Here is a 115,343-nt window from a genome sequence, read left to right on the forward strand (position 1 = left end):
AGGCCTACCTCACCGAACTGATGCTGATCCCCGCAGGTGAACAACCGTCGGTGGAGGAACAGCAACTGATCCTCGAAGACCTCAAAGCCATCGACCGCCTGCTCGGCAAGCTCTCAAGCAAGGCCCGGGCAGCTTTTCTCTATAACCGTCTCGACGGCCTCGGCCACTCCGAAATCGCCGTGCGCCTAGGTGTGTCAGTGCCCCGGGTGCGTCAGTATTTGGCCCAAGGCATTCGTCAGTGCTACATCGCGCTGTACGGTGAGCCGGTATGAGTCCGGTCAGCTCCAAACCCGTCTCGGCGCAGGTGCTGGATGCCGCGATTGCCTGGCAGTTGTCCCTGGACTCCGGCAACCCGGTGGAGCGCGAAGAGTTCGCCAAATGGCACGCAGCCCATGAAGAACATGCGCGGGCCTGGCGCCAACTGGGCATGCTCGACCAGCGCTTCAGCGTTGCCAGCGGCCCGGCACGCACCGCGCTACTGCAATCGCGCGAAAGCATTCGCCGGCGTGTGCGCAAACTCTGCAGCGGCGTGGCCAGCATCGTCGCGGTGATCGGGTTGGCGCTGTTCGCCGGTGATCGTTATCTGCCGATCGACTATTGGCTGGCCGACCAGCGCACCGCCACCGGTGAGCAACGCACCCTGCGCCTGACCGACGGCACCCTGATCAACCTCAACACCCACAGTGCCGTGGATGTGCGCTTTGATGAAAAGCAACGGCTGATCATCCTCCAGGAAGGGGAAATTCTCGTCGAAACCGGCCATGGCGACGCTCGGCCGTTTATCGTCGAAACCCGCGAAGGCAGCATGCGCGCGTTGGGGACAAGGTTCCTGGTCAAGCGCGAAGAAGAAGGCACGCGCCTGAGCGTGCTGAAATCGGCGGTGGCGGCCCATCCTGAGTCGAGTCCTGAAGAACAGATTCTGCGTGAAGGCCAGCAAGTCCTGATGCGCAGTAATGGCCTCGGGCCGATCGTCGCGCTCAACCTCGGCGCCGATGCCTGGACCCGCGGCATGCTGGTGGTGGACAACACGCGGCTGGAGGACCTGGTTCATGAACTCGGTCGTTATCGACGCGGGCATCTTGGCGTTGCGCCAGAAATCGCCGACCTGCGCATCACCGGCAGCTTCCCGCTGCACGACACCGATCTGGCCCTGAGCGCCCTGCTGCCGACCTTGCCGGTGCAGATCGAACAGCACACGCCGTGGTGGGTGACGGTCTCGAAGGCTGAAGCCAAACCCGTAGGAGCTGTCGAGTGAAACGAGGCTGCGATCTTTTGATCTGCTCCTAAAAAAACAAAGTCAAAAGATCGCAGCCTCGTTTCACTCGACAGCTTCTACACGCCCCCTACAAAGGCCAGCAATCACTGAATCTAAATTATTTTCAATCAGCCCTATCACTTTTGAATTCTCGTTCGGCACCTAGGCAATTGAGAAATATTTCCATTCAGGAGCCGCTGTATGTCCCGTTCGCTAGACACCTTGTTGCGCCCCAGTTTGCTGGCGATTGCCATTGCCCTTTGTGCCCCTCTGGCCAGCAGTCAGCTGATGGCCGCTGAACAGGCGTCCAGCGTTCGCGCCTACAACCTGCCGGCCGCGCCATTGGCCAGCACCCTGAACCAGATCGCCAGCCAGGCCGGCCTGGCGCTGTCGTTGAATCCTTCACTGGCGGCAGGCAAGACCTCGGCGCCGGTCAAAGGCCAGTTCGACGCAGCCGGCGCCCTGCGCGAAGCCTTGCGCGGCACCGGTCTGCAACTGGAACAGAGCAGTGCCGGCACTTACAGCCTGGTGGCCGTGCCTGAAGGCGTGATGGCCCTGCCGGAAACCGCCGTCATTGGCGTGGAAAACACCGAAAGTGCCTGGGGACCGGTGCAAGGTTACCTGGCGACCCGCACTGCCGCCGGTACCAAGACCGATACCGCACTGGTCGAAGTGCCGCGTTCGATTTCGGTGGCTACTCGTGAGCAAATGGACGACCGCAATGTGCACAGCCTCGATGACGCCGTGCGCTACATGCCCGGCATCGTCGCCAGCAGCTACGGCAGCGACACCCGCGCCGACTGGCTGCGCGTACGGGGTTTCGAACCGACGCAGTTCCTCGATGGCCTGCCACTGCCAAAAGGCGTGTACGCCAACCCGAAACAGGAAACCTGGAACCTCGACCGACTCGCCCTGCTGCGCGGCCCGGCCTCGTCGGTTTACGGCCAGACCCCGCCAGGCGGCTTGCTGGACATGGTCAGCCGTCGTCCCAGCGCCGAGTCGAGCAGCGAAATCCAGGTGCAATACGGCAGCGACAACCATCGCCAGATCAACTTCGCCAGCACCGGCAAGATCGATGACGAAGGCCAGTTTCTCTACGGTCTGAGCGGTGTGGTGCGCGACAGCGGCACGCAGATCGACCACGTCGACAACAAGCGCTACAACATCGCACCGAGCCTGACCTGGAACATCGACGAAGACACCAAGTTCACCCTGCTCACCCAGTTCACTCGTGACGATACCGGCATCACCAGCCAGTTCCTGCCGGTGCAGGGCACCAAGATCCATTCGCCGCTCGGCAAGATTTCCCATCACAAGAACCTCGGCGACCCGGACTGGGAATTCTACGACCGCACCTACTACGCGCTGGGCTATGCCTTTGAACATCGTTTGAACGATGTCTGGCAGTTCAAGCAGAACCTGCGGTACACCAAATCGGACCTGTCCTTCCAGGCCCTCACTCCCGGCGCCTACCCATTCACCCAGGTCGATGCCGAGGGCAACGTTGGTCGCTCGAGCACCAGTGTCGACGAGGACATCAGCCAGTTCGCCGTGGACAACAACTTCCAGGGCGACTTCGCAACCGGCGACATCCGTCACACCCTGCTGATCGGCCTCGATCATCAGCGCACCAACAACAACTACACCTCGATCTTCGGCGACGGTCTGACCACCAACGTCAACAACCCGATCTATGGCCAACCCATCGTTCGTCCGCCGCGTTCGGCGGCGTTTTATGACTACAACCAGAAGACCTACCAGACCGGCCTGTACGTTCAGGACCAAATGGCCCTCGACCAATGGCGTCTGACGTTGGGTGGTCGTGAAGACTGGGTCCACACCGGCACCAAGTTCTTCAACAAAGGCGATGCCACCAACACCGAGCGCGACAAGAACTTCAGCGGCAACGCGGCGATCAGCTACGTGTTCGACTCGGGCTTCGTGCCCTACTTGTCCTACGCTGAGTCGTTCCAGCCGACCAGCAACGCCACGGCATCGCCGACCGATTCGTTCAAGCCGACTGAAGGCAAGCAGTGGGAACTGGGCATCAAGTACCAACCGCCTGGCAGCAGCACCCTGCTGACCGCTGCGGTCTACGACCTGACCCAGAAAAACGTCTCCGTCACCACGACCAACTCGAACAACGTTTCGGTCACCAGCCAGACCGGTGAAGTGAAAGTCAAAGGTCTGGAACTGGAAGCCGTCTCCGACGTGACCGAGAACCTCAAGGTGATCGCCGCTTATACCCTGGCCAAATCCGAAGTGCAGAAAGGCGATTTCAAAGGCAATCGCCTGCAACTGATGCCTAACCAGCAGGCGTCCCTGTGGACCGATTACACCTGGCACAACGGCGTGCTGGACGGTTTCGGCATCGGCGCCGGCGCTCGCTACACCGGCAACACCTACGGCGACCAAGGCAATACCTCGCTCGGCAAGGCTGACGCCTACACCGTGTTCGACGCCGCGGTTCATTACGACCTGGGCCGTCTGGACAACAGTCTCAAAGGCGCCTCCCTGGCCCTGAACGCCACCAACCTGTTCGACAAGGACTACATCTCCACCTGCGACAGTTTCTACTGCTACTACGGCGACCAACGCAGCGTCGTCGCCAGTGCCACTTACAAGTGGTAATGGTCTGACCTGACACGCCCAAGTCCCGAGCCGTCCGACATGGACGGCTTTGGTATTTCTGAAGGCTATGAAATGAAAAGCAAAACAATTCGCCGCTGGTCCTTCGTCCATACCTGGACCAGCCTGATCTGCACCGTGTTCCTGCTGATGCTCGCGCTGACCGGCCTCCCGTTGATCTTCCATCACGAGATCGACCACCTGCTGGGCGATGCCGCTGAATTGAAGGCAATGCCGGCGGACACCCCGCAGCAGAATTTGCAGCAGTTGGTGCAGGCGGCTGAAAAGCATCGTCCCGGCGAAGTCATGCAGTATTTCGGCTTTGACGAAGACGAGCCCAACGCCGCGATCACGATCATGGCGGCCACCGCCGGCACTGAACCGAATTCGTCTCACACCTTCATGCTCGACGCCCGCACCGGTGAAGCGCTGGAGATGCCGTCGGCCAACGGCGGCTTCATGATGATCATGTTGCGCCTGCACGTGGACATGTTCGCCGGTCTGCCGGGCAAGTTGCTGCTGGCGTTCATGGGCATTCTGTTCGTGGTAGCGATTGTCTCCGGGACGGTGCTGTACCTGCCGTTCATGCGGCGTCTGAAATTCGCCACCGTGCGCCAAGACAAATCCACCCGCCTGCGCTGGCTCGATCTGCACAATTTGATCGGCGTGGTAACCCTGACCTGGGCCTTGGTGGTCGGCGTCACCGGCGTCATCAGCGCTTGCGCCGACCTGTTGATCGCCGCGTGGCGCAACGACAGCCTGAGCGCGATGGTCGCACCGTACCGCGATGCGCCGCCACTGACACAACTGGCGCCCGCGACCCGCTTGCTCGACATCGCCAAGGAAGTCGCACCGGGCATGCAGCCGGACTTCATCGCCTTCCCCGGCACACGTTTCTCCAGCGAACACCATTACGCGGTGTTCATGAAAGGCAGCACTCACCTGACCTCGCACCTGCTGACACCGGTGCTGATCGACGCCAGCACGCTGCAAGTCACCGCCGTGGCCGAACGCCCGTGGTACATGGACGCCATGGGCATGTCGCAACCGTTGCACTTCGGTGATTACGGCGGCATGCCGATGAAGATCCTCTGGGCGACCCTGGATGGGCTGACCATCATCGTCCTCGGTAGCGGGGTTTACCTGTGGGTGGTACGGCGCAAGGCTGCGAAACCCGTGCCCGAGAACGCGGAGAGTCCAGCATGAGGCCGCGGCAGTCGAATTTCTGGAAGGTCTTCTCCACCCCCACGGTTATCGCCCTGCTCAGTGCGGCGGGGTTGTTTGCCGCGTTGCTGGGGGATGGCGTGTGGGACGCCCTGAGCTGGCTTGGCCTGGGCGTTCCCGCCGCCCTCGCCCTGCGCGGCCTGCTGCAACGCCGGTAACAACACCGAACCTGTGGGAGCGAAGCTTGCTCGCGATGGGATCGACGCGGTCATTCAGTCAGACCGCGGTGATCCCATCGCGAGCAAGCTTCGCTCCTACAAGTTGCGTGATCCACGCGCTATGCTGCCCAGCACTGTCCCACACCGAGACGCTGCCATGTCCGCCCCCAGCATGACCCTGTTCCACAACCCGTTGTCGCCCTTCGTTCGCAAAGTCATGGTGCTGCTGCACGAAACCGGTCAACAGGACCGCGTGGCGCTGCAAAACTGCGTGCTCACACCGGTCAGCCCGGACCTGATACTCAACGAAGACAACCCGCTGGGTAAAATCCCGGCCTTGCGCCTGGCCGATGGCAACGTCATCCATGACAGCCGGGTGATCCTCGATTACCTCGACCACCAGCACGTCGGCAACCCGCTGATACCGCGCGACGGCTCGGCCCGCTGGCGGCGCCTGACCCTGGCCTCCCTGGCCGACGGGATCATGGACGCTGCGGTGCTGATTCGTTATGAGGTCGCCCTGCGTGCCCCGGAAAAACACTGGGATGAATGGCTCGATGGCCAGCGCGAGAAGATTCGTCGTGGCCTGGCATTGCTGGAAGCGGACGCGATTGCCGAGCTGGCCAGCCATTTCGATGTGGCGGCGATCAGTGTTGCCTGTGCGTTGGGTTACCTCGATTTGCGCCATCCGGATCTGGAATGGCGCACGACGAATCCGAAGCTGGCGAACTGGTACTTTGAGGTGAGTCAGCGGCCTTCGATGCTGGCGACTATGCCGAAGATCTGATCTTTGGCCGGCCATGCCGGCCTCAGAAGATCGCAGCCTACGGCAGCTCCTACGCCGAACGCGTACTCCTGTAGGAGCTGCCGCAGGCTGCGATCTTTTGATCTTTCGGGAAACAACCCGTAAATCAACGCCGCCAACTTTTCCCCCTCCCACTGATCCTCACGCAACCCCAACGACCGGCTCATTCCACCACCCCGATATCAAACGCCAACGGCTTGGCCGACTTCGGCCCAATCCCATACCAATCCAGCTTGCGGGTCAGCACCATAAACACGCCCAACAACCCGAACAACAGCAGCGACCCCATCAACAACGCGTAATCCTCTGCACTGAGCAAGCCATAGAGCAAGCCATACAACGCCGCCAATCCCGCCGAAAAACTCAAGCCGTGACGCACGCTGCGCAGCACATGGCAGACATAAAAACCGATCAACAACACACAGCTGCCCGCCGACAACAGGTACGCCAGGGCAAAGCCGATGTGCTCGGACAGCGACAGCAACAGCAGGTAGAAAAACGCCAGGGCCACGCCCACCAGCGCGTATTGCACCGGGTGTACCGCCAGGCTTTTCAGCACTTCGAAGAGGAAGAAACCGGCGAAGGTCAGGACGATAAACAGCAACGCATATTTGATGGCCCGATCACTCTTCAGGTACTGATCCACCGGGTCGATGAAACTCACGCCGAAACTGCGGCCGGTATAGGCTTCGCAACCGCCGCCGGACACGCAACTGCTCAAGGCCTCTTGCAAATTGGTGGAGAAAAACGAGGTCTGCCAATGGGCGGTGAAACCCTGATCACTGACTTCACGCTGGGCCGGCAGGTAGTTGCCGATGAAACTCGGATGCGGCCAATTGGCGGCCAGTGATACTTTGCTGGTTTTGCCCACCGGAAGAATCTGCAACTGGCCAGTGCCTTGCAGACGCAGGTCGAAACCGAAGGCCAGTTCTGTGGCTTGCTTCGCGTCGAGCGCCGGCAGGGTGACATGCACGCCCTCCCCCAACCAGCCCACCTGGCTACCCGGCACGAAGTCCAGTTTCAAACCATTGAGCTCGAGTTTCAGGGCATTTTCGATGCCGCGGATGTCGCTGATCCCGACCGCCAAAAATGGCTGATCGAACTGGTAATCGGCGAAATCCTCCTTGATACCCAATTGAGCAGGGACCGAAAAATGCCCGCTGATGCGGTTGTCCGCATGAAACAGACGCGCCTCATAAATGCCCCGGGAACGCAGTTCCGTCTGGACCTGGCCGTCGAGTTCGAAACGCTCCGGGAGGAAATACAAACGGCCGCGTTCTTCACCCACTTCCTGGTAACGCTCGTTGGTTTTCTCGTTGAGCTTCCAGGTGCGCACCACTTTGCGATACGGCACCACCATCAGCGGCCCGCTCAGTTGCTGGCTGTAGCTGGAACTGCGGGCGATGTCTTCGAGGACACCATCGCGCAGTTGCTGGCGATCCTGGATCACGCCGTTGATCATCAGGAGCGGGATCAGCAACAACAGAATCAGAAGGGCAATTGCCCCGAGTTTTATAGTCAGGCTGCGGTTCATGGGACTCTCCCTGTTTGGATGGGGAGAGTCTGGGATCTGTGTGTGGGAGATTTATGGGGGGAATGTGGGGTTTGTGTGGAGTTGAGAAAAAGATCGTCCGAACGCGGCCCGAGCCTTCGGCAGCTCCTACAGAATTTACGCGTTCCCCTGTAGGAGCTGCCGAAGGCTGCGATCTTTAACGGTCTGAAGGCAAACGCAAACTCACTTGAATGCCACCGTCGACGTTACCAATACTCATCACCCCGCCATGCAGCTTCATCACTTCCTCAACGAAGTTGAGCCCCAACCCCGTGCTCTTGCGCCCGCTGTCCGGTCGCGGCAGTGAATAGAAGCGCTCGCTCAGTCGCGGCAACGCATAGTCGGGAATGGCCTCGGCCTGATTGAACAGCCTGAACTCAATTTGCTCCCCAATGCGTTCGGCGCTGAATCGCAGCAAGCCCTGAGCCGGGGTGAAATCCAAAGCGTTCTCCAGCAGATTGCCCAGCGCCTGACGCAACAGAAACGGTTCACCGGTCAGCACCAGGTCCGCTGCAATGGTTTGTTCCACGCGCAACTGCTTGCCTTCGATGCGCGCCGCCTGAGCGCTCAGCAATTCATCCACCAACTTCGCCAGCGGCACCGCCACCCGCTCTTCCAGCCCTTGGCGTTGCTCGACCTGGGCCAGATTCAACAGGCGCTCGATCAACTGCTGCATCCGCGCACTTTCGCTGTCGATGTTGCTGACAAAACGCTGCTGCTGAGCCAGCGGCATCTCGCCTTGCAGCAACTCCGCCGCGCCGCGAATCGCCGCCAGTGGGCTTTTCAGTTCGTGCGTCAATGTGTGCACGTAACGCTCGACGTAGGCTTTGCCTTCGAGCTGCGTGCGCATCTGCTCCACCGCTGTCGCCAGTTGCTCCAGCTCGCCACCACGGTAGTGCGGAACCTCGACCCGCCGGCCTTCACTCACGGCCTGTGCATAAGCAGTCAATCGTCGCAACGCCGCGCTCAACCACCAGGACAACAACGCACCGAACAGCAGACCGAGGCCGATCAACCCGGCGCCCCAGGCAAGCAATCGCCGTTCGGTGCGGTCAACGTATGGCTGCAACGAGCTGTTGGGTTTGGCCACGGTAACCACGCCGATGATCTGGCCGTTGTCGCGAATCGGGGCGCCGACGTGCATCACTGAGGAGTTCGGATCGTCCGGATCGCTGCGGCTGGAGCGAGCGCCGTATTCGCCTCGCAGGGTCAGTAAAACGTCGTTCCAGCGCGAGTAATCCTGCCCCACTGCCACACCGCTGGAGTCCAGTACCACAACACCCTTGGCATCGGTGACGTAGATACGGTGGTTGACTTGATTCTTCGGCAAGCCCCAGATGTTCGCCTTCGGTTGCCGTTCGCCATAAGCCTTGAGCAGCTCGGGCCAGCGGTTCTGATTCAGGGTGCCGGCCTTGAAGTCGTCGCGCAGGATTTCGGCCATCAGGTTGGCGGTGTCGACCAGCGTTTCTTCGGTGGACTGGCGCACACCGGGACGGATTTCTTCCATCACGGTGTTCAGCACGAAGTAACCGGTCAGGCCGATAAACAGCACATAGACCAGAAAAATCCGGATCCCCAGAGGCATCAGCTACGCCCCGGGCTGTAGCTGTAGCCGAGGCCGCGATGGGTCTGGATCGGTTCCGCGTCGGCTTTCACCTGGCGTAATTTGGCGCGCAAGCTTTTGATGTGGCTGTCGATGCTGCGCTCGTACCCGGCATCGGCGGCGACGCCCAGCGCATCGAGCAGCTGCTCGCGGCTGAAGACGCGTTCGGGTTGGTCCAGCAGGCATTGCAGCAGACGGAATTCATGGCGGGTCAGGGTTAGCAGCTGACCGCGATAGCTGATCTGCACCCGTTCGCTGTCAATGCGAAACAGCACCGATGCCACCTCGGCGGTCGCTCGCGGCGCCATGCGCTTGAGAATCGCCCGGACCCGCGCCGCCACTTCCCGTGGGCTGAACGGCTTGACCACGTAATCGTCGGCACCGATTTCCAGGCCCACGACGCGATCGATTTCCGCATCACGGGCGCTGAGGAAGATCACCGGCACTTCGCTGAAACGCCGCAATTGCTTGCAGGTCTCGAAGCCGCTGATGTCCGGCAGACCAATGTCGAGAATGATCAGGTCGGCCGGGGTCTGGCGCTGATGCTCAAGCGCAGCGGCGCCAAGGCTCAGCCAGGTGGTGGTGAAGCCCTCGCCCTGCAAGGCGAAAATCAGGGTGTCGGCAATCGCCGCTTCGTCTTCGACAATCAGGATATGAGGCATGGCGTCCGAGCCCGGGAGTTAAGTGGGCGAACGGTGCCCCAAGGCTCACGTCACGTCAATGAGACCACTTGAAATCAGCAGTCGGGTTTGTCCGCCGTAAAGCGCCGTGCCGGGTTCACCGCCGCGCCGAACTCACGCAAGGCTTTGGCACCGATCAACAAAGGGTAGTTGAAGCTGCTGCGGTCGGTAAGGTTGACCTCCACGGTGCGCTTAACGTTGCCCAGGCACAGTTCCAGATCGACCACCGGACGCTTGGTGGGTTCGACCGCTTCGTTGTCATCCTCGTCTTCTTCAGAGCGGGTCTTGATCTTGCTGATCCGCGCGACCTTGTGTTCATAGACCTTGTTGCTCGCGCCTTTGGTGGCGAGGCGAAAGCGCACCCACTCGTCGCCATCGCGGGCAAAGGTTTCGATGTCTTTGGCCGACAGCGACGCGGTCAGGGCACCGGTGTCCATCTTGGCCTTGAGGACTTCGCCACCGATTTCCGGCAGCGCGATGTATTCGTAGCGCCCGTACAGGGTCGGCTCAGCAGCCAGGACCGGCAGGGCCACGAGGGAAAGCAGTGCAAGGAGGGATTTCACGTAATGGGCTTCCTTGAGGAGTGGGCAGCGGAATTTTAGACCGTTGCCTTTGAATTCGTTCGGCGTCTGCAAAACCAAAGATCAAAAGATCGCAGCCTTCGGCAGCTCCTTGGTGTACGGCGTGCTTTTGTAGGAGCTGCCGAAGGCTGCGATCTTTTCAGCCGACCTCCAGCATAGCGGTTTAAAGGTGAAACATTCGTCGTCGCCGATTTGGCCTGCCGTCCGAAGCTGCTTATCATTGCGCGCCAAAATGCTTTCAAGAGTTATATATGCGCCGCCTGCTCACCGGCTGTTTCGTTACCCTGCTGCTGTTGCTCAACACCCTGGTCCTGTTCGGGCCGCTGATGGTGTTCGCCTTGCTCAAACTGGTCCTGCCCGGGCGCTTGCGTGATTACGCGTCATGGACGGTGATGGGGATCGCCGAGACCTGGGCCGAAATCGACAAGCTGATTTTCCGCCTGTGCATCCCCACGCAATGGGACATCCGTGGCGGCGATGACCTGCGGGTCGACACGTCGTACCTGGTGATCAGCAACCATCAATCCTGGGTGGATATCCCGGCGCTGATCCAAACGCTGAACCGACGCACACCGTTCTTCAAGTTCTTCCTCAAGAAAGAGCTGATCTGGGTGCCGTTCCTGGGACTGGCGTGGTGGGCGCTGGACTACCCGTTCATGAAACGCTACACCAAAGCGTTTCTGGCGAAGCACCCTGAGCTGGCCGGCAAGGATCTGGAGATCACCAAAGCGGCCTGCGAGTTGTACAAGCGTCAGCCGGTGACGGTGGTCAATTACCTGGAAGGCACACGCTATACCGCGGCGAAAAGTGCCCAGCAGCAATCACCTTTCACCCACCTGCTCAAGCCCAAGGCTGGCGGCGTGGCGTTTGTACTGGCGGCAATGGGCGAACAGCTGGACGCCGTTCTCGATGTGACGGTGGTGTATCCGCAGCAGACAATTCCGGGGTTCTGGGATTTGATCAGCGGCAACGTGTCGAGGGTCATCATCGACATCAAGACCCGCGAACTCGACCCGGCGCTGTGGCAGGGCGATTACGAAAATGATCCGCAGTTTCGCGAAATCATCCAGAACTGGGTCAACCAGCTCTGGATCGAGAAGGACCAGCGCATCGACGCATTGCGCGCCGAGCGCCGCTGATCAACTGCCGGTGCCTGCGCCCCAGATCCCGCCCAGGTTTTCCAGCAGCGAACCACCAACGCCCTGCTGACCGAGGTATTGCAGAAGCACCGGGGCAAACTGGCCGATCATGCCGCTGTCCATGCCCAATGCGCTGAAAGCGTTGTTCAGGTCATTGGTGTTCTTCACATTGCCCAAGGCATTGTCCAGACCTGCCGCCTTACCAGACGAGCCGAGCAAACCGCTGAGGGCGCCCAGTTCGCCACCGCCGGACAATTTGTCGATCCCCGGTACGCTTTTGGCCAACTCTGAATAGTCGGTCGAACTCAATTGATTCTTCGCCAGACCGAGCATCGCCCCGGTGCCGCCCACGGCTTGTTGTGGCGTCACGTTCAATTGGCTGAGCGCACTCAGCAGACCGGCCGTCTGCGAGGTCGGCGCGGCCGATGCGGCGGCGTTATCGCCCTTCATGCCGGAAATGGCATTGGCCGCATCGTTCAGGCTGAACTGAGCAAAGACCGGGCTGGCCGCCAGACACATCAGCGAAGCCAGTGCAAAACTGCGTGAAATCTTCATCCAGACATCCTCATGTGCCATGAAAACCGCCCGGCAATGGACGGCGAAAAACCGTGTGTTGGACTGGCATCCCGGGGGATTGTTCCCAGCCCAGTGAGTTTGTCGCGGATTCTGTAGGAGCTGGCGAAGCCTGCGATCTTTTGATCCTGATTGTTGGCGGAATTGAATGCGCTGAAGATCAAAAGATCGCAGGCTTCGCCAGCTCCTACAGGTCCACATCAAAAAAGAATGCAGTCGCGCTGCATCCAGTCTGGCCTCGCCCGCGTATATCAAGCACGGACAGACATTCCTGGCCGATTCCCTGCACGAGGATCATCACCATGAAACGCACGTCGATCAAAACGCCGTTGATTGCCAGCCTGCTGACCCTGGCCCTTGGCGGCGGATTCGCCCTGAACACCGTGCAAGCGGCAGACACGAGCCACGCGGTCATCGTCGGCGGCCAGAGCATGATGCCGAGCAAAGACATCATCGATAACGCGGTGAACTCCGCCGACCACACTACCCTGGTCGCCGCCGTGAAAGCCGCTGGGCTGGTGGATACCCTCAAGGGCAAAGGTCCGTTCACCGTGTTCGCCCCGGTCAACTCGGCCTTCGCCGCCCTGCCGGCCGGCACTGTCGATACCCTGCTCAAACCCGCCAACAAGGCGACCCTGACTCACGTCCTCACCTACCACGTCGTCGCCGGAAAACTCGACATGATGACCCTGGCCGAGAAGATCAAGGCCGGTGGCGGCAAAGCCGAACTGACCACCGTCGCAGGCGGCAAGCTGTGGGCGATGATGAACGGCCCGCACAACATCACGATCAAGGATGAAAAAGGTGACGTCGCCGACATCACCACCTATGACGTGTACCAGTCCAACGGCGTGATTCAGGTCATCGACAAAGTACTGATGCCGAAAAGCTGAAGGATACCGCCGACCCCGCGCTTCGGGGTCGGCGGTTTTCCGAGGTGACCGCCCATGAATGGAACAACGGCGCACCGTGAACTAACCTCTGCCTGCAACCGGCACCTCACGCAGCCCACCTCGATTGCCTGGAGAACTCCCATACCCATCGCCGACGCCGATCAGCTCAGGCAGCTTCTGGCCCAGTGTTCACTGGGCGACCGCCGCGCTTTCGAGACGCTTTACCGCAGCGTCGGCCCACGGCTGCATGGCGTAGCGCTGCGTTTCATGGGGCGGCCGGATCTGGCTGAAGAAGTGCTGCAGGAAAGCTTCGTGCGCATCTGGAACAACGCCTCGCGCTACGAGGCGCATCTGTCGGCACCGCTGACCTGGATGATCAACATCACCCGTCATCAGGCCATCGACCAGTTACGCAAACACCGCGACCGGCCGTTAAGCGACCTTGAAGAACAGACGCTGGTGGATGAAAGCCCTTCGGCCCACGAACAACTCAGCAGTGCCCGTGAGGCCAACGCCTTGAACCGCTGCCTGGAAAGCCTCGACGGCATGCAGCGTCAATCGATCACCGTGGCTTACTTTCAGGGGTTGTCCTGCTCTGAGCTCGCCGAACACCTGGCCGCGCCGCTGGGTTCGGTGAAATCCTGGATCCGCCGCGGTATGGAGCGACTGCGCAGGTGCCTTGAATCATGAACTATCAAACCCCGACCCTGCGCCGCGCCCTCGCCGCCGATTACGCCATTGGCTTGATGCCTTCTGCTGCTCGTCGGCGTTTTGAACAGTTGTTGCTGGAAGACGCGGCGCTTCGTGCAGAATTGGCGCAATGGCAAGAAAGCCTCGCGAGTCTGACCGAAGCGCTGCCCGAGCAGCCGGTGCCGGAGCGGGTGTGGCAGGGAATTACGGCGCGCATAGAACCGCAAGTGCTGCACCTGCCGGAAAAACGTCCGTTCTGGAGCTGGTTACGAGTGACGGCGGCGGTTTGCTCGCTGGTGATCGCCGTGACGTTGGGTGTTATTTATAACCGCGACAGCGCGCGTTACAGCGCCACACTGCTGACGGCCGACGCGCAACCGGCGCTGAAGGTTGAAGCGCATGAAGATTATTTGAACGTTGAGCCGCTGACGCTGGCGGCGGTTGATCCGGGGCGAAGTCTGGAGTTGTGGGCGATTCCGGCGGATGGCAAGCCGATTTCCCTTGGTGTGATTCCGGCTGACGGTAAGGGGCGCGTAGAGCTGAGCGATGCGCAGAAGACGTTGATCGGCAAGCCGATTGCGTTGGCGGTGAGTCTTGAGCCGAAGGGGGGTTCGCCGACGGGGCAACCCACGGGGCCTGTGTTGTATCAAGGGGCGTTGGCGGCACTCTGAAAGCATAAGATCAAAAGATCGCAGCCTTCGGCAGCTCCTACGCCGACCGCGCAAGCCTGTAGGAGCTGCCGAAGGCTGCGATCTTTTGATCTAAAAAAACGGCGACCCAGGGTCGCCGTTTTGTTTTGCCTGAAGCCTTACGCCGCACTAAACAACTTGTGCGGATCAATCACAAACTTCTTCGGTACGCCCGCATCAAACTCGCCATAACCACGTGGCGCGTCATCCAGACTGATCACCTCAACACCCACAATGTCGGCAATGTGGATACGGTCCCACATGATCGCCTGCATCAGCTGGCGGTTGTACTTCATCACTGGCGTCTGGCCGGTGTGGAAGCTGTGGGATTTGGCCCAGCCCAGACCGAAGCGAATGCTCAGGCTGCCCATTTTAGCGGCTGCATCGACTGCACCCGGATCTTCAGTCACGTACAAGCCTGGGATACCGATCTTGCCAGCAACCCGAACCACGCCCATCAGCGAGTTGAGCACGGTAGCCGGAGCTTCGTGTTTCACGCCGTCATGGCCGTGACCACGCGCTTCGAAGCCCACGGCGTCGACGGCGCAATCCACTTCTGGCTCGCCCAGCAGTGCAGCGATCTGTTCGTGCAGCGGGGTGTCCAGGGACAGGTCGGCAATTTCGAAACCCTGAGCCTTGGCGTGCGCCAGGCGGACGGTGTTGACGTCACCGATGATCACCACGGCCGCGCCCAACAGGCGAGCGGAAGCGGCAGCGGCCAGACCGACAGGACCGGCACCGGCGATGTACACGGTGCTTCCCGGGCCAACGCCGGCCGTCACTGCGCCGTGGTAGCCGGTCGGCAGGATGTCGGAGAGGCAAGTCAGGTCGCGGATTTTTTCCATCGCGCGATCGCGATCCGGAAGTTTCAGCAGGTTGAAGTCGGCATACGGCACCATCGCGTATTCAGCCTGGCCGCCGGTCCAGTCGCCCATGTCGACATAACCGTAAGCACCGCCCGGACGCGCCGGGTTAACGCTCAGGCAAACACCGGTGTGCATTTCCTTGCAGGAACGGCAGCGCCCGCAAGCGACGTTGAACGGCACCGACACCAGGTCGCCGATTTGCAGGTTTTCGACGTCGCTGCCCTTCTCGATCACTTCACCGGTGATTTCGTGACCCAGTACCAGGCCGGTTTGAGCCGTGGTACGACCGCGCACCATGTGCTGGTCGGAACCACAGATGTTGGTGGAAACCACACGCAGGATGACAGCGTGGTTAATCTTCCTGCCGCGCGGGTCCTGCATTTTCGGATAGTCGATTTTCTGTATTTCGACTTTGCCATTGCCGAGATACACCACACCACGATTGCCAGACATGCTTTCACCTCGCTGTTGTTTTTATGTAGCGGTCGCGTCGCCATGAATCGGCGGCGCGTTGATTGCTCGGGTTATTGCCTGTGTCTTTTTGCGTTGTCTGTTGTGCCGCCATCGCGAGCAAGCTCGCTCCCACAGTGGATCGGGGCGTACACAAGGTCTGCGAACCACACAAAACCCTGTGGGAGCGAGCTTGCTCGCGATAGCGATCTAAAGAACGACGGTGCGATTGGCGTTCAAAAACACGCGTCGCTCAATGTGATATCCAACCGCCCGCGCCAGGGTCAGCCCTTCGATATCCCGCCCCTTGGCTATCAAATCTTCGGGGTAGTGACTGTGGTCCACAGCCTCTACGCCCTGGGCGATAATCGGGCCTTCGTCCAGGTCGTTGTTGATGTAGTGCGCCGTGGCGCCCACCAGTTTCACGCCCTTGTTGTAGGCCTGGTGATAAGGCTTTGCGCCCTTGAAACCCGGCAGCAGGGAGTGATGGATGTTGATCGCCTTGCCGTCGAGTTTGCGGCACAGCTCTGGCGACAGGACTTGCATGTAGCGGGCAAGGATCACCAGTTCGGCGCCGGACTCTTCGATCACCTGCCAGACCTGACGCTCTTGCGACGGTTTGTCGTTCGGGTCGAGGGGGAAGTGGTAGTACGGAATCTGGTGCCAGTCCGCCAAAGGCTTGAGGTCCGGGTGATTGGAGACCACGGCGGCCACGTCCATCGACAACTGGCCGATGCGCTGGCGGTAGAGCAAATCGTTGAGGCAGTGATCGGCCTTGGAGACCATGATCACCACTTTTGGCCGATAGTTCGGCGCGGTCAGTTCGAAGATCATGCCGAAGGCTTTACCACGCTCTTCGAGGCCGGCGCGGAACGCTTGTTCGTCGAAGCCGTCCGGTTGACGGAATTCCACGCGAATGAAGAAACGGCCCGAGAGCCGATCATCGAAGGAGTGGTGCTCGGTGACGTAGCAGCCCTGCTCGAACAGAAAGCGGGTCACCGCATCCACGGTGCCGAGGACGCTTGGGCAGTCGGCGGTCAGAATCCATGTGTCTGGGGCGCGGCTCATAGTGCGGTGACTCCTGCTGCAAATTGGGTGGTCACAGAGGACCCTGTGGCGAGGGGATTTATCCCCGTTGGGCCGCGAAGCGGCCCCAAAATCAGCAACCGCATTCCTTCAGAAAGAATACGGGTTCAGGTTCACGACTGCTTCGCAGCCGAACGGGGATAAATCCCCTCGCCACAAAAGCAGTCTTGACACAACACTGGGTCAGGCCTGAACGCTCAGGCCGTATTCGGCCGCAGCATCCTGCAACCACAACCACCAGTAATCCGAGAAGCTGCGACGAATCAGCAGTTCCCAAGTGTCCTCAGCGGTATGGCGGATCACCAATTGCGACTTGGCAAACACGGTGCCGACTGCCTTGCCGACCGGGAAGCTGTTGGGGTGCACGTCATAGCTGGTGGACTTCATCAGCACCTGGCGCACGTTCGGGCCGCTCAGTTCGAGGAGCTGCTGGCCGCCGCTGACGTTGGTGATCGCGATGTGCAGGTCGCCCAGCGCTTCACGCAGGTTTTGCTCGGCGGCGAATTCTTCACCGGTCGGCACGATCAGCAGCCATTCATCCGGCCCCATCCATTGCAGGCTGGTTTCGCCTTTGACGACGACGGTCAGCGCGCCCGGCAATTCGATACCGAGAGCTTTGTGCACACCGGCAGCGAACGCGGCATCGTGGCCATCGCCACGAATGGTCAGGTGGCCGAGGAGTTTTTTCTCACGCACGATCACGCCGGCGCTTTTGCGGCCCTTGCCCACCAGGCTTGGCAGGCCTGCGTGATGCAGCGACGACTCGGCCTTGGCCCCAGTGGTTGGGCGTTGTTGGTAAACATTGGCTGCGGTCATAAAGCACCTGTTCCTGAATTCTGTTGGTTCAATACCTTGTGGTGGCTGGTCTGCCGCCATCGCGAGCAAGCTCGCTCCCACAGTGGATTGATGCCTGACACAAATTTCTCGAGCGACTTCAATCCTGTGGGAGCGAGCTTGCTCGCGATGGCGGCAGCAGGCACCCCACAGGAGCCGAAGCAGTTAAATGTTCTGGCGATCACCCTTTGGATCGAAGAACACCGAAGAAACGATTTCCGCCTCGATCACGCTGCCATCGGCCAGCGGTGCGAACACGCGCTCACCGATACGCTTCAAGCCGCCCTTGACCACACCCATGGCAAACGAATAGCCGAGGGAGTTGTGCAAGTAGCTGGAGGTGACGTGACCGACCATCGTCATCGGAATCGCTTGCTTGGTGTTGAACACCAGTTGCGCCCCTTCCGGCAGCCATTTGGTCGGATCGATCGGCTTCAGACCGACCAACTGTTTGCGCTGATCACGCACGCAGTCTTCGCGGTTCATGCCACGCTGGCCAATCCACGAGAACGGTTTGGTGCGACCGACACACCAGCCCATGTTCAGGTCATCCGGAGTCATCGAGCCGTCGGTGTCCTGCCCAACGATGATGAAGCCCTTCTCGGCCCGCAGCACGTGCATGGTTTCAGTGCCGTACGGGGTCAGGTTGTACTGCTTGCCGGCCTCGACGATTTTCTCGAGCACGCCCATGGCGTAGTCGGCTTGCACGTTGACTTCGTACGACAGTTCGCCGGTAAACGAAATCCGGAACACCCGCGCCGGCACACCGCCGACCAGGCCTTCTTTCCAGGTCATGAACGGGAAGGCTTCGTTGATCAGGTCGATGTCGGTGACTTCGCTGAGCAGCTTGCGGCTGTTCGGCCCGGACAGGGTCATGGTTGCCCAGTGATCCGTCACGGAAGTGAAGTACACCTTCAGGTCTGGCCATTCAGTCTGGTGGTAGATTTCCAGCCATTGCAGCACGCGTGCAGCGCCGCCGGTGGTGGTGGTCATCACGAAATGGTTGTCGGCGAGACATGCAGTTACGCCGTCGTCGAACACCATGCCGTCTTCTTTGCACATCAGGCCGTAACGGGCCTTGCCCACGTCGAGCTTGGTCCAGGCGTTGGTGTAGATGCGGTTGAGGAACTCGCGCGAATCCGGGCCCTGGATGTCGATCTTGCCCAGGGTCGAAGCGTCCAGCAGGCCGACGCTGTCGCGCACGGCTTTGCATTCGCGTTTCACGGCGGCGTGCAGGCCTTCACCGTTTTTCGGGAAGTACCAAGGACGCTTCCACTGACCGACGTCTTCGAACTCGGCGCCGTTCTTCACGTGCCAGTGATGCAGCGCGGTGAAACGAACCGGCTCGAAGATATGCCCACAGTGACGACCGGCCACGGCGCCGAAGGTGACCGGCGTGTAGTTCGGGCGGAACATGGTGGTGCCCATCTGCGGGATGGTCACGTTCAGCGAACGGGCGGCGATGGCCAGACCGTTGACGTTGCCGAGCTTGCCCTGGTCAGTACCAAAGCCCAGTGCGGTGTAGCGTTTGACGTGCTCGACTGACTCGAAGCCTTCGCGGGTCGCCAGTTCGATGGCGGCGGCGGTGACGTCGTTTTGCAGGTCGACGAATTGCTTCGGCGCACGTGCGGTGTTCTTTTCGTGCGGCACCTGGAACAGCGCCAGTGTTGGCTCTTCCAGACGGCTCAGGGCTTTCGGCAAGGTGCCTTCAACCACGCTGAAACCGGCTTCGCTGGCTGCGCGAGCGCCGCCTTCAAAACCATCGGCCAGGGAATCGCCAAGGCCGTAAACGCCATTGATGCCACCGACACACACGCGTTTCTGCGGAGCTTCGCCCGGTACGAAACCGAGGATGTCTTCACGCCAGATCGGCTTGCCACCCAAGTGCGACGCCAGGTGAACCACCGGGCTGTAACCGCCGGAGCTGGCAACCAGGTCGCATTCAAGCCACTCACCAGGACTGGTCACGGTGTGCGCTTTGACATCGATCGCAGCAACGCGAGCGGCGGTCACGTGCTTGCTGCCACGCGTCTCGATCACGGCGCTGCCGGTCAGGATGCGGATGCCTTTGGCGCGCGCTTCTTCAACCAGCGCACCGCGCGGATTGCTGCGGGCATCGGCAATGGCCACGACTTGCAGGCTGGCGTCGAGCCAGTCCAGAGCAACGCGATAGGCGTGATCGTTGTTGGTCGACAGCACCAGTTTTTTGCCCGGTGCCACGCCGTAACGACGCACGTAAGTCGACACAGCGCCGGAGAGCATGTTGCCCGGCACGTCGTTGTTGCCGTAAACCAGCGGACGCTCGTGAGCGCCGGTCGCCAGCACTACACGCTTGGCGCGAACCCGGTGGATGCGCTGACGGACCTGGCCAATCGGGGCGCGGTCGCCGAGGTGATCGGTCAGGCGCTCGTGAATAGTCAGGAAGTTATGGTCGTGGTAGCCGTTGACCGTGGCGCGCGGCAACAGCAGCACGTCCGGGGTGTCCTTGAGCTCGGCGATGACGCTGGCGACCCACTCGCTGGCAGGCTTGCCGTCGAGGCTTTCGCGGGAGTCGAGCAGGCTGCCGCCGAACTCTTCCTGTTCATCGGCGAGAATTACGCGCGCACCGCTGCGGGCAGCCGCCAGCGCAGCGGCCAGGCCAGCAGGGCCACCGCCGACGATCAGCACGTCGCAGTGCTGGTTCATGTAGTCGTAGGTGTCCGGATCGTTCTCGGTTGGCGAGCGGCCAAGGCCTGCTGCCTTACGAATGTACTTCTCGTAAGTCATCCAGAACGATTGCGGGTACATGAATGTTTTGTAGTAGAAGCCCGGCGGCATCAGCTTGCCGCCGACCTTGCCGAGAATCCCCATCATGTCGTTGTTCACGCTCGGCCAGCCGTTGGTGCTGGTGGCGACCAAACCTTGATACAACGCTTGTTGCGTGGCGCGTACGTTCGGGATCTGCGTGGCTTCGGTCGCGCCGATCTGCAGCACGGCGTTCGGCTCTTCGGCACCGGCGGCGAAGATGCCGCGCGGACGGGAATACTTGAAGCTGCGACCGATGATGTCGACACCGTTGGCCAGCAAGGCCGCGGCCAGGGAATCGCCCTCAAAGCCTTTGTAGGTCTGGCCGTTGAAGGTGAAGCTCAGCACTTTGTTGCGGTCGATCCGTCCGCCGTTGGACAGGCGATTGATCTGGCTCATACCTTCTCTCCCAGAGCCGTGGCGGCCGCTTTCGGGCTATCGGTCTTGTCGGTGAATTGTGGCTTGGTGCCGATCTTGTAGGTTTCGAGAATCTCGTAGGTCACGGTGTCACGGGTGGCGTTGAAATACTGACGGCAACCGGCGACGTGATCCCACAGCTCGTGGTGCAGACCGCGAGGGTTATCGCGGAAGAACATGTAGTCGCCCCACTCCTCGTCGGTGCAGTTGGTCGGATCCAGAGGGCGCGGGATGTGCGCCTGGCCGGATGCGTGGAATTCCTCTTCGGAGCGCAGTTCGCCGCAGTGAGGACAGAAGATATGCAACATGGGGATTTCTCCTGTTAGTGGGCAACCGCAGCAGCGCCGTGTTCATCGATCAACGCACCGTTGTGGAAACGGTCGATGGAGAAAGGTGCAGCCAATGGGTGCATTTCACCCTTGGCCAGACTCGCGGCAAATACGTTGCCCGAGCCAGGTGTTGCCTTGAAGCCACCGGTGCCCCAACCGCAGTTGAAGAACATGTTCGGCACCGGGGTTTTCGAAATGATCGGGCATGCGTCCGGCGTGGTGTCGACGATGCCGCCCCACTGCCGGTTCATGCGCACGCGGGACAAGACTGGGAACATCTCGACGATGGCCTGAATGGTGTGCTCGATCACCGGGTACGAACCACGCTGGCCGTAGCCGTTGTAGCCGTCGATACCGGCGCCGATCACCAGGTCGCCCTTGTCGGACTGGCTGATGTAACCGTGTACGGCGTTGGACATGATCACGCTGTCGATAATCGGTTTGATCGGCTCGGACACCAGCGCTTGCAGCGGGTGGGATTCGATCGGCAGACGGAAACCGGCGAGTTTGGCCATGTGCCCCGAGTTACCGGCGGTCACTACACCGACGCGTTTGGCGCCGATGAAGCCTTTGTTGGTTTCAACACCGATGCACACGCCGTTTTCCTTGCGGAAGCCGATCACTTCGGTCTGTTGAATCAGGTCCACGCCCAGTGCGTCAGCGGCACGGGCAAAGCCCCAGGCCACGGCATCGTGACGGGCTACGCCGCCGCGACGCTGAACGGTGGCGCCCATCACCGGGTAGCGAGTGTTCTTCGAGCAGTCGAGGTACGGAATCTCGTCAGCCACTTGTTTGGCATCGAGCAGTTCGCCGTCCACGCCGTTGAGGCGGTTGGCGCTGACCCGACGCTCGGAATCACGAATGTCCTGCAGGGTGTGGCACAGGTTGTAAACGCCACGCTGGGAGAACATCACGTTGTAGTTCAGGTCCTGGGACAGGCCTTCCCACAGTTTCATCGCGTGTTCGTACAGGTGCGCCGACTCGTCCCACAGGTAGTTGGAGCGAACGATGGTGGTGTTACGCGCGGTGTTACCGCCGCCCAGCCAGCCTTTCTCGACCACGGCCACGTTAGTGATGCCGTGCTCTTTGGCCAGGTAGTAGGCAGTCGCCAGACCATGCCCGCCACCGCCGACGATGACCACGTCATAGACCTTTTTAGGGGTCGGCGTGCGCCACATTTTCTGCCAGTTTTCGTGATGGCTGAGGGAGTGTTTGAAGAGGCCGAAGCCCGAGTAGCGTTGCATAGTCATTTACTCCAAAACCGCGCTCAGCGATAAACCGGGAAGTCCGCGCACAGGGCCGAAACTTGCTGGGCAACATTGGCCTCGACATCGGCGTCGCCGAGGTTGTCGAGGATGTCGCAGATCCAGCCGGCAAGCGTGACGCACTGGGTAACCTTGAAGCCGCGAGTGGTCACCGCCGGGGTGCCGATGCGCAGGCCGGAGGTCACGAATGGCGACTGTGGATCGTTCGGGACAGCGTTCTTGTTCACAGTGATGTGGGCGCGACCGAGTGCTGCATCCGCCTCTTTGCCGGTGAGGCCCTGACGGATCAGGCTGACCAGGAACAGGTGGTTGTCGGTGCCGCCGGACACTACATCGTAGCCGCGTTTGATAAATACGCCGGCCATGGCCTGGGCGTTGTCGATCACTTGTTGCTGGTAAGCCTTGAAACCAGGCTCCAACGCTTCCTTGAAGCACACCGCTTTACCGGCGATCACGTGCATCAACGGGCCGCCCTGACCGCCGGGGAATACGGCAGCGTTGAATTTCTTTTCCAGCTCTTCGTTGGCCTTGGCCAGGATCAAGCCACCACGTGGACCGCGCAGGGTTTTGTGGGTGGTGGTGGTGACCACGTCGGCGTACGGCAGCGGGTTCGGGTACAGACCGGCAGCGACCAAACCGGCTACGTGAGCCATGTCGACAAACAGATAAGCGCCGACTTTGTCAGCGATCTGACGGAAGCGCGGGAAGTCCAGGGTCTTCGAGTAAGCGGAGAACCCGGCGATGATCATTTTTGGCTTGTGCTCGACCGCCATGCGCTCGACTTCGTCGTAATCGATCAGGCCGGTGGCGGTGTCGATGCCGTACTGCACAGCGTTATAGAGCTTGCCGGAGAAGCTGACTTTGGCGCCGTGGGTCAAGTGACCGCCGTGGGCCAGGCTCATGCCCAGCACGGTGTCGCCGGCCTGCAGCAGCGCAAGGAATACCGCGGCGTTGGCCTGGCTGCCGGAGTGCGGCTGCACGTTGGCATAGTCGGCACCGAACAGTTGCTTGGCGCGTTCGATGGCCAGCGCTTCAACCTTGTCGACGTGCTCGCAGCCACCGTAGTAGCGCTTGCCCGGATAACCTTCGGCGTATTTGTTGGTCAGGCCACTGCCTTGCGCTTCCATGACGCGTTTGCTGGTGTAGTTCTCTGACGCGATCAGCTCGATGTGATCTTCCTGGCGTTGCTCCTCGGCATTCATCGCCGCCAGCAGTGCATCGTCGTAACCCTTGATCTGGTCTTGCTTGCTGAACATCGCGTCTCTCCCAGCGGCATCTATGCGCCATTCGTCTCGGTAAGGCACTGGTGTTTCGACAGTGCCCTTTGAATGCGATGGTATGACCGGCGCAGACAGGCCAAATGCCTACGGACGCCACGCAAAGGTGCGTTTACGACATGGCGGGAAATGGCATGCCGAACACATTCCTCAAATCAGCAGAGAACCCTGTGGGAGCGAGCTTGCTCGCGATGAGGCCGTTACAGTCAGCATTGATGTTGCCTGACCCACCGCCATCGCGAGCAAGCTCGCTCCCACAGGGGTTAGGCGATTGTCTGTCGTACTGCGAGCAGCAGTAGAAAGTGCAACGGGTACAGCGCGTACGCCCAGCGACGCATCGGCGGTGGGGGTTTGAACCGCCCGGCATGTCGCAACAAGACCAACCCCAGCAATGGCGCGATCAGACAAGCGGCGATGCCGAGGATGGCTTCACTGTTGTGAAACTGCGCGGCGGAATACAGCACTGGCCACTGATTGGCTGCCAGACAGACCAATCCCGGCAACAGGCTGAAGTACCAGGGCCGCCCGATCACCAGCAACGTCGCCAGCGGCAACAACACGCCGAAGAAGCCGAACATCAGTCGCTCCGGGAACAGCGCCGCCAGCAGCAAGGCGCCGGCCGCCAACAGTCGCGTTTGCAGGGTTCGGTCCTGCCAGCCACGCGCCACCAGCAATCCCAGCACCAACGTGGGCAGCACGTTCAAGGTGTCGGGATCGGGAATGTACATCCGGTAGGGAATTTCGCTGATGGCGCTAAACAGCAGCAACCAGCCCATATAACGCCACTGGCCGTCGGTCGTCACGGCGCGGGCCCGCGCCAGGTTTGCGGCCATCGCCAGACAGAACCACGGAAAGGCCAGCCTGCCCGGAACATACAGAATATCGACGGAATAACCGACATATCGCAGGTGATCGAGCACCATGCTAAACAGCGCCAGCCACTTGAGCAGATCGAGTGCCCCATCCCTTGGCGTCATGTGCATAATTGCCCGTCGTCTTCGTATTTTTCTGTCAGACGCATCGCGTGTGCTCTCCGGATGATCTTCGGTAAAGTGCGCACCATCATTGACCACGAGGCTCTTCACCATAAGCGTCTCGACCACGGAAAGCAGGGCCATGACTGATAAGAGCCAACAATTCGCCAGCGACAACTATTCCGGTATCTGCCCTGAAGCCTGGGCTGCCATGGAACAGGCCAACCACGGCCACCAACGCGCCTATGGCGACGACGAATGGACCGCACGCGCGTCCGACGATTTCCGCAAACTGTTCGAAACCGACTGCGAAGTGTTCTTCGCCTTCAACGGCACCGCGGCCAACTCCCTGGCCCTGTCGTCGCTGTGCCAGAGTTACCACAGCGTAATCTGCTCGGAAACCGCCCACGTCGAAACCGACGAATGCGGCGCACCGGAATTCTTTTCCAACGGTTCCAAGCTGCTCGTCGCCCGCACTGAAAACGGCAAGCTGACCCCGGAATCGATCCGCGAAATCGCGCTCAAGCGCCAGGACATCCACTACCCGAAACCGCGCGTCGTGACCCTGACTCAGGCGACCGAAGTCGGCAGCGTCTACACCCCGGAAGAAATCCGCGCCATCAGCGCCACGTGCAAAGAACTGGGCCTGAACCTGCACATGGACGGCGCGCGCTTCTCCAACGCCTGCGCATTCCTCGGCTGCACGCCGGCAGACCTGACGTGGAAGGCCGGCGTCGACGTGTTGTGCTTCGGCGGCACGAAAAACGGCATGGCGGTGGGGGAAGCGATTCTGTTCTTCAACCACAAACTGGCCGAAGACTTCGACTACCGCTGCAAACAGGCCGGGCAGCTTGCTTCAAAGATGCGCTTCCTGTCGGCGCCTTGGGTCGGGATTCTGGAAAACGACGCCTGGCTCAAATACGCCCGCCACGCCAACCACTGCGCGCAGTTGCTGGCTGAACTGGTGAGCGACATTCCAGGCGTGGAACTGATGTTCCCAGTGCAGGCCAACGGCGTATTCCTGCAACTGTCGGAACCGGCGATCGCGGCACTGACGGCCAAGGGCTGGCGCTTCTACACCTTCATCGGCAACGGCGGCGCACGCTTCATGTGCTCGTGGGACACCGAAGAAGAACGCGTACGGGAATTGGCGGCGGATATTCGCGAAGTGATGTCCCGCTAAGCAGCAACCCGATCCCCTGTGGCGAGGGGATTTATCCCCGTTGGGCCGCGAAGCGGCCCCAAAACCATTCACCGCGATCTGTCAGACGAAATGAGGTCGCGGACTTTACGACGGCTACGCCGCCGAACGGGGTGGTGCGGCATTCCGATAAATCCCCTCGCCACAAGGTTCGCTCCCCCACTTTCCGCTTGCGTCAGCTCCATCGTCTACATTGTTTGTCGAGCCTTCGCTCACATAACAATAATCAGGAGCGCACGCATGTCTTTACAAGGCAAAACCCTGTTCATCACCGGCGCCAGTCGCGGGATCGGTCGCGAAATTGCGCTACGCGCCGCACGGGATGGGGCCAACATTGTGATTGCCGCCAAAAGCGCCGATCCCCACCCCAAACTGCCGGGCACGATTTTCAGCGTGGCGAAGGAAGTCGAAGACGCGGGCGGCAAGGCGCTGCCGTTGCAGGTGGATGTGCGTGATGAACTCGCGGTACGCGAGGCGCTGGCCCAAGCCCACGAACATTTCGGCGGCATTGATGCGCTGATCAACAATGCCGGCGCGATCAAGCTGACCGGTGTTCAACACATCGAGCTCAAGCGCTTCGACCTGATGCACCAGATCAACACCCGCGCCGTGCTGCTATGCAGTCAGGCTGCCCTGCCCTATCTGAAAAAAACCAATGGTCACATTCTTAACCTGTCGCCACCGTTGAACCTGGCGACGAAATGGTTCGCCCAATACAGCCCCTACACGGTGACCAAATACGGCATGAGCATGCTGACCCTGGGCATGAGTGAGGAATTTGCCAGTTATGGCATCAGCGTCAATTCCCTGTGGCCGCAGACGATGATCGCCACCGCCGCCATCGAGTTTCAGCTGGGGTCACGCGAGTCGTTCAAACACGCACGAACGCCCGCGATCATGGCCGATGCTGCTTACGCAATTCTGGACAGCAGTGGTCGCAGCATTACCGGGCGGTTGCTGATTGATGAGGAGGTTTTGAGGGAAAACGGGATGACGGATTTCGAGGGGTATCGGTTTGAACCGGACTCCACCGACAAACTGATAACGGATCTGTTTGTCGATTGACCTGTAGGAGCTGCCGAAGGTTCGGGCCGCGTTCGGACGATCTTTTGATCTTAAATGATCGCAGCCTCGTTGCACTCGACAGCTCCTACAGGTTCATTGTGCAACTATCAAAACTCGATACGCACGTCGCCCTTCGGCACGCTGCAGCACGAAAGAATGAACCCTTCGGCTTCGTCTTCCTCGGTGATCCCGCCGTTGTGGTCCATCTCGACCTCGCCACCCAGCTTCATCACCTTGCACGTCCCGCAGATCCCCATCCCGCAGGCCTTCGGAATCAACAGACCCAACTTGGCAGCCGCCGCATGCACGGTTTCCCCCGGCGCCACACGAATGCTTTTCCCGGACGCGGTGAATTCCACCTGGTGCAGGTCCGCGACGTCGATGTCCGGTGCGTCTGCGGCGATTTCGGCTTGTTCCACCGCATCGGCACGGGCTTCCGGTGGCGTAGCGCCGAACGACTCCTCGTGATAACGCGTCATGTCGAAGCCGACCGCTTCCAGCATGCGCTTGACCGCGTTCATATACGGCGTCGGGCCACAGCAGAAGACTTCGCGCTCCATGAAGTCCGGCGCCATCAGTTCGAGCATCTTGTGGTTCAGGTAGCCGCGATAACCGGCCCACGGCTCGCCCAGACCATGCTTCTCGCAGATCAGGTGCAGGCTGAAGTTATCGATCCGCGACGCCATGTGTTCCAGCTCGCGGTGGTAAATGATGTCTTTGGGCGAACGGGCGCTGTGGATAAACACCATGTCGACGTTGCCGTTGGTGTCGTAGAACCAGCGAGCCATCGACATGACCGGCGTGATACCGACGCCACCGCTGAGGTACAACACCTTCGGCGCGGTGAAGTCCATGGCGTTGAACAACCCGACCGGCCCGTGCACGGCCAGCTCCTGGCCTTCGTGCAGCGTGTCATGCAGCCAGTTCGACACTTTGCCGCCCGGCACACGCTTGATGGTCACGGAAAAGCTGTACGGCACCGATGGCGAGCTGGAAATGGTGTAGGAGCGCATGATCGGCACGCCTTCGATTTCCAGCTCCAGGGTGACAAACTGCCCCGGCTTGAAGAAGAACAGGATCGGCTGGTCGGCCATGAAGCAGAAGGTGCGCACATCCCAGGTTTCCTGGATGACTTTGACGCAACGGACGATGTGTCGACCATTGGCCCAGGTCTGGGTAGTTACCGGATTCAGGAAGCTGTTGGACATGCTGTTCTCCACCGCCGATGGTCGGCCTTATGTTGGCGATTCTGCGTAACGTGCGAACCACCCATTTACCTATCTGCGACATTCACATACTTATCGCGACCAGCCCGCAACTACCGGGGGTTGCGCGTCGGGAACAGATTGGGCCATGTCGCCCATGGATAAGGTTCCGGGCAACAGCGGCCCCACACTCGCTCCATACCAAGACACAATCTTTACACCTTGCGTAGCAAACCTGATCAGCCACTTTCGCGGCCACGTAGAGGGCCATGAGGAAACACACGATGGACGTCACCGCAAAAATCAGCCTGGGCGATCCGCTGGAACCCGCACGCAAGGCCACCGCGCAGATGCTGCAAGAGCGCGAGCGCACGTTCTCGCTGCCGCAGCCGTTTTACTCTGACGAGCGGCTGTTTGATATCGACATGCAGGAAATCTTCCAGAAAGAGTGGCTGATCGCCGGCATGACCTGCGAGATCCCGACCAAGGGCAACTACCTGACCCTGCAAGTCGGCAAGAACCCGATCATCGTGATTCGCGGCGCCGAAGGCGTGGTGCATGCGTTCCACAACGTCTGCCGTCACCGTGGTTCGCGGCTGTGCACTAGTGAAAAAGGCAAGGTCGCCAAACTGGTCTGCCACTACCACCAGTGGACTTATGAGCTGGACGGTCGCCTGCTGTTCGCCGGCACCGAGATGGGCGCCGACTTCGACATGAAGCAATACGGCCTGAAACCGGTGAACGTGAAGACTGCCGGCGGCTACATCTTCATCAGCCTGTCGGAAAATCCGCCAGCCATTGATGACTTCCTGTCGACGCTGAACCATTACATGGAACCGTACGACATGGAGAACACCAAGGTGGCGATCCAGACCACTTTGTTCGAAAAAGCCAACTGGAAACTGGTGCTGGAAAACAACCGCGAGTGCTACCACTGCAACGCGTCGCACCCGGAACTGCTGAAAACCCTGCTGGAATGGGACGACGTCACCGACCCGCGTGCCGATCAGGCCTTCAAGGACCACGTCGCCGCCTCCGCCGCTGCCTGGGAAGCCGAGAAGATCCCTTACGCCCACGCCAGCTTCGGCCTGCGTAACCGTATCGTGCGCATGCCGCTGCTCAAAGGCACCGTGTCAATGACCCTGGACGGCAAACAGGGCTGCGCCAAACTCATGGGCCGGATCAAAAACCCGGACCTGGGCTCGATGCGCATCCTGCACCTGCCGCACTCCTGGAACCACTGCATGGGCGACCACATCATCGTGTTCACCGTGTGGCCGATCAGCGCCCAGGAAACCATGGTCACCACCAAGTGGATCGTGCACAAGGATGCGGTCGAAGGCGTGGATTACGACGTGGAACGCATGCGCAAGGTCTGGGATGCGACCAACGACCAGGACCGTCGCCTGGCCGAAGAGAACCAGCGCGGCATCAACTCCACGGCTTACCAGCCAGGCCCTTACTCCAAGACCTATGAGTTTGGCGTGGTGAACTTTGTGGATTGGTACAGCGAGCGATTGCTGAACAATCTGGGCGCGGAACCTGCGCCTTACCTCAAAGGGGTTCCGGTTCAAGGCTAAAAGCAAAAGCATCGCGAGCAAGCTCGCTCCCACAGTGGTTTGAGGCGTACACACATTTTGTGAACGACTCGGCCAACTGTGGGAGCGAGCTTGCTCGCGATGGCGGTCTACCTTTCATCCCCTCCCTCGACTATTCCCTCCACACCTTAGAACTGTACGAAATATGATCTATTGCGTTCAGGACTATATGCAGCGTGGTTCCCAGCCTTCAGCAAACAACTTATCCACACCTTCGCCCACAGCTAATGGGGACAAGTGTGGATTCAGTGAAAACTTTCTCCACAGAAACTGAAGAAAATCCGTGACTTATCCAGAAGCAGGGTTTTTAGCAGCGATTGGTTGTTTTTTGATCGAAAGCTTGAAAGGCACGTTATACGTGGCTTGCAGAGGATGGCGAACACCTTATCCACAGAAGCGCCAACAGACTTTGGGGGCAACTTGGGCGGATCTGTGGAAAACCGTTGGAAGCCGCGATAAATCGGGGTTTGCGTGAGGTTTATCGGTCTAAAACGACGATTTGATCGTTTTTTGACCACAAGCCTGATAAGCCCGTTTTATATGGTCTGTAGAGGACAGCGAACATCTTATCCACAGATGCGCTAACAGAGATTGGGGGCAAGTATTGGTTCGCGTACAAAGTTATCCTCTGGAAAAAGCCTGAAAAAACCGTAAGTTAGGCTGGTTGTTTTTTGTACGAAGGGTTGCAGGGCTTGATTTGTATGGGGTGTAGCAAAGGGCGAACATGTTATCCACAGAAGCGCTAACAGGGATTGTGGGTAACCGGGATCAGGTCCTGTTGAAACACGACCAGCCCGAGTCGATATCCAGATTCAACTCAAAGTCATTGAATGCACCCCACCCAAGCAAAAGCGAAGGCACGTACTGACCCAGCAACAACGACGGAGGAATCGTAAAGTCCGGGTAGTAGTTGTAGGTGATCCGTTGGATATGGCCCGACAGGCTCAATTCACCCTTGAAGGTTTGGGAACGCGGCTTATCGGTGACATGAATGGGTGAGTTGCCCGGCGAGGACGACGTCAGGTAATCAACATTGCCGGTGTCAATAATCGCCGGCGTGGCCCGACGATCCAGGCGTGCGGCAATGGTCAGTCTTTGATTGATATCGATACGCGCATAGGTAATTTGCGAATCACATCGCGCGGGAGGTTCGGCGTTAACCTTCAGGGATCTTTTCGTGACCTTCAAACGCCCCAACTTACCGATCAGATCAAGCCCCAGTAAGTTATCCCGGTCGCTGACAAACACCAGGACGTTTCTGAACTCGCTTGAGCCTATCTTTAAAGACTCAAAGATCCCGAGTTTGGCAGACAGGTCACGTTCACCATAAAACGTGCTGTAGCCATAGTGAGAGTCGGTTAATAACCTGACTCCCATCAGCTTCGCGGTTTCGTGGTTGACCCGGGTTTGCGGTGCGCCGGTGTCCAGAATGAAGCGTGACGAGACACCATTGGCCGCTTTGACATCGAGGTAGGGCAGCACCTCGTCAGTCACGTGACCGTCGCTGGCGTAAGGATGGATCACAAGTACTTCGTGGCGCTTCGCTCTTGTTACCGAAAAATCGCCGACCGCCCGCAGTGTCGCAAGGGACTCGCTGCCGAACATGGAAAACATCGCGTTGAGCTCAGGGTCATTCGCGATTGCCTGAGCATGACGACGCTTGATCGCCAGATAGTAGTCGGGAAGCTGGTTTGCGGTTTTGGCCTCGAACATTCGGGCGAAAACGGACACTGAACAATTCAGGTTTTTTTCAGCATCCAGCACCTTGTCGCATTGCTGTTTCAGCTGCACCAGGGTGGCTTTTTGTCCCTGTTCAGACTCCAGCCATTTATAAAAATCCGGATCTTCCTTTCTGGTATCAGCTATCGAACTCGTGGTTACAACCAGAAAAAACACAACAAGCATCACGCCACAGATCAGACATGTCTCACGTCGACTGACCGCTCCCATGTTCAACCCATGCTTGAAAACGAGTTTGAGGAATTAGCGCTGCTGCCACCCCGCCCTGCTCATGGAAAGCCAGCTCATAGAAAAATGTAGCTCATCAGGGCCGATACATCAGATACGCCTCACCCGTGACCCGAATCATCGGATGGGGAGTGATCTGGCAGGTATCGACGATACGAAAGCCATGTCGCTCATAAAACCGACGGGCGCCGGTGTTCACCGCGTAGTCGATCAGGCTCAAGCCATTGAGCCCCAGCTGGTTGGCACGGTCGTAAGCGTAGGCGAGGAATTGCTTGCCCAGGCCCTGGTTTCGCCAGCCTTCATGAAGCGCCAGGCTGGAAATATAGAGGGTGTCGGGGATTTCCATTTTGGCGTAGGGCGCCAGCACCGGATCGGTCACAGGCGCCGCCAGCGGATCGTGACGCATCACGTAGCTGTGCATCATGCCAATGACGTTTCCCCGTGCCTCGGCAATGAGGCAGTTCTGCCAGGAAAAATCCACGTCTTCACGGGCATACCGACTGGCACCCACGTCCAGTAAATCCTGACCGGGTTGCGCCAGTTGGCTCCAGATGTAATCCGCAGCACCTTCTGACGAAATCTGAAACAAACGAGCAATCTCCCGCGCATCCGCGCGCAGGGCCGAACGAAATTCAACGGTCATTTATTTTCCCTTGAGGGAGCGAACCTGCTCCGGGCGGCGATCCGACGAATGCGATCTGTCAGTCACATTGATGTTGGATATGACGACCTCTTCGCGAGCAGGCTCGCTCCCACATTAGATCTGTATTGGTTATTCGTTAGCGGACCACGCCTTCTTCGATCAGTAACTTGAGAATCGCCTCAGCCCCCGCCTCGGCACTCAACCCTTTTAGCACCTGCCCGCCACCACCACTGGCCTTGGCCGTCGCAGCTTTCATCCGGTCCGCGCCGCTCTTGGCCTTGATCACCTTCAAGCGTTTAGGCCGTGGCTTGGCCGGTTGCAGGGTGGCGACCGCCAGCAGTTCATCGTCGATCACTTCGACTTCATCCGCCTGCAACACCCCGCGTCGAGCCGGGCCGTAGGCGCTCTGCCGAGGTTTCGGAGCAGCGTTATCCACAGTCGCGAGAAACGGCAGCCGCACTTTCAGGCGACGCCGTTGACCACGGGGCAAGGCTTGCAGCACCAGCGCTGAATTACCGTCAATGGATTCAACTTGAGCCAGCCCCACGACCAGCGGCCAGCCCAGGCTTTCGGCCAGCAAGAACGGCAGCATGCCCGAGCCTTCGCCGGTTTCTGCCTGGCTGCCGGTCAGCACGACTTGTGCACCGGCATCACGCAAATAGGCGGTTAACGCCGGCAGTGCATCGGCGCCTGAAGGTTGTTCAAGCACATGCAACTGTTCCAGGCCCATGCCCAAATAGGCGCGTAGTGCAGGTTCTGCGACGTCGCCGGCATGCAGCACTTGCAGGTTATCCCCAGCGAGTTGCAGGCCCAGTTCCACCGCCCGCGCATCCTGTTCCGCGCGACGTGGCCGGCCGGAGGTCGGGTGGGCGCCGATGGACACCAGGCTGATGATTTTCGTGCTCATAACCCTTTCCTTTCCTTAAGCCGCATCGCGCTTGGCTTCGTTGCGGTAAGCCTCTACCACATCGATCAAGGCTTGAAGAATCTCGGCACTCTCGCCGATCACCGACAGGTCGGCCCGTTTGATCATGTCGCAGCCAGAGTCGAGATTGATCGCCACCACCTTGTCGCAGGCACCGATGCCTTGCAGGTGCTGGATCGCCCCGGAAATCCCCACGGCCACGTAGACCCGTGCGGTGACCCAGGTGCCGGACGCACCGACCTGACGGTCGCGCGCCATGAAGCCATCGTCCACTGCCACACGGGACGCGCCTTCGGTAGCGCCCAACGCTTCGGCCGTCCTGTGGAAAAGTCCCCAGTCCTTGACCCCGTTGCCGCCGGAGAAGATGAATTCGGCTTCGGCCATCGGAATCGCCGCCGGGTCCACCGCCACCGCGCCCAAATCCTCGATACGCGAGAGACTGCGCGCCACCGCTGTGGATAACTCCACCGACAAGGCTTCGTGACGGGTTTCGCTGACCGGTTCTGCGCATTCGACGGCAGCCAGAATCAAGCGAGCGACCGGACGCGCAAGGTCTTGCAAGCCCGCACCGGCGCGGCCGATGCATTCCTGATCCTTGACCTGCCAGACCCGCGTGGCCGGGCGTTCGCCCAGCGCAGCAGCAAAGCGACGACCGAGTTCGCCACCGCCACTGCGGCTGTCCGGCAGCAGCCAATGACGCGGGTTGAACTGGTTATCCACAGCCCGCAGGCCCTGGACTCTTTGTTCCGGTGCATAACCGTTGAATTCGTCGCCATCCAGCACCAGCAAGCGATCGACACCCGCGGTGGTGAAGGCGTTTTCCTTGTGTTCGCCGAAGACCACGGCCAACACCGCGCCGTCGTTGCCGGCCAACTGATGAGCCAGGCCAAGCAAGTCGCGGTCGTGACTGCTCAAGCGGCCGCCGACCATGTCCGGCACCACGCTGATGTAAAACGCAGGTGCAGGCACTTGATGCAGTGGCAACTGGACTTCAACCGCGGCCGAGCGTTTGCTCGCCCCGCCCTGTTGAGCGCCGCTGCGGTCGATTCGCTTGATGCCGTTGGGACCGATAAAACCGATGCCATGGGGATTCTTGCGGATGACGCCGTTAGGCCCCATCCAGCTGTGTTGCGCCGGTTGCATGGCCGCGTGCAGCGGGTGCAGACGGTTGCGGGCGATCCATTCGGCGCGTGGGTCGCGGCGGATAATGTCGCTCATCAGTGGGCCTCCGCAGGTTCACGTTGGGCCGGTTTGGTCGGCTTGCTCGGGGCAGCGTCTTCGAGCAACGCGTCCGCCACCAGTTCGGCGATGTCCTTGATCAGCGGCCGGGGTTCGACCACGCCTTCGAGCATCGCGGTGCACTGTGGACAACCCACGGCCACCAGTTCGGCGCCGGTTTCGCGGATGTCTTCCATGCGCATGTCGGGGATCCGTTGCTTGCCCGGGATGTCGGTGATCGGCGCACCGCCGCCACCGCCGCAGCAGCGGGAGCGGAAACCGGAGCGTTGCATTTCCTTGATCTCGATGCCCAGGGCGCGCAGCACTTCACGCGGTGCTTCGTATTCGCCGTTGTAGCGGCCGAGGTAGCACGGGTCGTGATAAGTCACGCTGCTGCCTTTGTGCTGGCCGAGGTTCAGGGCACCAGCGCCAATGATTTCCGCCATGTAGGTGCTGTGGTGCTGCACGAGGTAGTTGCCGTCGAAGGCGCCGTACTCGTTTTTCAGCACGTGGAAGCTGTGCGGGTCGCAGGTGACGATGCGGTTGAAGCTGTATTTGGCCAGGGTCTGGATGTTGCGTTTGGCCAACAGCTGGAAAGTCGCTTCGTCGCCCAGACGTCGGGCCACGTCGCCGCTGTCGCGTTCTTCCAGGCCCAGTACCGCGAAGTCGACCTTGGCCGCTTTCAGCACTTTGACGAAGGCGCGCAAGGTGCGCTGGTTGCGCATGTCGAAGGCACCGTCGCCGACCCAGAACAGCACGTCGACCGACTTCTTCTCGCTCATCAGATTGAGGTTCAAGTCCGCCGCCCAGTTCATCCGCCCGCCCGGGGCGAAACCGCCAGGGTTGTCGGTGGCGATCAGGTTTTCCAGGACTTCAGCGCCCTTGTTCGGGGTCGCGCCTTTTTCCAGGGTCAGATGGCGGCGCATGTCGACGATGGCATCGACGTGCTCGATCATCATCGGGCACTCCTCGACGCAAGCGCGGCAGGTGGTGCAGGACCACAGGGTTTCCGCGTCCACCAGACCGTTGACGATCGGTTGATGCGGATTGCCGGCGTGCTCGCCAATCGCTTTGCCCGGATACGGGCTGCCGGCGAATTTGGCGTCGGTGCCACCGGCCAGGCCAACGACCATGTCTTGAATCAGTTTTTTCGGGTTCAGCGGCTGGCCGGCAGCGAACGCCGGGCACGCGGCTTCGCACTTACCGCACTGCACGCAAGCGTCGAAGCCGAGCAGTTGGTTCCAGGTGAAATCCTTGGGTTTTTCCACGCCCAGTGGCGCGTTTGGATCGTTCAGGTCCAGCGGTTTCAAACCGGTGGAACGGCCGCCACCAAAACGCTCGGCGCGACGGTGCCAGGCCAGGTGCAGGGCGCCGGCGAAGGCGTGTTTCATCGGCCCGCCCCAGGTCATGCCGAAGAACAGTTCGCTAACGCCCCACAGCACACCGACGCCGAGGATCGCAGCCACCACCCACCCGCCGAAGTTTTCCGGAAGGATGCCGGCGACCGGCAGGGTCAACAGGAAGAAGCTCGCAGAGAACGCCAACAGGCTTTTCGGCAGACGCATCCACGGCCCTTTGGAAAGGCGAGCCGGTGGGTTGCGACGACGCAGGAACATGAAAATCGCACCGACGAACATCACCGCCGAGGCAATCAACAGGGCAACACCGAGAATGCGATTGTGCAGGCCGAAACCGTGAACCAGGATCGCCAGCACAATCGACGCCACCGCACCGCCAGCCGTGGCGACGTGAGTGTTGGCGATGTATTTGTCCCGCGCGACGACATGGTGCAAATCGACCATGTAGCGTTTAGGCATGGCGAACAGGCCGCCGATCAGGTCGACTTTCGAAGCCCGGCCTCGGCGCCACATAGCCACCCGCCGCAACGCGCCCAGGACAGCGAGGCCCAGGGCAGCGAACAACAGGATTGGAAGAAGGGTGTTCAACATGGTGAAGCTCCCACCAAAACATCTTGGAGAAACGCGGTCGATGTAGGAGCTGCCGAAGGCTGCGATCTTTTGATCTGGATCTTAAAAAACAAAGTCAAAAGATTGCAGCCTTCGGCAGCTCCTACACAGGGGATGCGTCAGTGGCTTAGAAATCCTTGCACAACCGCAACGCGTCATAGATCGCCGCGTGGGTGTTGCGCTGCGCCACGCAGTCGCCGATGCGGAACAGCAAGTAGCCGTCGCCCGGCTGGCTCAGCGAAGGTTGCGGCTTGATCGCGAACAGGGCTTCGATGTCCATCTGGCCTTTGTTGCGCGAGCCTTCCTTCAGGGCGTAGTAGATTTCTTCGTCCGGACGCACGCCGTTTTCGACGACGACCTGGTCCACCACCCGCTCCTCTTTGGCGCCGGTGTATTCGTTTTCCAGCACCGCCACCAGCTTGTCGCCTTCGCGATAGACCTTCTCCAGCATCATGTCCCCGGTCATGATCACTTCTTTGGGGTACATGCTGCGGTAGTAGGTCGGGAACGAGGTGCCGCCAATCGCCACGCCCGGTTTGATGTCGTCGGTGACGATCTCGACCTGGCTGCCCTTGTCGGCGAGGAAGTCGGCCGTCGACATCCCGGTGAACTCGCAAATGGTGTCGTAGACCAGCACGTTTTTGCCCGGTGCGACCTTGCCATCGAGGATGTCCCAGCTGCTGACCACCAGACCTTCAGCCGCGCCCCAATGCTCGTTCTGCTCCAGGAATGGATGGCCGCCGACGGCGAGCACCACCACGTCCGGACGCAGGTCGAGAATGGTTGCCGCATCCGCCGCCACGCCCAGGCGCAGGTCGACTTTCAAACGCGCCAGCTCAAGCTGGAACCAGCGGGTGATACCGGCGATCTGGTCCCGTTGCGGGGCTTTCGAGGCCGTGGTGATCTGCCCGCCAATGAATTCTTTTTTCTCGAACAGGGTCACGTCGTGGCCACGTTCGGCGGACACGCGAGCCGCTTCCATCCCGGCAGGGCCGGCACCCACCACCACAACCTTGCGCTTCACACCGGTCGACTTCTCGATGATGTGCGGCACGCCCATGTATTCACGGGAGGTCGCGGCGTTCTGGATGCACAACACGTCCAGACCCTGGTACTGACGGTCGATGCAGTAGTTGGCGCCGACGCATTGTTTGATCTGGTCGACCTGACCCATTTTGATCTTGGCGATCAGGTGCGGGTCGGCGATGTGGGCGCGGGTCATGCCGACCATGTCGACGTAACCGCCTTCCAGAATCCGGGTCGCCTGGTTCGGGTCCTTGATGTTCTGCGCATGCAGAATCGGGGCCTTCACCACTTCCTTGATACCGGCGGCCAAATGCAGGAATGGCTCCGGTGGATAACTCATGTTCGGGATAACGTTGGCCAGGGTGTTGTGGGTGTCGCAACCCGAACCCACCACGCCGATGAAGTCGATCATGCCGGTGTCGTCGTAGTACTTGGCGATCTGCTTCATGTCCTCGTGGGACAAGCCGTCCGGGTGGAATTCGTCACCGCACAGACGGATGCCGACGCAGAAATCCGGGCCGACTTCAGCCCGCACAGCCTTGATCACTTCCAGGCCGAAACGCATGCGGTTCTCGAAGCTGCCGCCCCATTCGTCGGTACGTTTGTTGACCCGCGGGCTCCAGAACTGGTCGATCATGTGCTGGTGCACGGCGGACAGTTCGACGCCGTCCAGGCCACCGGCCTTGGCACGCGCCGCAGCGCTGGCGTAGTTGCCGATCACCCGCCAGATTTCTTCCGGCTCGATGGTTTTGCAGGTCGCACGGTGCACCGGTTCACGGATACCCGACGGCGACAGCAGGGTTGGCCAATGCTCGCCGTCCCAACGCGAGCGTCGGCCCATGTGGGTAATCTGGATCATGATCTTGGCGCCATGCTTGTGCATGGCATCGGCCAGGTTCTGGAAGTGTGGAATGATCCGGTCGTCGGCCAGGTTGACCGACTTCCACCAGCCTTGCGGGCTGTCGATGGCCACACTGGAGGAACCGCCGCAAATCGCCAGGCCGATCCCGCCCTTGGCTTTCTCTTCGTAATACTTGACGTACCGGTCGGTGGTCATGCCGCCGTCGGTGGCATAGACCTCGGCGTGCGCGGTGCTGAGCACGCGGTTGCGGATGGTCAGTTTGCCGATCTGGATCGGCTGGAACATTGCTTCGAAAGCCATGGCGGGTTCCTCGACTTACAACGGCTTGACGGTGAACAGGCCGTCGTCGTGGCCTTCTTCGGAGCCACCGTAAACCTGTTCGGCAACGGTGCGAATCTTGCTGCCGCGAGCTTGCAGAATCTGGTCCATGGCACCGGCAAACCAGCCAGTGAACATGTAGTCGACCTTGCGCCCGACTTTGCCGTACACGTAGACAAACGCCGAGTGTTCGAGCTTGACGCTGGCGGTGCCTTTGTCGAGGTCGATGTCCTGGATCTTGAACAGGCCCCAGCCGCGCTGCGACAGGCGCTTCATGTAGTGCTCGAACACCGCAACGCCTTCCAGGCCGTGGCATTCAGCTTCTTTTTCACACCAGTGCCAAGCGGACTTGTAGCCGGCTTTGTAGAGGATTTCGGCGTAGGCGTCGGCGCCCAGCACTTCCTCGATGCCCATGTGGTTGTTGACGAAGAAGTGACGCGGTACGTACAGCATTGGCAGGGCGTCGGAGGTCCAGACACCGGTTTCGCTGTCGACTTCGATTGGCAATTGCGGGGCGATCTTGGCCATGGAAACTTAACTCCAGAAAAATTTTGGTGTTGCCCCCGGCGCGGACGGCCGGGGGAAAGGATTCAGATTTGCTGTGGCTTACTCGCCCCAGACGTCCTTGAGGACGTTGACCCAGTTCTCACCCATGATCTTGCGGACCACGCGCTCGGAATGACCGCGCTTGAGCAGTGTTTCGGTCAGGTTCGGGAACTCGCCGACGGTGCGGATGCCCAGCGGGTTGATGATCTTGCCGAAGCTGGTCAGGCGGCGGGCGTAGCCCTTGTCATGGGTCAGGTATTCGAAGAAGTCCTGGCCATGGCCCTGGGTGAAGTCGGTGCCGATACCGATGGCGTCTTCGCCGACGATGTTCATGGTGTATTCGATGGCTTCGGCGTAATCGTCGATGGTCGAATCGATGCCCTTGGCCAGGAACGGCGCGAACATGGTCACGCCGACGAAACCGCCGTGATCGGCGATGAACTTCAGTTCTTCATCGGATTTGTTGCGCGGGTGAATTTTCAGACCCGACGGCAGGCAATGGGAGTAGCAGACCGGTTTCTTCGATTCGAGGATAACTTCTTCGGAGGTTTTCGAACCCACGTGGGACAGGTCGCACATGACGCCGACGCGGTTCATCTCGGCAACGATTTCACGACCGAAACCCGACAGGCCGCCATCACGCTCGTAGCAACCGGTGCCAACGAGGTTTTGGGTGTTGTAGCACATCTGCACAATACCGACGCCCAGCTGCTTGAAGACCTCGACATAGCCGATCTGGTCTTCAAAAGCGTGGGCATTCTGGAAGCCGAACAGGATGCCGGTCTTGCCCTGCTCTTTTGCCTTGCGGATATCGGCGGTGGTGCGCACTGGAATCACCAGGTCGCTGTTTTCGCGGATCAGCTTCTGGCTGGCGGCGATATTGTTGACGGTGGCCTGGAAGCCCTCCCACACCGACACGGTGCAGTTGGCCGCGGTCAGACCGCCCTTGCGCATGTCTTCGAACAGCTCACGGTTCCATTTGGCAATAATCAGACCGTCGATAACGATGCTGTCGGCGTGCAATTCGGCTGGGCTCATCAGGCTGTCCCCTATTAGCGATTCGTGCGCCGAATCGTGTGCCGGCGCTTTGGGGCCAGCATATGCCTGAGGGAGGGGGCAGCCGGGTGCAAAAACGACAGGGGGTTTGCCGAAAGCGTCAATCCGCGACAAAGGGTCGTCGCCGGACGTCATGGGCCACCTGTTCAAGGGCCTGCGCATGGGCCAGAATTCGCGCCATTACTGGATGTTTCACTGAATAAGGGGCGGCGACGCAATGAAATCGATCTTCCTGGCTTTGGCACTGATAGCGACCGGTGTACACGCGGCTGAAGAGTCCGACGATAACCCCTGCGACAAAGTCGAAAACGAGGTCCAGACCCTGGAATGCTCGGTCTACAGCAAAACCACCGCCGAAGACCTGCTGAAAGACAACTACCAAACCCTGACCGAGCGCATGCAATCGCTCTACGGCAAGAACCCGGCGCAACTGACCGACATCACCGCCAAGCTCAAGGCCGCACAACAGCAATGGCTGAAGACCCGGGAAGCGGATTGCGCGGTTGAGGCGTTTCCGGCGACGAGCGGTAGCAAGGCATTCACGATTGCGCAGAATGATTGCGTGGCGCGGATGAGCGATGAGCGGTCGGAGTTTTTGGAGTCGATTGGGCAGGAGTGATGTTGTGGTCGGGCAACATCCCGACATGCTTCGTTAATTGGCCGACAGCGAAATATAAGTAAAGATTCTTAATCTTATAAAAGACTTATATTCGAGAGACCAAAAACACGATGAATGCACCTACTGACGTTCAGATCATCAATGACGCAGATGGGAATCCCGCTTTTGTGGTCATTCCCTACGCGCAATATGTGGCGCAGAAGATTGAGCCCGATCTGATTCCCCATGAAGTTGTCAGCCGTATCGTCGACGGCGCAACGCCAATTCGCGCCTGGCGCGAACATCTGAACCTTACTCAGGATGAAGTGGCCAAACGCATGGGTATCTCCCAACCGGCCTTTGCCCAGCAGGAGACCGTCGCCAAGCCTCGCAAGGCGACCCGTGAGAAAATTGCCGCGGCTTTTGGCATCAACGCCGATCAGCTTGAGCTGTAAGCTGCACGCCATCAGCCAGTTAAGGAATTCAAATGAAAATCTGCGGCATCGAAATCAAAGGCAGCGAAGCCATCATCGCCGTGGCCTCTCTCGACGGTCAGGCGCTGAGCCACGTCGCCCTGGCCACCAAGAAAATCGCCCTCGACGATGACGACGAAGCCGCGAACGTCAAAGTCTTTGCCGCTCAAGTGGCATCGTTTGTGCGCGAGAACTCCATCGATCGGATCGCGATCAAGAAACGCAGCAAGAAAGGCGAGTTCGCCGGTGGGCCGACCACGTTCAAAATCGAGGGTGTTTTCCAGCTGTTGGAAAATTGCGAGGTCACGCTGCTGTCGCCACAGACGATTAATGCGCAGAACAAGAAGTTCGATTTTGCACTGCCGGGGACGCTAAACAAGTATCAGCATGAAGCGTTTAAAGCGGCCTGCTCAGCGCTGATGAAGAAGTAACGTCCTCCACCGATCGTTCCCACGCTCCGCGTGGTAATGCATCCCGTGACGCTCCGCGTCACATCTTGAAGCGGACGCAGAGCGTCCCTGGCGGCATTCCCACGCAGAGCGTGGGAACGATCATGCCTTCGCGGTACGCCTGTCCTCCCGCGGACACCGTTCAAACTTCGCCCGATAGCTGCGGGTGAAATACGACGGTGATTCAAACCCGCAAGCAATGCTTACCTCCAGCACGCTCATATCAGTCTGGCGCAACAGCTGCCGCGCCTTCTCCAGCCGCAAGCGCAGGTAGAAATTGCTCGGCGTGTCGTTCAGGTGCAGGCGGAACAATCGCTCCAACTGCCGTCGCGTGACCTTGATCGATTCGGCCAATTCCAGCGTGCTCAGCGGCGGTTCGCTGTGCTGCTCCATCTCCCCAATCACATGCACCAGTTTCTTATTACTGATGCCATAACGCGTGGCGACTTCCATGCGCTGGTGGTCTTTGCGCGGGCGGATGCGGCCGAGCACGAATTGTTCGCTGACCTGGATCGCCAGTTCCGGACCGTGGGCCTGGCTGATGAGGTCGAGCATCAGGTCGATGGACGCAGTGCCGCCGGCGGAGGTAATGCGTCGACGATCGATCTCGAACAGCTCCTGGGTAACGCTGAGCTGCGGATAGGACTCCTTGAACGCGTCGATGGCTTCCCAGTGCAGGGTCAGGCGATGGCCGTCGAGCAGGCCGGCTTCGGCGAGGACGAAACTGCCGGTGTCGATGGCGCCGAGGGTCACGCCTTCGTTGTCCAGGCGGCGCAGCCAGTGTTCCAGCGCGGGCGTGGCGAATTTCAGCGGTTCGAAGCCCGCGATCACCAATAAGGTCGCCCCTTTTTTCAGCGGTTCCAGCGCCGCATCGGCGTTGACCGACATGCCGTTGCTGGCCAGCACCGCGCCGCCGTCCGCGCTGAGCACATGCCAGCGGTAGAGCTCACCACGAAAGCGATTGGCGACCCGCAACGGCTCGATGGCCGAGATGAAACCGATGGCCGAGAAACCCGGCATCAACAAGAAGTAGAAATCCTGGGACATGGAGCGCACTCGACTGACAGGTAACGAGAGGGCGGGAAGCGTGTGGACGTTGATACGCCACTTGCGAGAGGCATTCAAGAGCGCAGGTCGCTGCAGTGCAAGAGCTGGTCGCCGCAGTGCGCTTTAGCGGGCCTCAAGCTGCGTAACTTGGCATCACCGGCGCACGAAGACGCCCGGACCCACAATAATGAACTGCCGAGGAACCTGAGATGAAACGACTGATCAGCAGCTGTGTTCTTGCACTCAGCGGTACCGCTTTCCTGAGCGCCAGCGTCATGGCGGCCGAACCTGCTTCATGCCAGAACGTACGCATGGGCGTCGTGAACTGGACCGACGTGATCGCGACCAGCGCCATGACCCAAGTCCTGCTCGATGGCCTCGGCTACAACACCAAACAAACCAGCGCTTCCCAGCAAATCATCTTCGCCGGGATCCGCGACCAGCGCCTGGACTTGTTCCTGGGCTACTGGAACCCGCTGATGACCCAGACCATTACCCCGTTCGTCTCGGCCAATCAGGTCAAGGTGCTTGAGGCGCCAAGCCTGAAAGACGCCCGCGCCACGCTCGCGGTACCGACTTACCTCGCCGACAAGGGCCTCAAAACCTTCGCCGACATCGCCAAGTTTGAAAAAGAACTGGGCGGCAAGATTTACGGCATCGAGCCAGGTTCGGGCGCCAACACCCAGATCAAGGCGATGATCGCCAAGAACCAGTTTGGCCTCGGCAAGTTCCAGTTGGTCGAGTCCAGTGAGGCCGGCATGCTCGCGGCGGTGGATCGCGCCGTGCGACGCAAAGAGGCTGTGGTGTTCTTCGGCTGGGCGCCGCATCCGATGAACGTCAACGTGCAGATGACCTACCTCACCGGCAGCGACGACGCTCTGGGCCCGAACGAAGGCATGGCCACGGTCTGGACCGTCACCGCGCCGAAATACGCCGAGCAATGCCCGAACATCGGCAAGTTGCTGAGCAACCTGACCTACACCGCCGAAGACGAGAGCCGGATGATGCAACCGCTGCTGGATCACAAGGACGCTTTCGAGTCGGCCAAGCAATGGCTGAAAGATCACCCGCAAGACAAGCAACGCTGGCTCGAAGGCGTGACCACCTTCGATGGCAAACCCGCTGCTGAAAACCTGCAACTGACCACCAAATAAACCCGATTGAACCACCGACTCGCAGCCCGACCGGGCTGCGAACGGAATCATCACGCCTGCAAGGAACCCGCCTCATGAACCACGACGTCATCATCACCTGCGCACTCACCGGTGCTGGCGACACGACCAGCAAAAGCCCACACGTGCCGGTCACCCCGAAACAAATCGCCGCTGCCGCCGTGGAAGCTGCCAAGGCTGGCGCCACCGTCGTTCACTGCCACGTTCGCAACCCCGAAACCGGCAAATTCAGCCGTGATGTCGCGCTGTATCGCGAAGTGATGGAGCGCATCCGCGAGGCGGACGTCGACATCATCGTCAACCTCACCGCCGGCATGGGCGGCGACCTGGAAATCGGCGCTGGCGAGAACCCGATGGAGTTCGGCCCGAACACCGACCTGGTCGGCCCGCTGACCCGTCTGGCTCACGTTGAAGAACTGCTGCCGGAAATCTGCACCCTCGATTGCGGCACCCTGAACTTCGGCGACGGCGACACCATCTACGTGTCCACCCCGGCCCAGCTACGCGCTGGCGCCAAACGCATTCAAGAGCTGGGCGTGAAGGCCGAGCTGGAAATCTTCGACACCGGTCACCTGTGGTTCGCCAAGCAGATGATCAAGGAAGGCCTGCTCGACGACCCGCTGTTCCAACTCTGCCTGGGCATCCCGTGGGGCGCGCCGGCCGACACCACCACCATGAAAGCCATGGTCGACAACCTGCCTGCCAATGCGGTCTGGGCCGGGTTCGGCATCGGTCGCATGCAAATGCCGATGGCTGCGCAAGCGGTGCTACTTGGCGGCAACGTGCGGGTCGGCCTGGAAGACAACATCTGGCTGGACAAAGGCGTACTGGCGACCAACGGCCAACTGGTCGAACGCGCCTCGGAAATCCTCAGCCGTCTCGGCGCCCGTGTTCTGACGCCGGCGGAAGGCCGGGCAAAAATGGGCCTGACCAAGCGCGGTTAACCCGAACCTACACCTCACCTGTGGGAGCGGGTGTGGTGAGGGGATTTATCCCCGTTCGGCTGCGAAGCAGTCGCAAACTCGGTGAATGCGGTTTATCTGAAACACCGCAGTCACAGGTTTAGGGCCGCTTCGCGACCCAGCGGGGATAAATCCCCTCGCCACACAAGCCCGCTCCCACAAGGGATCACCGAATTCTTTTAGGACGTCGCCATGAGCTTTATCACTGAAATCAAAACCTTCGCCGCCTTGGGCAGCGGTGTCATCGGCAGCGGTTGGGTGTCCCGCGCCCTCGCCCACGGCCTCGACGTGGTGGCCTGGGACCCGGCGCCCGGTGCCGAAGCCGCGCTGCGCAAACGCGTCGCCAATGCCTGGGGTGCTTTGGAGAAGCAGGGCCTTGCGCCGGGTGCATCGCAGGATCGGCTGCGCTTTGTCGCCACCATTGAAGAGTGCGTTCGCGACGCGGATTTCATTCAGGAAAGCGCCCCTGAGCGTCTGGACCTGAAACTGGAACTGCACAGCAAAATCAGCGCGGCGGCCAAGCCCAATGCCTTGATCGGTTCCAGTACTTCCGGCCTGTTGCCAAGCGAGTTCTACGAGAGTTCGACACACCCTGAACGCTGCGTGGTCGGCCACCCGTTCAACCCGGTTTACCTGCTGCCCTTGGTGGAAGTGGTTGGCGGCAAAAACACCGCGCCGGAAGCTGTTCAAGCGGCAATGAAAGTCTATGAATCCTTAGGCATGCGTCCGCTGCATGTGCGCAAGGAAGTACCCGGTTTTATCGCCGACCGCTTGCTCGAAGCGCTGTGGCGTGAGGCGCTGCACCTGGTCAACGACGGTGTGGCGACCACTGGTGAAATCGATGATGCGATTCGCTTTGGCGCGGGTCTTCGCTGGTCGTTCATGGGCACGTTCTTGACGTATACCCTGGCGGGTGGCGATGCGGGCATGCGGCACTTCATGGCGCAATTCGGGCCGGCGTTGCAGTTGCCGTGGACGTATTTGCCGGCGCCGGAGCTGACAGACAAGTTGATTGATGATGTGGTGGATGGCACTAGTGATCAGTTGGGCACGCACAGCATTTCGGCGTTGGAGCGCTATCGTGATGATTGCTTGCTGGCGGTTTTGGAGGCGGTGAAAACCACCAAAGAGAAGCATGGGATGGCGTTTGCCGACTGATAGTGATCGGCTGGAGATCGCCCCCTCACCCTAACCCTCTCCCCAGAGGGTAGAGGGAACTGACCGAGGTGTACTTAGAGCGACATCGACCTGAAAGAACTGAGTCGAACTCAGGCTTTGAAAAGCATGGAGATCGGCCCCCTTTCCCCCTCTCCCCTATGGGGAGAGGGCTGGGGTGAGGGGTGGATCTTGAACCATAAACATTCCCACCTCCCGGAACCCCAATCATGCCCACCCTAACCACCTACCAAACCAAAATCATCCCCGACTGGGTCGACTACAACGGCCACCTGCGCGACGCCTTCTACCTGCTCATCTTCAGCTACGCCACCGATGCGCTGATGGATCGCCTGGGCATGGACAGCAACAACCGCGAAGCCAGCGGCAATTCGCTGTTCACCCTCGAACTGCACCTCAATTACCTGCACGAAGTGAAGCTCGACGCCGACGTCGAAGTGCACACCCAAATCATCGGCCACGACAGCAAACGCCTGCACCTCTATCACAGCCTGCATCTGGTCGGAGATGAGAAGGAGCTGGCGGGTAACGAGCAAATGCTGTTGCACGTCGACCTCGCCGGACCGCGCTCCGCACCGTTCAGCGAAGACACTTTGAGCAAGCTTCAAGCCATCGTCGCCGAGCAAACCGACCTTCCCGCCCCCGACTACATTGGCCGAGTGATCGCGTTACCCCCTAAAAAATAACAAGGAGATCGCCATTGAACACCGCCGCCGCTTTTGCCGACTTCCGTACCTACCCGTTGATCAGCGCGTTGACCGCCGTACACACCCTGGCGGACCGAATTCAAGTGAAGTGGGCCGATGACCGTGTCAGCCCGTTTCATCATCAGTGGCTGCGGGACAACTGTCCGTGCCCGCTGTGCGTCTACACCGTAACCCGCGAGCAAGTGCTGGAAATCGTCGACGTCGCCGAAAACCTGAAGCCCTCGGACGTCAGCATTGATGCCGAAGGCTGCCTGCGTGTCGACTGGCAGGACGGCCATCTCAGCCGCTTCGATCCTGGCTGGTTACGGGCCCATGCTTACGACGATGAGTCCCGCGCCGAGCGCCGGGCCGCCAAGCCCAAAAGCCAGCTCTGGAACAGCGACCTGACGCTGCCGGTATTCGACTACCAGGCGTTGATGAACGACAACGACGCCCTGCTGCAATGGCTGCTGGCCGTGCGCGATACCGGCCTGACCCAGGTGCGCGGCGTGCCCACCGAGCCGGGCTCGTTGAAGTTGATCGCCCAGCGGATTTCTTTCATCCGCGAGAGCAATTTTGGCGTGCTGTTCAACGTGCAATCCAAGGCCGATGCCGACAGCAATGCCTACACCGCTTTCAACCTGCCGCTGCACAGCGATTTGCCGACCCGGGAGTTGCAACCGGGGCTGCAATTTCTGCATTGCCTGGTCAATGACGCTGACGGTGGCGAGAGTATTTTCGTCGACGGTTTTGCCATTGCCGAAGCCTTGCGCCATGAAGATCCCGAGGCGTTCAAGAGCCTCTGCGAAATACCTGTGGAGTTCCGCAACAAAGACCGCCACAGCGACTACCGCCGTCTCGCTCCGATCATCGCGCTGGATGCCTTTGGGCAGGTTTCGGAAATTCGCATGGCGAATTTCCTGCGCGGTCCGTTCGATGCGTCGGTCGAGCAGATGCCCGCTCTCTATCACGCCTACCGCCGCTTTATTGCGATGACTCGCGAAACACGGTTCCGCGTGATGACACGGTTAAACCCCGGCGAAATGTGGTGTTTCGACAACCGCCGCACCCTCCACGCCCGCAACGCCTTCGACCCCGCCACTGGTGCCCGGCATTTCCAGGGGTGCTATGTCGATCGGGATGAATTGTTGTCGCGCATCCTCGTTCTTCAGCGTTAAACCGCCAAAAGATCGCAGCCTTCGGCAGCTCCTACAGTGGTTGTGTGCACCCGTGAAATGACGGGGTACGCTGTACCTGTAGGAGCTGCCGAAGGCTGCGATCTTTTGCTTTCAGCAAGGCAAAAAAAACCCCGATCAAGCCGTGACAGGATCGGGGCAGAGGTGGGTACTGTTGAGGAGCCGTTGCGCGAGGGTGACCAAACCTTCGTGAAGCCAGCTGATCCCAGTGTGCCCACTCTCCTCCTGCGCAAGTTAGCCGAAAACGACCTGTTCATAGGTATTGCGGCCATTGCGACAAATCGTCCTTGCCGCCACTCCGCACCCCTACGAGAATCGAGCCACGACACCGTTCCCTGAAGAAGGATTGCGTCATGATGTACGCCGATTTGATAGACCAGGAAGACCTGTTGGGCCAGCTCAAGGCGTTAGGATTCGCTGTGCCCCCTGGTGCAACCGCTGAACAGGCCTGCGAATGCGCGGTACGGGGTTTGAACAACGAACGGGCAACGGAACTGCGCACGATGGTCAAGCAGATGTACACCAGCAGCGCGACCATTCTGCCGGCCGTGCGCCAGGCCATCGATAGGCAATTGCTGCCCGCGTTGGCTGAATATCAACAGAGCCGTAGCGCCTGATAGAACCCATCGTCGGAACGCCGCCCGGAGCAAGCTCGCTCCCACAGTTGACCGCATTCCCCTGAGAGAACTCGGTCAATGTGGGAGCGAGCCTGCTCGCGATGAATCCAACCCGGTCTAGAGCCTTACGCTGGCGAACGTCGATTCGTTACGCGCCTGACTCAGCGCCGACAACGGCCCGGACAACGGTGACAGCACCAGTGCTTGCGGCAGCGGCATCATCGCCACTTGTTGGGTGGTGTTGGAACCTACGCGTTCGTCACGCGGCGGAATGCCGAAGTATTCGCGGTAGCACTTGGAGAAGTGCGGCGTAGACACGAAGCCACACACCGATGCCACTTCGATGATCGACATCGGCGTTTGCTTGAGCAGCTGCCGGGCGCGGATCAAGCGCAGTTTCAGGTAGTAACGCGACGGCGAGCAGTGCAGGTATTTCTGGAACAGCCGCTCCAGCTGACGACGCGACACGGCGACGTACACCGCCAGTTCGTCGAGGTCGATCGGCTCTTCGAGGTTGGCCTCCATCAGCGCGACGATTTCCTGCAACTTCGGCTGGTTGGTGCCGAGCATGTGCTTGAGCGGCACACGCTGGTGATCCTGCTCGTTGCGGATGCGCTCGTAGACAAACATCTCCGAGATCGCGGCGGACAGTTCACGACCGTGATCGCGGCTGATCAGGTGCAGCATCATGTCCAGCGGCGCGGTGCCGCCGGAGCTGGTGAAACGGTTACGGTCGAGGGTGAACAAACGCGTACTCATGGCCACACGCGGGAAAGCTTCCTGCATCGAGGCCAGGCATTCCCAGTGCACGCTGCAATCGAAACCGTCCAGCAGGCCGGCGCACGCCAGGGCCCAGCTGCCGGTGCAGACCGCACCGAGACGGCGCGACTGACGCGCCTGGCTTTGCAGCCACGAAACGTGTTCACGGGTAACAGTGCGCTGGATGCCGATACCGCCGCAGACAATGATGGTGTCCATGGCAGGTGCTTTGTGCATGGAGCAGTCGGGGGTGATCTGCAGACCGTCACTGGCCCAGACCTGACCACCGTCGACTGTGATCGTGGTCCAGCGATACAGCTCACGACCGGACAATTGGTTGGCCATGCGCAGGGGTTCTACTGCGGAGGCCAGAGAAATAAGCGTGAAATTGTCCAGCAGCAAAAAGCCGATGGATTGAGGCGCACGGTTCTGGGGTTGGGCCCCGGAGTTGAACGTCGTCATCGCGGTATCTCCTCACACAAAGCGGGTGATGGCCTCAGGCGGAGGCTCTTGTTATTGCCATCGTTCTCGCGTGGGAGACGGGCTTTGTAATGACAGAGCAAATGCCATGCCTAAAGTTGAATGGCCGTTCAATAACTCCTGAAAACGACGTCGCGCCGCGTCTATATAAGCCGTGCCGCAAGTGGGGGTTATAAGTGCCATTATCGGCGGGAGGCGCTCTGCCCCGTTGGGCGTGAGCAAATCGGTAGCACTTGTGGGAACAGGGCTACAGCGACCTGAGGGAGAGTGTCACCACAAGCACAGGTGACAGGCGGTAATGGCCAACTTGGATCCCGGATCTCGGGCCAGTCGCTTATCTGTAAGCGACGCTCCAAAACGTGGCGCGTTTTGATTCCGGTGTTCACTTAGCGCGCAGTTTTGACTGGTCTGACGCCTTCGCGGGCAAGCCTCGCTCCTACAGGGATCGCGTGATTCTGTAGGAGCGAGGCTTGCCCGCGAACGGGGTCAACTCGGTATCAGCACTCCACCGCGCTAACCGCCAACCCACCCCGCGATGTCTCTTTATATTTGTCATGCATATCGGCACCGGTATCACGCATGGTGCGGATCACCCGATCCAGCGAGATAAAGTGCTGACCGTCGCCACGCAGCGCCATCTGCGCTGCGTTGATGGCTTTCACCGCGGCAATCGCATTGCGCTCGATGCACGGTACTTGCACCAGCCCACCCACCGGGTCGCAGGTCAGGCCGAGGTTGTGTTCCAGGCCAATTTCCGCCGCGTTACACAGTTGCTCCGGTGTCGCACCCAGAATCTCCGCCAGCCCGGCCGCCGCCATGGCGCAGGCCGAACCGACTTCGCCCTGGCAACCGACTTCGGCACCGGAAATAGAAGCGTTTTTCTTGCACAGAATCCCTACCGCCGCCGCACTGAGGAAATAGTCGACTACGTTGGCGTCAGTCACCACCTCGCTGAACTTCATAAAGTAGTGCAGCACCGCCGGAATGATCCCCGCCGCGCCATTGGTCGGTGCCGTCACCATGCGCCCACCGGCGGCGTTCTCTTCGTTGACCGCCAGGGCGAACAGGTTGACCCACTCCATCGCGCTCAAGGTCGAGCCGATGACGTTGGGTTTTCCCAGCTCTTGCAAGCTACGGTGCAACTTGGCCGCGCGCCGGCGCACATTCAGGCCGCCGGGCAAGATGCCTTCGTGCTTGAGGCCCTGATCGACGCAATCCTGCATAGCGCGCCAGAGTGTCATCAGGCCAGCGCGGATTTCCTCTTCGCTGCGCCAGACCTTCTCGTTGGCCATCATCAATTCGGCGACGCGCAGGTTGTGCTTCTGGCAGAGACTGAGCAGCTCGACGGCGGTGGAGAAATCGTACGGCAGCACGGTGCGGTCCAGATCGACCACGCCGCTTGAAGCCTGTGCCTCATCAACGACAAAACCGCCGCCGATGGAATAGTAGGTGTCGCGATGCAGCTCGCCGTCATCACCTTCGACGATCAGCGTCATGGCGTTGGGGTGGAATGGCAGGTTCTCGTCGATCAGGCGCATGTCCCGGGCCCAGATGAACGGGACCGACAAACGACCGTCGAGCAACAGCGTGTGGGTTTCGCGCAGGGTTTCGATGCGAATGCCGATTTGCGACGGATCGATCGCGTCCGGCCACTCGCCCATCAGGCCCATGATCACTGCGTTGTCGCTGCCGTGACCGATGCCGGTGGCCGACAACGAACCATAAAGCTGAACTTCGACGCGCCGTACTTGTTCCAAAAGACCCTGCTCACGCAAACCTTGCACGAACAGCGCCGCGGCGCGCATTGGTCCCACGGTGTGCGAACTGGAAGGGCCGATGCCGATTTTGAACAGGTCGAAAACACTGATAGCCATTACTGCCGAACTCCTGGATGTGCCAACTCCAGACGCAAAAGCGCCCAGTGACGGAGCTGCTACGCTCAAGCTGCAATCCGCCGAGATGGCCGCATCATCAGGCTTTTGTCATGTCGTTCGACGTCTCACACCGACGCACTCATGCCCACCAACGCCGCGAGGCTTTGACGCTGCGTTTTCGCCGTTTTTTTGCGGATCGGAGGGGCAAAGGGGGCTGAAAAAAGCTGTAAACGACGTCACCGACACTGGATGCGACCATCCCTGTACTGGTTACGACGCACCCTGTAGGCGTCAGATTTTCACTGGTACATGATCGTATCGACTCGATTGCAAGGCGCCGTGGTAGAGATGTCTCCAAAACGCCATCCAACCGCAACCTATAAGTGCGGTGGTCCAGTCGGAACACTGCCAAAAAAAACACCAAGGAGTCCATCCATGAAAGGTTCCCCGTCGTTGTTGTTGGCCGCCATGCTGAGTCTGCCGTTACTGGCTCAAGCCGCAGAACCCGCTCAGTGCAGCACCGTAAACTTCTCCGATGTCGGCTGGACTGACATTACCGTCACCACCGCCACCACCAGCGTCGTTCTCGATGCGCTCGGCTACAAGACCAAAACCACGATGATTTCCGTTCCGGTGACCTACAAGTCCCTGGCCGACGGCAAGAACATGGACGTGTTCCTGGGTAACTGGATGCCGACCATGGAAAACGACATCAAGGCCTACCGCGATGCCGGCACCGTGGAGACCCTGCGCGCCAACCTGGAAAACGCAAAATACACACTCGCCGTCCCCGAAGAGTTGTATAACAAGGGTCTGAAAGATTTCGCCGACATCGCCAAGTTCAAGAAAGAACTCGACGGCAAGATCTATGGCATCGAACCAGGCAACGACGGCAACCGCCTGATCCAGAGCATGATCGACAAGAACGCCTTCGGCTTGAAAGACGCCGGCTTCAAGGTGGTCGAGTCCAGCGAGGCAGGCATGCTCTCGCAAGTCGATCGCGCCCAGCGCCGCAACACCGCCGTGGTGTTCCTGGGCTGGGAACCACACCCGATGAACACGCGTTTCAAGATGAAGTACCTGACCGGCGGCGACGACTATTTCGGCCCGAACTTCGGCCAGGCAACCATCTACACCAACACCCGCAAGGGCTATGCGCAGGAATGCAGCAACGTCGGTCAGTTGCTGAAAAACCTGCAGTTCACGCTGAACATGGAAAGCACCCTGATGGGCAACGTCCTGGACGACAAAATGAAGCCTGACGCGGCCGCCAAGGCCTGGCTGAAAAAGAATCCACAGGTCCTCGATACCTGGCTCGCTGGCGTGACCACCATTGACGGTAAACCAGGCCTGGAGGCCGTGAAAGCCAAGCTCGCGCAGTAAATCGCTTACGCCGGGCGAGCGTGCTCGCCTGGGCTGTTTATTCCTTGCATGCGGACGTTCACTACCATGCTGATTGATCAGAAAATACCTTTAGGCCAGTACATCGCGGGCTTCGTTGAATGGTTGACGCAAAACGGCGCCAGCACCTTCGACGCAATCGCCGTGTCACTGGAAACGATGATCCACGGCGTGACTTTTGCGCTGACCTGGTTCAACCCGCTGGCATTGATCGGCCTCATCGCGCTACTGGCACACTTCATTCAACGAAAGTGGGGCCTGACCGTTTTTGTCATCGCCTCCTTCCTGCTGATCCTCAATCTGGGGTACTGGCAGGAAACCATGGAAACCCTTGCCCAGGTGTTGTTCGCCACCCTGGTCTGCGTGGTCATCGGCGTGCCGTTGGGCATTGTCGCCGCGCATAAACCGATGTTTTACACACTGATGCGTCCGGTGCTCGATCTGATGCAGACCGTGCCGACCTTCGTGTACCTCATTCCTACCCTGACCCTCTTCGGTCTGGGTGTGGTCCCGGGTCTGATCTCCACGGTGGTGTTCGCGATTGCCGCGCCTATCCGCCTGACCTACCTGGGTATCCGTGATGTTCCCGCAGAATTGATGGATGCCGGCAAAGCCTTTGGCTGCTCGCGCCGTCAACTGCTCGCGCGCATCGAACTGCCTTACGCCATGCCAAGCATCGCGGCCGGTATCACCCAGTGCATCATGCTGTCGCTGTCGATGGTGGTGATCGCGGCACTGGTGGGCGCCGACGGCCTGGGCAAACCCGTGGTCAACGCACTGAACACTGCTGATATCGCCCTGGGCTTCGAAGCCGGCCTGGCGATCGTACTGCTGGCGATCATGCTCGACCGTATCTGCAAACAACCCGACGCTAAAGTAGGGGGTGACGCATGAGCATTATTCGCTTCGAAGACGTCGACGTAATCTTCTCCAAAGACCCGCGCGAGGCCTTGAAACTCCTCGACCAAGGCATGACCCGTGACCAGATCCTGAAAAAGACCGGGCAGATTGTTGGCGTAGAAAAGGCCAGCCTGGACGTCGAAAAGGGTGAAATCTGTGTACTGATGGGCCTGTCCGGCTCAGGCAAGTCCAGCTTGCTGCGCTGCATCAACGGCCTCAACACCGTCAGCCGCGGCAAGTTGTTCGTCGAGCACGAAGGCAAGCAGATCGACATCGCTTCCTGCACCCCGGCGGAACTGAAAATGATGCGCACCAAGCGCATTGCGATGGTGTTCCAGAAGTTCGCCCTGATGCCTTGGCTGACCGTTCGCGAGAACATCAGCTTCGGTCTGGAAATGCAGGGTCGTCCGGAGAAAGAACGGAAAAAACTGGTCGATGAAAAACTTGAGCTGGTGGGCCTGACCCAGTGGCGCAACAAGAAGCCGGACGAGCTCTCCGGTGGTATGCAGCAACGTGTGGGCCTGGCCCGCGCGCTGGCGATGGATGCCGACATTCTGCTGATGGACGAACCGTTCTCGGCCCTTGACCCGCTGATCCGCCAAGGCCTGCAAGACGAACTGCTGGAACTGCAAAGCAAGCTGAACAAAACCATCGTGTTCGTGAGCCACGACCTCGATGAAGCCCTGAAGCTCGGCAGCCGTATCGCAATCATGAAAGACGGCCGCATTGTTCAGTACAGCGTGCCGGAAGAGATCGTGTTGAACCCTGCGGACGATTACGTGCGGACCTTCGTGGCCCACACCAACCCGCTGAACGTACTGTGCGGTCGCAGCCTGATGCGCACCCTCGACAACTGCAAACGCATCAACGGTTCGGTGTGTCTGGATCCGGGCGGTGATTCGTGGCTGGACCTGGCGGAAGGCAACACCATCAAGGGCGCTCGCCAGAACGGCGCGAGCCTGGATCTGCAGAACTGGGTGCCGGGTCAAGCGGTTGAAGGGTTGGGTCGTCGGCCAACGGTAGTGGATTCGAACATCGGCATGCGCGAAGCGCTGCAGATTCGTTATCAGACGGGCAACAAACTGGTGCTGCACGACAACAACAAGGTGGTCGGGATTCTCGGGGATAGTGAGCTGTATCACGCACTGCTCGGCAAGAATCTGGGGTAAGGCAACACACACAAAAACGCCGCGAGAGGATCGCGGCGTTTTTGTTAGTGCAGACATCAGGCTCGGAACGCTGACAAATGTGGCGAGGGGATTTATCCCCGTTGGGCAGCGAAGCGGCCCCAAAACCAGGCACAGCGGTATTTCGGGAGATCGCGTTGGCAGGTTTTACGACTGCTGCGCAGCCGAACGGGGATAAATCCCCTCGCCACAATGGATCTGCGGTGCAGCTACTTGCACCGCATCACCTCAAGTCTCAGCTATAGACACGGCCAAGGAGTTGCCGATGGCTTTCAAACTGATCGAGCACGTCACGGGTGATCTGATCCTGAGTGAAGCCCATCAAGTCGTAGTCCTGGCTGCCGTTGTGCAGGTACACCTCGGCGCGGTAGTAACGTGCACGCGGTTCATCAGCACTTTCAGCCGAAACCGTGTCGCTCGCCGCTGCCAGATAGCCGTCCAGGCTTACTTCGTAGACAAAAGGGTTGCCCTCTTCCATCTCGATCCGCACGCCCATGCAGCGTTTCGATTTGCCCAGCAACGTCTGCACATCCAGACCCTGAGTGCGCAATTGCACAGCCGCATCTTCCAGCGCCGGGCTGACTTGCTTGTCCATGAAACGCTGAACAATCGACTGATTCGGCTGCAAGTCCAGCTGCGTCAAACGCTCGCTGAAACCACGACGACCGCGGGCTGCGAGCTCCGCTTGCTCCTGTTCGATCTGCACGTCCTGGCGCATCGCCTTGTGCAAGCCGAACATGAAGAACACCAGCACCACCGAGAACGGCAGACCGGCCAGCACCACCATGGTTTGCATGGCTTCGAAGTTACCGGCGAACAGCAGGCCGATGGTCACCAGCGTGATCACCGCCGACCAGAAGATCCGCAGCCAGTGCGGAGCGTCTTCGTCGACGTTGCCGCCCTTGCACGAAAGGTTCGCCATCATCACCGCGCCGGAATCCGCCGGGGTCAGGAACAGCACGAAACCGACAAAGATCGACACGCCGATCACAATCTTCGACGCCGGGTAATGCTCAAGCAATTGGTAGATCGCCATGGACGGCTGTTCCAGCGCCGTCTTGCCGAGCTCCACTGCCCCATGGTTCATCACCAGGTCCAGGGCCGAGTTACCGAAGATCGACAGCCACGCCAGGGTGAAACCCAGTGGAATCAGCAGCACGCCGGCCACCAGTTCGCGCACCGTGCGACCACGGGAAATACGCGCAATGAACATGCCGACGAATGGGGCCCAGGAAATCCACCAAGCCCAGTAGAACAAGGTCCACAGGCCCAACCAGCGGTCGGACTTCTCACTGTCGCCTTCGTACACATAGAGGTCGAAGGTCTTCAGCACCACGCCGTTCAGGTAGTCGCCGATGTTTTGCACGAAGCCATTGAGCAGGTGCAAGGTCGGGCCGAACAACAGGACAAAAATCAGCAGGCCGCTGAACAGCACGATGTTCAGGTTGGACAGACGGCGAATACCGTTTTCCACGCCAGACACAGCCGCGATGGTCGCCACGGTGCTCATCACGATGATCACGATCAGCAGGTTGGTGTTGCTGTGTTCCATGCCGAACAGGTTTTCAAGCCCCGACGACACTTGCAGCGAACCAATCCCCAGGTTCGTCACCAGACCCAGCAGGGTCACGAACATGCCGAAGCCGTCCACCGCATGACCGGCCGCGCCTTTGACCCAACGCTCGCCGACCAGCGGATACAGCGCAGAACGCAACGCCAGCGGCTGGTTATGACGGTAGGCAAAATAAGCAACGGCCAGGCCGACCAATGCGTAGATCGCCCAGCCGTGCAGGCCCCAGTGCAGGAAGGTCAGTTGCACCGCCTGACGGGCAGCCATGTTGCTGGCGGCCACGCCTTCCGGTGGATTGAAGTAGTGGTCCAGCGGCTCGGAGGCACCGAAGTACAGCAGCGAAATGCCGATACCCGACGAGAACAGCATCCCCGCCCAGGCGCCGTAGCTGAAGTCCGGGGTGTCGTCCTTGCTGCCCAGTTTGAGCTTGCCGTAGGACGAAAACGCCAGGCCGACCACGAAGACCAGGTAAGCGGCGATCACCACCATGTAGTACCAGCCGAAGCTGCGGGACAACCAGGCCTGGGCAATACCAAGCAATCTGCCGGCCTCTTGCGGGGCGATGATCAGAATGGCGGTCAACAACAGGATCAACGCGGTAGAGGTGTAGAACACCCAACCGTTGACCGTCACCTTCTCGGGTGGGGTCTTTATAAGAGAGGCAGAACTCATGGCACAGATGCTCCAGGCAGTGCGAGAGAAGAACACAAGGCAACGCGGTACCCGACTAATCGGTTAGTTGGCAGCCGACCGGCGGGTGATATAAAGACACCCCGAAAAAAGCCCGAAGCCCGGGAGCGCCAGTGCGCGGGGGTTTCGAGCGTTTTCAGACGTCGTTTTTCCGCCAACTACGTGTAGGAAAAACCTGTAGGCAGCGACGAATTGTCGCAGATCTTATTCTTTGTTGATTGAACGTTCAATCAAAACAAAATAGACTGGCCCTCAATCCGATAGACGTTTCACGTCCACCGGAAGGCCTAAGGAGATGTGCAAGATGCCCAAGGTCGGTATGCAACCCATCCGCCGCCAGCAGTTGATCGAAGCCACATTGCAGGCGGTAGATCAGGTCGGAATGGGGGACGCCAGCATTGCGCTGATCGCCCGTTTGGCCGGTGTCTCGAATGGCATCATCAGTCACTATTTTCAGGACAAGAACGGCCTGATCGCTGCCACGGCGCAGTATCTGATGAGTGTCCTCAGCGAGAACGTCACCGCGCGCCGTCAGGCGCTGGAGGACAGCAGCCCACGGGCCCACCTCCAGGTGATTATCGAAGGCAACTTCGACGCCAGCCAGGTCAATGGCCCGGCAATGAAAACCTGGCTGGCCTTTTGGGCCACCAGCATGCACCACCCGTCTTTGCACAGGTTGCAGCGGATCAACGATCACCGTCTGTATTCCAACCTGTGCTGCCAGTTCCGCCGTGTATTGCCGCTCGATGACGCGCGCAGTGCAGCCCGCGGTCTGGCAGCCCTCATTGACGGTTTGTGGTTGCGCGGCGCGCTGTCGGGAGATGCTTTCGACACCGAGCAAGCGCACCAAATCGCTTACGAATACATGGATTTCCAACTGGCCAAGCAGGTGAGTTAGAGCACACATAATCGCTCAGCCCCTGAACCGCCACTGACCAGCGTTGCCCAAGCTATAAGGCACGCCCAGTGGTTACCGCCAACCAACTTATGCTCTTGCGAGGACTATATGGCCCGTTTCGAACTGCAAAAACTCTACATCGATGGCGGCTACAGTGACGCCAGCAGCGACGCCACCTTCGAAGCCATCAACCCGGCTAACGGTGAAGTCCTCGCAACCGTACAGCGTGCGACCCAGTCAGACGTTGAGCGCGCGGTGGTCAGCGCCGAAAAGGGCCAGAAAATCTGGGCTGCAATGACCGCCATGGAGCGTTCGCGCATCCTGCGTCGTGCCGTCGACATCCTGCGCGAGCGCAACGATGAACTGGCTGCCCTGGAAACACTGGACACCGGTAAGTCGTTCTCCGAAACCAAGTACGTCGACATCGTCACCGGCGCTGACGTGCTGGAGTACTACGCAGGTCTGGTGCCGGCCATCGAAGGCGAGCAGATCCCGCTGCGCACCACTTCGTTCGTCTACACCCGTCGCGAGCCGCTGGGCGTCGTGGCCGGTATCGGCGCGTGGAACTATCCGATCCAGATCGCCCTGTGGAAATCCGCACCTGCCCTGGCGGCCGGTAACGCGATGATCTTCAAGCCAAGCGAAGTCACTTCCCTGACCACGCTGAAACTGGCCGAGATCTACACCGAAGCCGGTGTTCCGGCTGGCGTGTTCAACGTCCTGACCGGCAGCGGCCGTGAAGTCGGCACCTGGCTGACCGAACACCCACGCATCGAAAAAATCTCCTTCACCGGCGGCACCGACACCGGCAAGAAGGTGATGGCCAGCGCTTCCGCGTCTTCGCTGAAAGACGTGACCATGGAACTGGGCGGCAAATCCCCGCTGATCATCTTCGACGACGCCGACCTCGATCGCGCCGCCGACACCGCGATGATGGCCAACTTCTACAGCTCCGGTCAGGTCTGCACCAACGGCACTCGCGTGTTCGTGCCGAGCCACCTGAAAGCCGCGTTCGAAGCCAAGATCGTTGAGCGCGTTGCGCGCATCCGCGTCGGCAACCCGGAAGACGAGAACACCAACTTCGGACCGCTGGTCAGCTTCGCCCACATGGAAAGCGTGCTGGGTTACATCGCCAAAGGTAAGGAAGAAGGCGCTCGCGTGCTGTGCGGCGGCAGCCGTCTGACCGAAGGCGACTTCGCCAAAGGCGCGTTCGTGGCACCGACCGTGTTCACCGACTGCACCGACGAGATGACCATCGTTCGCGAAGAAATCTTCGGCCCGGTGATGAGCATCCTGACTTACGAAACCGAAGAAGAAGTGATCCGTCGCGCCAATGACACCGACTTCGGCCTGGCCGCTGGCGTTGTCACCAAAGACCTGAACCGCGCTCACCGCGTGATTCATCAACTGGAAGCCGGTATCTGCTGGATCAACGCCTGGGGCGAATCCGACGCCAAGATGCCGGTCGGCGGCTACAAGCAATCGGGCGTGGGCCGTGAAAACGGCATCAGCTCGCTGAACAACTTCACACGCATCAAATCGGTACAGGTCGAACTGGGCGATTACGCCTCGGTTTTCTAAGACCCGCGAAGTCTGGAGTGAACACCATTGTGGTGAGGGGATTTATCTGTGGCGAGGGGATTTATCCCCGTTGGGCCGCGCAGCAGCCCCTATCCAGACACCGCGATTCTTCAGATAGAACCAGTCGCTGATTTTACGACTGCTGCACAGCCGGACGGGGATGAATCCCCTCGCCACAGGTTGCGCGGCGTCCAGGCGACCCGTGACCTGACCAACTTCAAAGAGGGTGCATTTAATGTCCCAAGAATTCGATTACATCATCATCGGTGCCGGCTCGGCCGGTAACACCCTGGCGACCCGTCTGACTGAAGACGAAGGCGTCACCGTCCTGCTGCTCGAAGCAGGCGGCCCGGACTACCGTCTCGACTTCCGCACGCAAATGCCGGCCGCTTTGGCGTTCCCGCTGCAAGGCCGTCGCTACAACTGGGGCTACGAAACCGATCCAGAGCCACACATGGACGGTCGCCGGATGGAATGCGGTCGCGGCAAGGGCCTGGGCGGTTCTTCGCTGATCAACGGCATGTGCTACATCCGCGGCAACGCGATGGACTACGACAACTGGGCCAAACTGCCAGGTCTTGAAGACTGGGACTACCTGAACTGCCTGCCGTATTTCCGCAAGGCTGAAACCCGCGACATCGGCCCGAACGACTATCACGGTGGCGAAGGTCCGGTCAGCGTGACCACGCCGAAAGCCGGCAACAACCCGCTGTTCCACGCGATGGTTGAAGCCGGCGTGCAAGCAGGTTACCCGCGCACCGACGACCTCAACGGTTACCAGCAGGAAGGTTTCGGTCCGATGGACCGTACCGTGACGCCGAACGGCCGTCGCGCCAGCACCGCTCGCGGTTACCTGGACATCGCCAAGAAACGCTCGACCCTAACCATCGTCACCCACGCCCTGACCGACAAGATCCTGTTCGAAGGCAAGCGTGCGGTCGGCGTGCGTTACTTGATCGGCGCCGCTGAAGAGCGCGTTGAAGCCCGCGCCCGCAAAGAAGTGCTGCTGTGCTCCGGCGCCATCGCTTCGCCGCAGATTCTGCAGCGTTCCGGCGTCGGCCCGGCCGAGCTGCTGAAAAAACTCGACATCCCGGTGGTCCACGACCTGCCGGGCGTCGGCGAAAACCTGCAGGATCACCTCGAGTTGTACCTGCAATACGCGTGCACCCAACCGGTCTCGCTGTACCCGTCGCTGCTCTGGTACAACCAGCCGGCCATCGGTGCCGAGTGGCTGTTCAACGGCACCGGTATCGGCGCCAGCAACCAGTTCGAAGCCGGCGGTTTCATCCGTACCCGCGAAGAATTCGATTGGCCGAATATCCAGTACCACTTCCTGCCGGTCGCGATTAACTACAACGGCAGCAACGGTGTGAAAGAGCACGGTTTCCAGGCGCACATGGGTTCCATGCGTTCGCCGAGCCGCGGTCGCATCCAGGCCAAGTCGAAGGATCCGCGCGAGTACCCGAGCATCCTGTTCAACTACATGGCCACCGAGCAGGACTGGCAGGAATTCCGTGACGGCATCCGCCTGACCCGTGAAATCATGCAACAGCCGGCACTGGACGCGTTCCGTGGCCGCGAAATCAGCCCGGGCATCGACGTGCAAACCGACGAGCAGCTCGACAAGTTCATCCGCGAACACGCCGAAACCGCGTTCCACCCGTCCTGCTCGTGCAAGATGGGCACCGACGAAATGGCCGTGGTTGACGCTGAAGGTCGTGTGCACGGCATGCAGAGCCTGCGTGTGGTCGATGCCTCAATCATGCCGATCATCACCACCGGCAACCTGAACGCACCGACGATCATGATCGCCGAGAAAATCGCCGACAAGATCCGTGGTCGCCAGCCATTGCCGCGTAGCAAGGCTGCCTATTTCGTGGCCGGCGATGCGCCGGTGCGTGGCAAGCCGTTGCGGGATGTGAGCCTTACCGCGCAGTAAGACAGTTACACCGCGTCACGGCCAATCGCGAGCAGGCTCGCTCCCACAGGGATCTTCAGTGAACACAGATTCTGTGAACACCCAAGATCAAATGTGGGAGCGAGCCTGCTCGCGATGGGGCCCGACCATACGCCCCACATCTCCCGGTTATCCCTTCCTACACCGCTCCGCGCTTGATCCTACCCCCCACGCCGGCCTAATCTAGCGCCACGCAAACGTTTCACCCCCCTCGCAACATCGATACACCGCCACTCCATACCAAGGAGGTTCCCGAATGTTCGATTTCCATCCCCAGCTCAAGCAGCGCTTCGCTGCCTTGCGCACGGGCGCTGAATTCTTTTCGCTGCGTTATGTGCGCGAGTCCGGCCAGTACCTGTCGGTGCGCAAGAATATCGCCGAACCTCCCAGCCTGAGCCGTGACGAAGGCGCGATGCTGACCGTTCGGGTCAACGGCGTCGAAGCCTACGCGGCGACCAACGATCTGTCGCAACGAGGCCTGCAAGCCGCACTGGAGAAGGCCGAGCAGCAAGCCCGCCGACTCAAGCCCCACGCCCTGCTTGACCTGCGCGAGCAAGCCGTCTCCAGCGACCGCGCCGATTACTTTTCGCCGAGCCTGGACCAGCCCTTCCCGTCCCTGAGCGATTGCTACCAACTGCTCGGCGCCGAATCCGCGTCCGTGCCCAAGGACGAGCGACTGGTGAACTGGCAGGTGAGCATAGGCATCACTAACGTCGAGCAGATCTACCTCAACAGCGCCGGCGCCGAACTGCGCCAGGCCCAGCGGTTCGTCTACCCGAGCGTGGACGTCACCGCCTACGACGGCAATGACAGCCAGACCCGTACCCTGGGTCGCGAAAATTTCGGCCAACAAGGCGGCTTTGATGTGATCAGCCGCTGTGGCCTGGTCGGCGCCGGCCCGAAAGTCGCCGATCAGGCGCTGCAATTGCTGCTGGCACCCAACACCCCGAAAGGCCCGCGTGACCTGCTGTTGATGCCGGACCAAATGATGCTGCAGATCCACGAGTCCATCGGTCACCCGTTGGAGCTAGACCGCATCCTCGGTGACGAGCGCAATTACGCCGGCACCAGCTTCGTCAAGGCAGAAGACTTCGGCCACCTGCAATACGGCTCCAAACTGCTCAACGTGACCTTCGACCCGGACATCCCCGAACAACTCGCCAGCTACGGGCATGACGACGACGGCACCGCCGCAAGCAAACAGTTTCTGATCAAAGAAGGTTTGCTGCTGCGTCCACTGGGCGGTGCGCTGTCGCAATTCCGTGCCGGCATGGATGGCGTCGCTAACAGCCGCGCCTGCGGCTGGAACCGGCCACCGATCGACCGCATGGCCAACCTGAACATCGAGCCCGGCGATCAACCGCTGGAGCAACTGATCGGCAACATCGAACACGGCATCATGATGTCGACCAATCGTTCTTGGTCCATCGACGATGCGCGCAACAAATTCCAGTTCGGTTGCGAATGGGCCCAGTTGATTGAAAACGGCGAACTCAAAGGCGTGGTCAAGAACCCGAACTACCGGGCGATTTCCGCGCAGTTCTGGAAAAGCCTCAGCGCCGTCGGCGATACGAACACCGTGAAGGTCCTGGGCACGCCGAACTGCGGCAAAGGCGAGCCGAACCAGGTGATCCGCGTCGGCCATGCCTCGCCGGCCTGTGTGTTCAGCAACGTTGATGTGTTTGGGGGAGATGCCTGATGAGTACTGCAAAAAGTCAGGCCGATGCGTTCAAGGCCTTGGTCAATTGGCTCCGCGATGCGATTCGTGAGCCGGAACAATTCACCCTCAGCTACGCCGCCGAATCCTCGGCCTTCGTGCGCTTCAACCACGCCAAGGTCCGTCAGGCCGGTCAAGTGCAGCAGGCGAGCGTCGGTTTCAAACTGATCAACGAGGGGCGCCACGCCGACCTGAACATTACCCTTTCCGGTGATGCTGAAGTCGACGTTCAGCGTCTGGCCGAAGGTCTGCAACAGTTGCGCGAAACCTTGCCGCTGCTGCCGCAGGATCCGTACCTGCTGCTCAACCACAACGGCTGGCAAAACAAGAACGTTCAGGCGCATCCGCTACCGGATACCGAGCAAGTGGTCGCTGAAATCACCCAGGCCGCCGAAGGGTTGGATCTGGTCGGTTTCTACGCCGCTGGGCCGATCAGTCGCGGCTTTGCCAGTTCTTCGGGCGCGTTCGGCTGGCATCAGGCCAACAGCTTCAACTTCGATTTCAGTCTGGTGCATGAAAACGGCCAAGCGGTGAAAGCCAGTTACGCCGGGCACGACTGGAACAGCGAAGGGTTTGCCAAGCGCTTTGCGCAGGCACGCGAGCAGTTGGCGTTTCTCGGCAGACCGCAACACACCCTGGCGCCCGGTCAGTACCGCGCCTATCTGGCGCCGGCAGCCCTGGGAGAAATCATGGACATGCTGGGCTGGGGCGGTTTCTCGGCGCAGTCGATTGCCAGCAAAAACAGCCCGCTGCAGAAGCTTTACGCGGGCGATAGTTCGTTCAGCCCGCTGGTGTCGGTCGATGAAAAGGTCAGCGGTTCTTTGAGCCCGGCATTCTCTGGCGAAGGTTATCCGCGCAGCGATCTTGAGTTGATCGTCAACGGCAAGGCCGGCGCACAGATGGTCAGTTCACGCAGTGCGGCCGAGTACGGCCTGACCGCCAACGGCGCCAGCGGCGGTGAAATGCCGAGCGCAGTGAACATGGCCGCCGGTACGTTGCCTGATGCAGAGATTCTCAAGCAATTGGGCACGGGCTTGTACATCAGCAACCTGTGGTACCTGAACTACTCCGATCAGCCGGCGGCACGCCTGACCGGCATGACGCGGTTTGCGACCTTCTGGGTCGAGAACGGCGAGATTCAGGCGCCGGTGAGCACCATGCGCTTTGATGACAGTGCCTACAGTTTGCTGGGATCGCAGCTGGAAGCGTTGACCGAGGAGCGCGAGCTGATGTTGTCGGCCAGCACCTACAGCCAGCGGGCCACGGCGTCGGCGTTGTTGCCAGGGGCGCTGATCAACCGACTTACGCTGACCCTGTAAAATACAAAACCTGTGGCGAGGGGGCTTGCCCCCGTTCGGCTGCGAAGCAGTCGTAGTCCCGGCAAATGCAGTGTGTCTGATGAATCGCGTTTGCTGGTTTTGGGGCCGCTGCGCAGCCCAACGGGGGCAAGCCCCCTCGCCACAGAGACCGAGCTACCTGACGAAGAGGTCCCATGCCCAACCGCCCGCCTCTCGACGCTGTCACCGCCCGCTGGGTGCCGTGGGTCGTCGCCATCGCGTTCTTCATGCAATCCCTCGACGGGACCATCCTCAACACCGCCCTGCCCGCCATGGCCCGAGACCTGGCCGAAGACCCCTTGCGCATGCAGGGCGTGATCATCGCCTACATGCTCACCGTCGCCCTACTGATCCCTGCCTCAGGCTGGATCGCCGACCGTTTCGGCACCAAGAAAATCTTCTTCGGCGCGATCCTGCTGTTCAGCCTCGGCTCGTTGCTCTGCGCACTGTCGAGCACCCTGAGCCTGCTGATTGGCGCACGGGTGATTCAGGGTCTGGGCGGTGCACTGATGCTGCCCGTCGGGCGATTGGTGGTACTGCGCGCCTACCCGCGCTCGGAGCTCGTGCGGATCATGGGTTTCATCACCATTCCCGGATTGCTCGGCCCGTTGATCGGCCCGACCATGGGCGGCTGGATGGTGGAATACCTGACCTGGCACTGGATCTTCCTGATCAACCTGCCGGTGGGCGCCGTCGGTTGTTACGCCGTGTGGAAATTCATCCCCGACCTGCGCGGCACCGAACGCACCCGCTTCGACAGCCTCGGCTTCCTGCTGTTTGGTGCGGCGATGGTGCTGATCACCATCGCCATGGAAGGCCTCGGCGAATTGCACCTGCCGCACTTGCGCGTGATGTTGCTGCTATTCGGCGGCATGGCCTGTCTGGCGGCGTACTGGTTGCGGGCCGGGCACATCGAAAATCCGCTGTTCGCGCCATCGCTGTTCAAGACCCGGACGTTTGCCGTGGGCATCCTCGGCAACCTCTTCGCTCGACTGGGCAGCGGCGCCCTGCCGTTTCTCGTTCCATTGCTGCTGCAAGTGGCGCTGGGTTATTCGCCGTCCCAAGCCGGGATGAGCATGCTGCCACTGGCGGCGGCAGCAATGGTCGCCAAGTCGGTGGCGCGACCACTGATCGAACGTTTGGGCTATCGCATCGTGCTCACCGGCAACACGTTGGCGCTGGGGCTGATGCTGGCAAGCATGGGCCTGGTCAGCGAGCAAACGCCGTACTGGCTGCTGTTGGTGATGCTGTCGATTCTGGGGGCGATCAACTCCTTGCAGTTCACCGCAATGAACACCGTAACCCTGATCGACCTAGACGACGCCAGCGCCAGTAGCGGCAACAGCCTGCTGTCGGTGGTCGCGCAATTATCCCTGAGCCTGGGTGTTGCCTGTGCCGGCGCCTTGCTCGGCGGGTTCACGGCAGAAGTCGGCAATGACGGCGTGGACACGGTTTTGGGCGCGTTCCAGCTGACCTTTGTGACGGTCGGAATCATGGCAATGCTGGCTGCAACCATCTTCTCCCAGCTCTCAAAGGAAGACGGACGGCGCGTCAAACGTCCGGAAGAGCACATAGAGCCTTAGGGCGAATGGCCACCGGGCTGGTACACTGCGCGACATTTTGTTTTGCAGGCCAGTCCCGTGACCACCATCGCCACCGCTTTTAATACTTTGCCGCTGTCCGCCGCCATGCTGGCTAACCTCGACTCCCTCGGTTATGCCCAGATGACGCCGATCCAGGCGCAAAGCTTGCCGGTGATCCTCAAGGGGATGGACCTGATCGCCCAGGCCAAGACCGGCAGCGGCAAGACCGCCGCCTTCGGTATCGGCCTGTTGAACCCGATCAATCCGCGCTTCTTCGGTTGCCAGGCGCTGGTCATTTGCCCGACGCGTGAGCTGGCTGACCAGGTCGCCAAGGAAATCCGTCGTCTGGCCCGTTCCGAAGACAACATCAAGGTCCTGACTCTGTGTGGCGGCGTGTCCTTCGGCCCGCAGATCGGCTCTCTGGAGCATGGCGCGCACATCATCGTCGGCACCCCGGGTCGCCTTCAGCAGCATTTGCGCAAAGGTTCGCTGGTGCTCCATGGCCTGAACACGCTGATCCTCGACGAAGCCGACCGCATGCTCGACATGGGTTTCTACGACTCCATCGAAGAAATCATTGCCCAGACCCCGGAGCGTCGTCAGACCCTGCTGTTCTCCGCCACGTACCCGACGGGTATCAAGCAGTTGGCGGCGAAATTCATGCGCACCCCTCAGATCGTGAAGGCCGAGGCGTTCCACGACGACACGCAGATCGAGCAGCGCTTCTACGAGATTTCCCCGGAAGAGCGCATGGACGCCGTGGTCAAAGTCCTCGCGCATCATCGTCCGGCATCCTGTGTCGCCTTCTGCTTCACCAAGCAGCAGGTTCAGGAAACCGTCGATCACCTGACCTCCAAAGGCATCTCCGCCGTCGGCCTGCATGGCGATCTGGAACAGCGTGACCGTGACCAGGTACTGGCCATGTTCGCCAACCGCAGCACCTCGGTGCTGGTCGCCACTGACGTCGCCGCTCGCGGTCTGGACATCGATGCGCTGGACATGGTGATCAACGTCGAACTGGCCCGTGATTCGGAAATCCACATTCACCGTGTCGGCCGTACAGGCCGCGCCGGTGAAAAAGGTATTGCGATCAGCCTGGTCGCACCGTCCGAAGCCCACCGCGCCCAAGCCATCGAGCAACTGCAGAAGTCGCCGTTGAGCTGGGATCAGCTGGACAACCTCAAATCCCAGGGCGGCGCACCGCTGCTGCCGGTGATGAGCACGCTGGTCATCGGCGCTGGCCGTAAAGACAAGGTGCGTCCGGGCGACATTCTTGGCGCACTGACGGGCGATGCGGGCATTCCGGGCGCTCAGGTTGGCAAGATCGCGATTTTCGACTTCCAGGCCTATGTGGCTGTGGAACGCGGGATCGCCAAGCAAGCCTTGCAGCGCCTGAATGACGGCAAGATCAAAGGCCGTTCGCTGCGCGTTCGTATCCTGTAAATAAACGCAACTCCCCTGTAGGAGCTGTGTAGGAGCTGTCGAGTGAAACGAGGCTGCGATCTTTTGACTTTGCTTTTTTAAAAACAAGATCAAAAGATCGCAGCCTCGTTTCACTCGACAGCTCCTACACAGCTCCTACAGGTTTCTTTTGAGGACACCGTTTTGCGCTCTACCGAAGTCGTGATCATTGGCGCTGGCGCCGCAGGTTTGATGTGTGCGCTGACTGCCGCCGGGCGCGGGCGCAAGGTGATGTTGCTCGACCATGCCAATAAGGCCGGCAAGAAAATCCTGATGTCGGGCGGTGGCCGCTGTAATTTCACCAACATGTACACCGAACCGGGCAATTTTCTCTCGCAGAACGAACACTTCTGCAAATCCGCCCTGGCGCGCTACACCCAGTGGGATTTCATCGGCATGGTCGCCAAACACGGCGTGCCGTACCACGAGAAAAAACTCGGCCAGTTGTTCTGCGATAACAAATCCAGCGACATCCTTGAAATGCTGCTCAACGAGTGCGATCAAGTCGGCGTCAGCCTGCACCTGGACACCTCGATCCAGCACATCGAGAAAATGGAAAGCGGCTACCTGCTGCAAACCACCCTCGATCAGATCACTTGCGAATCGTTAGTGATCGCCACGGGCGGCTTGTCGATCCCGACGCTAGGTGCGACCGGTTTCGGCTATCAGGTGGCCAAACAGTTCGGCCACGACTTGCTGCCGACCCGCGCCGGGCTGGTGCCGTTCACCATCACCGATCAGCTCAAAGAGCTTTGCACCGAGCTGTCCGGTACGTCGGTGGATTGCCTGGTGAGCTGCAACGACCAGAGTTTCCGCGAGAACATCCTGTTCACCCACCGCGGCCTCAGTGGTCCGGCGATTTTGCAGATTTCTTCGTTCTGGGAATCCGGCGACACGGTGGAGATCAATCTGATGCCGGATCATGACGTGCCGACCTGGCTGCAACAGCAGCAAGCCGAACGTCCGAACAGCGAGCTGAAAACCCTGCTCGGGGAAATCTTCACCAAGAAGATGGCCAACCTGCTGGCAGACAACTGGTTCGTTTCCAAACCGATGAAGCAGTACACCCACGCAGAAATTGCCGACATCGCCGAAAAACTGGCGAGCTGGAAAGTGGTTCCGGCCGGCACTGAAGGTTATCGCACCGCTGAAGTGACCCTGGGCGGCGTCGATACCAACGAGGTGTCGTCCAAGACCATGGAATCGCTGAAAAGCCCCGGCCTGTATTTCATCGGCGAAGTGCTCGACGTGACCGGGCATCTGGGTGGTTTCAACTTCCAGTGGGCCTGGGCCTCGGGTTACGCCGCTGCGCAGTACGTCTAATCCCCCAAACGCAATCCCTGTAGGAGCTGCCGAGTGAAACGAGGCTGCGATCTTTTGATCTGAAAAGCAAAGTCAAAAGATCGCAGCCTGCGGCAGCTCCTACCGGGATTGCGTTGCAGTGTAAGAACAGGGAAGGAACAGATTTTGCTGTCAGATGTGATCGGCGCCATTGCGTCGGCGTCATTACTGGCTCAATTTAGCGTCATTGCCTCGGAAGGCCCTCGCACTTCATGTCATCGACCCCCTTTAGTCAGTCTCTGCGTCGCCTCTGGGCGCTGGATAAATTCAGCTACAGCGTGCGGGTGTTCATCGCCCTGACCGGCAGCATGGCGCTGTGTTGGTACAAGGATGAAATGGGGCTGCTGATCCCGCTGTTCCTCGGGATCATCGCCAGCGCCCTGGCCGAGACCGACGACAGTTGGCAAGGCCGCCTTAACGCACTGGCCGTGACGCTGGTGTGCTTCAGCGTCGCCGCCCTCTCCGTCGAACTGCTCTTCCCCTACCCCGTCGTTTTTGTCATCGCCCTGGCCCTGGCCAGTTTCGGCCTGACCATGCTCGGCGCCTTGGGCGAACGCTATGGCGCGATTGCCTCGGCGACGTTGATTCTGTCGGTCTACACCATGATCGGCGTGGACCAGCGCGGCGGCGCGGTCACCGATTTCTGGCATGAGCCGGTGCTGCTGGTGGCCGGTGCGGCCTGGTACGGTTTGCTCTCGGTGCTGTGGCAGGCGATGTTTTCCAATCAGCCGGTGCAGCAAAGCCTGGCGCGATTGTTCCGCGAGTTGGGTTACTACCTGAAGTTGAAATCGTCGCTGTTCGAGCCGATTCGGCAGATGGACGTGGAAGCGCGTCGACTGGAGCTGGCGCAGCAAAACGGTCGTGTCGTGGCAGCACTGAACGCTGCCAAGGAAATCATCCTGCACCGGGTCGGCAACGGTCGACCGGGCTCGAAACTCAGCCGTTACCTGAAGCTGTACTTCCTCGCTCAGGACATCCACGAGCGCGCCAGTTCCTCGCACTACCCTTACAACGCCCTCGCCGATGCCTTCTTTCACAGCGACGTGATGTTCCGCTGCCAGCGCCTGCTGCGCCAGCAAGGCAAGGCCTGCCGGGCGCTGGCCGAGTCGATTCAGATGCGCCAGCCGTTCATCTATGACGCCAGCTTCGCCGAAGCCCTGAGCGACCTGCACGCCTCCCTCGAACACCTGCGCATTCAGAGCAACCCGGCGTGGCGCGGATTGCTGCGGTCGTTGCGGGCCCTGTCGGCCAACCTCGGCACGCTCGATCGTTTGCTCAGCGACGCCAGCAACCCCGATGCCCTGGCCGACGCCACCGACAGCAGCCTGCTCGACCGTTCGCCCCGTAGCCTCAAAGATGTGTGGATTCGTTTGCGCACGCAGCTGACACCGACGTCATTGCTGTTCCGTCACGCACTGCGTTTGCCCCTGGCCCTGAGCATCGGCTACGGGATGGTGCATTTGATCCACCCGTCTCAGGGTTACTGGATCATCCTCACCACGCTGTTTGTCTGCCAGCCAAACTACGGCGCCACCCGCCGCAAACTCGGCCAGCGGATCATCGGCACCGCCATCGGCCTGACCGTGGCCTGGGCGCTGTTCGATCTGTTTCCGAATCCCTTGGTCCAGTCATGCTTTGCGATCGCCGCCGGTGTGGTGTTCTTTATCAACCGCACCACCCGCTACACCTTGGCAACGGCTGCGATCACCTTGATGGTGCTGTTCTGCTTCAACCAGGTTGGGGATGGTTACGGGCTGTTCCTGCCGCGGTTGTTCGATACCTTGCTGGGCAGCCTGATCGCCGGTCTGGCGGTGTTCCTGTTCCTGCCGGACTGGCAGGGCCGACGCCTGAATAAAGTGTTGGCCAACACCCTCACGTGCAACAGCATTTACCTGCGCCAGATCATGCAGCAATACGCCGTCGGCAAAAGCGACGACCTGGCGTATCGCCTGGCCCGACGCAATGCGCACAACGCCGACGCGGCACTGTCGACGACGCTCGCCAACATGCTGATGGAACCGGGGCATTTCCGTAAGGAAGCGGATGTCGGTTTCCGCTTCCTGGTGCTGTCGCACACCTTGCTCAGTTATTTGTCCGGACTGGGCGCACACCGGGAAACCCAGCTACCACCCGACGTGCGCGAGCATTTGATCGACGGTGCCGGCGTGAGACTGGCCGCCAGCATCGATGAAATTGCCCAAGGGTTGGCGAGCAAACTGCCGATTGCGATTCAGAGCGATGAGGAAGAAGCTCTGGCCAATGAGCTTGAGCAGATGCCGGATGAAATCGATGAAGGGCAGCGGTTGGTGCAGACGCAGTTGGCGTTGATCTGCCGTCAGCTTGGGCCATTGCGGACGTTGGCAGCGCACCTCATCAAGGAAACGAGTGAGGATTGAGAGGTGCGGTGGCTGGGCCGGCCTCTTCGCGAGCAAGCTCGCTCCCACATTAGATCTCTGTCGTACACAAAATCTGTACCCACTGCAGATCAAATGTGGGAGCGAGCTTGCTCGCGATGAGGCCATCAGCTACACCATAAAGCTCACATCCCATGTAGCTTCATCAACCGCTGATAACTGCCATCCACTTTCATCGCCGCGATCTCGCGGTCGAAACCGGCGACGATCTGTTCATGCCTGGGGTTCTTCAGGCTGACCAGGATATGCAGGCTGTTCTCGCTCATTGGCTTGGGCAAAAACTCCACGGCATTGCGCACCTTGGATGATTCCCGGGCCAGGTAGTAACGCGCGACGTATTCGTCTTCCAGCGTCAATTTGACCCGGTCGGCGGCGACCATGCGCACCGCCATGGAAAAGCTGTGCACCGGGACTTTCTGCAGCGACACGTCGTCATCGAACTCCGGCGAATAGGCGTAACCGCGCACCACCGCTATCGGGTAGGTATGCAGTTGTTGCAGGTTGTTGTATTCGATCGGTGTGTCTTTGCGCTTGAGAAAGCGCACCCGGTTGAGCAGGTATTCGCCGGAAAACTGGCCAAACTTCGTACGATCGTCGGTGTACCAGGCGTTGACCAACACGTCGTATCGACCCTCGCCAACCCCCAGCAAGGCTCGCGCCCAAGGCACTTGTTCAAAGTCACTGGCATAACCGGCCCGGGCCAGCGCTGTGCTGACGATGTCCGTGGCCAACCCACCGTTGACCAGCGTGGCGTCGGTAAAGGGTGGCCAGACATCGGCTACCAATCGCAGCTTTTCCGCTGCCGCGCCTTGAGTCAGCAACAGCAATCCAATCAAAGCAAAGGCTCGATGCAATCGCGGCATGCTAGAAAATCCTTAGCGGGCGGGACGCCCGACGTGTTTTCAGCCAAAACTCCAAGGCCCCCGTACTGCCAAACCCAGGTACTAACATTAGCTCATCGAAGCCACTGCACAGCGCTTCATCTCAGATTACACAAACATGACAAGGCCGCGCGAAATGAATGATGGCATTTTGGCCTTTGTCACAGATTTCTCTGCCATAAAGACATCTTTCGCCTGGGCGCTTAGTATCGGAGCGACGATGTTCAAGGAGTGTGAAGATGACAATCGATTGGGTCTGCAAACACCACAGCGATCTGGGCAAAGAGCAGCTGTACGCCATTCTGCAGCTACGTGCAGAGGTGTTTGTCGTTGAGCAGAAATGCGTCTATCAGGACGTCGACGGCCAGGATCTGGAAGGTGACACCTGCCATTTAATGGCTTGGGACGGGGATCGGCTGGTGGCGTACCTGCGGTTGCTCGACCCGGAATTACAGGGTGGCGACGTGGTCATCGGGCGGGTGATCATCGCCCCTCAAGCGCGCGGTGCCGGGCTTGGGCATGAGTTGATGGCACAGGCGTTGAAACAGGCTGAAAAGCGCTGGCCTGAAGTACCGATCTATCTCTCGGCACAGGCGCATTTGCAGGGGTATTACGCTAAATACGGATTTGTGGTGGCGGGTGAGGAATTTCTGGAGGATGACATTCCTCATATCGGGATGCGCCGTTCCTGAGGGCCCTATCGCGAGCAAGCTCGCTCCCACACTGATCCGCGGCGCAACGAAGATCTACTGTGGGAGCGAGCTTGCTCGCGATGACGTCAGTTCAGTCACCGCGTCAGCTCAAGGATATTCCAACACCGCTTTGATCTGCCGAAGATTGCGCTCGATCCACCCCCGATCAATCGCCCCCCACTCGCGAATCCGATAGCGCCCGGCATGATTGCGCGCACCGTCTTCCTGCTCGAACTCGCAAACAATGTCCAGATCCGCCAAGGCCGCGATGGTGTCCTGAGCCGTGCGCCGGGGCATGCCGGTCACTTCGGTCAGCGCCGGGACGCTACTGGCCAACCCGCTATCAATCAGGTACGCCACGTACAACCGACGATAGAAGCTGCTCTTGGTCTTGCTTACATCCATCTAAACACTCCCGGTTGCGATATTTTGATCTCTATTGCATATCCCGCCACGTCAGGTACACCCGCACATCGAACTCCACCTGGTGATACCCCGGCAACATGTGTTCGCAAAGCTTGTAGAACGCCTTGTTGTGATCCGACTCTTTGAAGTGCGCCAGTTCATGCACCACGATCATTTTCAGAAACTCGGCAGGTGCATCCTTGAACAATGAAGCAACACGAATTTCTTTCTTGGCCTTGAGCTTGCCGCCCTGCACCCGGGATATCGCGGTGTGCAATCCGAGGGCGCGATGGGTCAGGTCGAGGCGGTTGTCGAACAACACCTTATCGATGGCCGGAGCGTTACGCAGGTATTCCTGCTTGAGGTCCAACGTATAGGTGTACAACGCCTTGTCGCTCTGTACCCGGTGTTTTTCCGGGTAACGCTGGCTCAGGTAGTCGCCCAGCCGACCGTCGGCGATCAGCTGGCGCACTTGGTCCTGCAGCGCGGCGGGATAGGCCTGGAGGTATTTCAACGCGGTCATTGGGGCGGCAACACGATTCACGAAAAGGTCGCCAGTGTAGCGAATTCAGCCGGTCAGCGTGCTCCAGTCGAACGGCTGCACAAAGTCGCCGACGTCCTCGGCCATCATCGGCCGAGCGACCAGAAACCCTTGCACGTACTCGCAACCATTGGCTTGCAGCCACTGATATTGCGCAACGGTTTCCACCCCTTCGGCAATCACCAGCATCCCGTACTCCTTGCACAGGTCGATCACACTGCGCACCAGTGCCGCATCCCGTGAGGACTCCGGAAGCCGGGAAATCAAATGCCGGTCGAACTTGAGCGTGTCCAACTCCAGATCCCGCAGATGAGACAGCGAACACGGCCCGGAACCAAAGTCATCCAGGGCCACTCGCACACCCAGGTTACGCAGCAGGCGCAGCTGTTTGCGGGTTTCCTCGGGGTTTTGCATCAAGGCTTCTTCAGTGACCTCGACCTCCAGATGGCGCGCCTGCAAACCATGTCGCTCCAGTACCTGGCGCAACTCAGTGACCAGATTGGGCATGCCGAATTGCGTACTGCTCAAACTGACGCCCAGCACCAGGTCATCGGCAAACAAGGATTCCCAGGCTTTTCGCTGGCTCGCCCCTTGTTGATAGATCCAGCTGCCCAAGCGACTGATCAACCGCGCCTCTTCCAGCAATGGCAAAAACAGCCCCGGCGGTACATCGCCAACGCTCGGGTGCTGCCAGCGGATCAGCGCTTCGAACCCGCGAATCTGCCCGCTGGCAATGGCCACCTGAGGTTGATATACCAAATTGAAATCACGGTTCTCGATCGCCGCGCGCACACTTTCTTCTAGCATCAGCCGCGAGCGTGCCCGGCCGTTCATTTCGTGATCGTAGAAACGATATTGCTGACGGCCGGCGCGCTTGGCTTCGTACATGGCGATGTCTGACGCACGTAACAAGCCGTCGAGATTGGAACCGCAATCCGGGTACGTCGCAATGCCGATGCTGGCGCCCAACGCGATATCCAGACCATCGATCTGCTGACAGATCGACACCCGCTCAATCAGCTTCTCGGCAATCTTCGCCGCTTGCTCGGGGAATTCCAGATCCAGCAACGCGGTGAACTCATCACCGCCCATGCGCGCCAGAATGTCGAAGGGCCGCAGACAGGCCTTCAACTGCTCGGACACCCACCGCAGCACCCGGTCGCCGGCATCGTGACCGAGGGAATCATTAACCCGTTTGAAGCCGTCGAGGTCCAGATACAGCAGCACCCAGGCGCTGTCGGAGCGGTCGCCACGCAACAGCAGGTTTTCCGCCGTCTGGTAAAAACCGCGACGATTGAGCAACCCGGTCAATGGATCAGTGACCGCCTGGAACTCCAGTTGCTGATGCAGATGGCGCACCACCGACATGTCCAGCACCGTCACCACCATCGCCTGTTGTTCGCTGGGCAACGGTGCGCAGGACAGCGCCACGGGCACCTGCTGGCCGGGCGCCGTACGCAGCAATGCATCGTGCAGGCGCAGGGTTTCACCGCGCTTGTAACCGGCGAACAGCTCGGAGTCAGCCCAGATCGGGATGTGCGGATTTTGCAGGAAATCCAGGAACTCTTTGCCTTGCAGGTCTTGCACCGTGGCATTGAGCAGCCGCGACATCGCCGGATTGGCAAAGCGGATCAGACCGTCCTCACCGACCACCAGGATGCCTTCGGCGGCATTGTCGAGCACCGAGGCATTAAACGCGCGTGCGACCTCCAGATCGTGGCTCAGGCGCTGCAACGCACGGCGATTGCGCTGATGCTCGAGCAGCGCCTGGACTTTGGGCTTGAGAATTTGCGGGTCGAACGGTTTGAACAGGTAATCCACCGCACCACTGGCATAGCCCTTGATCACGGCGTCCTGGGACTGTTCGGTGGCGGTTAGAAAAATGATCGGCGTGAGGCGGGTGCGTTGGCTACCGCGCATCAGCCGTGCCACTTCAAAACCGTCCATGCCCGGCATCTGCACATCCAGCAGTACCAGGTCGACATCGTGCTCAAGTAACAGGCTAAGCGCCTCGAAGCCCGAGGCGGCGGTCATGACCTGCCAATCCTGGCGCTGCAACAACGCGCGCATGCTGATCAGGTTTTCAGGATAATCATCGACGATTAAAAGAATTGAGTTGCCTTCAGCTGGCGTGGGTTGCGCGCATTCCATGCTGCTTCTCTTATGCGGGACGTCAGGCCGGTTTCTCGTGAAAACCGGACAAATACCAAGCCTTCACTCTAGACCGGGTTCCGCAAAAGCAGAAGCTATCAGTACGCCATCATTTAACCAAATCGTCCATTTGCCGACTAACGGTCGGCGCCACAGGCCCCTGAAACCGGGAAAGATGGCATTTCGACAGGATGTTGGCGTCAACCATCTGCCAGACGGGCATTAACAAACATGCCTTCTGCGCTTATAAAGACCGCCCTCCAAGGTGCGTGCTAGAGCTTCTGGCACGTGCGTGCAGTAAAAAATCCGTGGAAGCTTTTGTCTATGATCGATCTCGCAACCTGGAACCTGAGTGTTCCTGTCGGCAATCCGCCTTACACCGTTGATACGCCAAAACTGGTGAAGGGCTTCAAGGACCAATACTTCCACTCCGACACCGGCACCTTGTTTTTCTGGTCCCCGGTCACCGGTTCCAAAACTGAAAACGCAAAGTATCCCCGCACCGAACTTCGCGAAACCTACAGCAATGGCACCCTGAAAAACTGGCTCTACGGGGACGCCGACAATACCCTGCGCGCCACCCTGGCGGTGAATCAGGTACCGAGCTCGGGCAAGATCGTTATTGGCCAGATCCACGCCTATGAAAGCCAGAAACCGTTGGTGAAGCTCGAGTATCAGTACAAGACCAGCACTCAAACGGGCAACATCGTCGCCAAGGTGCGTATGCACCCTGATGACGGGGACGGTCGGGTCATCACCATCGCCACCGGGGTGAAACTTGACCGGGAGTTTTCCTACCTCATCCACCTCAGCCCCAAGGGGGCATTGGGCATTAGCGCTGCAGGCTACCAATGGGACACCGACATCAGTAAGACCTGGAGCGTCAAGCCGCTGTACTTCAAGGCCGGTGTTTATGTGCAGGACCACACCGGGTACACCAGCGAAGGCGGGAAAGTGACGTTCAGCAAGCTGGATATTGATCACGACAAATAACGCTCCCAAGAACACTCGACCTCTGTAGCAGCTGCCGAGCCTGCGAGGTGTGGTGAGGGGATTTATCGAAACGTCGCACCGCCCCGTTGGGCTGCGAAGCGGCCCCTGTTTTTCCACCCACACCGCGTCCAATGGATTACGACGGCTTCGCCGCCGAACGGGGATAAATCCCCTCACCACGGCCTCGCAGGCTCGACAGCTGCTACAAAATCCTGGCGTCCGCAAAACTCGTAGGACCACTCCCCCTGTGACGAAGGGGCTTGCCCCCCGTTGGGATGCGAAGCATCCCCAGACCCTGCCACCGCATTCCTGCTGACACACCGCACCGCCCGATTTACGACGGCTGCGCCGCCGAACGGGGCGATGCGGCGTTCCGACAAGCCCCCTCGCCACAATGACCGCGCGCGGTCCTGCACCCCGGTTGCAGCCACCAAAGTCGCCGCTTATAGTTCGCCCCGTCGCTGCCAGCAGTCGGCGATAGGGTTTCGCAGCCCTCACGGTACGAGTAGCTCTCCTTTTAGATACGAGGACGATTTACTTATGACAATGAACAATCCGCCCCGCCGCTTCACTCCCATGTCCCAATTCGCTACTGACTACCCCGTCCTGCTCATCAACAGCGACGCCCGACTGCGCGAACTCCACAACTGTGTCAGCGAACGCCTCAACGCCGTCCTCAAATACCTGCACCTCATGGCCTGTACCAGCCTCCCCGACTACGCCGAGAACGACATCAACACCGTCACTAACATCGCCCGGATCATGATCCAGGATGTAAGCGATGTGTTTCGGGTGATTGAGCAGCGCGGGTTTGAAACGCCCAAGAGTCAGTAGTCAATTTTCAGGCAATAAAAAACCCGCATCGCTGCGGGTTTTTTAATACCGGTAATAACGCTGAAGGCTTAGTTGACCTTGGCGTTCAACTCACCTTTCAGGTAACGCTGGTACATCGCTTCCAACGAGATCGGTTTGATCTTCGAAGCATTACCCGCCGTACCAAACGCTTCATAACGTGCAATACACACATCACGCATCGCCGTCACGGTCGCGCCGAAGAATTTACGCGGATCAAACTCGCTAGGGTTGGTGGCCATCAGGCGACGCATCGCACCGGTGGATGCCAGGCGCAGGTCGGTGTCGATGTTGACCTTGCGCACGCCGTGCTTGATGCCTTCGACGATTTCTTCAACCGGTACGCCGTAGGTTTCTTTGATGTCGCCGCCGTACTGGTTGATGATCGCCAGCCAGTCTTGCGGAACCGAAGACGAACCGTGCATCACCAGGTGGGTGTTCGGGATGCGCTTGTGAATCTCTTTGATGCGGTCGATGGCCAGCACGTCGCCGGTAGGCGGCTTGGTGAACTTGTACGCGCCGTGGCTGGTGCCGATGGCGATGGCCAGGGCGTCGACCTGAGTGCGTTTGACGAAGTCAGCGGCTTCTTCCGGGTCGGTCAGCATTTGGCTGTGATCCAGAACGCCTTCGGCCCCGATACCATCTTCTTCACCGGCCATGCCGGTTTCCAGTGAACCCAGGCAGCCCAGCTCGCCTTCTACCGATACGCCACAGGCGTGAGCCAGGGCCACGGTTTGTTGGGTGACACGGACGTTGTAGTCGTAGTCGGTCGGGGTCTTGCCGTCTTCGCCCAGGGAACCGTCCATCATCACCGAGCTGAAGCCCAGTTGGATGGAGCGCTGGCAGACGTCAGGGCTGGTGCCGTGGTCCTGGTGCATGCACACCGGGATGTGCGGGAATTCTTCGATTGCCGCCAGGATCAGGTGACGCAGGAACGGGGCGCCTGCGTATTTGCGAGCACCGGCCGAAGCCTGGACGATCACCGGGGAGTCAGTCTTGTCAGCGGCTTCCATGATGGCGCGCATCTGCTCAAGGTTGTTGACGTTGAAGGCTGGAACGCCGTAGCCGAACTCGGCTGCGTGGTCCAGCATCTGGCGCATGCTGATAAGTGCCATTGTGTGTGTATCTCCCGGTTGAGGGTCGTTAATCGTGCCAGCCTGCCGTAGCGGCGGCGGCTATTCAAGTTATTGCAGATCGGGGGTTGGCCCGGGCTGCGAATTCGGTATTACTTAAATCTTCAGTACTTCACAGAAGCCTTGTGGGAGCGGCGGTGCGGCGATCCGACTTGCTCGCGAATGCGGTTTAACATTCAACATTTATACAAGCTGACCCGCCGCCTTCGCGAGCAAGCCCGCTCCCACATTGGATCTGTGGTGTATCAATTACTGCGCTTTACAACCGCGGCCAATCAAATCATTGGTGGCGACCCAGTACACCAGGCCTTCCTCACCTTTTATGTGAAACGCCAGCATGTCGTTGCTGTACAGCGAACCTTCGGCGCCCGGCTCATGCTTCAAGCGGTAGACCTGATCGGCACCGCCCAGGCGAACGTCGACTTCCTTGCGGCTGTCGTCGGTGTAGCGCCAGAGCACTTTGGCCTGACTGTCGCAGGTCCAGGTGGTCCAGCTGTCCGTCGATTCGGCAGGCTTGAACAGGTTCAAATTAGCGCAACCTGCCAGCAGAGCCAGCGCCGCAACGGCGATAAAACCTTTCATCCATGTTCCTCGACTGACGGCGCACGCCGCCAGCCCTGAGTAAAGTGTCAGACCCCTCAAGGGCAACCATGTTCCTTGGCCGAAGTCTGTGTCTCGTATTTGTCCAGGCCATCAGGCCCGGAACGCTTGTTGATCACCGGGTTGGTTTCGGCCTGCCAGTCGGCCTGGTAGCAACCTTTGTCCTGTTCAGGCGTCTCGGGTACCTTCGGGGCTTTCGGGTTACTCCCGCAAGCTGCCAGCGACCCCGCGATCATCAACAGCGCTAATGTTTTGACCATCTGAACACTCCTTTGCCTGGTCAAATGGGCGGCCTCAGGCCTTGGCCCGGCTTTCCAAGACTTCAACGGCCGGCAGCACCTTGCCTTCGACGAACTCGAGGAACGCACCGCCACCGGTAGAAATGTAGGAGATCTGATCGCCAACGCCATATTTATCGATGGCGGCCAGGGTGTCGCCGCCGCCAGCGATGGAGAATGCCGAGCTTTCGGCGATGGCCTGGGCCAGGACTTTGGTGCCGTTACCGAACTGGTCGAATTCGAACACGCCCACCGGGCCGTTCCACAGGATGGTCTTGGACGACTTCAGCAGCTCGGCGAAATTCGCCGCGGTCTGTGGACCGATGTCCAGAATCATGTCGTCTGCAGCCACATCAGCGATCAGCTTGACGGTAGCAGTGGCGCTTTCAGCGAATTCCTTGGCAACCACGACGTCGACCGGCAGCGGCACGCTGACCTTGGCGGCGATGGCGCGAGCGGTGTCCAGCAGGTCCGGCTCGTACAGGGACTTGCCGACCGGGTGACCGGCAGCGGCCAGGAAGGTGTTGGCAATGCCGCCGCCGACGATCAGCTGGTTGCAGATCTGGCTCAGGCTGTTCAGCACGTCGAGTTTGGTCGAGACCTTGGAGCCGGCAACAATCGCCGCCATTGGCTGGGCCGGGGCGCCGAGGGCTTTGCCCAGTGCGTCCAGTTCGGCGGCCAGTAACGGGCCAGCGGCCGCGACTTTGGCGAACTTGGCCACGCCATGGGTCGAACCCTCGGCGCGGTGAGCGGTGCCGAAGGCGTCCATCACAAACACGTCGCACAGGGCGGCGTATTGCTGGGCCAGTTCGTCAGCGTTCTTTTTCTCGCCCTTGTTGAAGCGCACGTTTTCGAACAGCACGATGTCGCCGGCCTTCACGTCAACGCCGCCCAGGTAATCGGCCACCAGCGGCACTTCACGGCCCAGAGCCTTGCTCAGGTAGTCAGCGACTGGCTTGAGGCTGTTCTCGGCCGAGAACTCGCCTTCGGTCGGACGGCCAAGGTGCGAGCAGACCATCACGGCCGCGCCTTTTTCCAGGGCCAGCTTGATGGTCGGCAGCGAGGCCAGGATTCGCGCATCGCTGGTGACAACACCGTCCTTGACTGGGACGTTGAGGTCTTCGCGGATCAGTACGCGCTTACCTTGCAGATCGAGGTCGGTCATCTTCAACACGGTCATGGGTCGCATTTCCTACTGTTTTGGAGAGGCAGCTGCTTGCAGATAGTGTTCTGCAACGTCCAGCATTCGGTTGGCAAAACCCCATTCGTTGTCGAACCAGGCCAGGATGTTCACCAGCCGTGGGCCGGAAACTCGAGTCTGACTGGCATCGACGATGGCCGAATGTGGGTCATGGTTGAAATCACAACTGGCGTGAGGCAACTCGGTGTAGGCCAGAAGGCCTTTGAGCGGGCCGCTGGTGGCAGCCTCGCGCAAAATCCGGTTGACCTCGGTGGCGTCGGTGTCGCTCACGGTCTGCATTGTAATGTCGAGGCAAGACACGTTAACCGTCGGCACCCGCACGGCTTTGGCCTGAATTCTCCCGGCAAGTTCCGGTAACAGGCGTTCGATGCCACGCGCCAGACCAGTGGACACCGGAATCACCGACTGAAACGCCGAACGGGTGCGGCGCAAGTCTTCGTGATGATAGGCGTCGATCACCGGCTGATCGTTCATCGCCGAGTGAATGGTGGTGATCGACACGTATTCCAGACCAATGGCCTGATCCAGCAGGCGCAACAGCGGCACACCGCAGTTGGTGGTACAGGACGCGTTGGACACCAGCAACTCATCACCGGTCAGGCAATCCTGGTTCACGCCGTAGACGATGGTGGCGTCGACATCTGCCTCGCTGGCCATCGGCTGGGAAAACAGCACGCGCGGCGCACCGGCGTCGAGGAAACGCTGGCCGTCTTCACGAGTGTGGTAAGCGCCGGAGCACTCCAGCACCAGATCGACGCCCAGCGACGCCCAATCGATGCCTTCGGGGGTGGCACTGCGCAGGACCTTCACGCAGTCGCCATTAATATGCAGACAATCGCCGTCGACCTTCACTTCCCCGGGAAAACGCCCGTGAGTGGAGTCGAAGCGTGTCAGGTATTCGATGCTGGCCATATCAGCCAGATCGTTGATCGCAACAATTTCAAACCCGGCCTTATCGCCTCGCTCAAACAACGCACGCAAGACACAACGACCAATCCGGCCGTAGCCGTTGAGTGCAACTTTGTAAGGACGCGGTTGAGGCATGGGGTTCTCGATAGACGCGGGCAGACGAATTCTTGTTAACAACACAATCCCTTGTAGGTGCTGGTAGGAGCTGTCGAGTGAAACGAGGCTGCGATCTTTTGATCCTGATCTTAAAAAAACAAGATTAAAAGATCGCAGCCTCGTTTCTCTCGGCAGCTCCTACAGGGACCGCGGCGGTCATGAAACCGCCGCGTCGTGTTTTAGTCTTCCAGCAGCTCTTCAGCCTGACCCAGGATGTTTTCCAGGGTGAAGCCGAACTCTTCGAACAAGGCAGGCGCAGGCGCCGACTCGCCGTAGGTGGTCATGCCGATCACGCGGCCTTCCAGGCCCACGTACTTGTACCAGTAGTCCGCGTGGGCGGCTTCGATGGCGATACGGGCGCTGACCTGCAACGGCAGAACTGCTTGCTTGTAACCGGCGTCCTGAGCATCGAACACGCTGGTGCAAGGCATCGAAACAACACGCACCTTACGACCTTGCTCGGTCAGCTTGTCGTAGGCCTGAACCGCCAGACCCACTTCGGAACCGGTGGAGATCAGGATCAGCTCAGGCTCGCCGTCGCAATCCTTCAACACGTAACCGCCACGGGCGATGTCGGCGATCTGGAACGCATTGCGGGTTTGGTGCTGCAGGTTCTGACGCGAGAAGATCAGCGCCGAAGGGCCGTCCTTGCGTTCCAGAGCCAGCTTCCAGCACACCGCCGATTCAACGGCATCGGCTGGGCGCCAGGTGTCGAGGTTCGGCGTGCTGCGCAAGCTGGTCAGTTGCTCGATCGGCTGGTGAGTCGGGCCGTCTTCGCCCAGACCGATGGAGTCGTGGGTGTAGACGAACACGACACGCTGCTTCATCAGCGAGGCCATGCGCACGGCGTTGCGGGCATATTCCATGAACATCAGGAAGGTCGCGCCGTAAGGCACCAGACCGCCATGCAAGGCCACGCCGTTCATGATCGCGCTCATGCCGAACTCGCGAACGCCGTAGTACATGTAGTTGCCGCTGGCGTCTTCAGCCGAAACACCTTTGCAACCTTTCCACAGGGTCAGGTTGGAACCGGCCAGGTCAGCCGAGCCGCCCAGCAGTTCAGGCAGCAGCGGGCCGTAGGCATTCAGTGCATTCTGGCTGGCTTTACGGCTGGCGATGGTTTCGCCCTTGGCGGCGACTTCAGCAATATAAGCCGAGGCTTTTTCAGCGAAGTCTTCCGGCAGGTCGCCGCTCAGACGACGAATCAGCTCGTTGGCCAACTCAGGGAAAGCAGCAGAGTAGGCAGCGAAACGCTGATCCCACTCGGCTTCGGCCGCGCGACCGGCTTCCTTGGCGTCCCACTCGGCATAAATGTTGGCCGGGATTTCGAACGGACCGTGGTTCCATTTCAGCGCAGCACGGGTCAGAGCGATTTCCGCGTCACCCAGTGGGGCGCCGTGGCAGTCTTCCTTGCCTTGCTTGTTCGGCGAACCGAAACCGATGGTGGTCTTGCAGCAGATCAGGGTTGGCTGATCGCTTTTGCGCGCAGTGTCGATCGCGATCTTGATCTCTTCAGGATCGTGACCGTCGACGTTGCGGATGACCTGCCAGTTGTAGGCTTCGAAACGCTTAGGCGTGTCGTCGGTGAACCAGCCTTCGACTTCGCCGTCGATGGAGATGCCGTTGTCGTCGTAGAAGGCGATCAGCTTGCCCAGGCCCAAAGTACCGGCCAGGGAGCCGACTTCGTGGGAAATGCCTTCCATCATGCAGCCATCACCCAGGAACACGTAGGTGTGGTGGTCGACAACGTTGTGGCCCGGACGGTTGAACTGCGCCGCCAGGACTTTTTCTGCCAGGGCAAAACCAACGGCGTTGGCCAGGCCTTGGCCCAGTGGACCGGTGGTGGTTTCAACGCCTGGGGTGTAGCCCAATTCCGGGTGACCCGGGGTGCGGCTGTGCAGTTGGCGGAAGTTCTTCAGGTCATCGATCGACAGGTCATAGCCGGTCAGGTGCAGCAGCGAGTAGATCAACATCGAGCCGTGACCGTTGGACAGCACGAAGCGGTCACGGTCGGCGAACGATGGATTGCTCGGGTTGTGCTTCAGGTAGTCACGCCAAAGTACTTCGGCGATATCCGCCATACCCATAGGGGCACCGGGATGGCCGCTGTTGGCTTTTTGCACGGCATCCATGCTGAGGGCACGAATGGCGTTGGCACGCTCACGACGGCTGGGCATCGCTGTTCTCCTGGGGGCTGAATAAAACGAAACGGAAAAAAGGCGAGCATTTTCCCTCACCCACCCGCCTCGGGGCAATGACAGATAGTCATCTGAAGGCGTTTTTCCGGTGGATAAAGTCGCATTCGCCTGGTGAAACCTTTCCGCTGACGATTTGTAGAGTGACCCTTTCCCCGAGAAGTGCCATCTATCGAGCAATATCAAAACTTTTTGATATTGCTCTTGCGGTGTTTTCTGACCGTCACTAGACTGCTGGCCTTATGAATTTACGTGTGCCTTCCATTCGACATGACGATTGCGATGAGCTGGCGGCCCTGTGCAAGGCCGGCGGCGATCCTCTGCGGCTGAATGTATTGCGCGCGCTGGCCAATGATTCGTTTGGCGTACTGGAGCTGGCGCAGATCTTTGGCATCGGCCAGTCCGGCATGAGTCATCACCTCAAGGTATTGGCCCAGGCCGATCTGGTGGCGACGCGCCGTGAAGGCAACGCGATTTTCTACCGTCGCGCCCTGCCCCACACCGACCTGCTGGGTGGCAAGCTGCATGCCGCGCTACTGGAAGAAGTGGACAACCTGACCCTGCCTGCCGAGGTGCAGTCGCGGATCGGTCAGGTCCATGGGCAACGAGCGGCGGCCAGCCAGGACTTTTTCTCACGGGTCGCGGAGAAGTTTCGCGCCCAGCAAGACTTGATCGCCGGTCTGCCGCAATACCGCGAAAGCGTGGTGGCCTTGCTCGACAAGCTGAGTTTCAGCGAAGGCGCCACGGCCATCGAAGTCGGCCCCGGCGACGGCGCATTTCTGCCGGAACTGGCGCGCCGCTTCACCCAGGTCACGGCGCTGGACAACAGTCCGGCGATGCTCGAACTGGCGCGCCAGGTTTGCGAACGTGAAACGCTGGCTAACGTCAGCCTGCAACTGGCCGATGCATTGAACGGTGTCCGCCTCAAGGCTGACTGCGTTGTACTGAACATGGTGCTGCACCATTTCGCCGCGCCGGCCGAAGCACTCAAGCACATGGCCGACTTGCTGCAACCGGGCGGTAGCCTGCTCGTGACAGAGTTATGTAGCCACAACCAGAGTTGGGCCAGGGAGGCCTGCGGTGATCTCTGGTTGGGGTTTGAACAGGACGATTTGGCCCGTTGGGCCACCGCTGCGGGACTCGTTCCCGGGGAAAGCCTCTATGTAGGTTTACGTAATGGTTTCCAGATCCAGGTCCGCCATTTTCAGCGACCGGCTGGCGACACTCACCATCGGTAAATTCAGGAAAAAATCGAGATGAGCGAATACTCCCTCTTCACCTCCGAGTCCGTGTCCGAAGGGCATCCGGACAAAATCGCCGACCAGATTTCCGATGCTGTGCTGGACGCCATCATTGCTGAAGACAAATTCGCCCGTGTAGCGGTCGAGACACTGGTAAAAACCGGCGTTGCAATCATCGCAGGTGAAGTCACCACGTCGGCCTGGGTCGATCTGGAAGAGATCGTGCGTAACGTGATTCTGGACATCGGCTACAACAGCTCCGATGTCGGCTTCGACGGCGCCACTTGCGGCGTGATGAACATCATCGGCAAGCAGTCCCCTGACATCAACCAGGGTGTCGACCGTGCCAAGCCTGAAGATCAGGGCGCCGGCGACCAGGGCCTGATGTTCGGCTACGCCAGCAACGAAACCGACGTGCTGATGCCAGCACCGATCACCTTCTCGCACCAGCTGGTTCAGCGTCAGGCCGAAGCCCGTAAATCCGGCCTGCTGCCTTGGCTGCGCCCGGATGCCAAGTCGCAAGTGACTTGCCGTTACGAAGGCGGCAAGGTTGTCGGTATCGACGCCGTTGTACTGTCGACTCAGCACAACCCTGACGTGTCCTACAAAGACTTGCGCGAAGGCGTGATGGAGCTGATCGTCAAGCACGTACTGCCTGCCGAGCTGCTGTCCAAAGACACCCAGTTCCACATCAACCCGACTGGCCAGTTCATCATCGGCGGCCCGGTAGGCGACTGTGGCCTGACCGGTCGCAAGATCATCGTTGACAGCTACGGCGGCATGGCCCGTCACGGCGGCGGTGCGTTCTCCGGTAAAGATCCATCGAAGGTTGACCGTTCGGCTGCCTACGCGGGTCGTTACGTGGCCAAAAACATCGTGGCGGCCGGCCTGGCCGAGCGTTGCGAGATTCAGGTTTCCTACGCGATCGGTGTTGCTCAGCCGACGTCGATCTCGCTGAACACCTTCGGCACCGGCAAGATCAGCGACGACAAAATCGTCAAACTGGTCCGCGAAGTGTTCGACCTGCGTCCATACGCAATCACCACCATGCTCGACCTGCTGCACCCGATGTACCAGGAAACCGCTGCGTACGGCCACTTCGGTCGTACCCCGGCAACCAAGACTGTGGGCGACGACACTTTCACCACCTTCACCTGGGAAAAGACCGACCGCGCCGATTCCTTGCGCGCTGCTGCCGGCCTGTAAGAGTTCCCCGGCGGTACCAAAAGCCCCGCACGGTTCGCCGTGCGGGGTTTTTTATTGCGCGAAAATCGAAAGATCGCAGCCTCGTTTCACTCGACAGCTCCTACACAAATCCCTGTAGGAGCTGTCGAGTGAAACGAGGCTGCGATCTCTTGATCTTCCTTTCTCTCGAAATACACCGAAAAACATCCTCGCTACCGACGCCCGAAAGCTGACTAACCTTGAAAGCATTCTCCCTGAGCAAGGACGCTCACGATGCTTCTGCGCCTGTTTTTCTGTTTTTTCCTGACCTTTCTTTGCCTGAGTTCAAACGCTGCCGAGTGCCCCGACTGGCCACCCGCACGCGCCCTGGACGAAATCACGTCACTGCAGAAACAAATCGACCTCTGGGACGACAGCTATCACCGGGGCGGCCGCTCATTGGTCGCCGATGAACTCTATGATCAATCCCGTGCACGACTGACCGAATGGCGCACCTGTTTCGACCTGGAAAAATCCGCGGAACCCCTGCGTACTGCGGGCGGTACGATGCCTCATCCCATCGCCCACACGGGCCTGGAAAAACTCCGCGATGGTCGCGCCGTCGAAGCCTGGCTAAAAGGACGGAGCGATGTCTGGATTCAGCCCAAGATCGACGGCGTGGCAGTGACGCTGATCTACCGCAAAGGCCTGCTGACTCAAGCTATCAGCCGCGGTGACGGAATAAATGGCCAGGACTGGACGGCTTCGGCGCGCCAGATCGCCGCCATCCCCCAACAATTGCCAGAGCCGCTGGACCTGCTGCTGCAAGGTGAGCTCTATTGGCGCCTGACCGACCACGTACAGGCCCGTGCCGGCAGCCTCAATGCACGCGCCACAGTGGCCGGTTTGATGGCCCGCAAAAAGTTAAGCATTGAGCAAGCCGCCGGGATCGGCCTGTTTGTCTGGGACTGGCCCCAAGGCCCGGTCCGTTTGCCCACCCGCATCGCAGTCCTGGATGAGTTGGGTTTCCCGAGCATTGCACCTTACAGCCACTCGATCACGGCATTTGCCGACGCAGAACGCTGGCGCGATCACTGGTATCGCTCGCCCCTGCCCTTCACCAGCGACGGCATCGTCTTGCGCCAGGATCAGCGCCCACCCGCCGAACGCTGGCAGGCTAAACCGCCTTTTTGGAGCGTCGCCTGGAAATACCCATTTGCCCAGGCCCTGGCCGAGGTGCGCAAGGTCCACTTCAAGATTGGACGGACCGGACGAATCACCCCGGTACTGGAACTGACACCGGTCATGCTCGATGACCGGCAGATCAAGCGAGTCAGTGTGAGCTCGCTGCAACGCTGGGAAACACTGGATATCCGGCCCGGAGATCAGGTCGCCATCAGCCTGGCAGGCCTGACCATTCCCAGGCTTGACGGTGTCATGCTGCGCAGCACCCAACGCGCTGAATTGAGCGTACCGCTGGCGGAGGACTTTCATCATTTGAGTTGCTGGCAGCCGACACCGGGGTGCGAAAGCCAATTCCTCGCCCGACTGACCTGGCTCAGCGGCAAGCAGGGCCTGGCGTTGCCCCATGTCGGTCCTGGCACTTGGGAGAAACTTTTCGAAACAGGCCGTCTGAATGGCCTGCTGGATTGGTTGACCCTCGATGCTCAAGAGCTTGCTAACATTGACGGCTTCGGCGAACGCAGCAGCGCTCGTCTTTTGAACAGTTTCAACAGTGCCCGACAGCGCCCTTTCGCTCGCTGGCTCAAAGCCCTGGGTTTGCCGCCGACCGGCCAGGCGCGGCTTGCCGATTCATGGCAGGAACTGGCACAACGAAATATCGAACAATGGCAGGCAGAAGCCGGCATCGGCCCGGGACGCGCAGCGCAATTGAGCGCATTTTTCCGCGACCCGCAGGTCCTGGTCTTGAGTGAAACATTACGTCTTGCGGGGATTGACGGTTTTTAGCGGCCGGCGATGCCCACCAACCCGGGAACCCAATGGTGCCGCTGGGCTCAAACACCCCATCGCCACATCGACCCGATCGCTTTTTCACATGGAGCATTTATGAAACTTCTTTCACCGCTCGCCCTGTTGACCCTTTGCAGCGTGCTGGCCGCTCCACTAATGGCCGCCGAAGAAGCTCCGGGCCTGACCGGCTGCGCCGCAAAGAAGCAGGGCCTCATCAACCAGATTGAACTGGCCAAGTCTCACGGTAACGCCGATCAGCAGGCAGGCCTTGAAACGGCCCTGAGCGAAGTCACTGCTCATTGCACCGATGCTTCCCTGAAGAAAGAACGGGAGAACAAGGTGCTCGACGCCAAGCACGAAGTCAGCACGCGTCAGGCTGACCTCGACAAGGCCATGAAGAAAGGCGACGCCGAGAAGATCAACAAGCGCAAAGACAAACTCGCCGAGTCCCGCAAGGAACTGCAGGACGCACTCGATGAGCTGGATAAGTAAGGATCAGTTCAGGACTCAATGATCCCGAAACTCTTTATGGCAAGCACTGCAAGCATCTTCGACCTTCTGCACCGCTGGCCCAAGGTTGCTGGCCTTGTAAGGCTGGACCTTGCTGGCAATCACCAATTCACCGGTGGCGACTTCAAGGGTGCGGGCCATGTCCTGGAAGTGTTCCTGTTTCTGCCAGACATCGCTCTTGGCGCTGGTGTGATCTTCTTCGCGCACCTGCGGAAAATGTTTCCAGGGTTCACGGGACAACGCATCGAGCTTCACGGCACCGTCAGCGAATTTCGGACCGTCAAACGGGATGCGACCACGCAACATACCGCCCAGGTCTTCGCCGGTCTTGAGCATTTGCTTGAAGATCGCCTTGCGCTGGCCCAGCGGCGAGTTGGGATCGACACCACCGCAGGCGGATAACGTCAGGAAGGCCAGCAATACAACAGAAAGTCTTTTAAGAGTCATGGTGGCTTCAGGTCACGGGAACGGCGGCCAGTATCCTCGCGTCATCGGCAAAGACCAATAGCCCTATTATCAATACGGGTTGTTTGAGCGCATGGAGCACTCAGGCAACCGACAAAGGAATTACTCCATGAACAGCCGTTTCAAGGCATGGCGTCACAACCTCGCCTGGACCCTTCCGATGGTGGCCGTGCTTGCGGGCTGCACAGGTGGCGACAACAACCAACCGAAAACCCATGCCCTGGCGACCTACTCCAGCGCCACATGGGAAGCACTTCCGACGGTGTCCGACAACGACCTGGTCGCCGGCTTCGGTTCGTGGCGCAGCGCCTGCACCCGACTCAAAGCCGACCCGGTGTGGGGCACGACGTGTGCGGCTGCCGCCAACGTGCCGCAAACCGCCAGCGACATTCGTGGCTTCCTCAAGCAGAACCTCGACGTCTACGGCCTGCGCGCTGCCAATGACAATCCCAACGGCTTGATCACCGGCTATTACGAGCCGGTCTACCCCGGCAGCCTGACCCAGACCGAAGTGGCAAACATCCCGGTGTACGGTGTTCCCGAGGACATGATCATCGTCTCTCTGGACAGCATTTATCCGGAACTCAAAGGCAAACGCCTGCGCGGACGACTCGAAGGTCGCGTGCTCAAGCCTTACGACGATGCGGCCACGATTGAAACCAAAGGGGTCAAGGCACCGGTTGTTGCCTGGCTGACCGATCCGATGAACCTGCAATTCCTGCAAATCCAGGGTTCGGGTCGTATCCAGCTCGATGATGGCCGACAGTTACGCATTGCGTATGCCGACCAGAACGGTCACCCGTATCGACCGATCGGCCGCTGGCTGGTGGACCAGGGCGAGCTGAAAAAAGAAGAAGTGACCATGGGCGCCATCAGCAATTGGGCCAAGGCCAATCCGACGCGCATTCCGGAACTGCTGGGCAGCAACCCCAGCTACGTATTCTTCACCCGCAATCCGGACAGTAACGAAGGACCTCGCGGCTCGTTGAACGTACCGCTGACCGCCGGCTACAGCGCGGCGGTGGATCGCAAAGTGATTCCGCTGGGCAGTCTGTTGTGGTTATCGACTACTAAACCGGACGGTACCGCACTGGTACGCCCGGTTGCCGCCCAGGACACCGGCGGCGCAATTGCCGGCGAAGTCCGAGCAGACCTGTTCTGGGGCACGGGCGAGGCGGCCGGGCAATTGGCTGGCGACATGAAACAGCAGGGGCAAATCTGGATGCTCTGGCCTAAAGGCGCAGCCCTGCCTCAAGTGCCTCAGGTGACCGACAAGCTTTAAAGTCAAAAGATCGCAGGCTCGCCGCAAAATCGCGGATGAGCGTAGGAACTGGCGAAGCCTGCGATCTCTTGATCTTGCTCTTAAACAGAAACCACAAAGAAACTGACGATCAACCCCACCCCCACCAACCACATCAGCGACCGCAAAATCGCCCAGTCCGCCAAGTAGCAAATGATGTACAGCAGCCGACTGGTGATGAACAACACCGACAGCACATTGATCGTCACCAGCTCGGCATTGCCGGCCAGGTGCGCGACGATCACCGCCGCCGCGAACGCGGGAGTCACTTCAAAACTGTTCAGATGCGCCGCATACGCGCGTCGGCCAAAACCATTCAGTGACTCGAGAAAGTCACGGGGGTCATGGTTGTCTTTCGGCCTGAACCCGCCACTGACCCTGGCGATGCCCGTGCAGATATAGGGCAGGAAAATCGCGATCAAAATGCACCACAGAGCAACCGTCATAACGCAATCCCTTCTTCAAGTTTCAAGAGTCGAGCTCCAGTCAAAACTTCATCACCAGCATGCCGATCAGCACCAGCCCACAAGCCAAGAGCCGTGGTCTGCCGAAAGGTTCTTTCAGGTAACGCATGCCGAACAGCACCACCAGAATCACGCTGATCTCGCGCAATGCCGCCGCTTCGGCAATCGAGCCCAGCTGCATGGCCCACAGCACCAGAGCGTAGCTGAACAACACGCAAAACCCGACCGCCAACCCCAGTCGCCACTGTTCACGCCAGAACAACATGAAGGCCGGTCGCTTACGCACCAGCGCCAGTAACGGGAACGGCCAGGCGCTGAGCAACGTGACCCACACCAGGTAATCCAGCGGATGCGACCAGCGCCGCAACGCCTGGCCATCGATGAAGGTGTAGCAGCCGATGCACAGGCCGATCAACGCCACCACCGGCAGCATCGACCATGGCAAACGCGCACCGCCGCCGCCCTGCCAGAGCAGGCACAGCATGCCGAACGGGATCAGCAAAATCCCGAAGATCTGCTGGTTCGTCAGCACTTCCCCGGCAAAGATCAGCGTCAGTGCCAGCACCACCAGCGGCGACAAGCCACGCATCAGCGGATAGACCAGCCCGAGATCACCGACCCTATAGGCCTGGATCAGCAAATAGCGATAGAGCAATTCAAACGCCGCCGACGCCAGAATCCACGGCCAGATTTCTATAGGCGGCAAGCTCACGAACGGCAACATCACAACAACAAACAACATCGCCACGCTGTCCATGCAGGCCACCACCAGCAGTCGTTCCGCACTGAATTTGATCAGGGTATTCCACGCCGCGTGCAACAGCGCCGCTACTAACACCAGTGCTGTTGGAAGCACGGCACACTCCTTTTTTTGACCGCCCCCCTGTAGGAGCTGCCGAAGGCTGCGATCTTTTGATCTTAAAAAATCAACATCAAAAGATCGCAGCCTTCGGCAGCTCCTACATTGACCGGGGAGATAATTGATTCGCCATATGTCAGCAGCTGTTTATACTGCAAGCGACCACGCCGCACTCAGTTGCGCACAGACTAATTCCAATAATTTCTGCCACCGTCCGCTCTCGTCGAGAACGGGCGTCGGCATGCGTATGCCTGATCAGAGCGTCAAGACTACCGACAGAGACCTTGCGCATGCCACTCGCCTTGCTTGCCCTCGCTGTTGCCGCGTTCGGCATCGGCACCACTGAATTCGTCATCATGGGCTTGCTGCCCGATGTCGCCCGCGACCTCGCCGTCAGCATCCCCCACGCGGGCCTGCTGATCACCGGTTACGCCCTGGGCGTGGTGTTCGGTGCACCGATCCTCGCGGTCGGCACCGCCAACATGCCGCGCAAAGCCACGCTGCTGGGCATGACGTTGATGTTCATCCTCGGCAACATTCTTTGCGCATTGGCGCCGAACTACGCCACGCTGATGGCCGCACGAGTGGTCACCGCGCTCTGCCACGGTGCGTTCTTCGGCATCGGTTCGGTGGTTGCCGCCGGCTTGGTGGCACCGAACAAACGCGCCCAGGCGATTGCCATGATGTTCACCGGCCTGACCCTGGCCAACGTGCTGGGCGTGCCTTTGGGCACCGCACTCGGGCAGTACGCCGGCTGGCGCTCGACGTTCTGGGCGGTGTCAGTGATCGGCGTGATTGCCGCGATCGCGCAGTGGGTCTGGTTGCCGAAGGACATCGCCATGGACAAGGCCAACCTCGCCAGCGAGTTCAAAGTACTGGGTAAAGTCAATGTGTTGCTGGCGCTGGGCATGAGCGTGCTGGCGTCGACCAGCCTGTTCAGCGTCTTCACTTACATTGCCCCCATCCTGCAAGACATCACTGGCGTCAGCCCGCATGGCGTCACCATCATGCTGCTGCTATTCGGGGTCGGACTGACCGCGGGCAGCATGCTCGGCGGTCGCCTGGCTGACAGTCGATTGCTGCCGTCGCTGGTGGGCATGGCGCTGGCCGTACTGGTCGTGCTGGCCGCGTTCACACAGACCAGTCACTCAGTGATCCCGGCAGCGATCACGCTGGTGTTGTGGGGCATCTTCGCGTTTGCCCTGTGTCCGATTTTGCAATTGCTGATCATCGATCAGGCCCATGAAGCGCCGAATCTGGGTTCAACGCTGAACCAGAGCGCGTTCAACCTTGGCAACGCGGCCGGTGCGTGGATTGGCGGGTTGGTGGTCGCCAGCGGTGCGGATCTGGCGGACTTGCCGTGGACCGGCGCGCTGGTCAGTGGCTTGACCGTGCTGACGGCGCTTTTCTACATCTATCTGCAACGTCGCGGTGTTGCTGCGGTCAATGTGTCCGACTGAATTAACTGCATTGCTGCTGACACCGCTATCGCGAGCAATCGAGCGTCGACCGGCTGCTCCCACATTGGATCTCGCCGTGCGCAAAGTCTGTGTTCACTGGCGACTAAATGTGGGAGCAGCCGGTCGACGCTCGATTGCTCGCGAAGAAGTTGACGCGGTGTGACTGCCCAACCCTGAAATCCCTTTCTATCTACCTCCCCATCCAAAGGACCCCGGATGCTTGAACTTGTCGCTGCGTCGATCCTGTTGCAGGGGTTGAGCATCGGCAAACTGGTCAAGCACGTGACCAAGGACGAGCCTGCGCCAGCGGCACAGGCCGAGCATCACTGATCATTTCTTGGTCTTCTGCGGGTCGGGCTCCGGGCCTTGATCCGTAGACTTCTTCGGCGGGCCGCTCTCGCTGCGAATCTGCGCATGGCTGATCAGCGCGAAGATGAAGCTGCCGCCGATGATGTTCCCCGCCAGCGTCGGCCCGGCGAACACCAGCCAGAAATCCTTCCACGGCAACTCGCCGGCAAATACCAGATACGAGACCTCCGCCGAACCGACCACGATGTGGGTGAAATCCCCCAGCGCCATGAGGTAGGTGATGAGGATGATGATCCACATCTTCGCGCTCTCCATGGACGGAATCATCCAGACCATGGTGGCGATCATCCAGCCCGACACAATGCCTTTGGCGAACATCTGGCTAGCGTCGTTCTCCATGATCTTGCGCCCGATATCTAAGAAGGCCAGATCGGTCTTGCTGTCAAAAATCGGCAGATTCAGCATCACATAGGCCACCAGTAACGTGCCGCAGAGGTTGCCCACCAGCACCACCGACCACAGGCGTAGCAACCGACCGAAATTGTTCAGTGTGGGTTTGGTCATGATCGGCAGCACCGCCGTCAGGGTGTTCTCAGTGAACAATTGCTGACGGGCGAGGATCACCGCGAGAAAGCCTGCGCAGTAACCGAAACTGGCAATCACCTTGAAGCCTTCGCCGTCCGGCAAACGGGAATTGAGCAGCCCCATGGCCATCAGCGACAGGCCCATGGTCAGGCCGGCGGCCAGCGCCGACCACCACAAGGCAGCGACACTGCGTTCGAGCTCCTGATCGCCCTGGGTGCGGATGATTTCGTGCAGCACCGCCGCCCGCGGCGGCTGGCTCTTGTCGACGTCGTGCTGTTCTTCAGGCGAGAGGTTCGGGGTCTTGCCATCTTTTTGCGTGTCCATAAAGCTCCGGAACCAGTGGCGTGTCATGTAGGTACGACACGCAGGGTCAGGGTCCGTTCTGTAGGAGCTGCCGAAGGCTGCGATCTTTTGATCCTGATTTTCAGCGGACAGTGACGACGCCAGGATCAAGGTCAAAAGATCGCAGCCTTCGGCAGCTCCTACGCGCTCGCATTACTCGCTGATGCCGTCGTCCTTGAACTGGTCTTTGACGTACTTGATCTCGGTTTGGCCGTGCGGTGCAGGCAATCCGTCTTCACCCAGATTGACGAAGACAATCTTATCCACCGTCAGGATGCTCTTGCGGGTGATCTTGTTACGCACTTCACACTTGAGGGTGATGGAGGTGCGACCGAATTCGGTGGCGGTGATGCCCAGTTCAATGATGTCGCCCTGGCGCGAGGCGCTGACGAAGTTGATCTCGGAAATGTACTTGGTGACCACACGCTGATTGCCCAGCTGGACGATGGCATAGATCGCCGCTTCTTCGTCGAGCCAGCGCAACAGGCTGCCGCCGAACAGCGTGCCGTTGGGGTTGAGGTCTTCGGGTTTTACCCATTTGCGGGTGTGGAAATTCATATTCACTCCTGACCGTCTTGCCGATTGATGCCGGCCATCATGGCAGAGCCCGACCTAGAGCTCTATCAAGCATCGGCTATGGCCTCGATTACCGTTCAGACATTGACCAACAGAAACGCTTTGGAAGTATCGCTCACACGGCTATAATCGCCACCGTTTCAAAACGGTCATCTTCAATTGATACCGTTTTCCCGCCACCTGTCCGAGGGGCGCTGCAGCAGGTTCGACCTGTCAGGCTCGGATGGGGCGTTGCTTGACCGCTATCGGTCAGACACTAAACGCACAACGGCGCCCATTCGCATACATTACGAATGGAGGCTCATCATGAGCGCTGTTATCACGCCTGCAGATTTTAACGATTACAAAGTTGCCGACATGTCCCTGGCTGCCTGGGGCCGTCGCGAAACCATCATCGCCGAATCCGAAATGCCGGCCCTGATGGGTCTTCGTCGCAAGTACGCCGGTGAGCAGCCGCTCAAAGGCGCGAAAATCCTCGGCTGCATCCACATGACCATTCAGACTGCCGTGCTGATCGAAACCCTGGTTGCCCTGGGTGCCGAAGTGCGTTGGTCGTCCTGCAACATTTTCTCGACTCAAGACCAGGCCGCTGCCGCTATCGCCGCTGCCGGTATCCCGGTTTTCGCCTGGAAAGGCGAAACTGAAGAAGAGTACGAGTGGTGCCTGGAGCAAACCATCCTCAAAGATGGCGCGCCTTGGGATGCCAACATGATCCTCGACGACGGCGGCGACCTGACCGAGCTGCTGCACAAGAAATACCCGGCGATCCTGGACCGCGTCCACGGCGTTACCGAAGAAACCACCACTGGCGTTCACCGCCTGTTGGACATGCTGGCCAAGGGCGAGCTGAAAATCCCGGCCATCAACGTCAACGACTCGGTCACCAAGAGCAAGAACGACAACAAGTACGGCTGCCGTCACAGCCTGAACGATGCGATCAAGCGTGGTACCGACCACCTGTTGTCCGGCAAGCAAGCGCTGGTCATCGGTTACGGTGACGTGGGCAAGGGTTCGGCCCAGTCCCTGCGTCAGGAAGGCATGATCGTTAAAGTCTCCGAAGTTGACCCGATCTGCGCCATGCAAGCCTGCATGGACGGTTACGAGCTGGTTTCGCCGTTCATCGACGGTATCAACAACGGCACTGAAGCAAGCATCGACAAAGCGCTGCTGGGCAAGATCGACCTGATCGTGACCACCACCGGTAACGTCAACGTTTGCGACGCAAACATGCTCAAAGCCCTGAAGAAGCGCGCTGTTGTCTGCAACATCGGCCACTTCGACAACGAAATCGACACCGCTTTCATGCGCAAGAACTGGGCATGGGAAGAAGTGAAGCCACAGGTTCACAAAATCCACCGTACCGGTCCTGGCGCGTTCGACGCCCAGAACGACGACTACCTGATCCTGCTGGCCGAAGGCCGTCTGGTTAACCTGGGTAACGCAACCGGCCACCCAAGCCGCATCATGGACGGCTCGTTCGCCAACCAGGTTCTGGCCCAGATCTTCCTGTTCGGCCAGAAGTACGCCGACCTGTCGCCAGTCCAGAAAGCCGAGCGCCTGACCGTTGAAGTGCTGCCGAAGAAACTCGACGAAGAAGTGGCCCTGGAAATGGTCCGCGGTTTCGGCGGCGTGGTGACTCAACTGACCAAGACCCAGGCCGACTACATCGGCGTGACCGTTGAAGGTCCGTTCAAGCCGCACGCTTACCGCTACTGATTGGCGCTGACTGACCGTCCTTTGTAGGAGATGGCGAAGCCTGCGATCTTTTGATCTTTAAAAGATCGCAGCCTGCGGCAGCTCCTACGGGGGATCAGCGTCCGGCTTACGTGTTTCCAAGGATATGACCATGTCCCAAGACCGTCGCTACAGCTTCGAGTTCTTCCCTACGAAGACCGACGCTGGGCATGAAAAACTGATCGCCACTGCCCGTCAGCTGGCCACGTATAACCCCGATTTCTTCTCCTGCACCTATGGCGCTGGTGGTTCGACCCGTGATCGCACCCTCAACACCGTGTTGCAGCTCGAAAGCGAAGTCAAAGTACCTGCCGCACCGCATTTGTCCTGCGTTGGCGACAGCAAGGACGACTTGCGCGGCCTGCTGACCCAATACAAGGCAGCCGGCATCACCCGTATCGTTGCCCTGCGCGGTGACCTGCCTTCGGGCATGGGCATGGCCAGTGGTGAAATGCGTCACGCCAATGACCTGGTTGAATTCATTCGTGAAGAAACCGGCGATCATTTCCACATCGAAGTCGCCGCCTACCCGGAAATGCACCCACAAGCGCGCAATTTCGAAGACGATCTGACCAACTTCGTGCGCAAGGCCAACGCTGGCGCCAACAGTGCGATCACCCAGTACTTCTTCAACGCCGACAGCTACTTCTACTTCGTCGAGCGTGTACGGGCGATGGGCGTGAACATCCCGATCGTTCCGGGGATCATGCCGATCACCAACTACAGCAAGCTGGCGCGCTTCTCCGATGCCTGCGGTGCGGAAATCCCGCGCTGGATCCGCAAGCAGCTGGAAGCCTACGGCGACGACACCCAAAGCATTCAAGGCTTTGGTGAGCAAGTCATCACCGAGATGTGCGAACGCCTGCTGCAGGGTGGCGCTCCAGGGTTGCACTTCTACACCCTGAACCAGGCCGAACCGAGCCTGGCGGTGTGGAACAATCTGAAGTTGCCGCGCTAAAAGCCGTTAAAGCAAGATCAAGAGATCGCAGGCTTCGCCAGCTCCTACATCGGGCGTGTTTAATCCCTGTAGGAGCTGCCGCAGGCTGCGATCTTTTGTTTTTAACGCCCTTTTATTGTGCAGCACACACTGAGTTAGAGCTTCTGGATCCCGTTTCTGGCTCTTTCCGGTTTCTCGTCGTAATCTCAAGCCATGCCTTTGATCGCGCAGTTACTGACCGTGTTTCTTTTTACTTGCCTGAGCTTCGCCGCTCGGGGCGAGAAGCTGCGCATTGTCACCGAACCCTGGGCGCCGTACGTGTATGAGGAAAACGGCAAATCCCTGGGGCTGGACTACGAAACCACGGCCATCGTCTTCAAACGCCTGGGCATCGAAGTGGAATGGCAGTTCCTGCCGTGGAAACGCTGCCTGTCGATGCTCGAAACGGGCCAGGCAGACGGCGCACTGGACATCTTCCACAGCGATGAGCGCGACGCCACCCTGCTCTACCCCGGCGAGCCGCTCTCGGAAGTGGAGTTCGTGATGTTCTACGCCAATGAGCGGCCCCACCCTTTTCGCACCCTGGCCGACCTGAAAGGTCTGACCATAGGCACCTCCCCAGGCTATCTGTACAGCCAGGACTTCAGCGAATCGACCCTGTTCACTCGCGAACCGGCGCCGACCCATGAAGCCAACTTCGGCAAACTGGTGCGCGGGCGGATCGACCTGCTGATCACTGATCGCAGGGTTGGACAGCACTTACTCGACGAATTGGGCATCCGCGACAAGATTACCGAGAACCCGACCGTCATCAGCCACCAGAGCCAGTTCCTGGCAGTACGCCGCAACGCCGGCATGGACTTGTTGGTGCAGCGCTTCGGCGCCGAACTCAAACGCTTCAAGCGCGAGCCTGCGTACGCTGAACTGAGCGCCCGTTATGGCGCCGACCCGGCGGCCGAGGTAAAAACCACCAGAGCCACCGCCGCCAACGGAAAAACCGTTGAGCAGCAGGAAAGCGGCGCGCAGTGATTGCTCTGTTATACTCCGGCCTTCCCGCCAGGCTCACGCCCGGACGCTCGGAATCGTTCAAGGCATCTCGACCCCGCTACAGCGCAGCTTTTCAGCCCGCGCGAGCACTCCAGACGAGCCTTCGAAACCCAGCAGGACCGGACGGGATTGCGTTCCTCTTAAACGCCATTCGCGCCAGGCAAGACTCCCATTGGGCCAAGCCCTAACTAAAACAGGATTACTCATGTCCTTTGCTTCCCTCGGTCTCTCCGAGGCTTTAGTCCGCGCCATCGAGGCAGCGGGCTATACCGAGCCTACTCCGGTGCAACAGCGGGCCATTCCCGCCGTGTTGCAAGGTCGCGACCTGATGGTCGCGGCTCAGACAGGTACTGGTAAAACCGGCGGCTTCGCCCTTCCGATTCTGGAGCGGTTGTTCCCCAACGGTCACCCGGACAAATCCCAGCGTCACGGCCCGCGCCAACCGCGCGTACTGGTCCTGACCCCTACCCGCGAACTCGCGGCTCAAGTACACGAGAGCTTCAAGGTCTATGCTCGTGACCTGAAGTTCGTCAGCGCCTGCATCTTCGGCGGCGTCGGCATGAACCCACAGGTTCAGGCCATGTCCCGCGGTGTTGATGTGCTGGTGGCCTGCCCCGGCCGCCTGCTCGACCTGGCTGGTCAAGGCAGCGTCGATTTGTCCCACGTGGAAATCCTCGTGCTGGACGAAGCCGACCGCATGCTCGACATGGGCTTTGTCCATGACGTGAAAAAGGTCCTCGCCCGTCTGCCGAGCAAACGCCAGAACCTGCTGTTCTCGGCGACTTTCTCCAAAGACATCACCGACCTCGCCGGCAAGCTGCTGCACAACCCGGAACGCATCGAAGTCACGCCGCCGAACACCACGGTCGAGCGTATCGAACAGCGCGTATTCCGTCTGGCCGCCAGCCACAAGCGTTCGTTGCTGGCGCATCTGATCACCGCTGGCGCCTGGGAACAGGTTCTGGTGTTCACCCGCACCAAGCACGGCGCCAACCGTCTGGCCGAGTACCTGGACAAACACGGCCTCAGCGCCGTTGCGATCCACGGTAACAAGAGCCAGAACGCTCGCACCAAAGCCCTGGCCGACTTCAAGGCCGGCGAAGTGCGCATCCTGGTCGCCACCGACATCGCCGCTCGCGGCCTGGATATCGATCAGTTGCCACACGTGGTCAACTTCGAATTGCCAAACGTCGACGAAGATTACGTTCACCGTATCGGTCGTACCGGCCGTGCCGGTCGTTCGGGCGAAGCGATCTCGCTGGTCGCTCCGGACGAAGAAAAGCTGCTGAAAAGCATCGAACGCATGACCAAACAGAAAATTGCCGACGGCAACCTGATGGGCTTCGATTCCAGCGCTGTAGAAGCCGAGAAGCCTGAAGTCCGCGAGCGTCCGGATGTGCGTAACCCGCGCAACCCACGTGGCCCGCGCGGCGACGGTCCGAACGGCACCGGCGGTGGTGGCGGTCGTAAAGACAAGGGCAAGGACAAGGGCGGCAAGGAAAAACCTGCAGCCACTGGCCGTGGTGATCGCCCGGCGCGTGAACACAAGCCCCGCGAAGGCACTCCGGCTCGCGAGCAACAGCGTCCAGCACCACGCGCTGCTGCCGCAGACCGTGCTCCGGACGAGTTCCTGGACGACGATATCGATAACTTCGGTAACCGCGTCGACTACGTTCCTCAAGCCAAACCGGCTCAAGGCCGTGGTCGCCGTCCGGGTGCTCCGGCACAAGGTGCCGCAGCTGGCGCAGTTGCAGGTGCTCCGCGCACCGGCGGCGGCGGCAAGCCCCAGGGTCGCCAAAGCGGTCCGCGCAGCAGCGATGGCGCCACCACCGGCACTCCGCCGGCCAAGCGCAGCGGCCCACGCAACGGTGCTCCACGTGACGGCCAGGCCCGTCGCGAAGAGTCCCGCAACCGCCGCCCGGCCCGCACCGACGACCAGCCGCGTTCGGAACCGGCCGTGCAAAACCCGCGCGGCCCGGCACCGAAGATCATTCACAAGGAGTCGAAAACCGATCGTTTCCCGACTCCTGAGCAACTTGATCAACTGCCAGGCCGTCCTCGCGGCGAGAAACCAGCGTTGCTGACCCGCAATCGCTGATTTAACGCAGCCATAAAAAATGCCCCTGATCGCGAGATCAGGGGCATTTTTGTTTGTGCTGCGAACTGCCTTCGTAGGAGCTGGCGAAGCCTGCGATCTTTTGATCTTAAAAGATCGCAGCCTGCGGCAGCTCCTACGGTCTCAGCATTACTTCGCTTTGACCCCTTCAAACGTCACGTACAGCTCGACCGCGTCGGACTGTGGGCCCAGGTCTTTCTGCTTGCCGAAGTCGGAGCGCTTGAGGTTGGTGGTGCCTTCGAAGCCGGCACGGTAGCCGCCCCACGGATCCTTGCCTTCACCCAGGAAAGTGGCCTTGACCACGATCGGCTTGGTCACGCCCGCCAGAGTCAGATTACCGCTCACGTCAGCAGTGTCTTTGCCAGCGGCGTTTTTGCCGGTGGATTTGACGCTGGTGGAAACAAACGTGGCTTTAGCGAATTTGCTCGCGTTCAGGAAATCACCGCTGGCAATGTGCTTGTCGCGCTCGGCGTTGTTGGTGAACACGCTGGCGGTGTTCACGTTGAACTCGATCTTGCTGTCTTCTGGCTTGGCAGCGTCGAAGCTGAACTTGCCGTCGATATCCTTGAAGGTACCGGTGATGAAGCTGTAGCCCAGGTGGCTGATCTTGAAGTCAACGAAGGCGTGCTGGCCTTCCTTGTCGACGACGTAGTCGGCCGCCATCACGTTGGCGGACAGCAGAGCAGAACCGATTGCCAGAGCGGCGAGAGTCTTTTTCAACATGCTTTCTATTCCTTTGGAGTCGAGGTTGAACTTCAAGCTTTGCGGCCCAGCATTCGAGTGAGGGTCGCATCACGATCGATAAAGTGGTGTTTCAGTGCTGCCAACGCATGGAGACCGGAAAAAATGACCAGCACCCACGCCAGATACAGATGAATCACACCGGCGGTGTCTGCCTGATCCGGTAGTCCGGAAACCAGTGCAGGAACTTCAAACAGGCCAAACACCGGAATCCCGACACCTTCTGCGGTGGAAATCAGGTAACCGGCAATCATCACAGCAAACAGACTGAGATACAGGAACGAATGGCCGAACTTGGCGCCAAGGCGCGTCATGCGGCTATAGCTTTCAAGTGCGGGTGGCGACGGGCTGATAAAACGCCACAGCACCCGTAGAACCATGGCGGCTAACAACACCAGGCCAATGCTCTTGTGCAAGTCGGGCGCGTCTTTGCGCCAGACGCTGTAGTAGTCGAGACCGACCATCCACAAGCCCAACGCAAACAGACCGAAGACCACCAGCGCCACACCCCAGTGCATGAAAATGCTGACCCAACCGTAGCGCGAAGAAGAGTTACGTAGCTGCATTGCCCAAATCCTGTGAGAACTGCGACCAAGACTATCGAGTTACCTATCGAATTAAAGCGGAAAATTTCGCTTTGAAATATCGAGAAATACGATCAAGAGTCTGAAATAGGTGAGTTAAGGAAAGATTAAAGACCAATGTGTAAGAAAAAATGAAGTCCAACTAAAGAACACCTCCGCCATTAGGTTTATTCGATTCTTGATATTGGTTTTCTTCGGGCATAAAAAAACGCGGCATTTCTGCCGCGTTTCTTTAATCCCAAAGCTTACTGCGCTTTGGTATCCGTCGCCGGGGTCGCAGCGGGTTTTGCCGCTGGTTTCTTCGCCGGTTCAGCTTTCTTCGCCGGGGCTTTTGCCGGAGCCTTTTTGGCCTCGGTTTTGGCAGCAGGCTTTTTCGCCGGGGCTTTTTTGGCCGGTTCGACTTTCACCGGGGCCGCTGGTTTCGGCGCTTCTACCGGTGCTGGGGCCGGCGCAGGAGTTGGAGCCGGTGCCGGAGCAACCGGAGCCACGGGCTCTGGCGCCTTGACCGGTGCCGGTTTGTCGTCAGAACCACCGAACAGGTTGGTGAAGAAGTTGCCTTTCTTCGCCGCCACCGCACCGGCCGCCGCAACGGTCGCTGCTGGAACAACTTTCGCTGGTTCAAACGACTTGCCGGCCGCCAGGTCTTCTACCTGACTGGCTGCCCGCTGACCGGTGCGCAATGCGCCTTCCAGCGTGCCCGGGTACAAGGTGTCAGTGTGTTCGCCGGCAAAGGCCACACGCTGAATCGGACGTTCCCACAGGCGCCAGTACTTGCTGATCTGGCCAGGACCGAACGCCAGGTAAGCGCCGCCCATCGATGGGTCGGTGCTGTAACGGCGAATTTCGTAACCGGTGAACGAACCGCGCGCCTGTGGATAAAAGGCGTGCAGACGGATCAGCACCTGATCGACCATCTGCTTGTCGCCGAAGGCCTGCATCACGCGCGCGTTGTCGCCGGACAGGTTGATCACCACGTTGGCGCCGCCCTTCAGTGCCGGCTCAACCCACAACATACCCAGACCGGTGTTGCTGTAGATCTCGCCGGTCATCCGCGCCTTGCTTTCCCACACGGGCGTCTTGAATTTCAGCATGATCTGGTCGCGCCAACCGTAGTTGGTGCCTTTGATCGCGCCCATGTGCTGGGCATCCAGCGACGGAGTCATTTGAATCTTGTTCAGTGCGCGCAGTGGCACAGCCACAACGACGTAATCAGCCTGGTAGCCAACGCTGCCGACTTTGACGGTCACGCCGTCCTTGTCCTGGGTGATCGCCGAGACCGGAGAGCTGGTCTTGATGGTTTTCAGTTGTTTGACGAAGGCCTGTGCCAGCACCGGGCTGCCGCCAGGCAGACGCGAGGCGCGCAGGTCACGGTCGGCAACGCCACGGTAGACGCGGCTTTGCTGTGCGAAGTACAGCAGCGACAGGCGCGACGGTTCGTCATAACGGGTACGAATCTGCTGATTCACCAACTGACGTGCCGTGGCCGGCAGATTCAGACGGTCGAGCCAATTGGCCACGTTGATCTGGTCCAGGGCGAACAGTGTGCTGTTGGCCGCCGGGTTCTGCGGGTCTTCGATCGAGCGCGCCAGATCGTCCACAGTCTTTTCGTAGCGCTTGAGCGCTTCGGCGGTGGCCGGTTGCTTGGTGGCCAGATCGGCGGCAGTGAAATACTCACCGTCAATCAGGTAGCCCGGGGTCCGCACGAACTCTGGGGCCGGCGTGGTGCTCAGCTTGAAGGTCGAAACGTACTTGTTCAGAACCGGTTGGGTCTTGTCGTTGCCGATCCACTCACTGGTGGCCATGCCGGAGCGACCGCCCATGCTCGGTTTGGCTTCCAGCAGGGTGACCTGCCAGCCCTTGTTTTGCAGTTCGTAAGCCGCGGTGAGGCCAGACAGCCCTCCTCCGATCACGATCGCCGTTTTATCCTTGGCCAGCGCAGAAACGCTGAACAGCCCTAACATCACCAGCGCACAGGCGCGCAGCCAACCAGCAGACATTCAGCGAACTCCGGAAATACACGTAGGAAATAGCGGTTTTACGAGTCAGACGACTCAAAGAACCGCGAAGAATACGTCAGCCATCAAAAGGCCGCCAGCGACGTCTATCCACCTATACAAAGTAGCTCAATCGACACAATGGGTTGTCCCCACGTCACGCATTGCATAGGCTTGCGCGATTGTTTGCCCGCGCATGTCGCGAGCCGCCTCGAGGAGACTGAAAATGGGCCTGAATAATCAGTGGATGCAACGCGATCTCGCGGTGTTATGGCATCCCTGCACCCAGATGAAAGACCACGAACAGCTGCCGCTGATCCCGATCAAACGCGGTGAAGGCGTCTGGCTGGAAGACTTCGAAGGCAAACGCTACCTCGACGCCGTCAGCTCCTGGTGGGTCAACGTGTTTGGCCACGCCAACCCGCGGATCAACCAGCGCATCAAGGATCAGGTCGATCAGCTGGAACACGTGATCCTCGCTGGTTTCAGTCATCAGCCAGTCATCGAGTTGTCCGAGCGTCTGGTGAAGATGACGCCGGAAGGCCTGACCCGATGCTTCTACGCCGATAACGGTTCGTCCTGCATCGAAGTCGCGCTGAAAATGAGCTTTCACTATTGGCTCAACCGCGGCCAGCCGAACAAGAAGCGCTTCGTCACCCTGACCAACAGCTACCACGGCGAAACCATGGCAGCGATGTCGGTGGGCGACGTGCCGCTGTTCACCGAAACCTACAAGGCCCTGTTGCTGGACACCATCAAGGTGCCGAGTCCCGATTGCTACCTGCGCCCGGAAGGCATGAGCTGGGAAGAACATTCGCGCAACATGTTCGCTGCCATGGAACAGACCCTGGCCGAGAACCACGACACCGTCGCGGCAGTCATCGTCGAGCCGCTGATCCAGGGCGCCGGCGGCATGCGCATGTACCACCCGGTGTACCTGAAACTGCTGCGCGAAGCCTGCGACCGCTATGGCGTGCACCTGATCCACGACGAAATTGCCGTCGGCTTCGGTCGCACCGGGACGATGTTCGCCTGCGAACAGGCCGGCATCCGCCCGGACTTCCTCTGCCTGTCCAAGGCCCTGACCGGCGGTTACCTGCCGTTGGCGGCCTGCGTGACCACCGAAGACGTGTACAGCGCTTTCTACGACGACTACCCGACCCTGCGCGCCTTCCTGCATTCCCACAGCTACACCGGCAATCCGCTGGCGTGCGCGGCAGCCTTGGCGACTTTGGATATCTTCGAAGAAGACAACGTCATCGAGAACAACAAGGCGCTGGCTCAGCGCATGGCCAGCGCCACCGCGCATCTGGCCGATCACCCGAACGTTTCGGAAGTGCGCCAGACCGGCATGGTGCTGGCCATCGAGATGGTCAAGGACAAGGCCACCAAGGAAGCTTATCCGTGGCAGGAACGTCGCGGCTTGAAAGTGTTCCAGCATGCGTTGGAGCGTGGTGCTTTACTTCGACCGTTGGGCAGCGTGGTGTACTTCCTGCCGCCGTACGTGATCACGCCTGAACAGATCGACTTTCTGGCTGAAGTGGCCAGCGAAGGCATCGACATCGCGACTCGCGATAGCGTCAGTGTTTCGGTGCCGAAAGACTTTCACCCGGGCTTCCGTGATCCGGGCTAAAGACCGACGCAGTTCCCTGTGGTGAGGGGTTTATCTGTGGCGAGGGGATTTATCCCCGTTGGACTGCGCAGCAGTCCCATCTTTGGGGCCGCTTCGCAGCCTAACGGGGATAAATCCCCTCGCCACAAAGGCTGATTGCGCACGCCGCTACATTCGACTTTTTACAGAGACCCAGCATGAGACTGTCCCGCTTCTTTATCGACGCCCCCTTGAGCACTGGCGAACACGAGTTGCCCGAGGCCCAGGCCCATTACATCAGCCGTGTGCTGCGCATGGCCGAGGGTGATGCGCTGCAACTGTTCGACGGTTCGGGCCATGAGTTTCGCGCCACGCTGGTGGAGGTCGGCAAGAAGCGCGTTGTCGTGCAGATCGATGAAAGCTTTGCCGGGCAAGTCGAGTCGCCATTGTCGATCCATCTCGGCCAGGGCTTGTCCCGTGGCGAGCGGATGGATTGGGCGATTCAGAAAGCCACTGAACTGGGCGTCACTGAAATCACCCCGATCTTCAGTGATCGCTGTGAAGTCCGGCTGAAGGATGAACGCGCCGACAAACGCCTGATGCACTGGCGCCAGGTTGCGATCAGCGCTTGCGAACAGTGCGGGCGTTCACGGGTGCCGGTGATTCATCCGCCGCTGCTGTTGGCGGATTGGTTGAAGCAGACCCAGGCAGAATTGAAGTTGGTGCTGCATCCGGTGGCCGAGCCGTTGGTGAGTCATGCGAAACCGGCGACGCTGGCGTTTTTGATCGGCCCGGAAGGCGGGTTGTCCGACGCTGAAGTCGAGCAGGCCAAGGCTGGCGGCTTTCACGCCGCGCGCCTCGGCCCTCGCGTATTGCGCACCGAAACCGCGCCCGTCGTGGCACTGGCGGTGGCCCAACAACTGTGGGGCGATTTCTAAGATTTAAAAGATCGCAGCCTTCGGCAGCTCCTACAGAGATCGCGTTTCAACTGTAGGAGCTGCCGCAGGCTGCGATCTTTTGATCTTATTGCACCGGATCACTCACCGGTTTGGCGATGATTGCTTTCAACTCGCTGGTCATCGGAAATTCCAGGTTCAAGCCTTTGGGCGGGATCGGCTGCTGGAACCAGCGGTTGTAGATGCCGTTGATTTCCCCCGAGCTGTACAGATCGGCAAGCGTCGAGTTCACCAACTCGAGAAACTGCGGATCACCCTTGCGCACCATGCAGCTGTAGATTTCCCGCGATTGCTCCTCACCCACCACGACCCAGTTATGCGGATCTCGGGCCTTGGCACGCTCACCGTAAAGCAGCGCGTCATCCATATAGAACGCCGCCGCCCGACCCGACTGCAGCATCTGGAACGCTTCGCCGTGGTCCTTGGCGCTGATCACGAACATATCGATCTTGTTATCGACGTTGTAGCTCTTCAGAAACCGCTCATTGGTGGTGCCGGCAGTGGTCACGACGTTCTTGCCGCGCAGGTCGGCGAAGCTTTTGATGCCGCTGTCCTTCGCCGTGAGCAACTGCCCCTTCACGTAGATAAACCCGTAGGAAAATGCCACTTGCTGCATGCGCTCGGCCGTCACGCCGGTGGAGCCGCACTCAAGGTCGACCGTGCCGTTCTGCACCAGCGGAATGCGCGTTTGCGAGGTCACCAGGTTGTACTTCACCTGCAGATCCGGCAGCTCAAGCTTTTGCTTGATTCGCTCGACAATCTTGCTCGCCAGGTCCACCGAATAGCCCATCGGCTGCCCCGTGTGATCACCCACATAGGAGAACGGCACCGATGCGTCGCGATAGCCCAGCGTGATGCTCTTGGCATTGGCAACCTTGTTCAGCGTGCCGGTCAGTGGCGCTTCGTTGGCCTGGACCGGACTGGCGAGCAGCAGGCCGAGGGTGCAGCCGATCAACGTGATTTTTTGCATTGTTATTCTCCGTTGTGGGTTAAGCGATTAGCGGCGGGCGGCGATCACGGTGATTTCCACCAGCACCTCTGGCCGGGCCAGTAGCGCCTGCAAAGTAGTGCGGGTCGGCGCTTTGCCCGGTGACATCCACTGCGACCAGACCTCGTTCATGGCGGCAAAGTCGCGGCCAATGTCGTTCAGGTAAATGGTCGCGTTGAGCAGATGATCCTTGTCGCTGCCAGCTTCGGCCAACAACGCGTCGATCTTCGCCAGCACTTCGGCGGTTTGGCCGGTGACGTCGGTGCTGTCACCCGGAACCTGTCCCGAGAGAAACACCAGATCGCCAAAGGTCACCGCGCCAGAGAGCCGGCTGTTGCTGTTGATACGGTTAATGCTCATCGGTTTTTCCTTTTCAAGTCAGGCGACGCGGGGGGCGAGGCCGTGCATTTCAATTGAAGGTGTGCGCCGGGCGATCAACTCGCTGAGCAACCGGGCGCTGCCACAGGCCAGGGTAAAACCCAGGGCGCCATGGCCGAGGTTGAGCCAGAGATTGCGGTACGCCGTGGCGCCGATCAACGGCACGCCGCTGGGGGTGGCGGGGCGCATGCCGGCCCATTCTATGGCGGCGGCGTAATCGCCGGCATTGGGCAAGGTTTCCTGCGCCTGGCGCTTGATCAGCGCCAGGCGTTTGGGGTCGAGCGCCGGGTCGAAACCGACAATGTCGACCATCGCCGCCACGCGCAGTTGTTCACCGATGCGGGCGTAAACGATCTTGCGGTTGTAATCGGTGATGCTCAGCTCAGGCGCGCGATGTTTGGCGCGGATGGGCAAGGTCAGGCTGTAGCCCTTGAGCGGATACAGCGGCAGGTTCATGCCGGGCAGCGCCAGCGCCGGACTGCGATGACCGGCAGCAATTACCAGTTGCTCGACCGGCAGCACCTGCGAACCCATTTCTACGGCCTGCACCGCGCCGTCCGCGTGGCGAATGCCGGTGACCTTGCGACCGAGCAAAAACTCGCAACGCCCCGACGCCTGGAGCCGAGCCAGCAGTTGCTGGCAGAAACCATGGCAATCGGCGACCTCCTCGTCGGGGGTATAAATCGCGCCCACAAACGGTGCCTCAGCGAGTGCAGGTTCCAACTGTGCACATTCGGCTTGGGACAACACTTGCTGCTGTTGCGGATCGGCCAGACCATGGCGAGCATGCTCGAAACTCGCGGCTTCACGAAACGTCACCAGTTTGCCGTTGCGCCGCCAGTCGAAACCGTCGAGACGGTCTTCGTCGCGCCAGCCTTGCAGCGTGGACTGGCTCAGCAGCGCCAGACGCAGCAGGTGCGCGCCGTTGCGCTGATTCACCGAACGCCGGCAGGCCGCCAGAAAGGATGCCATCCAGCGCCATTGCGCCGGGTCCAGGCGCGGACGCAGTTTCAGCGGCGAGTCACCGCGCAACATCCAGCCAAGCGCCTGCAACGGTACGCCGGCATCGGCCAGTGGCGCGACGTAGCGGTAGGACAACTGGCCACCGTTGGCGAAACTGGTCTCGCTGCCCAGCGAGTCCCGGGCCTCGATCAGCGTCACGTCGATGCCGTCGCGCACCAGTGCGTAAGCCGTCGTCAGCCCGATGACGCCACCACCGATGATGCAAACCCGCTGAGCCATGTCTGTCCTTAACCGTTGTTGAAACAGGCTTCAGGTTAGGACCAGGTGACAGCCGTTGAACAATGCATAAAGATGCCTGACCCATAAACAAAGGTTATGGACTTGCCATGCGACTGCGACACATTGAGATATTCCAGGCCATTCGCCAGGCCGGTTCGGTCAGTGGCGCCGCGCAGTTGCTGCACGTATCGCAGCCGGCGGTGAGCAAAGTGCTGCAACACGCCGAGCAGCAACTGGGCTTTCCGTTATTCCTGCGAGTGCGCGGTAAATTGCAGGCCACGCCCGAAGCGCTGGAGCTTGAGCGCGAAGTCGACAAGGTCACCGAAAGCCTGCAAGGCGTGCGGCGTCTGGCCCAGAGTCTGCGTCGTGAGCCGGGTCACAGCGTACGGATCGGCGCGATCCCGGCGCTGGCCCTGTCGCTGCTGCCGCCGGCCATCAACGAGTGGACGCAACGTTACCCGGACATCGTCTGCGAACTGTCCAGCGCCCACAGCCGTGAGCTGATGCAGAATTTGTTGATGCGCGAAGTGGATGTCGCGCTGACCTTGCAGCCGCCGGATCATCCGGGCCTAAAGGCGCAGGTGTTGGCCTGCGGGGTTTTGGTGGCACTGGCGCCGTTGGGTTATTGGACCGACGACGCCTTGAGCCAACCGTTGCCATTGAGCGAACTGGCCGGCGCGCCGCTGATCGGCCTGTCCAGCGCCGACCCGCTGGCGGCCAGGCTCGACAGCTACCTTGAGGCGGTCGATCCGCCGCCACGGGTTCGCATCGCCGTGCAGACCTATTCGCTGGCGCGGGCGATGGTTGAATCCGGTGCCGGGCTGGCGGTGATCGATCCGTTTACCGCGCTCGGCGCGTCCCCCGCCACCACGGCGATTCGACCTCTGGCACCAGCACTACCGATCACCCTGTACGCGGTGACCCGCGCCGACGAACCGCCGCCCCACACTTTGAGCGACTTGTTGCAAGTCTTCAGCCGACGGGCGCAGGCGCAACTGGATCACCCGCTCCCACAGGTTTTGCAATAGCTGCAGTGCGGTCTACAAGACATAAAACAGAATCGCCACGAAGTGCAGCAAACTCCCGGCGATCACGAACAGATGCCAGATCCCGTGGGCATGGCGCAAACGACTGTCCAGCGCAAAAAAGACAATGCCCACGGTGTACAGCACGCCGCCCGACGCCAGCCAGGCAAAACCTGTACTGCCCAACGCCGCCAGCAACGGTTTGACCGCCACCAGCACGATCCAGCCCATCACCGCGTAGATCACGATCGATAGAATCCGCGCTTCCGAGCGCGGTTTGATTTCTTGCAGGATGCCAATCAGCGCCAATCCCCAGACAATCCCGAACAAGGTCCAGCCCCACGGCCCGCGTAGCGTCACGAGACAGAATGGCGTGTAGCTGCCGGCAATCAACAGGTAGATCGAAAAGTGATCGACCTTCTGCATGATCGCTTTCTTGCGCCCGCGCACGCTGTGGTAAACGGTCGATGCGCTGTAAAGCACCAGCAAGGTGAACCCGTAAATCGCCACGCTGACGATCTTCCACGGGCTGCCGTCCATGCTGGCAATCACCAGCATCCACACCACCCCGACCACCGCTGCCACCGCCCCGACCAGATGCGTCCAGGCGTTCAATCTTTCCCCGTGATACATGTGTTGCTCACCTCAAGATTCATTAACACAAAGCCCCTGTAGGAGCTGTGTAGGAGCTGTCGAGTGAAACGAGGCTGCGATCTTTTGATCTTGATCTTAGGATGCTGAAGATCAAAAGATCGCAGCCTTCGGCAGCTCCTACAAAAGCCATCGAGCCAAACGTCAGCCAATTGGGCACAATCGAACGATTCGAATAAGAGTCTGGCCCATGCTGATCGATGAAGAGTTGACCCTGAAAAAACTCGAGGTGTTCCTGGCCTTCATGCGCACCGGCAACCTGGCCCGCGCCGCTGCCGAGTTGCAAACCAGCAACGTCAGCGTGCACCGCGCTATTCACTCCCTGGAAAGCGCCCTGCGTTGCCCGCTATTCAAACACGAAGGTCGCAACCTGACCCCACTCGAAAGCGCTTATGTGCTGGAAGAACGGGCGCAGAAGTTGATTCAGGACGTGGTCGAAACCGTGCGCCTGACCCGCGAAGCCGCCGGGTTCTCTGCCGAGCGCTTCAAGCTTGGTTCGCTGTATTCATTGACGGTGAAGACGGTGCCGCAGCTGATCATGGGGCTGAAAATCCGCCGTAGCGAGCTCAACATCGACCTGATCCTCGGCTCGAACTTCGACCTGCTGTACAAGCTCAAGAACATGGAAGTCGACGCGATCCTGGTATCGCTGGACGAGAGCGTGAATGATCCGGATTGCGCGCAAATCCACCTGTTTTCCGATGACATGTTTCTGGCCACGCCGGCTGATTCGAAGTTTGCCCAACGGACCGAAGTCGACCTTGCCGAAGTGCGCGACGAGACGTTCATTACGCTGACCCAAGGCTTTGCCACGCACCAGGACGGTAATCGGGTGTTCAAGCAGGCGGGGTTCGAACCGAAGGTGGCGATGCAGGTCAACGACATTTTCACCCTGCTGAGCATGGTCAGCTCGGGCGTGGGTTATGCGCTGCTGCCGGGGAGGATTGCGGCGGTGTATGAGAATCGGGTGAAGCTGATTCCGTTGCAGGAACGGTATCGGTTGCAGCAGCACATCGGCGTAGTGTTTTTGAAGGCCAAGGAGCGCGATCCGAATCTGTTGGCGTTGTTGGCAGAGTGTCGGATGTATGCCAATCGCCAAACCTGATACCGCGGCGCCCCTATCGCGAGCAGGCTCACTCCTACCCTGGAATGCATTTCCCTGTAGGAGTGAGCCTGCTCGCGATGGCGTCGGTACATTCAATAGAGATGTAGCGGCTTAACCCACAATCCCGCGAACAATGAAGTACAACAACGAAGGCCCAAGCAAGCACCCAAGCCCGGTATGGAACGTCGCCGTCAACGCCCCATAAGGCACCAACCGCCGATCCGTCGCTGCCAACCCGGCCGTCACACCGCTGACGGTGCCAGCCAACCCACCAAACACCATCGCCGAGCGCGGGTTATCCAGCCCCATCCAGCGTGCCGCCATCGGTGTGCCAACCATCACAAAAATCGCCTTGATCAACCCGGTGGCAATCGACAACGCCACCACATCCGAACTCGCGCCAATCGCTGCGCCCGTCACCGGCCCGACGATGTACGTCACCGCACCCGCGCCAATGGTGGTCATGCTGATCGCATCGCGATAACCGAACGCCCAGGCCATGCTCGCCCCGACAATGAACGGCAGGATCGTGCCCAGCAGCAGCGCAATCACGCCGATCAAACCGGCCTTTTTCGCTTCGGTGGCTTGCACTTCGAATGCCGTGGCGACGATCGCAAAGTCGCGCAGCATCGCGCCGCCCATCAGACCGATGCCGGAAAACAGCGTCAGATCCGCCAGGCCTTTTTGCCCGCCGGTCATGGTGCCGCCGACCCAGGCCAGAACAAGCCCGATGACGATGGCAATCGCCGAACCGTGAATCCGTCCGAACGTCAGGCGCTTGGACAGCACCACCGACACCCACATGATCACGCCGACGAACGCGAACGCCGTAACCAGACTGTTATTGGCCAGACCCTTCTCAATGAGTTCCCACATATCAGCGACCTCCTACTGGCGTGCCGACCGGCGTTATTTCCGCCGGTTCATCGGGCAATGGTTCGCCTTTGTGAGTCCGGCTGATCAGGGCAATGGTGCAACCGCAGATCACCACCGAGCCGATCGCCGCCAGCACCGCCACCGGACCGCCGTGCAGGGCGGTGACGACGTTCTGTTGCGCGGCCATCGCGACCACGACCGGAATGTACATGGCGCCCCAGAAACCGACGCCCATCTCGCAATCCTTGGTCATGCCGCCGCGTTTTTGCATCCATAACCGCGCGCAGATCAACAGGATCATCGCGATCCCGACGCCGCCAACGTTGGATTTCACACCCAGCAACACGCCAAGCATGTCGCCCACGATCACCCCTGCCAGCGTACAAATCGCCAACAGTGCCACACCGTAAATAATCATTGTTGTCGTCCTCAAAGTGCATCGTCGAATGTTGTTTTTGTTGTTCGAAGGCCTGAGTCGGTGTTTTAGAGTTGGCGGCTTCCCTCCTCACGCAACAGCGCCTGCAAGGTATCGAGCCGCGCACCGTCGAAGGCAATCACGGTGCCCTGCTCGAACACCCGGCGCGCCAGCCCGGTCAGCACCGCACCGGGCGGCAGTTCGATCTGTAGACGTACGCCACGCTCGTAGGCGCTTTGTACCGTGCCGCGCCAATCCACCACGCGGCACATGTTGAATGCCAGGTCGTCGTGCAAGGCTTCAGTGTTGATAACGGGCCGGGCGCGACTGCCGCTCAGGTAGCCCAGCGTCGGTGTTTTCAGCTGCACCTTGGCGAAGGCTTCGGCCAGGGTTTTCGCAGGTGCTTCCAGCAGCGGGCAGTGGGACGGCACGCTGACGGCCAGACGTTTGGCCAGACCTGCACCGCGACCTTTCGCCAACTCGGCGACCGCATTCATCGCGCCATCGCTGCCGGCAATGACCACCTGGTTATCGGCGTTGATGTTGGCCAGGTAAACCGGCGTGGCATCGCTGTGAACCTGCGCCAGCAACTCTTCCACCGTGGCCAGGTCCAGACCGATGATCGCGGTCATGCCATAGCCTTGTGGATAAGCCTGCTGCATCAATTCACCGCGCAGGCTGACCAGATGCAGCGCATCGCTGAAGCTCAACGCGCCCGCGACCACCGCTGCCGGGTAAGCACCGATGGACAATCCCGCCACGTAATCCGCCGTCATTAACAACTGGCGTGAAGCCGCGACACCGGCGATCAACAGGCAGAGCTGAACCGCTCTTGTCGACTTCAGTGCTTCGGC

The 115,343-nt window shown here is 59.9% G+C and carries 102 protein-coding genes and 1 riboswitch (2 of these 103 cut by a window edge); of the genes, 51 read left to right on the top strand and 51 right to left on the bottom strand.

Translation table 11 applies throughout. The features are described from left to right. The 6 genes from ACA059_RS29170 to ACA059_RS29195 all read left to right on the top strand — a co-directional run. A protein-coding gene (locus ACA059_RS29170; RefSeq protein ID WP_497631876.1) for an RNA polymerase sigma factor crosses the window boundary here: on the top strand, positions 1 to 272 show its 3' portion. 247 nt of this gene lie to the left of the window's left edge; 272 of the gene's 519 nt are visible here — the last part of the coding sequence; the start codon falls outside the window, past its left edge; its stop codon occupies positions 270 to 272. Next, positions 269 to 1,255 (top strand): FecR domain-containing protein, encoded by a 987-nt coding sequence (locus ACA059_RS29175; RefSeq protein ID WP_497631877.1) that lies wholly within the window; start codon positions 269 to 271, stop codon positions 1,253 to 1,255. Before ACA059_RS29170 ends, ACA059_RS29175 begins: the two co-directional genes overlap by 4 nt. Before the next feature lie 201 nt (positions 1,256 to 1,456). Further along, entirely contained in the window at positions 1,457 to 3,886 is a 2,430-nt protein-coding gene (locus tag ACA059_RS29180) for a TonB-dependent siderophore receptor (protein WP_497631878.1), read from the top strand. Positions 3,887 to 3,958: 72 nt separating this feature from the next. Continuing rightward, a complete protein-coding gene (locus ACA059_RS29185) occupies positions 3,959 to 5,089 on the top strand; it encodes a PepSY-associated TM helix domain-containing protein (RefSeq protein WP_497631879.1) in 1,131 nt (376 codons plus the stop codon). Further along, positions 5,086 to 5,265, top strand: a complete 180-nt coding sequence (locus ACA059_RS29190) for a hypothetical protein (RefSeq protein ID WP_140674740.1) — start codon at positions 5,086 to 5,088, stop codon at positions 5,263 to 5,265. Before ACA059_RS29185 ends, ACA059_RS29190 begins: the two co-directional genes overlap by 4 nt. A 157-nt stretch (positions 5,266 to 5,422) precedes the next feature. Next, positions 5,423 to 6,052 (top strand): glutathione S-transferase, encoded by a 630-nt coding sequence (locus tag ACA059_RS29195; RefSeq protein WP_497631880.1) that lies wholly within the window; start codon positions 5,423 to 5,425, stop codon positions 6,050 to 6,052. Between the two features lie 181 nt (positions 6,053 to 6,233). Here ACA059_RS29195 and creD read toward each other — a convergent pair whose 3' ends face one another. The 4 genes from creD to rloA2 form a co-directional block, all read right to left on the bottom strand. Then, positions 6,234 to 7,604 carry a cell envelope integrity protein CreD gene (creD, locus tag ACA059_RS29200; protein ID WP_497631881.1) on the bottom strand — a complete coding sequence of 457 codons (1,371 nt, stop codon included), beginning with the start codon at positions 7,602 to 7,604 and terminating at the stop codon, positions 6,234 to 6,236. A gap of 175 nt (positions 7,605 to 7,779) precedes the next feature. Continuing rightward, the gene (gene creC, locus ACA059_RS29205; protein ID WP_497631882.1) at positions 7,780 to 9,207 is read right to left on the bottom strand and encodes a two-component system sensor histidine kinase CreC; all 1,428 of its coding nucleotides are present in this window, start codon (positions 9,205 to 9,207) and stop codon (positions 7,780 to 7,782) included. Continuing rightward, positions 9,207 to 9,887 (bottom strand): two-component system response regulator CreB, encoded by a 681-nt coding sequence (gene creB, locus ACA059_RS29210; RefSeq protein ID WP_497631883.1) that lies wholly within the window; start codon positions 9,885 to 9,887, stop codon positions 9,207 to 9,209. Before creB ends, creC begins: the two co-directional genes overlap by 1 nt. Before the next feature lie 74 nt (positions 9,888 to 9,961). Further along, positions 9,962 to 10,468, bottom strand: a complete 507-nt coding sequence (gene rloA2 / locus ACA059_RS29215) for a retropepsin-like aspartic peptidase RloA2 (RefSeq protein WP_497631884.1) — start codon at positions 10,466 to 10,468, stop codon at positions 9,962 to 9,964. A 269-nt stretch (positions 10,469 to 10,737) separates the two neighbouring features. Between rloA2 and yihG the strand changes: the two genes are divergently transcribed. Continuing rightward, entirely contained in the window at positions 10,738 to 11,625 is an 888-nt protein-coding gene (yihG, locus tag ACA059_RS29220; RefSeq protein WP_497631885.1) for a 1-acylglycerol-3-phosphate O-acyltransferase, YihG family, read from the top strand. Here yihG and ACA059_RS29225 read toward each other — a convergent pair whose 3' ends face one another. Next, on the bottom strand, positions 11,626 to 12,180 hold the full coding sequence (locus ACA059_RS29225; RefSeq protein WP_497631886.1) for a DUF2780 domain-containing protein: 555 nt from the start codon (positions 12,178 to 12,180) through the stop codon (positions 11,626 to 11,628). Positions 12,181 to 12,500: 320 nt separating this feature from the next. Here ACA059_RS29225 and ACA059_RS29230 point away from each other — a divergent pair, with 320 nt between their 5' ends. Genes ACA059_RS29230 through ACA059_RS29240 form a run of 3 tightly spaced genes read left to right on the top strand, consistent with a single transcriptional unit; the run spans position 12,501 to position 14,452 of the window. Continuing rightward, complete coding sequence (locus ACA059_RS29230) at positions 12,501 to 13,091, top strand: fasciclin domain-containing protein (RefSeq protein WP_497631887.1); 591 nt, start codon at positions 12,501 to 12,503, stop codon at positions 13,089 to 13,091. A 54-nt stretch (positions 13,092 to 13,145) separates the two neighbouring features. Beyond that, positions 13,146 to 13,781 carry a sigma-70 family RNA polymerase sigma factor gene (locus tag ACA059_RS29235; protein ID WP_497631888.1) on the top strand — a complete coding sequence of 212 codons (636 nt, stop codon included), beginning with the start codon at positions 13,146 to 13,148 and terminating at the stop codon, positions 13,779 to 13,781. Continuing rightward, complete coding sequence (locus ACA059_RS29240; protein WP_497631889.1) at positions 13,778 to 14,452, top strand: anti-sigma factor; 675 nt, start codon at positions 13,778 to 13,780, stop codon at positions 14,450 to 14,452. Before ACA059_RS29235 ends, ACA059_RS29240 begins: the two co-directional genes overlap by 4 nt. Positions 14,453 to 14,589: 137 nt before the next feature. On the opposite strand, the gene fdhA is transcribed toward ACA059_RS29240, so the two are convergent. The 8 genes from fdhA to ACA059_RS29280 all read right to left on the bottom strand — a co-directional run bounded on the left by fdhA (position 14,590) and on the right by ACA059_RS29280 (position 24,761). Continuing rightward, on the bottom strand, positions 14,590 to 15,789 hold the full coding sequence (fdhA, locus tag ACA059_RS29245; protein ID WP_007947729.1) for a formaldehyde dehydrogenase, glutathione-independent: 1,200 nt from the start codon (positions 15,787 to 15,789) through the stop codon (positions 14,590 to 14,592). Positions 15,790 to 15,996: 207 nt separating this feature from the next. Continuing rightward, positions 15,997 to 16,854, bottom strand: a complete 858-nt coding sequence (gene purU / locus ACA059_RS29250; protein WP_497631890.1) for a formyltetrahydrofolate deformylase — start codon at positions 16,852 to 16,854, stop codon at positions 15,997 to 15,999. Between the two features lie 201 nt (positions 16,855 to 17,055). Beyond that, complete coding sequence (locus tag ACA059_RS29255; protein ID WP_497631891.1) at positions 17,056 to 17,688, bottom strand: sarcosine oxidase subunit gamma; 633 nt, start codon at positions 17,686 to 17,688, stop codon at positions 17,056 to 17,058. Between the two features lie 183 nt (positions 17,689 to 17,871). After that, positions 17,872 to 20,889 (bottom strand): sarcosine oxidase subunit alpha, encoded by a 3,018-nt coding sequence (locus tag ACA059_RS29260; RefSeq protein ID WP_497631892.1) that lies wholly within the window; start codon positions 20,887 to 20,889, stop codon positions 17,872 to 17,874. After that, positions 20,886 to 21,215, bottom strand: a complete 330-nt coding sequence (locus tag ACA059_RS29265) for a sarcosine oxidase subunit delta (RefSeq protein ID WP_008147095.1) — start codon at positions 21,213 to 21,215, stop codon at positions 20,886 to 20,888. Before ACA059_RS29265 ends, ACA059_RS29260 begins: the two co-directional genes overlap by 4 nt. A 14-nt stretch (positions 21,216 to 21,229) precedes the next feature. Continuing rightward, positions 21,230 to 22,480: a sarcosine oxidase subunit beta gene (locus ACA059_RS29270; protein ID WP_007947735.1), complete on the bottom strand. Its 1,251-nt coding sequence runs from the start codon at positions 22,478 to 22,480 to the stop codon at positions 21,230 to 21,232. A gap of 23 nt (positions 22,481 to 22,503) precedes the next feature. Continuing rightward, positions 22,504 to 23,757, bottom strand: a complete 1,254-nt coding sequence (gene glyA, locus ACA059_RS29275) for a serine hydroxymethyltransferase (RefSeq protein WP_497631893.1) — start codon at positions 23,755 to 23,757, stop codon at positions 22,504 to 22,506. 284 nt (positions 23,758 to 24,041) lie between these two features. Continuing rightward, a complete protein-coding gene (locus ACA059_RS29280) occupies positions 24,042 to 24,761 on the bottom strand; it encodes a TraX family protein (RefSeq protein ID WP_497631894.1) in 720 nt (239 codons plus the stop codon). 133 nt (positions 24,762 to 24,894) lie between these two features. On the opposite strand from ACA059_RS29280, the gene ACA059_RS29285 reads away from it, so the two are divergent. Next, the gene (locus ACA059_RS29285; RefSeq protein ID WP_497631895.1) at positions 24,895 to 25,935 is read left to right on the top strand and encodes a threonine aldolase family protein; all 1,041 of its coding nucleotides are present in this window, start codon (positions 24,895 to 24,897) and stop codon (positions 25,933 to 25,935) included. Between the two features lie 258 nt (positions 25,936 to 26,193). Next, positions 26,194 to 27,018, top strand: a complete 825-nt coding sequence (locus ACA059_RS29290) for an SDR family oxidoreductase (protein ID WP_497631896.1) — start codon at positions 26,194 to 26,196, stop codon at positions 27,016 to 27,018. A gap of 107 nt (positions 27,019 to 27,125) precedes the next feature. On the opposite strand, the gene gbcB is transcribed toward ACA059_RS29290, so the two are convergent. Beyond that, positions 27,126 to 28,226, bottom strand: coding sequence for a glycine betaine monooxygenase reductase subunit (gene gbcB / locus ACA059_RS29295; RefSeq protein WP_497631897.1), 1,101 nt, complete (start codon positions 28,224 to 28,226; stop codon positions 27,126 to 27,128). 281 nt (positions 28,227 to 28,507) lie between these two features. On the opposite strand from gbcB, the gene gbca reads away from it, so the two are divergent. Beyond that, positions 28,508 to 29,803 (top strand): glycine betaine monooxygenase oxygenase subunit, encoded by a 1,296-nt coding sequence (gene gbca / locus ACA059_RS29300; protein ID WP_497631898.1) that lies wholly within the window; start codon positions 28,508 to 28,510, stop codon positions 29,801 to 29,803. A 786-nt stretch (positions 29,804 to 30,589) separates the two neighbouring features. Here the strand turns inward: gbca and ACA059_RS29305 are convergent. From ACA059_RS29305 to ACA059_RS29340, 8 genes are all read right to left on the bottom strand, one after another. Continuing rightward, positions 30,590 to 31,771: a retropepsin-like aspartic protease gene (locus tag ACA059_RS29305; RefSeq protein ID WP_497631899.1), complete on the bottom strand. Its 1,182-nt coding sequence runs from the start codon at positions 31,769 to 31,771 to the stop codon at positions 30,590 to 30,592. Positions 31,772 to 31,865: 94 nt separating this feature from the next. Beyond that, a complete protein-coding gene (locus ACA059_RS29310; protein WP_497631900.1) occupies positions 31,866 to 32,432 on the bottom strand; it encodes a GNAT family N-acetyltransferase in 567 nt (188 codons plus the stop codon). Between the two features lie 136 nt (positions 32,433 to 32,568). Continuing rightward, a complete protein-coding gene (gene etfB / locus ACA059_RS29315; RefSeq protein WP_123368597.1) occupies positions 32,569 to 33,339 on the bottom strand; it encodes an electron transfer flavoprotein subunit beta in 771 nt (256 codons plus the stop codon). A 15-nt stretch (positions 33,340 to 33,354) separates the two neighbouring features. Continuing rightward, on the bottom strand, positions 33,355 to 34,575 hold the full coding sequence (etfA, locus tag ACA059_RS29320; RefSeq protein ID WP_497631901.1) for an electron transfer flavoprotein subunit alpha: 1,221 nt from the start codon (positions 34,573 to 34,575) through the stop codon (positions 33,355 to 33,357). Further along, positions 34,575 to 36,524, bottom strand: coding sequence for a dimethylglycine demethylation protein DgcB (dgcB, locus tag ACA059_RS29325; protein WP_123368595.1), 1,950 nt, complete (start codon positions 36,522 to 36,524; stop codon positions 34,575 to 34,577). Before dgcB ends, etfA begins: the two co-directional genes overlap by 1 nt. Before the next feature lie 145 nt (positions 36,525 to 36,669). Next, on the bottom strand, positions 36,670 to 38,730 hold the full coding sequence (dgcA, locus tag ACA059_RS29330) for a dimethylglycine demethylation protein DgcA (protein WP_497631902.1): 2,061 nt from the start codon (positions 38,728 to 38,730) through the stop codon (positions 36,670 to 36,672). Between the two features lie 15 nt (positions 38,731 to 38,745). After that, a complete protein-coding gene (locus ACA059_RS29335) occupies positions 38,746 to 39,276 on the bottom strand; it encodes a DUF5943 domain-containing protein (RefSeq protein ID WP_008033249.1) in 531 nt (176 codons plus the stop codon). A gap of 78 nt (positions 39,277 to 39,354) precedes the next feature. Then, a complete protein-coding gene (locus tag ACA059_RS29340; RefSeq protein ID WP_008033250.1) occupies positions 39,355 to 40,332 on the bottom strand; it encodes a dipeptidase in 978 nt (325 codons plus the stop codon). A gap of 235 nt (positions 40,333 to 40,567) precedes the next feature. Here ACA059_RS29340 and ACA059_RS29345 point away from each other — a divergent pair, with 235 nt between their 5' ends. From ACA059_RS29345 to ACA059_RS29355, 3 genes are all read left to right on the top strand, one after another. Next, positions 40,568 to 40,969 (top strand): lysozyme inhibitor LprI family protein, encoded by a 402-nt coding sequence (locus ACA059_RS29345; protein WP_497631903.1) that lies wholly within the window; start codon positions 40,568 to 40,570, stop codon positions 40,967 to 40,969. Positions 40,970 to 41,079: 110 nt separating this feature from the next. Further along, positions 41,080 to 41,403, top strand: a complete 324-nt coding sequence (locus tag ACA059_RS29350; RefSeq protein WP_462048136.1) for a helix-turn-helix domain-containing protein — start codon at positions 41,080 to 41,082, stop codon at positions 41,401 to 41,403. A gap of 32 nt (positions 41,404 to 41,435) precedes the next feature. After that, entirely contained in the window at positions 41,436 to 41,852 is a 417-nt protein-coding gene (locus ACA059_RS29355) for a DUF3010 family protein (protein ID WP_497631904.1), read from the top strand. A gap of 120 nt (positions 41,853 to 41,972) precedes the next feature. On the opposite strand, the gene ACA059_RS29360 is transcribed toward ACA059_RS29355, so the two are convergent. Continuing rightward, positions 41,973 to 42,917 (bottom strand): GlxA family transcriptional regulator, encoded by a 945-nt coding sequence (locus tag ACA059_RS29360; protein ID WP_497631905.1) that lies wholly within the window; start codon positions 42,915 to 42,917, stop codon positions 41,973 to 41,975. Between the two features lie 209 nt (positions 42,918 to 43,126). Between ACA059_RS29360 and choX the strand changes: the two genes are divergently transcribed. The 6 genes from choX (at position 43,127) to ACA059_RS29390 (ending at position 48,726) form a co-directional block, all read left to right on the top strand. Further along, a complete protein-coding gene (gene choX, locus ACA059_RS29365; RefSeq protein WP_497631906.1) occupies positions 43,127 to 44,071 on the top strand; it encodes a choline ABC transporter substrate-binding protein in 945 nt (314 codons plus the stop codon). Positions 44,072 to 44,145: 74 nt separating this feature from the next. Continuing rightward, the gene (gene cdhC, locus ACA059_RS29370) at positions 44,146 to 45,033 is read left to right on the top strand and encodes a 3-dehydrocarnitine:acetyl-CoA trimethylamine transferase CdhC (RefSeq protein WP_140674841.1); all 888 of its coding nucleotides are present in this window, start codon (positions 44,146 to 44,148) and stop codon (positions 45,031 to 45,033) included. 210 nt (positions 45,034 to 45,243) lie between these two features. Then, positions 45,244 to 46,209 carry an L-carnitine dehydrogenase gene (locus ACA059_RS29375; RefSeq protein WP_077747265.1) on the top strand — a complete coding sequence of 322 codons (966 nt, stop codon included), beginning with the start codon at positions 45,244 to 45,246 and terminating at the stop codon, positions 46,207 to 46,209. Between the two features lie 227 nt (positions 46,210 to 46,436). Next, positions 46,437 to 46,913, top strand: a complete 477-nt coding sequence (locus tag ACA059_RS29380; protein WP_497631907.1) for a thioesterase family protein — start codon at positions 46,437 to 46,439, stop codon at positions 46,911 to 46,913. 14 nt (positions 46,914 to 46,927) lie between these two features. Then, entirely contained in the window at positions 46,928 to 48,091 is a 1,164-nt protein-coding gene (locus ACA059_RS29385; protein ID WP_497631908.1) for a gamma-butyrobetaine dioxygenase, read from the top strand. 371 nt (positions 48,092 to 48,462) lie between these two features. Next, entirely contained in the window at positions 48,463 to 48,726 is a 264-nt protein-coding gene (locus ACA059_RS29390; protein ID WP_149416450.1) for a hypothetical protein, read from the top strand. Between the two features lie 117 nt (positions 48,727 to 48,843). Here ACA059_RS29390 and gbdR read toward each other — a convergent pair whose 3' ends face one another. Further along, complete coding sequence (gene gbdR, locus ACA059_RS29395) at positions 48,844 to 49,947, bottom strand: choline metabolism transcriptional regulator GbdR (RefSeq protein WP_415758812.1); 1,104 nt, start codon at positions 49,945 to 49,947, stop codon at positions 48,844 to 48,846. Between the two features lie 515 nt (positions 49,948 to 50,462). Continuing rightward, positions 50,463 to 51,839, bottom strand: a complete 1,377-nt coding sequence (locus tag ACA059_RS29400; RefSeq protein ID WP_497631909.1) for an L-serine ammonia-lyase — start codon at positions 51,837 to 51,839, stop codon at positions 50,463 to 50,465. A gap of 435 nt (positions 51,840 to 52,274) precedes the next feature. Between ACA059_RS29400 and ACA059_RS29405 the strand changes: the two genes are divergently transcribed. The 3 genes from ACA059_RS29405 to choV all read left to right on the top strand — a co-directional run bounded on the left by ACA059_RS29405 (position 52,275) and on the right by choV (position 55,309). After that, positions 52,275 to 53,222, top strand: a complete 948-nt coding sequence (locus ACA059_RS29405) for a choline ABC transporter substrate-binding protein (protein WP_497631910.1) — start codon at positions 52,275 to 52,277, stop codon at positions 53,220 to 53,222. A 66-nt stretch (positions 53,223 to 53,288) separates the two neighbouring features. Beyond that, on the top strand, positions 53,289 to 54,134 hold the full coding sequence (choW, locus tag ACA059_RS29410; protein ID WP_497631911.1) for a choline ABC transporter permease subunit: 846 nt from the start codon (positions 53,289 to 53,291) through the stop codon (positions 54,132 to 54,134). After that, complete coding sequence (choV, locus tag ACA059_RS29415) at positions 54,131 to 55,309, top strand: choline ABC transporter ATP-binding protein (protein ID WP_497631912.1); 1,179 nt, start codon at positions 54,131 to 54,133, stop codon at positions 55,307 to 55,309. Before choW ends, choV begins: the two co-directional genes overlap by 4 nt. A 253-nt stretch (positions 55,310 to 55,562) precedes the next feature. On the opposite strand, the gene ACA059_RS29420 is transcribed toward choV, so the two are convergent. After that, positions 55,563 to 57,512 carry a BCCT family transporter gene (locus tag ACA059_RS29420; protein ID WP_497634746.1) on the bottom strand — a complete coding sequence of 650 codons (1,950 nt, stop codon included), beginning with the start codon at positions 57,510 to 57,512 and terminating at the stop codon, positions 55,563 to 55,565. 379 nt (positions 57,513 to 57,891) lie between these two features. On the opposite strand from ACA059_RS29420, the gene betI reads away from it, so the two are divergent. From betI to yccS, 9 genes are all read left to right on the top strand, one after another. Continuing rightward, complete coding sequence (gene betI / locus ACA059_RS29425; RefSeq protein WP_008151939.1) at positions 57,892 to 58,485, top strand: transcriptional regulator BetI; 594 nt, start codon at positions 57,892 to 57,894, stop codon at positions 58,483 to 58,485. A gap of 108 nt (positions 58,486 to 58,593) precedes the next feature. Continuing rightward, entirely contained in the window at positions 58,594 to 60,066 is a 1,473-nt protein-coding gene (gene betB, locus ACA059_RS29430) for a betaine-aldehyde dehydrogenase (protein WP_497631913.1), read from the top strand. 235 nt (positions 60,067 to 60,301) lie between these two features. Further along, positions 60,302 to 62,005: a choline dehydrogenase gene (gene betA, locus ACA059_RS29435; RefSeq protein WP_497631914.1), complete on the top strand. Its 1,704-nt coding sequence runs from the start codon at positions 60,302 to 60,304 to the stop codon at positions 62,003 to 62,005. A gap of 274 nt (positions 62,006 to 62,279) precedes the next feature. After that, complete coding sequence (locus tag ACA059_RS29440) at positions 62,280 to 63,722, top strand: TldD/PmbA family protein (protein WP_497631915.1); 1,443 nt, start codon at positions 62,280 to 62,282, stop codon at positions 63,720 to 63,722. Then, positions 63,722 to 65,059, top strand: coding sequence for a TldD/PmbA family protein (locus tag ACA059_RS29445; protein ID WP_497631916.1), 1,338 nt, complete (start codon positions 63,722 to 63,724; stop codon positions 65,057 to 65,059). The genes ACA059_RS29440 and ACA059_RS29445 overlap by 1 nt, the downstream gene beginning before the upstream one ends. A gap of 173 nt (positions 65,060 to 65,232) precedes the next feature. Further along, a complete protein-coding gene (mdtD, locus tag ACA059_RS29450) occupies positions 65,233 to 66,660 on the top strand; it encodes a multidrug transporter subunit MdtD (protein ID WP_497631917.1) in 1,428 nt (475 codons plus the stop codon). A gap of 105 nt (positions 66,661 to 66,765) precedes the next feature. Further along, positions 66,766 to 68,103 carry an ATP-dependent RNA helicase DbpA gene (gene dbpA / locus ACA059_RS29455; RefSeq protein ID WP_497634747.1) on the top strand — a complete coding sequence of 446 codons (1,338 nt, stop codon included), beginning with the start codon at positions 66,766 to 66,768 and terminating at the stop codon, positions 68,101 to 68,103. A 162-nt stretch (positions 68,104 to 68,265) separates the two neighbouring features. Next, positions 68,266 to 69,444: a BaiN/RdsA family NAD(P)/FAD-dependent oxidoreductase gene (locus ACA059_RS29460; RefSeq protein ID WP_497631918.1), complete on the top strand. Its 1,179-nt coding sequence runs from the start codon at positions 68,266 to 68,268 to the stop codon at positions 69,442 to 69,444. Positions 69,445 to 69,674: 230 nt separating this feature from the next. After that, positions 69,675 to 71,858, top strand: a complete 2,184-nt coding sequence (gene yccS, locus ACA059_RS29465; RefSeq protein WP_497631919.1) for a YccS family putative transporter — start codon at positions 69,675 to 69,677, stop codon at positions 71,856 to 71,858. Between the two features lie 143 nt (positions 71,859 to 72,001). Here the strand turns inward: yccS and ACA059_RS29470 are convergent, their stop codons facing one another. Continuing rightward, positions 72,002 to 72,739 (bottom strand): substrate-binding periplasmic protein, encoded by a 738-nt coding sequence (locus tag ACA059_RS29470; protein ID WP_497631920.1) that lies wholly within the window; start codon positions 72,737 to 72,739, stop codon positions 72,002 to 72,004. A gap of 257 nt (positions 72,740 to 72,996) precedes the next feature. Between ACA059_RS29470 and ACA059_RS29475 the strand changes: the two genes are divergently transcribed. Then, positions 72,997 to 73,449 (top strand): GNAT family N-acetyltransferase, encoded by a 453-nt coding sequence (locus ACA059_RS29475; protein WP_497631921.1) that lies wholly within the window; start codon positions 72,997 to 72,999, stop codon positions 73,447 to 73,449. Between the two features lie 108 nt (positions 73,450 to 73,557). On the opposite strand, the gene ACA059_RS29480 is transcribed toward ACA059_RS29475, so the two are convergent. Genes ACA059_RS29480 through ACA059_RS29490 form a run of 3 tightly spaced genes read right to left on the bottom strand, consistent with a single transcriptional unit; the run spans position 73,558 to position 76,546 of the window. Next, complete coding sequence (locus ACA059_RS29480; protein WP_123369167.1) at positions 73,558 to 73,854, bottom strand: winged helix-turn-helix domain-containing protein; 297 nt, start codon at positions 73,852 to 73,854, stop codon at positions 73,558 to 73,560. A gap of 31 nt (positions 73,855 to 73,885) precedes the next feature. Further along, positions 73,886 to 74,377: a M48 metallopeptidase family protein gene (locus ACA059_RS29485; protein ID WP_008151965.1), complete on the bottom strand. Its 492-nt coding sequence runs from the start codon at positions 74,375 to 74,377 to the stop codon at positions 73,886 to 73,888. Positions 74,378 to 74,422: 45 nt separating this feature from the next. Beyond that, positions 74,423 to 76,546 carry a putative bifunctional diguanylate cyclase/phosphodiesterase gene (locus ACA059_RS29490; RefSeq protein WP_497631922.1) on the bottom strand — a complete coding sequence of 708 codons (2,124 nt, stop codon included), beginning with the start codon at positions 76,544 to 76,546 and terminating at the stop codon, positions 74,423 to 74,425. A gap of 324 nt (positions 76,547 to 76,870) precedes the next feature. Here ACA059_RS29490 and ACA059_RS29495 point away from each other — a divergent pair, with 324 nt between their 5' ends. Together ACA059_RS29495 and ACA059_RS29500 are read left to right on the top strand one after the other, a co-directional pair. Continuing rightward, a complete protein-coding gene (locus tag ACA059_RS29495; RefSeq protein ID WP_497631923.1) occupies positions 76,871 to 77,539 on the top strand; it encodes a polysaccharide lyase family 7 protein in 669 nt (222 codons plus the stop codon). Between the two features lie 540 nt (positions 77,540 to 78,079). After that, positions 78,080 to 78,373: a fructose-bisphosphate aldolase gene (locus ACA059_RS29500; protein ID WP_497631924.1), complete on the top strand. Its 294-nt coding sequence runs from the start codon at positions 78,080 to 78,082 to the stop codon at positions 78,371 to 78,373. Positions 78,374 to 78,441: 68 nt separating this feature from the next. Here the strand turns inward: ACA059_RS29500 and fba are convergent, their stop codons facing one another. From fba to tkt, 6 genes are all read right to left on the bottom strand, one after another. Next, positions 78,442 to 79,506 (bottom strand): class II fructose-bisphosphate aldolase, encoded by a 1,065-nt coding sequence (gene fba, locus ACA059_RS29505; protein WP_219095091.1) that lies wholly within the window; start codon positions 79,504 to 79,506, stop codon positions 78,442 to 78,444. 267 nt (positions 79,507 to 79,773) lie between these two features. Continuing rightward, positions 79,774 to 80,106 (bottom strand): MliC family protein, encoded by a 333-nt coding sequence (locus tag ACA059_RS29510; protein ID WP_134420612.1) that lies wholly within the window; start codon positions 80,104 to 80,106, stop codon positions 79,774 to 79,776. Between the two features lie 56 nt (positions 80,107 to 80,162). Further along, positions 80,163 to 80,384 carry a hypothetical protein gene (locus ACA059_RS29515; protein WP_497631925.1) on the bottom strand — a complete coding sequence of 74 codons (222 nt, stop codon included), beginning with the start codon at positions 80,382 to 80,384 and terminating at the stop codon, positions 80,163 to 80,165. A 34-nt stretch (positions 80,385 to 80,418) separates the two neighbouring features. Then, positions 80,419 to 81,582: a phosphoglycerate kinase gene (locus ACA059_RS29520; protein WP_497631926.1), complete on the bottom strand. Its 1,164-nt coding sequence runs from the start codon at positions 81,580 to 81,582 to the stop codon at positions 80,419 to 80,421. A 12-nt stretch (positions 81,583 to 81,594) separates the two neighbouring features. After that, positions 81,595 to 82,647 carry an erythrose-4-phosphate dehydrogenase gene (epd, locus tag ACA059_RS29525; RefSeq protein ID WP_046052460.1) on the bottom strand — a complete coding sequence of 351 codons (1,053 nt, stop codon included), beginning with the start codon at positions 82,645 to 82,647 and terminating at the stop codon, positions 81,595 to 81,597. 200 nt (positions 82,648 to 82,847) lie between these two features. Continuing rightward, complete coding sequence (gene tkt / locus ACA059_RS29530; protein WP_497631927.1) at positions 82,848 to 84,845, bottom strand: transketolase; 1,998 nt, start codon at positions 84,843 to 84,845, stop codon at positions 82,848 to 82,850. Positions 84,846 to 85,105: 260 nt separating this feature from the next. Here tkt and ACA059_RS29535 point away from each other — a divergent pair, with 260 nt between their 5' ends. The 4 genes from ACA059_RS29535 to ACA059_RS29550 all read left to right on the top strand — a co-directional run bounded on the left by ACA059_RS29535 (position 85,106) and on the right by ACA059_RS29550 (position 89,731). Continuing rightward, entirely contained in the window at positions 85,106 to 86,101 is a 996-nt protein-coding gene (locus ACA059_RS29535; RefSeq protein ID WP_497631928.1) for an ArsR/SmtB family transcription factor, read from the top strand. A gap of 18 nt (positions 86,102 to 86,119) precedes the next feature. Beyond that, positions 86,120 to 87,310 carry a methionine adenosyltransferase gene (gene metK / locus ACA059_RS29540; protein ID WP_033060397.1) on the top strand — a complete coding sequence of 397 codons (1,191 nt, stop codon included), beginning with the start codon at positions 86,120 to 86,122 and terminating at the stop codon, positions 87,308 to 87,310. A gap of 252 nt (positions 87,311 to 87,562) precedes the next feature. Further along, complete coding sequence (gene ligB, locus ACA059_RS29545; protein ID WP_497631929.1) at positions 87,563 to 89,236, top strand: NAD-dependent DNA ligase LigB; 1,674 nt, start codon at positions 87,563 to 87,565, stop codon at positions 89,234 to 89,236. A 99-nt stretch (positions 89,237 to 89,335) separates the two neighbouring features. Next, on the top strand, positions 89,336 to 89,731 hold the full coding sequence (locus tag ACA059_RS29550; protein WP_347802068.1) for a DUF1090 domain-containing protein: 396 nt from the start codon (positions 89,336 to 89,338) through the stop codon (positions 89,729 to 89,731). 15 nt (positions 89,732 to 89,746) lie between these two features. Here the strand turns inward: ACA059_RS29550 and ACA059_RS29555 are convergent, their stop codons facing one another. Then, positions 89,747 to 90,196: a c-type cytochrome gene (locus tag ACA059_RS29555; protein WP_497631930.1), complete on the bottom strand. Its 450-nt coding sequence runs from the start codon at positions 90,194 to 90,196 to the stop codon at positions 89,747 to 89,749. 127 nt (positions 90,197 to 90,323) lie between these two features. Between ACA059_RS29555 and mltA the strand changes: the two genes are divergently transcribed. Continuing rightward, the gene (gene mltA, locus ACA059_RS29560) at positions 90,324 to 91,496 is read left to right on the top strand and encodes a murein transglycosylase A (protein WP_497631931.1); all 1,173 of its coding nucleotides are present in this window, start codon (positions 90,324 to 90,326) and stop codon (positions 91,494 to 91,496) included. Between the two features lie 80 nt (positions 91,497 to 91,576). On the opposite strand, the gene ACA059_RS29565 is transcribed toward mltA, so the two are convergent. Both ACA059_RS29565 and ACA059_RS29570 read right to left on the bottom strand, forming a co-directional pair. Continuing rightward, on the bottom strand, positions 91,577 to 91,960 hold the full coding sequence (locus ACA059_RS29565) for an MAPEG family protein (protein WP_497631932.1): 384 nt from the start codon (positions 91,958 to 91,960) through the stop codon (positions 91,577 to 91,579). A 40-nt stretch (positions 91,961 to 92,000) separates the two neighbouring features. Continuing rightward, positions 92,001 to 92,834 carry an EamA family transporter gene (locus ACA059_RS29570; protein WP_497631933.1) on the bottom strand — a complete coding sequence of 278 codons (834 nt, stop codon included), beginning with the start codon at positions 92,832 to 92,834 and terminating at the stop codon, positions 92,001 to 92,003. 293 nt (positions 92,835 to 93,127) lie between these two features. Here ACA059_RS29570 and ACA059_RS29575 point away from each other — a divergent pair, with 293 nt between their 5' ends. Next, a complete protein-coding gene (locus ACA059_RS29575) occupies positions 93,128 to 94,297 on the top strand; it encodes an MFS transporter (protein ID WP_497631934.1) in 1,170 nt (389 codons plus the stop codon). Between the two features lie 330 nt (positions 94,298 to 94,627). Here the strand turns inward: ACA059_RS29575 and ACA059_RS29580 are convergent, their stop codons facing one another. Next, positions 94,628 to 95,515, bottom strand: a complete 888-nt coding sequence (locus ACA059_RS29580; RefSeq protein ID WP_497631935.1) for a formate/nitrite transporter family protein — start codon at positions 95,513 to 95,515, stop codon at positions 94,628 to 94,630. Between the two features lie 171 nt (positions 95,516 to 95,686). Further along, the gene (locus ACA059_RS29585) at positions 95,687 to 96,091 is read right to left on the bottom strand and encodes an acyl-CoA thioesterase (RefSeq protein WP_149416408.1); all 405 of its coding nucleotides are present in this window, start codon (positions 96,089 to 96,091) and stop codon (positions 95,687 to 95,689) included. A gap of 198 nt (positions 96,092 to 96,289) precedes the next feature. Further along, a riboswitch (S-adenosyl-L-homocysteine riboswitch) is annotated at positions 96,290 to 96,392 on the top strand. 23 nt (positions 96,393 to 96,415) lie between these two features. Here ACA059_RS29585 and ahcY point away from each other — a divergent pair. The 4 genes from ahcY to rhlE2 all read left to right on the top strand — a co-directional run bounded on the left by ahcY (position 96,416) and on the right by rhlE2 (position 101,925). Continuing rightward, complete coding sequence (gene ahcY, locus ACA059_RS29590; RefSeq protein WP_497631936.1) at positions 96,416 to 97,825, top strand: adenosylhomocysteinase; 1,410 nt, start codon at positions 96,416 to 96,418, stop codon at positions 97,823 to 97,825. 130 nt (positions 97,826 to 97,955) lie between these two features. Further along, positions 97,956 to 98,801, top strand: a complete 846-nt coding sequence (metF, locus tag ACA059_RS29595) for a methylenetetrahydrofolate reductase [NAD(P)H] (protein WP_497631937.1) — start codon at positions 97,956 to 97,958, stop codon at positions 98,799 to 98,801. A 192-nt stretch (positions 98,802 to 98,993) separates the two neighbouring features. After that, entirely contained in the window at positions 98,994 to 99,809 is an 816-nt protein-coding gene (locus tag ACA059_RS29600; protein WP_497631938.1) for a substrate-binding periplasmic protein, read from the top strand. Between the two features lie 223 nt (positions 99,810 to 100,032). Beyond that, the gene (rhlE2, locus tag ACA059_RS29605) at positions 100,033 to 101,925 is read left to right on the top strand and encodes an RNA helicase RhlE2 (RefSeq protein ID WP_497631939.1); all 1,893 of its coding nucleotides are present in this window, start codon (positions 100,033 to 100,035) and stop codon (positions 101,923 to 101,925) included. 147 nt (positions 101,926 to 102,072) lie between these two features. On the opposite strand, the gene ACA059_RS29610 is transcribed toward rhlE2, so the two are convergent. The 3 genes from ACA059_RS29610 to ACA059_RS29620 form a co-directional block, all read right to left on the bottom strand. Further along, positions 102,073 to 102,666: a YceI family protein gene (locus tag ACA059_RS29610; protein WP_497631940.1), complete on the bottom strand. Its 594-nt coding sequence runs from the start codon at positions 102,664 to 102,666 to the stop codon at positions 102,073 to 102,075. A gap of 32 nt (positions 102,667 to 102,698) precedes the next feature. Beyond that, positions 102,699 to 103,250: a cytochrome b gene (locus ACA059_RS29615; protein ID WP_497631941.1), complete on the bottom strand. Its 552-nt coding sequence runs from the start codon at positions 103,248 to 103,250 to the stop codon at positions 102,699 to 102,701. Between the two features lie 263 nt (positions 103,251 to 103,513). Next, complete coding sequence (locus ACA059_RS29620; protein ID WP_497631942.1) at positions 103,514 to 105,265, bottom strand: flavin monoamine oxidase family protein; 1,752 nt, start codon at positions 105,263 to 105,265, stop codon at positions 103,514 to 103,516. Between the two features lie 223 nt (positions 105,266 to 105,488). On the opposite strand from ACA059_RS29620, the gene ACA059_RS29625 reads away from it, so the two are divergent. Then, positions 105,489 to 106,895 carry an adenosylmethionine--8-amino-7-oxononanoate transaminase gene (locus ACA059_RS29625; RefSeq protein WP_033060427.1) on the top strand — a complete coding sequence of 469 codons (1,407 nt, stop codon included), beginning with the start codon at positions 105,489 to 105,491 and terminating at the stop codon, positions 106,893 to 106,895. Between the two features lie 176 nt (positions 106,896 to 107,071). Continuing rightward, positions 107,072 to 107,791: a 16S rRNA (uracil(1498)-N(3))-methyltransferase gene (locus tag ACA059_RS29630; RefSeq protein WP_111448480.1), complete on the top strand. Its 720-nt coding sequence runs from the start codon at positions 107,072 to 107,074 to the stop codon at positions 107,789 to 107,791. Between the two features lie 85 nt (positions 107,792 to 107,876). Here the strand turns inward: ACA059_RS29630 and ACA059_RS29635 are convergent, their stop codons facing one another. The 3 genes from ACA059_RS29635 to ACA059_RS29645 are packed head-to-tail and all read right to left on the bottom strand — an operon-like array spanning position 107,877 to position 110,417. Then, positions 107,877 to 108,779, bottom strand: coding sequence for a transporter substrate-binding domain-containing protein (locus ACA059_RS29635; RefSeq protein ID WP_497631943.1), 903 nt, complete (start codon positions 108,777 to 108,779; stop codon positions 107,877 to 107,879). A 27-nt stretch (positions 108,780 to 108,806) separates the two neighbouring features. After that, positions 108,807 to 109,157, bottom strand: a complete 351-nt coding sequence (locus tag ACA059_RS29640; protein WP_497631944.1) for a RidA family protein — start codon at positions 109,155 to 109,157, stop codon at positions 108,807 to 108,809. A gap of 18 nt (positions 109,158 to 109,175) precedes the next feature. After that, on the bottom strand, positions 109,176 to 110,417 hold the full coding sequence (locus ACA059_RS29645) for a D-amino acid dehydrogenase (RefSeq protein ID WP_497631945.1): 1,242 nt from the start codon (positions 110,415 to 110,417) through the stop codon (positions 109,176 to 109,178). A 107-nt stretch (positions 110,418 to 110,524) separates the two neighbouring features. Between ACA059_RS29645 and ACA059_RS29650 the strand changes: the two genes are divergently transcribed. Then, a complete protein-coding gene (locus ACA059_RS29650) occupies positions 110,525 to 111,445 on the top strand; it encodes a LysR family transcriptional regulator (RefSeq protein WP_497631946.1) in 921 nt (306 codons plus the stop codon). 12 nt (positions 111,446 to 111,457) lie between these two features. On the opposite strand, the gene trhA is transcribed toward ACA059_RS29650, so the two are convergent. After that, complete coding sequence (gene trhA / locus ACA059_RS29655; RefSeq protein ID WP_309674170.1) at positions 111,458 to 112,075, bottom strand: PAQR family membrane homeostasis protein TrhA; 618 nt, start codon at positions 112,073 to 112,075, stop codon at positions 111,458 to 111,460. A gap of 208 nt (positions 112,076 to 112,283) precedes the next feature. Between trhA and ACA059_RS29660 the strand changes: the two genes are divergently transcribed. Next, the gene (locus tag ACA059_RS29660; RefSeq protein ID WP_497631947.1) at positions 112,284 to 113,198 is read left to right on the top strand and encodes a LysR family transcriptional regulator; all 915 of its coding nucleotides are present in this window, start codon (positions 112,284 to 112,286) and stop codon (positions 113,196 to 113,198) included. 111 nt (positions 113,199 to 113,309) lie between these two features. Here ACA059_RS29660 and madM read toward each other — a convergent pair whose 3' ends face one another. The 3 genes from madM to mdcH form a co-directional block, all read right to left on the bottom strand. After that, complete coding sequence (gene madM / locus ACA059_RS29665) at positions 113,310 to 114,074, bottom strand: malonate transporter subunit MadM (protein ID WP_140674991.1); 765 nt, start codon at positions 114,072 to 114,074, stop codon at positions 113,310 to 113,312. A 1-nt stretch (position 114,075) separates the two neighbouring features. Next, positions 114,076 to 114,492, bottom strand: coding sequence for a malonate transporter subunit MadL (gene madL / locus ACA059_RS29670; RefSeq protein WP_046045246.1), 417 nt, complete (start codon positions 114,490 to 114,492; stop codon positions 114,076 to 114,078). Between the two features lie 65 nt (positions 114,493 to 114,557). Continuing rightward, positions 114,558 to 115,343: the 3' portion of a malonate decarboxylase subunit epsilon gene (gene mdcH / locus ACA059_RS29675; protein ID WP_497631948.1), read on the bottom strand. 126 nt of this gene lie beyond the right edge of the window; only the last 786 of its 912 coding nucleotides appear in the window; the start codon falls outside the window, past its right edge; its stop codon occupies positions 114,558 to 114,560.

The organism is Pseudomonas sp. LBUM1647 (genome assembly GCF_059716175.1).

Coding starts and splice junctions, on each gene's coding strand:
- ACA059_RS29175 (WP_497631877.1), top strand. CDS start 269: ATGAGTCCGGTCAGCTCCAAACCCGTCTCGGCGCAGGTGCTGGATGCC.
- ACA059_RS29180 (WP_497631878.1), top strand. CDS start 1,457: ATGTCCCGTTCGCTAGACACCTTGTTGCGCCCCAGTTTGCTGGCGATT.
- ACA059_RS29185 (WP_497631879.1), top strand. CDS start 3,959: ATGAAAAGCAAAACAATTCGCCGCTGGTCCTTCGTCCATACCTGGACC.
- ACA059_RS29190 (WP_140674740.1), top strand. CDS start 5,086: ATGAGGCCGCGGCAGTCGAATTTCTGGAAGGTCTTCTCCACCCCCACG.
- ACA059_RS29195 (WP_497631880.1), top strand. CDS start 5,423: ATGTCCGCCCCCAGCATGACCCTGTTCCACAACCCGTTGTCGCCCTTC.
- creD (WP_497631881.1), bottom strand. CDS start 7,604: ATGAACCGCAGCCTGACTATAAAACTCGGGGCAATTGCCCTTCTGATT.
- creC (WP_497631882.1), bottom strand. CDS start 9,207: ATGCCTCTGGGGATCCGGATTTTTCTGGTCTATGTGCTGTTTATCGGC.
- creB (WP_497631883.1), bottom strand. CDS start 9,887: ATGCCTCATATCCTGATTGTCGAAGACGAAGCGGCGATTGCCGACACC.
- yihG (WP_497631885.1), top strand. CDS start 10,738: ATGCGCCGCCTGCTCACCGGCTGTTTCGTTACCCTGCTGCTGTTGCTC.
- ACA059_RS29225 (WP_497631886.1), bottom strand. CDS start 12,180: ATGAAGATTTCACGCAGTTTTGCACTGGCTTCGCTGATGTGTCTGGCG.
- ACA059_RS29230 (WP_497631887.1), top strand. CDS start 12,501: ATGAAACGCACGTCGATCAAAACGCCGTTGATTGCCAGCCTGCTGACC.
- ACA059_RS29235 (WP_497631888.1), top strand. CDS start 13,146: ATGAATGGAACAACGGCGCACCGTGAACTAACCTCTGCCTGCAACCGG.
- ACA059_RS29240 (WP_497631889.1), top strand. CDS start 13,778: ATGAACTATCAAACCCCGACCCTGCGCCGCGCCCTCGCCGCCGATTAC.
- fdhA (WP_007947729.1), bottom strand. CDS start 15,789: ATGTCTGGCAATCGTGGTGTGGTGTATCTCGGCAATGGCAAAGTCGAA.
- purU (WP_497631890.1), bottom strand. CDS start 16,854: ATGAGCCGCGCCCCAGACACATGGATTCTGACCGCCGACTGCCCAAGC.
- ACA059_RS29255 (WP_497631891.1), bottom strand. CDS start 17,688: ATGACCGCAGCCAATGTTTACCAACAACGCCCAACCACTGGGGCCAAG.
- ACA059_RS29260 (WP_497631892.1), bottom strand. CDS start 20,889: ATGAGCCAGATCAATCGCCTGTCCAACGGCGGACGGATCGACCGCAAC.
- ACA059_RS29265 (WP_008147095.1), bottom strand. CDS start 21,215: ATGTTGCATATCTTCTGTCCTCACTGCGGCGAACTGCGCTCCGAAGAG.
- ACA059_RS29270 (WP_007947735.1), bottom strand. CDS start 22,480: ATGCAACGCTACTCGGGCTTCGGCCTCTTCAAACACTCCCTCAGCCAT.
- glyA (WP_497631893.1), bottom strand. CDS start 23,757: ATGTTCAGCAAGCAAGACCAGATCAAGGGTTACGACGATGCACTGCTG.
- ACA059_RS29280 (WP_497631894.1), bottom strand. CDS start 24,761: ATGCACATGACGCCAAGGGATGGGGCACTCGATCTGCTCAAGTGGCTG.
- ACA059_RS29285 (WP_497631895.1), top strand. CDS start 24,895: ATGACTGATAAGAGCCAACAATTCGCCAGCGACAACTATTCCGGTATC.
- ACA059_RS29290 (WP_497631896.1), top strand. CDS start 26,194: ATGTCTTTACAAGGCAAAACCCTGTTCATCACCGGCGCCAGTCGCGGG.
- gbcB (WP_497631897.1), bottom strand. CDS start 28,226: ATGTCCAACAGCTTCCTGAATCCGGTAACTACCCAGACCTGGGCCAAT.
- gbca (WP_497631898.1), top strand. CDS start 28,508: ATGGACGTCACCGCAAAAATCAGCCTGGGCGATCCGCTGGAACCCGCA.
- ACA059_RS29305 (WP_497631899.1), bottom strand. CDS start 31,771: ATGGGAGCGGTCAGTCGACGTGAGACATGTCTGATCTGTGGCGTGATG.
- ACA059_RS29310 (WP_497631900.1), bottom strand. CDS start 32,432: ATGACCGTTGAATTTCGTTCGGCCCTGCGCGCGGATGCGCGGGAGATT.
- etfB (WP_123368597.1), bottom strand. CDS start 33,339: ATGAGCACGAAAATCATCAGCCTGGTGTCCATCGGCGCCCACCCGACC.
- etfA (WP_497631901.1), bottom strand. CDS start 34,575: ATGAGCGACATTATCCGCCGCGACCCACGCGCCGAATGGATCGCCCGC.
- dgcB (WP_123368595.1), bottom strand. CDS start 36,524: ATGTTGAACACCCTTCTTCCAATCCTGTTGTTCGCTGCCCTGGGCCTC.
- dgcA (WP_497631902.1), bottom strand. CDS start 38,730: ATGGCTTTCGAAGCAATGTTCCAGCCGATCCAGATCGGCAAACTGACC.
- ACA059_RS29335 (WP_008033249.1), bottom strand. CDS start 39,276: ATGGCCAAGATCGCCCCGCAATTGCCAATCGAAGTCGACAGCGAAACC.
- ACA059_RS29340 (WP_008033250.1), bottom strand. CDS start 40,332: ATGAGCCCAGCCGAATTGCACGCCGACAGCATCGTTATCGACGGTCTG.
- ACA059_RS29345 (WP_497631903.1), top strand. CDS start 40,568: ATGAAATCGATCTTCCTGGCTTTGGCACTGATAGCGACCGGTGTACAC.
- ACA059_RS29350 (WP_462048136.1), top strand. CDS start 41,080: ATGAATGCACCTACTGACGTTCAGATCATCAATGACGCAGATGGGAAT.
- ACA059_RS29355 (WP_497631904.1), top strand. CDS start 41,436: ATGAAAATCTGCGGCATCGAAATCAAAGGCAGCGAAGCCATCATCGCC.
- ACA059_RS29360 (WP_497631905.1), bottom strand. CDS start 42,917: ATGTCCCAGGATTTCTACTTCTTGTTGATGCCGGGTTTCTCGGCCATC.
- choX (WP_497631906.1), top strand. CDS start 43,127: ATGAAACGACTGATCAGCAGCTGTGTTCTTGCACTCAGCGGTACCGCT.
- cdhC (WP_140674841.1), top strand. CDS start 44,146: ATGAACCACGACGTCATCATCACCTGCGCACTCACCGGTGCTGGCGAC.
- ACA059_RS29375 (WP_077747265.1), top strand. CDS start 45,244: ATGAGCTTTATCACTGAAATCAAAACCTTCGCCGCCTTGGGCAGCGGT.
- ACA059_RS29380 (WP_497631907.1), top strand. CDS start 46,437: ATGCCCACCCTAACCACCTACCAAACCAAAATCATCCCCGACTGGGTC.
- ACA059_RS29390 (WP_149416450.1), top strand. CDS start 48,463: ATGATGTACGCCGATTTGATAGACCAGGAAGACCTGTTGGGCCAGCTC.
- gbdR (WP_415758812.1), bottom strand. CDS start 49,947: ATGACGACGTTCAACTCCGGGGCCCAACCCCAGAACCGTGCGCCTCAA.
- ACA059_RS29400 (WP_497631909.1), bottom strand. CDS start 51,839: ATGGCTATCAGTGTTTTCGACCTGTTCAAAATCGGCATCGGCCCTTCC.
- ACA059_RS29405 (WP_497631910.1), top strand. CDS start 52,275: ATGAAAGGTTCCCCGTCGTTGTTGTTGGCCGCCATGCTGAGTCTGCCG.
- choW (WP_497631911.1), top strand. CDS start 53,289: ATGCTGATTGATCAGAAAATACCTTTAGGCCAGTACATCGCGGGCTTC.
- choV (WP_497631912.1), top strand. CDS start 54,131: ATGAGCATTATTCGCTTCGAAGACGTCGACGTAATCTTCTCCAAAGAC.
- betI (WP_008151939.1), top strand. CDS start 57,892: ATGCCCAAGGTCGGTATGCAACCCATCCGCCGCCAGCAGTTGATCGAA.
- betB (WP_497631913.1), top strand. CDS start 58,594: ATGGCCCGTTTCGAACTGCAAAAACTCTACATCGATGGCGGCTACAGT.
- betA (WP_497631914.1), top strand. CDS start 60,302: ATGTCCCAAGAATTCGATTACATCATCATCGGTGCCGGCTCGGCCGGT.
- ACA059_RS29440 (WP_497631915.1), top strand. CDS start 62,280: ATGTTCGATTTCCATCCCCAGCTCAAGCAGCGCTTCGCTGCCTTGCGC.
- ACA059_RS29445 (WP_497631916.1), top strand. CDS start 63,722: ATGAGTACTGCAAAAAGTCAGGCCGATGCGTTCAAGGCCTTGGTCAAT.
- mdtD (WP_497631917.1), top strand. CDS start 65,233: ATGCCCAACCGCCCGCCTCTCGACGCTGTCACCGCCCGCTGGGTGCCG.
- dbpA (WP_497634747.1), top strand. CDS start 66,766: ATGCTGGCTAACCTCGACTCCCTCGGTTATGCCCAGATGACGCCGATC.
- yccS (WP_497631919.1), top strand. CDS start 69,675: ATGTCATCGACCCCCTTTAGTCAGTCTCTGCGTCGCCTCTGGGCGCTG.
- ACA059_RS29470 (WP_497631920.1), bottom strand. CDS start 72,739: ATGCCGCGATTGCATCGAGCCTTTGCTTTGATTGGATTGCTGTTGCTG.
- ACA059_RS29475 (WP_497631921.1), top strand. CDS start 72,997: ATGACAATCGATTGGGTCTGCAAACACCACAGCGATCTGGGCAAAGAG.
- ACA059_RS29480 (WP_123369167.1), bottom strand. CDS start 73,854: ATGGATGTAAGCAAGACCAAGAGCAGCTTCTATCGTCGGTTGTACGTG.
- ACA059_RS29485 (WP_008151965.1), bottom strand. CDS start 74,377: ATGACCGCGTTGAAATACCTCCAGGCCTATCCCGCCGCGCTGCAGGAC.
- ACA059_RS29490 (WP_497631922.1), bottom strand. CDS start 76,546: ATGGAATGCGCGCAACCCACGCCAGCTGAAGGCAACTCAATTCTTTTA.
- ACA059_RS29495 (WP_497631923.1), top strand. CDS start 76,871: ATGATCGATCTCGCAACCTGGAACCTGAGTGTTCCTGTCGGCAATCCG.
- ACA059_RS29500 (WP_497631924.1), top strand. CDS start 78,080: ATGACAATGAACAATCCGCCCCGCCGCTTCACTCCCATGTCCCAATTC.
- fba (WP_219095091.1), bottom strand. CDS start 79,506: ATGGCACTTATCAGCATGCGCCAGATGCTGGACCACGCAGCCGAGTTC.
- ACA059_RS29510 (WP_134420612.1), bottom strand. CDS start 80,106: ATGAAAGGTTTTATCGCCGTTGCGGCGCTGGCTCTGCTGGCAGGTTGC.
- ACA059_RS29515 (WP_497631925.1), bottom strand. CDS start 80,384: ATGGTCAAAACATTAGCGCTGTTGATGATCGCGGGGTCGCTGGCAGCT.
- ACA059_RS29520 (WP_497631926.1), bottom strand. CDS start 81,582: ATGACCGTGTTGAAGATGACCGACCTCGATCTGCAAGGTAAGCGCGTA.
- epd (WP_046052460.1), bottom strand. CDS start 82,647: ATGCCTCAACCGCGTCCTTACAAAGTTGCACTCAACGGCTACGGCCGG.
- tkt (WP_497631927.1), bottom strand. CDS start 84,845: ATGCCCAGCCGTCGTGAGCGTGCCAACGCCATTCGTGCCCTCAGCATG.
- ACA059_RS29535 (WP_497631928.1), top strand. CDS start 85,106: ATGAATTTACGTGTGCCTTCCATTCGACATGACGATTGCGATGAGCTG.
- metK (WP_033060397.1), top strand. CDS start 86,120: ATGAGCGAATACTCCCTCTTCACCTCCGAGTCCGTGTCCGAAGGGCAT.
- ligB (WP_497631929.1), top strand. CDS start 87,563: ATGCTTCTGCGCCTGTTTTTCTGTTTTTTCCTGACCTTTCTTTGCCTG.
- ACA059_RS29550 (WP_347802068.1), top strand. CDS start 89,336: ATGAAACTTCTTTCACCGCTCGCCCTGTTGACCCTTTGCAGCGTGCTG.
- ACA059_RS29555 (WP_497631930.1), bottom strand. CDS start 90,196: ATGACTCTTAAAAGACTTTCTGTTGTATTGCTGGCCTTCCTGACGTTA.
- mltA (WP_497631931.1), top strand. CDS start 90,324: ATGAACAGCCGTTTCAAGGCATGGCGTCACAACCTCGCCTGGACCCTT.
- ACA059_RS29565 (WP_497631932.1), bottom strand. CDS start 91,960: ATGACGGTTGCTCTGTGGTGCATTTTGATCGCGATTTTCCTGCCCTAT.
- ACA059_RS29575 (WP_497631934.1), top strand. CDS start 93,128: ATGCCACTCGCCTTGCTTGCCCTCGCTGTTGCCGCGTTCGGCATCGGC.
- ACA059_RS29580 (WP_497631935.1), bottom strand. CDS start 95,515: ATGGACACGCAAAAAGATGGCAAGACCCCGAACCTCTCGCCTGAAGAA.
- ACA059_RS29585 (WP_149416408.1), bottom strand. CDS start 96,091: ATGAATTTCCACACCCGCAAATGGGTAAAACCCGAAGACCTCAACCCC.
- ahcY (WP_497631936.1), top strand. CDS start 96,416: ATGAGCGCTGTTATCACGCCTGCAGATTTTAACGATTACAAAGTTGCC.
- metF (WP_497631937.1), top strand. CDS start 97,956: ATGTCCCAAGACCGTCGCTACAGCTTCGAGTTCTTCCCTACGAAGACC.
- ACA059_RS29600 (WP_497631938.1), top strand. CDS start 98,994: ATGCCTTTGATCGCGCAGTTACTGACCGTGTTTCTTTTTACTTGCCTG.
- rhlE2 (WP_497631939.1), top strand. CDS start 100,033: ATGTCCTTTGCTTCCCTCGGTCTCTCCGAGGCTTTAGTCCGCGCCATC.
- ACA059_RS29610 (WP_497631940.1), bottom strand. CDS start 102,666: ATGTTGAAAAAGACTCTCGCCGCTCTGGCAATCGGTTCTGCTCTGCTG.
- ACA059_RS29615 (WP_497631941.1), bottom strand. CDS start 103,250: ATGCAGCTACGTAACTCTTCTTCGCGCTACGGTTGGGTCAGCATTTTC.
- ACA059_RS29620 (WP_497631942.1), bottom strand. CDS start 105,265: ATGTCTGCTGGTTGGCTGCGCGCCTGTGCGCTGGTGATGTTAGGGCTG.
- ACA059_RS29625 (WP_033060427.1), top strand. CDS start 105,489: ATGGGCCTGAATAATCAGTGGATGCAACGCGATCTCGCGGTGTTATGG.
- ACA059_RS29630 (WP_111448480.1), top strand. CDS start 107,072: ATGAGACTGTCCCGCTTCTTTATCGACGCCCCCTTGAGCACTGGCGAA.
- ACA059_RS29635 (WP_497631943.1), bottom strand. CDS start 108,779: ATGCAAAAAATCACGTTGATCGGCTGCACCCTCGGCCTGCTGCTCGCC.
- ACA059_RS29640 (WP_497631944.1), bottom strand. CDS start 109,157: ATGAGCATTAACCGTATCAACAGCAACAGCCGGCTCTCTGGCGCGGTG.
- ACA059_RS29645 (WP_497631945.1), bottom strand. CDS start 110,417: ATGGCTCAGCGGGTTTGCATCATCGGTGGTGGCGTCATCGGGCTGACG.
- ACA059_RS29650 (WP_497631946.1), top strand. CDS start 110,525: ATGCGACTGCGACACATTGAGATATTCCAGGCCATTCGCCAGGCCGGT.
- trhA (WP_309674170.1), bottom strand. CDS start 112,075: ATGTATCACGGGGAAAGATTGAACGCCTGGACGCATCTGGTCGGGGCG.
- ACA059_RS29660 (WP_497631947.1), top strand. CDS start 112,284: ATGCTGATCGATGAAGAGTTGACCCTGAAAAAACTCGAGGTGTTCCTG.
- madM (WP_140674991.1), bottom strand. CDS start 114,074: ATGTGGGAACTCATTGAGAAGGGTCTGGCCAATAACAGTCTGGTTACG.
- madL (WP_046045246.1), bottom strand. CDS start 114,492: ATGATTATTTACGGTGTGGCACTGTTGGCGATTTGTACGCTGGCAGGG.